The organism is Pseudomonas sp. OV546 (assembly GCF_900116845.1).
In the GTDB taxonomy this organism is placed as follows: Bacteria; Pseudomonadota; Gammaproteobacteria; order Pseudomonadales; family Pseudomonadaceae; genus Aquipseudomonas; species Aquipseudomonas petroselini.
Genome location: NZ_FPCE01000011.1, coordinates 113,314 through 228,656, shown reverse-complemented (window position 1 = coordinate 228,656; position 115,343 = coordinate 113,314). Strand labels below are relative to the sequence as shown.

Below are 115,343 nucleotides of genomic sequence, written 5' to 3'. Positions count from 1 at the left end.
GCCCCACTCGGGCAGCGGCGCCTGCGCGCCCAGGCCGAGGAAGCCCAGGGCTGCCGCCGTGAGGATGATCCCGGCCATGTTCATGGTCAGGCGGATGATCACCGACGACAGGCACATCGGCACGATATGGCGCAGGATAATCCGCGCCGGCGACGCCCCTTGCAGCTCCACGGCCACAACGAAATCGGCATTGCGCAGTGACAGGGTTTCCGCCCGCGCCAGGCGTGCGATGGGCGGCCAGGAGGTCAACGCAATCGCCACCACGGCGTGTTCCAGGCCAGGGCCGAGAGCGGCGATAAACGCCAGGGCCAACACCAGGCTGGGGAAGGAAATGAAGATGTCGGTCAGGCGCATGAACACCGTATCCACGGCGCCGCCGAAGTACCCCGACACGGTGCCGATAAACAGGCCGATGGGGCCGACGATCACCGTTACCAACGCAATGATGTACAAGGTGATGCGCGAGCCGTAGACCAGCCGGCTGAAAATGTCCCGGCCATATTCATCGGTGCCGAACCAATGTGCTGCGCCCGGCGCCTGCAAGGCGTTGGCGAGGTTCTGCGCGACCGGATCATGCGTAGCGATCCACGGCGCGAACGCCGCCACCACGATCAGCAGCAACGCCACCAGCAGGCCGGCCAGGGTCATGGGGTTACGCAACAGGTGGCGCAAAATCCGCACGCCGCTCTTGCACAAGGCATCGAAGCTGGAGCCGGGCGTACGCTCGGCCCGCCGCTTCAGGGTGGAATCAATCGAAGACAGGTTGGCATTCATCAGCATGTTCTCTGTGTGAATTCAGGAATGCCGGGCGTACCCGGCCCGACTCAGCGCGCCTTGTAGACACCCAGGTAGCGGGTGGCCTCGGCGTCGTCACCGCTGAAGCCCTTGACGTCGGCGGCGCTGACCACGGTGTCGGTCATTTGCGAGATCATCAGGATCGGCCCGACCTGTTGGTCATAGAGGGTCTGCGCCTGGTGATACAGGCTGATGCGCTGCGCCGCGTCACGCGTCACGCCGGCCTTGTCGATCAGGCTGTTGAGCGGCGGGCTGAAGAACGAGGAGCGCCAGCCCTGGAAGTTGGGCAAACCGGCGTCGTCACTGTTGTTGGGGTTATAGGCGAACGTGCGCAGGCTGAAATACGGATGGGGATAACGCTCAGCCCCACGCGCCACAATGATCTCGAAATTGCGCGCACGCATCGCGCCGTAGACCTGGTTGCCGGTGCCGGTGACGATGCTCGCCTTGATCCCGCCTTCGGCCAATGTCGCTTGCAGGCGCGCGGCGATATCAATGAACGGCGGCTCCGACAGCGTGCGGATAGTGGTCGTGAACCCCTCGGGATACCCCGCCTCGGCAAGCAGCTTTTTCGCCTTCGGCACATCCATGTGATAGCCCGGATCCGGCAAACGCGCCGCCAACCCCAACTGCATCGGCTGCTGATTGAGCGTGCCGTAATACGGCATCACCTGCTCATCCAGGCCCTTGTAGTCGATCAAGTTGCGCACCGCTTCACGCACCTGGGGCTTGGCGAACTCGGGTTGCTTCATGCTCATGGCAACGTAGTACATCGTGCCGCGCGGCAATGACTGCACCTGGATCTTGTCCGAGCCGTCGATGGCGCGAATGTCCGGTGCGGCCATGCCATACGCCAGGTCGAGGTCGCCGCGCTCAAGCATCAGGCGCAGCGACTGGGACTCGGTCATATGCCGCACCACCACGCGCTTGAGCTTGGCCGCCCCGCCCCAGTAGCCGTCGAATCGGGTCAGCAACAGCGAGTCGTTGGCGCTCCATTTGGTCAGCACGAAGGGGCCGCTGCCCGCTTCGTTGGTCACCAGCCAACCGGCCCCCAGGTCACCGTTTTTCTCGTGGGCCAGGGCGGTCTTGCGGTCCACCACCACGGCGCTCGGCGAGATGGCCAGCGAGTCCACCAGCAACAGCGGGTCCATGGTCTGCGGCAGGTCGATGACCAGCGTGTGGGCATCCGTGGCGCGGATCAGCGACTGAATATTCTCAACGCTGTAACCGTAGGCTTTCCAGGTGGTGGCCAGGCCGAAATTGAGTTTCATCACCCGGTACAGCGACCAGGCCACATCCTCGGCGGTCAGCGGGTTGCCGGAGTGGAACTTCACGTCCTGGCGCAGATGAAAGGTCACTTGCTTGCCGTCTTCGCTGATGTCCCAGCGTTCGGCCAGTTGCGGCAGGTGCTTTTCCGGGTTGCCCTGGTCGCGCTTGATCAGTGTGTCGTAGAGGTTGGCGTTGACCCCTGAGGCGTCGAGGCCGGGCGCGTTGGCCGGGTCGATGGAGAACAGGTTGACCATGCTCATGCCCACGATCAGTTGATCGGCCGGGGTCTTGGCCTGGGCCAGGGTCATCGGGCCCAGCGCCAGTGCGGCCGCCAGCAGGCTCAGGCGCAGTGTTGAAAATGCAGTCGTCATTGAAAGAATCCTTCTTTTTATAGTTTTATCGGTACTGCGAAGCGCTTAACGGGTGCGCGGGTCGAACACTTTGTAGAGGGCATCGCTGATCAGGTTGAGCGCGACAAAGATCAAGCCGATCACCAGCACGCACCCCATCACCGCGTTCATGTCCCCCAGCATCAGGCTGCTGGTGAGGTACTGGCCAAAACCGGGCCAGGCAAACACGGTCTCGATCAGCACGGCGCCTTCGAGCAGCGAGCCGTAGGCCAGGGCCACCACCGTCAGCAATTGCACGAGGATGTTGCGAAAAGCGTGGCCCCACACCACCTGGCGCCGGGACAAGCCTTTGACGCGAGCGGTGATGATGTACTCCTGAGACAGCTGCTCCAGCATGAAGCTGCGGGTCATGCGGCTGATGTAAGCGACCGAATTCAGCCCCAGGATCAGCGCCGGCAGCACGATATGGCGCAAGGCGCTGGTAAAGGCCTCCCAGTCGCGGGCGAGCGCCGTGTCGATCAGCAACAGGCCGGTCACGTCGGGCACCATGCCGTCGTACGCCAGGTCGATGCGCCCTGCCCCGCCGGCCCAACCGAGCCAGGCGTAGAACACCAGCAAGCCCATCATGCCCAGCCAGAAAATCGGCGTGGAATAGCCGAACAAGGTGATGACCCGCGCCACATGATCGCCCATGCGCCCCTGGTTACTGGCGGCACACACGCCCAGCGGCAGGCCGATGACGATGCCGAACAGGATCGCCAGGGTCGCCAGTTCGATGGTCGCGGGGAACACCCGGCGGATGTCATCCAGTACCGGGTGGCCGGTCAACAGTGCGTTGCCGAAGTTACCGTGCAACAGGTCGTTGAGGTACAGGCCGAACTGAGTCCAGATCGGCTTATCCAGCCCCATGGCCCGGTACACCTGGTCGTAGGTGGAGCTGTCGGCGTCCGGCCCGACCACGGCCAGCACGGGGTCGAGCGGCATGACCCGGCCGATGATGAACGTCAGCGCCAGCAGGCCGAGCAAGGTCACCAGCACCGTACCGGCACGCCGGGCCGTGTTGGACGCGCGAGCGCCCATTACCGAGGCAGTCATAACAAACATGGGAAGCTCCTGTGCAGTCGGCATCCGAGGATGCGCGGCCTTAGCGCGTCTTGTAGACGTCCTTGTAGCGGGTAGTGGCGGCCGTGTGCCCCTGGAAATCCGTCACGTCGCTGTAGACCAGCACGGTGTCGGTCATCTGGGATACCGGCAGGATCGCGCCCACTTGCTCGTCGAGCAGTTGCTGGACCCGCCGGTACTGGGCCAGTTGCTTGGCGCCATCGGGCTCGACCTCGGCACGTTCGATCAACTGGTTCAACTCGGGGCTGTAGAACGAGGTGCGCCAGCCTTGGAAGTTGCTCAGTTTGGCTTCGTCACGGTTGTCCGGGTTGTACACCAGGGTACGCAAGCTGGAATGCGGGTGGCGCTCGGCCCCGCCGCCGCCGCGGCCGACGATGATGTCGAAGCTGCGCTCACGCATCGCGCCGTAGATCTGGTTGCCGGTGCCGGTGATGATGCTGGCTTCGATCCCGGCCTGGGCCAAGGTCGATTGCAGGTTGGAAGCGATATTGATGAACGGCGGCTCGGCCAGCACGCGAATGGTGGTCTTGAAACCGTTGGGGTAGCCGGCCTGCGCCAGGAGCGCCTTGGCTTCCTCGACGTTCAGGCGATAGCCCGGGTCCGGCAGGCGCGCCGCCAGGCCCAGCGGCAGTGGGCGCTGGTTGATCAGGCCGTAGTGCGGCATCACCGTCTGGTTGATGCCCTGGTAATCGATCAGCGAACGCACGGCTTTGCGCACGCGGGCGTCGGCGAACATCGGCTGCTTCACGCTCAACGCCACGTAATACAAGGTGCCGCGCTGCAGGGTCTGGGTGCGTACCTTGGGGTTACCCTGCAAGGCCTGGATATCGGGTGCGGACATGCCTTTGGCGATGTCCAGGTCGCCGCGCTCGATCATCAGGCGCAACGACTGGGACTCGGTCATGTTGCGCATGACGATCCGCTTGAGTTTGGCCGGGCCACCCCAGTAGCCGTCGAAACGGGTCATCAGGATCACGTCGTTGGCGCGCCAGTCGTTGAGCACGAACGCGCCGCTGCCGGCCGCGTGGGTGACCAGCCAGGCGGCGCCCATGTCGTTGTTTTTCTGGTGTTCGAGCACGGTTTTACGGTCGAGGATAAACGCACTGGGCGACGTCGCCAGGGTGTTGAGCACCAGCTGCGGGTCGGTCGGGCGTGGCAGTTCGATCACGAAGGTGTTGGGGTCGGTGGCGCGCATGTAGCGCTCGACATTGTCGGCGCTGAAGCCATAGGCCTTCCAGGTGGAAGCCAGCGCCAGGTTCAGCTTGAGCACCCGCTGCAATGACCAAGCGACATCATCGGCACTCAGCGGGTTGCCGGATTGGAATTTCACATCGGTGCGCAGGTTAAAGGTGAGGGTCTTGCGGTCATCGCTGACCTGCCAACGCTCGGCCAGTGCCGGCACCAATTGGTCGGGCCTGGCCACGTCCTGCACCAGCAACATGTCATAGAGATTGGCATTGATCTCCGACACATCCAGCCCGGTGGCCGCGGCCGGATCCAGCGACAGCAGATTGATCATGCTCATGCCGACGATCAACTGATCAGCCGGGGTCTTGGCCTGCACCACAGGGACTGCGCCAACCACCAGGGTCGCCGCCAGCACCCGCGCCCACAGCGAAGGAAGAATGCTCATAGTAAAACGCCTTTCTTATATTTATAGGGCTCGTGGGTGTCCCGGCCGTGGCCGGGAGACCTCAGTTCACATCAAAAGCGGTTAAGCGTGTTGGCCTCGACAAATTCGAAATCAATGTCTTCGCCCAGGCCCGGCAAATCGGACAAGTGCACAAACCCATCGCTGTCCATCGGGTCGACCAGGCGCTTGAGGTAGGCCGGTACTTCGTCGTAATCCAAATACGGGTGCAGCAACCCACGCTCGTACCAGGTGCAGTTTTTGATCGCACCGACCACGGCCAGGTTGGCCGCGCCATTGCCGTGAATTTCACAATCCATCCCGAACGATTCGGCCATGTGCGCCACCTTCAGGCACGGGCCGATACCGCCGACGCCGGCGACCCCGGCACGCAGGATGTCGCACACATCATTCTTCACCCAGCTGGCGCGGCTCAAGTGTTTGCCGGCCAGGGTTTCCGGGCCCAGTACCGGGATGTCCAACTGGCCCGCCAACCAGGCATAGGATTCGGCGGAGTCTTCCATCATCGGTTCTTCGAACCAGGCGAAATCGAGCTTCTGCAGCTCGCGGCCGATATACAGGGCGTCGGTTCGGTTGTACCAGTGATAGCCGTCGAGCATCAGCGCGATATCCGGACCCACCGCCTCGCGCACCGCCGCGCAGGCTTTGACGTCAATGCGCGGGCTCGGGGCAAAGGACACAGGCGGCATCCAGGTGTGCAACTTGATCGCCTTATAACCGCGCTTGACCAGGGTCTCGGCAAACCGCCCATAGTCGTCGGGCGTGGCCAGGCCACCGGGCAATTCATCCCCGCACATGGTCGAGCCGTAGGCCGGAACCTTGTCACGAAAACCGCCGATCAGTTTGTGCACCGGCACGCCCAGCTTGCGCCCGGCCCAATCCCACAAGGCCTGCTCCACCAAGGCCAGCGCGCGGTCGGTCAACTGGCTGGCACTGCCGCGCTGCCAGTGTGCGAGGTCGTGCCAGATTTTTTCTCGATCAAAAGCGTTCTGCCCGACCAGCACCTTGCGCACAAACCCATCGAGCACATAAGGGCGGATCAATTCCGGCGGCCCGAACGCGTAACCCTCGGTACCCTCCTCGGTCTGGATACGCAACAGGGCCATCTTGGCCTGGGCGACTTCGCCGGGATGGGCGTGGCCGGCACTGTCTACTGCGCGGCGAGTCGGGTAGGAAAACACCTGGACGTTGACTGCGGTAATTCTCATGGACGTCTTTAGCCTTCTTATTGAATTTGTGACAGGAGCGTCGCCTGCTGAGAATGATCATATGTCATCGTACAACATTTGAAAAGCCAACCACTCCGCGCCGCAAATCTCACTAAAACCCCCGAAACCCCTCGCTTTTAAAGACAACTCAAAATAACAAGACACGAGAATAACCCAGTATTCATTGCGCATATTTGTAACCAAGTGTTTCAAAACGACCGATAACACGTAGACCACTGCATAGTCATACGATAACGTATGTCGGCGCGCAAAACGTAACAGGTTCGTAACAACTGCCGGCGTCAGGCCGGTAGAACATTCCAACAAAAACAATAAAAGAAGACCGTATGAACACCACCCTACGCACGCTTTTGACTGTCACTGCGCTCGGCCTGCCCTTCTGTGTCAACGCCGACTCCGCCAACATCAACTACCGCCATCAGTTCACCGAAGACGACAGCGCCCACGCTGACCGGATCAAACTCGGCTACCGCATGGACAGCGGCCTGGGATTCGAGGGGGAGTTGAAATACCGCACGGCTGGCGATCGTGAAGACGTCGCCTACGACAACATGATCAACAACGGCCACGAGTTCACGGTGAGCTACAACTACAAGCTCAGCCCGCAATCGACCCTGACCCCGGCGTTCCAAATGGACAGTTCGAAGGACTCGACAACCTACAAGTTCGGCCTCAAGTACAACTACAAGATCAACGACGCGTTCTACGTCGCCACGCGCTATCGACTGGACGCAAAGAAGCTCGACCGCGACCAGATCAACGAGGACATGCCGGATCGCGCCAAGGACAACCAGCACACCAATCGCTTCGAAGGCTGGCTGGGCTATACCCCGGCCAGCAAGTGGGCCTTTGAATACCAGTACATCTATTTCAAGACCGACTACATCCGCTACGACAACAAGAAGAGCGATTACGAACAGAACATGATCGTCAAATACAAACTGACCAAAGAGTGGGCCCCGTTCATGGAAATCGGGGACGTGAAGGTCAACGCCACCAGCGAAGACCGCCAGGCCCGCTGGCGCCTGGGGGTGCAGTACAACTTCATGTAACGCCTATTGGCACTGCAGTCGCGAGTTCGCTGTGGCGGGCTCGCGCCTACACCTCGACAAGGAAGATTCAACGTGACCACAACCAAACCCTTCAACCGCATTCTGTTGACCGGCGCCGCCGGCGGCCTGGGGCAAATCCTGCGGGAAACCCTGCAAGCCCACGCGCATATCGTGCGCGCCTCCGACATCAGCCCCCTGACACCCAGCGCCGGCGCCCATGACGAAGTCGTGCACTGCGACCTGGCCGACAAAAAGGCCGTGCACGCCCTGGTCGAGGACGTGGATGCCATCGTGCACATGGGTGGGATTTCCGTTGAGCGGACGTTCGAAGCGATTCTCGACGCCAATATCCGCGGCACCTTTCATCTTTATGAAGCGGCGCGCAAACACGGGATCAAGCGCGTGGTGTTCGCCAGCTCCAATCACGTCACCGGTTTTCACACACAGGACCAACCCCTGGATGCCCACAGCGAGCGACGCCCGGATGGCTATTACGCCTTGTCCAAGGCCTACGGCGAAGACTTGGCGAGCTTTTACTTCCAGCGTTATGGCATTGAAACGGTCAGTTTGCGCATCGGCTCTTCATTCGCGCAGCCGCGCAACCGACGGATGCTGTCGACCTGGCTGAGCTACCGCGACCTGGACCACTTGATTGAGCGCGCCCTGCTCGCGCGTGATGTGGGGCACACCGTGGTCTACGGCGTTTCCGCCAACCGCACGACCTGGTGGGACAACCGCCACGCAGCGCACCTGGGCTTTAACCCGCAGGACAGTTCGGAGGCGTTTCGCGACACCGTCGAGCGCCAGCCGGAGCCTGGCGAGAACGATCCCGACCGGCTGCTTCAGGGCGGCGCGTTCACCGCAGCCGGGCCGTTCGACACCGATTGAGCGGCGCTGGCCGCCGCATAAGACCGGCGCATCCGCTCACGGCTGTTGGACAAGTGCAAGCGCATGGCCGCGCGCGCTGCGTCAGAGTCGCCGCGCGCAATGGCCTGGTAGATCGCCTCGTGCTCGCGGCTCAAACGTTCTACATAGGGTTCTTTGTCGTTGTTGGCCTGGCGCGTGGAGTGCATGCGCGCACGGGGAATAATGCTCACCTCAAGGTGCAGCATGATGTCGGTGAAGTAGCGGTTGCCGGTGGCGAGGGCGATCTGCTGGTGAAACTGAAAGTCTGCGGCCACCGCATACTCGGCACTGATGGCACTGGATTGGAGAATATCCAGCGAGTCACGCATCAACTGCAACTGCTCAGGGGTGCGCCGGTGGCTGGCCAGGCCGGCGGCCTCCACTTCCAGGCTGATGCGCAGCTCCAGCACCGCCAGTACATCCTCCAACGTGACAATGCTGGCCGGGTCGATACGAAAACCACTCGCGCTCGGGATGTCACACACAAACGTCCCGACGCCATGCCGGGTTTCCACCAGCCCCGCCGCCTGCAGGCGCGAAATCGCCTCGCGGACCACCGTGCGGCTGACGCCATGCTCCTGCATGACCTGCGACTCGGTCGGCAGTTTGGTCGCACACGCCAACTCGCCGGCGTGGATGCGCCGAGATAACTCGGCCACCAGGTCCTCGGCCATGCTGCGGTGCTTTCGACGTGCACTGGGTTGGACGTTCGGGTAGTCCATCGGGCGCGTTATTCTCGGTTTGCGAATGAGCCCTCATCATAGCTCAAGCAGTTGTACGACAACATAGCGCCTTGTACAGGCCTATCGGCGGGCTGAGCCATCGATATCGGGAGCAAGCGCCCTCGCCCAAGGTTTCCTGCATGGAGGTGGTCGCACGGTCCGAGCCGGTTTGCAGGTTGCTGATCATCCGCTGGATGCTTCCGGTGGATTCCTACGTCTTCTGGGCCAGCACCCGCACCTCGGACGCTACCACCGCGAAGCCACGCATGGTTCACATTGACGCCTGCACGCCAAAATAGCGGCATGATAATATCACTCGTAAAAACGAGTCGACCTTGTCCCGCAGCGGCTCATGGGCGCCAATCGGCGTTGTACTGACCCAGATCAACAGTCGGTCAGAAACAGCGCAGCCGATCCATACGCTTAAGCCATCGCTCAATCCTCTTGAATACTTGCCTAATCCTCCGACTTATCGGATTTCGGATAGATAGCCCTTGTGCGCTGGTCTAGAGTTCGACAATGAGCGGCCGCCGCACTCTCAATACTAAAAATGGCCGCCTCCACCGATGATGAGCAGGTGAGCCATGGAATTACGCATCAACCAAAAAACCTATCAGGTCGACGCCGACGCCGACACGCCCCTGCTGTGGGTGATCCGTGATGACCTGGGGCTGACCGGCACCAAATACGGCTGCGGCCTGGCCCAATGCGGCGCCTGTTCGGTGCTGGTGGACGGTAATGTCGTGCGCAGTTGCGTCACGCCGGTAGCCGGGGTGGTCGGACGCGAAGTCACCACCATCGAAGCCATTGAAACCGATGACGTGGGCAAGCGTGTGGTCGCGGCCTGGGTCGAGCACCAGGTGGCGCAATGTGGTTACTGCCAGTCCGGGCAGGTGATGGCCGCCACCGCGCTGCTCAAGCACACCCCTGCGCCCAGTAAGGCGCAGATCGACGCCGCAATGATCAACCTGTGCCGCTGCGGCACGTATAACGCCATTCACACGGCCGTCGACGAGTTGGCCAAGCAGGAGGGCGTCTGATGAACACGCGCCCTGAACTGCTCGACCTGTTATCCGGTGACCCCGTCAACCTGTCGCGCCGCCGCTTTCTGGCGAGTACTGCCGTGGGTGCGCTGGTCATCGGTTTTGGCTTGCCACTCGGCTCGGCCAGGGTGCAGGCCGCCGCCACCGTAGAACGTGGCACCCAAGTGCCGGCGTTCCTGGAAATCCGCCCGGACGGCAGCGTGCGCCTGCTCAGCCCCTTCATGGAAGGCGGGCAAGGCACGCACACCGCCATGGCACAGATTGTCGGCGAAGAACTGGACGCCGATCCCGCCACCTTCGTGGTCGAGGCCGCTCCGCCCGGCGAAGCTTATGTGGTGATGGAAAACGGCATGCGCATTACCGGCGGCAGCATGTCGGTGCGCATGAGCTACCCGACCATGCGCCGCCTGGGCGCCCTCGCCCGCGCGATGTTGCTGCAGGCCGGGGCCGAGCAGCTCGGTGTACCGCTGGCCGAACTGACCACCCAGCCGGGCCGGGTGGTACACGCCGCGTCCGGCCGCTCGCTGGGCTACGGTGAGTTGGCCGGTCGCGCCCTCGACATGCCGGTACCCGACCCGGCCAGCATCACCCTGCGCGACCCGAGCCAGTTCCGCTGGATCGGCAAGCCGGTCAAGCGTCTGGACGCCTATGACAAATCCACCGGCAAGGCGCTGTACAGCATCGACCTGAAGGTCGACGGCATGCTCCACGCTGCCGTGCAACACGCGCCACGCCTGGGCATGACCGTGGGCGGCGTGCGTAACCAGGCGCAGGTCGAAGCCATGAAAGGCGTGCACTCGGTGCATGTACTGCCCGGCGCAGTGGCCGTGGTCGCTGAACGCTGGTGGCACGCCAAGCGTGCCGTGGAAGCGATCCAGGCCGACTGGCAGGAAGCGGCGTCCGACTCGACCGTGCGCGTGATGCCGGCGGACTTTTCCAGCGATGGCTTCCGCGATTTTCTCGCCGCCCAACAAGGCCCGGCCCGCGACGACGAAAACGAAGGCGACGTAGCCGCCGCCTTGGCAGGCGCCAAGACCACAGTCGACGCCACCTACCACAACCAATACCTCAACCACGCCCAGCTGGAGCCGCCATCGGCCCTCGCACGCTACAACGCCGACGGCACGCTGGATATCTGGCTGCCCAACCAGGCGCCGGACATGTTCCGTGCCGACATCGCCAAGCGCGCCGGTCTCGACGTGGCGAAAATCAACCTGCATTCGCCCCTGCTGGGTGGCTTTTTCGGCCGGCATTTCCTGTATGACTCGGCCAACCCGTATCCGCAGGCCATCGCGCTGGCCAAGGCGGTGGGCCGTCCGGTCAAGGTGATCTGGAGCCGCGAGGAAGAGTTCCTGCGTGATGTGCTGCGCCCGGTCGCGGTGGTCAAGTTCCGCGCCGCGCTGGATGACAAAGGCCTGCCGGTGGCCATTGAAGCCGTGAGCGCCACCGAAGGCCCGACCGAAGCCATCGCCGGCAAACAGGGCGAAAAGCTCGACCCCACCGCCCTTGAAGGCTTGTCGGGCAAGGCGTACGCCATCCCCAACAAACGCATCGCACAGATCTACGTCAAAGGCCCGGCGATGCTCGGCTACTGGCGTTCGGTGGGCAATTCGCTGAATGACTTCTTCTATGAAGCGTTCCTCGATGAACTGGCAGATAAAGGCGGGCACGACCCCTATGAGTTGCGCCTGCACCTGCTGCGCGACAACCCACGGCTGACCACCCTGCTGCAAGCGGCGGGCGAATTGTCCGGTGGCTGGAAACGAGGCCCCTTCACCGCCGAGGACGGCAGCCGACGTGCGCGTGGCGTGGCCATGGCTTCGCCGTTCGGCTCCCACGCGGCAGTGATCGCGGAAGTGTCGATCGAAAACGGCCAGGTCAAGGTGCACGATATCTGGCAGGCCATCGACCCCGGCAGCATCGTCAACCCGGCAATCGTCGAAGCGCAGGTGAATGGCGCGGTGGCCTTGGGCTTATCCCAGACCTTGCTCGAAGAAGCGGTGTACGTGAACGGCCTGCCACGGGCGCGCAACTACGACCTCTACCCGATCCTGCCTCCATCGCGCATGGCGCGGGTGCACGTACGGGTTGTCGAAAGTGGCGAAAAGATGGGCGGCATCGGTGAACCGCCGCTGCCCGCCGTCGCGCCTGCGGTGGCCAATGCGGTGGCGCAACTGACCGGCCAGCGTATTCGCAGCCTGCCCATGAGCCGACACACCTTTAGCTGACTTTCAGGAAACGCCCATGAACACCCGTCGATTCGCAAGAACCGCAGGCTGGCTGGCGCTGCCCTGCCTGGTCGCGGCAGGCCTGCTGGCCTGGTATGTCACCCGTGAGCCTGCTACACCGTTTGAAAAGGAACAGGCCGCCGCCTTCGAGCCCGCAGTGGTCAGTCGCGGCGAGTACGTCGCCCGCTTGAGCGATTGCGTGGCCTGCCACAGTTTGCCCGGCAAGGCGCCGTTCGCGGGCGGCCTGGAGATGGCCACGCCGCTGGGGGCGATTCACGCCACCAACATCACCCCGGACCGGGACACCGGCATCGGCGCCTACACGCTGGCCGACTTCGACCGGGCGGTTCGCCACGGCGTCGCGCCGGGTGGCCGGCGGCTGTACCCAGCCATGCCCTACCCGTCTTATGTGAAGCTCAGCGACGACGACATGCGCGCGCTGTACGCGTTTTTCATGCAGGGCGTGCAACCGGCCAAGCAGCCGAATATCCCCAGCGCTATTCCCTGGCCGCTCAACCTGCGCTGGCCGATCGCGCTGTGGAACGGGGTGTTCGCGCCGACCGCCCCTTACGCCGCCAAGCCCAACCAGGACGCACTGTGGAACCGCGGTGCCTACATTGTCCAAGGCCCCGGCCACTGCGGCAGTTGCCACACGCCACGCGGCCTGGCGTTCAATGAAAAGGCGCTGGACGAGTCCGGAGCGCCTTTCCTCGCCGGCGCCCTGCTCGACGGCTGGTACGCCCCCAGCCTGCGCCAAGACCCCAACACCGGATTGGGCCGCTGGAGCGAGCCGCAGATCGTGCAATTCCTCAAGACCGGGCGCAACGCCCATGCCGTGGTCTACGGCTCGATGACCGAGGCCTTCAACAACTCCACGCAGTTCATGCAGGACGACGACCTGGCAGCCATCGCCCGCTACCTCAAGTCGCTGCCCGGCGACCCGCAGCGTGACGGCGCGCCGTGGCAGTATCAGGCGGTAACCGCAGGCCAGGACACGCCCGGTGCCCACACCTATGCGACGCGCTGCGCCTCCTGCCACGGCCTCGACGGCAAGGGCCAGCCGGAATGGATGCCCCCCCTGGCCGGCGCCACCTCGGCACTGGCCAAGGAAAGTGCATCCGCGATCAACATCACGCTCAACGGCTCACAACGCGTAGTCGCCGCCGGCGTGCCGGATGCCTACCGCATGCCGGCGTTTCGTGAGCAACTGTCCGACCCGGAAATCGCCCAGGTGCTGACCTACATGCGCAGTACATGGGGCAACAACGGTGGCGCGGTCGACGCGAAAGCGGTGCGCGAGTTGCGCGGGCATACGGACCCGGCGAGCAGCAGCCCGATCATTTTGCATATGCGCTGAAGGGCGATAGTCCTAAAGTCCCCTGTGGCGAGGGAGCTTGCTCCCTCGCCACAGGTACAGTGTTCTGCCTTCCGAGATGAACCGGTAGACGCACGAAAACCGGTCAAATACGGCTATTTGCCAACGTCCAACTGAACCTCAGCTGAAGACAATCGCTATCGCGATTAAACCGTTTGATTAATACCCATGGGTGTTCGGATCATGGCCGGCCTGTTTAACAAGGCCTGGCCGCCTGGAATGAACCACTCAGGACAACGCCGTTGCCCCTCCGGAATCCCTTTGTGCGGTACCTGTCAGCCTCCGTGCTGTCGGCCTCTTTGCTAACACCACAGTTGGCCCTGGCGGCAAGTCATCCCGACGGTTTTGCCAAGGCCGTAACCGGTGGTGGCGAAGTTGCGGCCGTGCATCCCGCCACGGCGGCCGAACTGAAAAAAGCACTGTGTGCACGCTTCGACACGCGCGGCAATTGCACCGATGACACTCCGCGCGTTATTGCCTTGGACCATGTCTTCGATTTTCGCAATTCGGTGGTGACCGATGGCAGTGCCCACGTCACAGAGGCCGGGTGCATGGCCAACGCCTGTCCCCATGGCGGTGGGCAATGGGCAATCGACGGTGCCAACCATTTCTGCCAGTCGAAACCACCCGCCACGGTGACCTATGACAAAGCAGGCTTGCAGCGCCTGAAGGTCGGCTCGAACAAGACCTTATTGGGCGTGGGGGCGCATGCCGGTATCCAGGGCATGGGGTTGTTCATCGGGAGCGGCGCGCACAATGTCATTGTGCGCAACCTGACCCTGTCGGACATCAACCCACGCGTGGTCTGGGGCGGCGATGCACTCACCCTGGACGATGCCGATGGCGTGTGGATCGACCACGACACCTTTGCGCGTATTGGGCGGCAGATGATCGTGACCGGTTGGGGCAGCGCGACCCATGTGACGATTTCCAACAACGAATTCGACGGCCGCACGCCCTACTCCGCGACCTGTGATGGTCACCATTACTGGGTGTGGCTGTTTCTGGGCCATCACGACACGCTGACGCTGCTCAGAAACTATGTGCACGACACGTCGGGCCGGGCGCCCCATTCGGGCGGCATGGGCGATGCCGAGGTGCGCGCGCAACTGGTCAATAACCTGTTTGCGCACCTGACGTACCAAGGCGCGATCATGTCCCGTACCGCCAGCTCCCATTTGCTGGTGGAAGGCAATGCGTTCGAAGACGTGGCACACCCGTTGTTCAACGATACCCGGCAACCGGGCACGGCGTACGCGCTCTTCGATCCCGTCGCGCAGTCGGCCACCGACACCTGCCAGGCCGCGCTAGGCAGGCCCTGTGTGGCTAACCTGCAGCACCTGAGTGGCGACGACTATCGTCCCCAAGATGCCGCGGCACTGGAGGCGTTCAAGGCATACCGTCAATACCTGGTTGCCCCGCAGCCCGCCGATAGTGTGCGGATTGAAGTCCCACGCGACGCGGGTGCGGGCCACCTCAATCCAGGCAGTCACTGATGCGACGATTCCTGCTGATGGTGTGTTGTACGCTTGCGGCCCAGGCACACGCCGCCGGCTTCGGCTTCACGCGCACCGACGTCCGAATCGTCGTCGACACCGGTGCAGACCTGCTGTTCAGCGTGGACACGCGCAATGGCGACCTGGTCTCCATGCGGTACCGCGACAGTGAATTGCAGACCACCGAGCCCAAAGCCTCGCAGCTTGCATCCGGCCTGGGCAGCGCGCAAGTGGACGCGCGCACGGTGGCGGACGTGATTGTCATCAGTGCTCGCGCGGGCAATGTGATCCACTACTACCTGGCGAAAAAAGGACGCGCGGCCATTTACATGGCGACCTATGCGCCAACCCTGCTACCGGTGGGCGAGCTGCGCTTTGTTGCGCGGCTCAACGTCAGCAAGCTGCCCAAGGCCGATCGCGGCACCGACTCCAACGTCGGTACGGCCATCGAAGGCAAGGATGTGTTTCTGCTGCCCGACGGGCGCACCAGCTCCAAGTTCTATTCGGCACACGCGATGATCGACGACCCCCTGCACGCGGTCAAAGGCCCGGGCGTGGCGGTCTACATGTTGATGGGCAACCGTGAGCTCAGTGCTGGAGGGCCGTTTTTCAAAGATATCGCCACCCAGAAAACGCCGATCACCCACGAGCTGTACAACTACATGTTCTCCAATCACACCCAGACCGAAGCCTATCGCGGCGGCTTGCACGGGGTGTACGGGCTGTTGTTTACCGACGGTGGCGCGCCCTCCGACACCGTGAAAGACCTGAGCTTCGTCAACGATAACCTCGGCCTTGCCGGCTTCCTGGGCAGCACAGGACGAGGTGCGCTGGCCGGTCAGGTTTCGGGCGTGGCCAGTGCATTGCCGGCGGTAATCGGCTTGAGCAATGCCGGCGCCGAATATTGGGCCCGTGCCGACGACAGCGGCCGGTTCCAGTTGACGGGGATACGTCCAGGGCAGTACCGGGTAACGCTCTATCAGAATGAGTTGGAGGTGGCGCAGCGCAGCGTTGATATCAACGCGGGTGCCACCACGCAGACGCGCCTGCAGGCGCAACCGTCGACAGGCCAAGTGAAATGGCAAATCGGTACACCTGATGGCACTCCGGCAGGGTTTCTTAACGCGCACCTGCTCGCCTCCGCTCATCCCAGCGACTCACGCATGGCACCGTGGAAGCCGGTCACCTACACCCTCGGCACCAGCCGCCCTAGCGAGTTTCCCGCCGCACAATGGCGTGACATCAACACCCCCACGCGCATCACCTTCATGCTGGCCGCCCACCAAGTGCGCGACGCTCGCCTGCGCCTGTTCATTTCCCTGGCTCAAGCTGGTGGGCGCCCGCAGGTGAGCGTCAATCAGCGCTGGCAGGCGCCCGTGCCACCGGCGTCGAACCAGCCGGACAGCCGGGGCATCACCCGTGGGACTTATCGGGGTAATAACGTGGTGTTTGAGGTCAGCATCCCCGCCAGCGCGTTGCAGGTTGGCGCGAACACACTGGAGATCGGTGTTGCATCGGGCAACACCGGTAAAGGCTTTCTGAGCCCGGGTTTTGTGTTCGATAGCGTGCAGTGGGTACAGTAATAATCACCGGCACTCGGTCAGTCCATTTCACATCAGCAAAGGCGTGTTCTGCGGCGTTTCAAGCGGGATATCGAGGGTGAAGGTTGCGCCCTGTCCAGCCCCGTCGCTGTGCATGGTCAAGCGGCCACCCATTTCCTGCGCGGCGAGCGCGCAGCTGTGCAGGCCAAAACCGTGACCGTCTTTGCGCGTAGTGAAGCCATGCGAAAAGATACGCGCCAGGTGCTCAGGCGCAATCCCGGTGCCGTTGTCGGCCACCGACATTCGCAACACTGATCCGTCAACGAGGGACGCATCGAGGGTGATGCACGGGTTGCGATCGACCACGCCGTCCATCGCCTGCCTGGCGTTGCCGATCAGGTTCACCAAAATCAGCAGCACCCGGTGCCGGTCCAGAGACAGCAGGGGCAAGTCGGCAATCTCCTTGACCACCGCCACCTCCTGGCGCGCCAGTGATCCGGCGCTCAGGCGCAAGGCATCCTCGATTAACGCTTGCACCGAGACTGTTTCGACGACACTGACGGCAACGGCATAGGACTGCTGGGCAGCGACAATGGCTTTGATGTGGTCAACGCCCTTGGTGAGTTGCTCAAGTTCTTCGATGATGCCCTGTTGCTCCGCCGTCACCACTTCCGCCAGCTTGAGCAGGTAGCCGGGCAGCATCTTTCCTTTGGGGTCGCTGGAGAGAAAATCGCTCAAGTCATCGACGTGTTCGTTCATCATCTGAGCCACCTTGCCCAGCCCTTGGGCTTTGGAGGAGCGCATCTGGCTGCTGACCAGTTCCGCCGATACGTTCACGCTGTTGAGGACGTTGCCGACGTTATGCAGCACCGTCGTGGCAATTTCGGCCATGCCCGCCTGACGGGATTTTGCCTGCAGTTCGGTTTGCACTTGGCTCATGCGTAGCGCCGCGCGTACGCGCGCCTTGAGCTCCAGCGGCGAGAACGGTTTGGCGATATAGTCGTCGGCGCCACTCTCCAGCCCGGAGACGCAGGCCTCGCTGCCGCCGCGGGCGGTCAACAAGATCACGGGTAAATGGGCGAAGCCGGCGCTGGCTTTGATTCTGGCTGTCAGGCCAAAGCCGTCGAGCTCCGGCATCATTACATCCGAGAGGACGACATCGATGGGCCGACGCTGCAGGAGTGCCCAGGCCTGCTCGCCATCAGCTGCGGTGGCGACGATGTAATCATCGTGCAAAAGCTCGCTGAGGTAGCTCAGCATTTCCGGGCTGTCGTCGACCACGAGCACCCTGGACTGCGAGGCGTGTTCCAAGTGCTGCTCGTCGTCTGCGCCTTGCATCGAAACGCGGTCGTTGCCGCTGCTTTGGCGACCGTGGTCGAAACGCAGGTGGCGCTGCTCGGTGGTGCTCGTTGTGCTCGCCAGTGATCGCTCGTGCATATCGCTGGCTTCGGTCGGCAAGGTGTCTTGCTCATCCCCCAGCGGAAGTCGAACGAAGAAGCACGAGCCTTGTCCGGGCTCACTGTTGACGCCGACTTCGCCCCCCATCAGTTCGACCAGATACTTGACCAGGGCAAGACCGATGCCCGTGCCGCTGTAGTGGCGCGTGGCGGAATTGTCGATCTGGGAAAAACGCTGGAACAGCAGCGGCAGTTTGTCTGGCGCAATGCCAATGCCCGAGTCTTGCACCGCGAGTTCAAATCGCTCGCCATCAAGCGCAGTGACGGCCAGGTGCACGGTGCCGCCAGCGGGCGTGAACTTGATGGCATTGCTTACCAGGTTGAGGAGAATCTTCTCGAAGTGTCGGGGGTCCAGGAACACCGTACCGAGGGCGGGATCGATGCTGCAGGTCAAGGTGCAGCCTTTGCCCTCGGCCACCATGGCGGCATCCTCCGCCAGCACCCCCACCATCTTGTTCAGGTCAATGGGCGCCGGACACAACTCAAACTTGCCCGCTTCGGCCTTGGAGAAATCGAGGATGTCGTTCACCCGGTTCATCAAGCGCAGTGCGTTGCGTTGGGCGCGGTCGATTTGCACACGCCAGTCCGCCGGCGGGAGGGTCGCCGCCGAGAGCTGCTCCAGTGGAGCGAGAATGAGGGTCAGGGGGGTGCGCAGTTCGTGGCTGACCGTGGCCACAAAATCGCTCTTTGCCTGGTTAGCCGTCTCGGCCTGGTTGCGCGCCTGAATCAGCTCGACGGCCTGCGCCTCCAGCACCTCGGTCTGTTGGTGCAGCGTGTCGGTCCGTTCGGCGACCATTCTTTCCAAAGAGGCCTGGACTTGCTGTCGTTCGGCTTCGGCCTCGGCCTCCAGTACCCGAATACGCAGGGCATTCTCCTGGAACACCCGTACGGCGCGGGTCATGATCCCTATCTCGTCGCCGCGTCCTGCGCTGACAATTGCGGCGTTCAAGTCGCCGGCCGCAAGCCGGCGCATGGCCGAGGCCAACGCCACGATGGGCTGCGCGACAAACCGCGACGTGCTCCAGGCGATGGCGCTTGCGAGCAGGATGGCAACGGTACCCGCAACCACCGTCGCAAGCATTCCGCGATCATTGTGAACCAAGGCCTCGGAGCGCGCTTCACCCGCGAAGCGCGCAACCAACAGGCCGGCGCTCCGTGCCTCATTGCGAACCTGGTCGCGCGCGCCGCTCAAGGAGTTGCTCGCCTGATTAAACCTGGCGAATGCCGCCCGGTAACCGGCGATCTGATCGTAGACCGTCAGGGCCGTAGCCTTGGTTTGCAACCCTACGGACGAAGGGAGAACGCGCGAGAGACGGGAGAGTTCGTCCAGGATGGCGCCGACCGCGCTGGCGACCTCGGGCGACGGTGACAAGCGAAACGACAAGGTCTGCGCCTCAAGGGTGGCAGCACGCTCGGCGAAACGCTTGGACAGCGCGGCTGCATTTTGCAGCAAACCCGTGGCGGCCTGAATGTCATTGGCGTCATGGGTAACGTGCTCGTCCAGTTCACCCAACATCGCTTCAAGGCGCTCGGCCACATCCCCAAGGACGGCGAGATGCCGCAACGCCTCGCCTCCCCGGAGCTTGGGCGCCTCGCCAAGGTGCTCGACCGCCAGGCAGGCAGCAGCAACCGCCGTCGTCAACTGATCCAGGGCCTCAACCTCCTGCGGCGCCGCCATCACCTCGCGCAATTGCTCGACCACGGGCGGCAGTGCCGCGCAGGTGTCCCGCGCCGCGATGCCGGCCGCACGATCACCGGTCACCAGCATCTTGGCCAGATTGGCGGTGATGATCCGTTCGCTGTTGCGCAGGATATCCAGGATGCGGTGGGCGCTTTCGAGGTTGCTCACCCGCACCTGATGGTCGGCGGCACGGGAAGCAATCTCCTTCAGCCCGTCGGCGATGCCCTGTTCGACAAGGATCGTCGCCTCTCGCATCCGGCCGTAGTGGGCGGTCATGTTCTCCGTTTCGCCATCCATGGTCAGGGTCGCCGCCCGCAAGGTAGCGATCGCCGCGGCAAGCCTCTGCAGACTGCCCTTGAGCGATTGCGCCTCTGCCACCGGAATGGCGGTGAGGCCGACGATAGCCGTCGCCACCATGCCTTCGGCCTGGATCAGGCTTTTTTGGTCGCGGGTGGCGATAAAATTTTCCACTCGACCAGTAGCCGCGTTGACCGACGCCAGGATTTCCGCAGAATGGCTGGCCGAATCCACTGCACGTACCATGCCTCGCAGGCCGTAGAGGTTCACCAGCGATACCGCCAGCATCAGGAACACCAGCGCAGCGACCGCCAGGCCAATTTTGACGGCAATGGGCCTGTCCCTGAAGGGTTTGAATGTCAACATGGCAGCTCGCATCCCCGCCCGCCGCTACGGCTTCATCACCTCTGGCAAAGGCGCGGGCGCCACCGTATTGTTGATGGCCGCGTCGATCATCCCCACAACGGACGCTTGGCTGTAGAGCGGATTGGCGGCGCCGCCCACGGGCATAGTGGCGAGCCAGGCGTCCAGGTCTTTCGCATCGATGCGCACCAGCGGTACCTCGACGAACTTCGGTACCTGCTTGCCCGCCAGAATCTGCTGGGCCACCCAGAAACCCACTTGGGAGACGCTCGGGGAGGCGGAGACCGAGACGGTCTCGTAGCCGTTGGCATCGCGTTCCTGTTGCCACAGGGCGAGTTCGTCTTGACGGTTCCCCATCACAATAATCGGCAACGGGCGTCCCGCCGCCTTGAACGCCATGGCGGCGCCATAACCGTCGCCCCCTTGAGTAGCGACGGCATCAATGCGGGGCAGCGACGCCAGCGCCAGCGCCACCTCCTTGCGTGCGACGGACGCCGTCCAGTTCCCGTACACGGTCTTGGCGAACTTCAGGCCAGGGTAATCGCTGGCGGCCTTGCGAATGCCGTCGCTGATATTTTTATCGGTGGCATCGCCGGCAATGCCGCGGATCTCTAACAGCGTTCCGCTGCCCTTGAGGCGCTCGGCGATATAGTCCATTTCCACGCGGCCCATGGCGGACCAATTGTAGTCCACGGTATAGACGCAAGGTTCGGTGACCAGGCTGGCCATGACGACCACCACGATGCCGGCATTGCAGGCATCGCGGATCACTCCGTTGAGGGCCGTGTCGGACGCGGCCAGGATGACGATCGCGTTGACGCCCTTGACGATCATGTCTTGGATCTGGGCTGCTTGTTCCGACGCCGAGTTATTGGCGCTGACCACTGGGGCCTCTCGGATCACGCCATCCTTTTGCGCCTGGAGCGCAATCTCCTGCCAGTTGCGCACCATCACCTTGCGAAAATCGCTGCCCGCATAGGAGTTGCTGAAGGCAATGCTATGACTGGCGGTTGAGTCGCCGGCGGCGTGGGCTGGATTGGCAACCACCATCACCAGCCCGGTCACGCAGCCGGCGAAGCGCCATAAGATTCTGTGAATTGATTTAGCGTTCATGCTGTTCTCCATCGTGCATGGGATTTACCAAAAAGTAATCCACCAGCACCCGGCGACAGCCTGGATCGACTGCTTGGTCTGGTTGGAGCAGTCGCTCATAGTCGGGAAGGCGCTTGCCTCTCTGGTTGCTCCTGGGTTTGCACGCCATCGACGCTCAAACCAATGCGAACATCGCGGGCGAAACTGATGAGGCAGAATGGGTCGCAGCAAGCCCAGATCACAGCAGTGCCGACGAAAGCCACTGCGATAATGCCTGCACTGGCATGAGCATAGTATCAAAGTGCCCTATTCGCGCGCGGCCATGGCGGGTTTCGGCCCACTGAGCGTCCCACAAGGTAACACCGACGACGACACTTGGGTGGGGGCGCGCGGTGAAAGCCAAAGAAGAGGTTTCTTTGGGCGAAAAAATAGCCCTCGGGGTTAGCAAGGCCACTCAAACGAGTGTCGTCACGTGAGCCTACGATTTCAGGTTTTTAACGCTGGCAAACGTCAACTCCCCCCGTGCCTGCTCCAAGGTGTTCATCGGGATGGACACCGGAACGACCTGAAGGATCGGTTTCAGCACGCTGGCTCGCTCATTGGACGTCACCAGGCGCTCATCACTGGGCGGCACGCCAAAGTACTCCCGATAGCATTTGGAGAAGTGCGGCGTGGACACAAACCCACAGAGCAAGGCCAGTTCCACGATCGAGATGGGCGTTTGCTTGAGCAATTGGCGCGCGCGAATCAGCCGCAATCGAAGGTAGTACCGCGAGGGTGAACAGTGCAGATACTTCTGGAACATTCGCTCAAGCTGTCGGCGCGACAAGGCCACATACTCCGCCAGTTGATCCAGGTTGATCGGCTCTTCCAGGTTGGCCTCCATCAGCGTGACGACTTCCTGCAACTTCGGTTGCTGGGTGCCCAGCATATGCTTGAGGGGCACGCGCTGGTGGTCTTGCTCATTGCGCATGCGCTCGTACACAAACATGTCCGAAATCGCCGCCGACAGCTCGTGACCATGATCATGACCAATCAGATGCAGCATCATATCCATCGGCGCGGTGCCCCCCGAGCTGGTGAGGCGATCCCTGTCGAGGGTGAACACGCTGGCACTGAGGGTCACCCGTGGGAAGGCTTCCTGCATGGCCGCCAACCACTCCCAATGCACACTGCATTCAAATCCGTCGAGCAACCCCGCGCGAGCCAACACCCAACTGCCGGTACAAATACCGCCCAGGCGCTTCGAATAACGCGCCTGGGTGCGCAGCCACTTCACGAGCTCGCCGGTCACCGTGTTCTGAATGCTCGTACCGCCGCACACCAACACGATATCGGCAGCGGGCGCACTGCCTGCCGAACAGTCAGGTGTGATGGGCATGCCATCGCTGGCCCATACGGGATTACCGTCGACACTTGCGGTGTGCCAACGATAAAGCTCCTGACCCGACAGCTGGTTCGCCATGCGTAGCGGCTCGACCGCAGACGCCAAGGAGATCAGGGTGAACTGGTCCAGCAGCAAGAAAACCAGACGGGTAACAGGCCGGGTGTTCATGGGCGCGAAGCGACGGGCATCGGCTTCTGCGCGCTGTCGGGGTGCCGCGCCGTGATGACGCCGACCAGGGAAATCAACAACGCCAACCCGATAGTCGAAGACACCTCAAAGCGATGCTCAGGCGTCAACAGCATCACCGCCAATGCGGTGCAAATGAAGGCGATGACCAACCAGGTCAACCAGGGAAACAGCCACATTTTGAACGTCAGCGTGACGTTGCGGCGTTGCAGGACTTTGCGCATGCGCAGTTGTGAAACCGCGATCACCAAGTACACCAGCAAGGCGATGGCACCCGAGCTGGCCAGTAGAAACTGGAACAGCCCCGCTGGCATGAAGTAACTGAGCAAGGTCACGCCAGCCCCCAAGACCGTACTGGCGATGACTGCGGCCCTCGGCACGCTCGCTGCCGATGTCTTTTTCATCAGCGTGGGCGCATCGCCCCGCTTGCCCAGGGAGTACAACATGCGCGAAGCAATGTAGATGGACGAGTTCATGCAACTGGCGACGGCGATCAGCACCACCACGTCCACCAGTAGCTTGGCATGGGGAATGTTCATCAACTCCAGTGCGCGCTGATAAGAACCGACCGACGCCAACAGCGGGTCATTCCAAGGCACAACGGAAATAACCACAAAGATAGACAGCACGTAAAACACCCCGATGCGCCACATCACCGAACGCGTGGCCCGGGCGATATTCTGCGCAGGGTTATTGGACTCTGCGGCCGCAATGGTGACGGCTTCCGTGCCGATAAAGCTGAACATGATGGTAATGAATGCCCCGACCACCGCAGACAAGCCATTCGGTGCGAACCCGCCGTGCTCTTCCATCAGTCGACTCAAGCCGCTGGCCTCCCGTTCCGGGATCCAGCCCATCAATACCGCGCCCCCCAGACCGATGAAACCAATAATCGCCACCACCTTGGCCATGGCAAACCAGAACTCGAACTCGCCGTACTTGGAGACGCTGAACAAATTGGTGACCACCAACAAAAAGATCGACAACAAGGCAAACAGCCAAGCGTCGATCTGCGGGAACCACTGGTTCAGGATATGCCCGGCGGCCAGCGCTTCGATGGGAATCACCAGCACCCAGAACCACCAGTACAGCCAGCCGATCGTAAACCCGGCCCAGCGCCCGATGGCTTGGTCGGCGTAGGTTGAGAAAGAGCCGGTGTCCGGGTTGGCCACCGCCATCTCCCCCAACATACGCATGACCAGCACCACCAACAGTCCGGAAAACAGATACGCCAGCATCACGGCCGGCCCCGCCGCCGCAATGGCATGCCCGGAGCCGACAAACAATCCCGCACCGATAATGCCTGCGATGGAGAGCATGGTGACATGACGCGGCTTGAAGCCCTGCGCCAGTTGGCCGTTTGAATCCTTGGAACTCAGGCTATTCATCGTTGTTTTTATTCTCTGTGATCGACGCCAGGACGCACTGACTGAAGGGTCAGGTGATCATCTTTTTTTAATGACGGGTCACAGTACGCGGCATTCCCGCCGCGAAAATAGCCTCATAGCGGCACACAAGCGCCTGATATCGACATGGGCCAAAGCGGCTCATCCGCCTTGCAGAGCCCCGCTCGCCCCCCCAATCCTCAAGCTGCGGGAAGCCCCTGCGCACGAGAATCCAACATGAATGGGCCGGGCTCAGCAGGCTTTGGATGCCTGGCCCAAGCGGTAATGCGGTGAAGCCGAACCGGCCCGCCACGCCATCGGCGGTGATGACCGTCACGGCAACGCCGAGAAGATCAGGATCGTAGGCCCGATGGAGGTAAGCGTCTGGCAAACATACCTTGAGATGCTCAGCGCTTGTCGGTCAGGGGAAATCCATCTCGTAAATGCCTCGGGCAGCGCGGATAGGTAAGGCGCTTTTGATTGTTCTTACGTCACTTAACTCCCATGCCAACCAGCCTTCTTCAAAACGGCTTGAACAGGCGGCTTGCATGTCCGCGATACGAATGGACGAACAGCTTTCACACGAACAATCGCCACCGCTTCACGTGTTCACCAACTGAAGCCAGCTCAACCGGACGAACCTGGACGCTGATCAAGTTTTTTCATCAGCCTCTGGAACGCCGCCAGCACCTGCGCAGGCCTTTCCAACATCAATTGATGACCACACCGCTCCAACACCTCAAAGCTACCCGTTGGCAGCTGTCGGGCGAGCGCTTCACCCCCACTGGAGGGCGTCAGCCCGTCGCTGTCTCCCGCTAACACATAAGTCGGCAACGTCAGTCGGGCCAGGGCATCGGCGTCGGGCCATTGGGCGTTTTGCAGTAGAGACTTGAACACATACAGACGATTACGACGAGTCAGGTTTTCCTCGTAGGCCACCAGCCGGGCATCGGCTGCGAGGTGCCACGCACGCTGACGAAAGCCCTTGGCCAGCAACGGCCGCAGCAGCTCCAACACCCAGGCAGGCAGCGCCATCAGACCACCGCGGCTCAACGGGCGATGCAGTTGCGTGCCTAGCAGCAGGGCGCCATCTATGGTCACCTGCGGCAACCTGTGTGGGAGCTCCAGCAAGGCACTCAACCCCAGTCCGGTACCAAAGGAATGTGCGACCAGGATATTCCGCCGTGCAGCGTAGCGGCTCAGTATTTCCAGCTGATCTGCCACCAGTTCCGACCAGGCATAGGCCTGCGGCTGGCGCGGCTTTTCGCTATCGCCGTGCCCCAACAGGTCCCACGCCACCAGGCTGTATCCCTGATCGGCCAACGACTGCCATAACTCGCGCCATTGATCCTTGTGGCCACCACCACCATGCCCGAAGAACAAGACTGTATCTGCCTGATGCGTGCCTGGTTGATAAGCGATGCTCAGGTACCGTCCTGGACGGATTTCTACCCGCTCGCCCCGCACCAGAGGTAAATCAGAAAATGCGTGTGAATCAGCCATGAGTGGGACAAGCCTCTTTGGATTCAAGGTTTTGAGGAGTGACTGTCGAAGGGGGGACGGTTCTGGAAAAACCACGCAATAAGGTCTGGGTATAAGCGTGTTGCGGATGGACCAGTAGCGTTGCCGCTTCCCCCTGCTCCACCACATGCCCGCCCTGCATCACGGCAATGCGATCACACAGTCTGGCGGCCACTCGCAAATCGTGGGTGATGAACACAATGCTCAGCTTGAGCCGACGTTGCAGGTCTTCAAGCAACTCGAGAATCTGTACCTGGATCAGCGCATCCAGAGCGGAAACGCATTCGTCCGCGATGAGTATTTTCGGCTCTACAGCCAAGGCACGGGCGATACCGATACGCTGGCGCTGACCACCGGAAAACTGATGAGCATAGCGTTCGAACGCGGCTGCGGGCAGCCCAACCAACTCCAGTATTGCCCGCGCGCGTCGCTCAGCCTCGGCCTTTGAGTGTCCCTGTACCAGCGGGCCGGTCATGACGATACGACCGACGGTCTGGCGCGGATTGAGCGAGGCAAACGGGTCCTGGAAAATCATCTGCACGTCGCTGCGCAATGCTCGCAAACGCCCTTCGGACAGCTCCGTTACATCCTGACCCAGCCATTGAATTTGACCACTGTCAGCACGTAGCAGCCGAACAAGGCAACGGCCCAGAGTGGATTTCCCCGAGCCTGACTCCCCAACAATGCCCAGGGTTTCACCCTCGCGCAGGGTCAACTGAACCTGCGCCAGGGCCTGGGTGGCACGCTTGCGCCACCAACCGCTGTTGCTGCGAAACACTTTATTGAGTTGCTCGGCCTTGAGCACCACACTCCCGTCCACCGTCGTGCGCGGGGCCCGAGGTTGCGCCGAGACCGCTGCCAACAGTTGCTGGGTATAAAGCGCCTGAGGCTTGCGCAATACTTGATGGGCGCTGCCCTGCTCCACCAGCTGGCCTTTTTCCAGCACCAGCACGCGGTCGGCAATGGCCTCGACCACGGCGAAATCATGGGTGATGAACAACAGCGACATGCCCTTGTCCTGTTGAATCTTGCGTAACAGATCGATGATCTGCGCCTGGGTGGTCACGTCCAGCGCCGAGGTGGGTTCGTCGGCGATCAGTAACGAGGGATCGAACGCCAACGCCATGGCGATGACCACGCGCTGACGCTGGCCACCGGAGAGCTCAAAGGGATAGACCAGGCGTAGGCGTTCCGGCTCGGGCAGGCCGACATAACCCAGCAACTCCACAACCCGTCGGCGACGCTCCTGGGCCGATTTCACCCCGTGGGCGCGCAGGGTTTCATCGATCTGCTCACCCACGCGCAGCAGCGGGTTCAGCGCGCTCATGGGCTCCTGGAACACCATGCTTATATCTCGCCCGCGCAGCTGGCGCATCGCGGTTTCACTGAGCTTCGCCAGGTCTTCATCACGAAACACCAGGCGCCCGCTTTCCACACTCAGCGGCGTCGGTAACTGGCGCAACAATGCCTTGGCCAACATCGACTTGCCCGAACCGGACTCGCCCACTACACATAGGCATTCGCCGCTGCGCAATTGCAGCGACAGGTCATACAGCGCGTGACTGCGGTCGGCATCGGCCGGCAAGGCGATACGCAGGTTTTCCACACTGAGCAACGTCATAGCGACCTCCCCGGTTCAAAGGCCACGCGCAGGCCTTCGCCCACCTGGTTCACCGCCAGCACGCACAGCACAATCGCCAACCCCGGCAAGAAACTCATCCACCAGGCATCCCGCAGCAGCCCACGGGACGCGTTGATCATGTAACCCCAGCTCATGGCCTCAGGGTCGCTCAGGCCGAGAAACGCTAACGCGGCTTCGGTGAGAACTGCAGTGGCCATCACAAAGGTCATGGTCACCAACAACGGCGCCAAGGCATTGGGCAGGATTTGTTGGCTGATGATGCCTAATGGCGATTGCCCCAGCACCCGCGCCGCCTGCACAAACTCACGTTGTCGCAGGGTAAGGAATTCGCTGCGCACCAGCCGCGCGACGCCCGGCCACGCCACCAGCGAAATCGCCAGCACGATGGAACCCAGGGACGGCTCCAGCACCGCCACCAGGATCACCGCTAACACTAACTGCGGAATGATCTGAAAGAACTCGGCGATTCGCATCAGCACGCCGTCGAGCCAGCCACCGAAATAACCGGCGACAGCGCCGACGAGCAGCCCCACCAGCAAGGTCGCCAGACTGGTCAACATCCCCACGGCCAAGGACACACGGGCGCCGTAGAGCAAGCCGCTGCCGAGGTCGCGGCCGAGCATATCGCTGCCCAGCCAGTGCGCCGAATCGCGGAACGGCGGGAGCATCGGCTGGGTGTTCATTTCCCAGGGCGAGCTACTGGTGAGCCACGGTGCGGCAGTCGCTAGTGCTGCTAACACCAGCAAAAACACCGCGCCAGCCAGCGCCGACGGCTGGTGAATAAAGCGTGTGAGCACCGCCATCAGCCCTGCCCTCCGGCGCCTATACGTGGGTCGAGCAAACGGCAAATCACATCGGTCAACACATTGAAGCCCACCACCAAAATCGAGATCACCAGAAAGCCGCCCATCAACACACCGTAGTCACGCTGGGCCAATGAGTCATACATCAAGCGGCCAATGCCAGGCCAGGAGTACACCACCTCCACCAGTAACGCACCGCTGGCCAGTTGGCCGAGTTGCAAACCAGCGAAAGTCACCACCGGCAGCAGTGCATTGCGCAACACATGTACATACAGAATCCGCCGTGGATACAGGCCTTTGGCGTGGGCAGTGCGTACGTATTCCTGACCAAGAGCATCGAGCACGGCGGCTCGGGTGAGGTGGATATACAGAGCCAGAAACAGCACGCTCAGGGATAGGCACGGCAACAACAGATGCCGCAGGCGATCCAGCAGCGAGAAGTCCCGGCCCACGGTCTCCATACCGAACGCCGGCAACCAATCCAGACTGACGGAGAACAGCAAAATCATCAGCATCGCCAGCCAGAACGGCGGCATCGCGTACAGCAACAAAGCACCATGGGAGATCACGCCGTCCAGCCAATGCCGCTTCTGCCGTGCCCGCGCCGCCAGCACACCTAAGGTCACGCCGAGCACGGAAGAAACTACAAAGGCCGAGCCCATCAATGCCAGCGTCGCCGGCAACCGCTCGGCGATCAGCGACCACACCGAGGTCTGGTTTCGGTAGGAATAACCCAGGTCCAGGTGGGCGATATTGCCCAGGTATATCAGCAACTGCTGGAGCAACGGTTTATCCAGGCCCATGGTCTGGCGCAGTTGCTCGATAAACTGCACATCGTCCACTCCTGCCTCTCCGGCCAACAGCAATGCAGGATCGCCCGGCGCCAGTCGAATCAGCAGGAAACTCAGCACCAGCACCGCCACCACCATCAGCAACGCCTTGACGAGCCGCCCGCTGAAATACAACACGCCGTTCATGGCGTCAGGGCCTCGAGGTACACGCTCTCGTAGTCCTCATTAAGGCTGGTAGCGGTCTGCAGCAGGTTTTTCACCTGTTTGTGAAACAGCGTCGGGTAACGCATTTCGAAGATCGGTGCGATGGGCAGGTCGGTGTTCAGCAGGTTCTCCAGCTGGCTGTAGAGCTGTTTGCGCTCCGGGCCTTCCGGGGTATCGGCGACTTTCGCCCACAAGGCATCGGCCTCTGCGCTGTTGTAGCCGCTGACGTTGGCGAACGGAGAAGTTTTGAGTATGTAGTCGGAGCGGAACAGGTAGGCGCTGGTCAGGTAGGGATCGCCGATCTGGAAGATAAAATTGTAGGTCAGGTCGAAGTCCCAGTCGCTTACGCGCTGGAACCAGGTCGCCGCGTCGGATGTGACCACCTGCACCTTGAAACCCAGGGGTTGCAAGGACTGCTTGGTGTATTCGGCCAGGCGCTCCCAGGCCCCCCCCTTCTCGCCATTGAGCAGGCGAATGCGCACCGCGCCGACATCCACGCCGGATTCGGCAATCAGCGCTTTGGCCTTTTTCACGTCATAGGCGTACTGCGGCAACTGGGGATCGTGGTAAGGCGAGCTGGACACAAACGGCCCCTGGGCGACCTTGCCCGAGCCGAAGAAGATGTTATCGACGATGAACTGTCGGTTCAGCGCATACAGGATCGCCTGGCGCACCTTGGGGTTGTTCAACGGTGGCTTGCGCGTGTTGATTTGCAGGAAGGCCAGACCCGCGTACAACTCCCAGCCCTTTTCCGACGACTGCACATCGGGCAAGGCGGTCAGGCGCTTAAGGTCGGAGTAATCCGCATCGCCGCTGCGCAGCACTTGCACGTCGTTACGCTCGAACGCGGCGGCACGCGAAGAGGCATCAGGAATGACGTGGAAGATGATGCTGTCGAGGTGCGGCAGGCCCTTTTTCCAGTAGTTGGGGTTTTTAGCCAGCTTGATATAGGCGCCTCGTTTCCACTCGACGAACACAAACGGCCCGGTACCCACCGGTTTTAGGTTGTAGGGGTTGTTACGAAAGTCGGTGTTCTCGTAAAGGTGCTTCGGCACCACCGGGCGCAAGCCGCTGCCCAAGGCCGAAAGCAACGGTGCGAAAGGTTTCTTCAGGTGAAAGACCACCTGCAGCGGACCTTTGGCGGTGATGCTCTCGACGTACTCGGTGATGATACCGCCAAGACGCTTGTCCACCTCGGGGTAGAAGGTCTGGAAGCTGAACACCACGTCATCGGCGGTGAACGCTGGACCGTCGTGCCAGTGCACGCCGTCCTGCAAGTCGAAAGTATAGGTGAGGCCATCAGGGGAGATAGTCCAGGCTTTGGCCAATACCGGTTTGGGCGCAAGGTGTGTGTCGAAAGTGAGCAGGCCCTGGAGCACCTTGCCGCTCACGTATTGGGTCGACACATGGCTGACTACGCCGTGCATCAGCGAGGGCGGCTCCGGCTGGGCCACCAGGTTGAGCACCCCGCCCTCCTGGGGTTGCGCGTGAGCCTGGCCGGCCAACAACGTGGTGCACAGTGCCACGGACGTGAGGGCAAGCCGGAAAGAGAATGAGCGCATGGAGTCTCCTCGAATTGAACAATATAACGAGGGTTTTGCAAGCGTTGTGCCATGGGCGGTTGGGCGGGTATTGCTGGGGTGGGCGGTGATCGCGCTGATGAAAAAACCACAGAGCTGCGCCTGAGTGTGCAAAAAGCAGCAGCAAAGCATTTCAAATGTGGGAGGGGGCTTGCCCCCGATACCGGTCGGTCATCAATGAATGAGCCAACTGACCCGCCGCTATCGGGGGCAAGCCCCCTCCCACAGGGGTTCAGCGCTGGTCGATGGCACAAGGTTTGCCCCTGTAACCGTCATCTGAATAAACGAGCCTCGCCACTATGTCACTGGATTACCTGGGCAACCCCATCGACACCACCGACCCCACCACCCTCCAAGGGCTGGACGACTTCATAGGCGGCTTCCTCGGCTACCTGCCCCGTGCCGAACGCATCCTTGCCACCGCCGATGCCGATCCCGACTCCGCGCTGGCCAATGCGTTTGCCGGCTTGCTGCTGATGTTCATCGAGTCGCCCGAGGGCCCGGCACTCGCGGAAAAATATCGCCAACGTGCGGCGCACGCCGCTCACCCGCGCGCCCTGCTGTACCTTGGCGTGCTGCAAGCCTGGATCAAGGACGACCTCGATCAAGTCATGCATTTGAGCGAAAACCTGCTCGACCGCTACCCCCGCGACCTGTTTGCCGCCAAGCTCAACCAGTACCTGGAATTCAACCGCGGCAACTGGCCCGCCCTGTTGCGCATCGGCCTAAAGGCCACCGCTGGCGCACCCGATATTGCCCACAGCCACGGCCTGCTGGCCTTCGCCTACGAGCAATGCCACCTGCTCGAAGAAGCCGAAGCCAGCGCGCTGCAAGCCTTGCGCCTGCAACCCTCGGAGCCTTGGGCTCAGCACGCCCTGGCCCATGTGATGCTGACCCAGGGACGTATCGAGGAAGGCACGGCGTTCCTGGAAAGCGTGACCCATCACTGGGACGGTTTGAACTCGTTCATGTACACCCACAACTGGTGGCACCTGGCGTTGTTCTACCTGGCGCGGGGTGAGGATCAGCGCGTGCTGGAGATTTACGACCAACACGTGTGGGGCATCCTCCCGGAATACTCCCAGGACCAGGTCGGCGCCGTGTCCTTGCTCGCCCGATTGGAACTGGCCGGCATCAACGTGGGAGAGCGCTGGCAGGCGCTGGCACCCTACCTGCAACGTCGGGTCTGCGATACGGTACAGCCGTTCCTGAGCGTGCAGTACCTGTATGGCCTGGCCCGGGCGGGCAAGCCGGAGGCGGATAGGTTGCTGGCGGCGCTGCGGCAGTACAGCTTCGACGCACGGCCGGTATGGGGCGAAGTGACCCTGCCGTTGGCGAAGGGCTTATTGGCCCATGCACGCGGGGACTGGCAACAGTCGCTGGCGCAACTGACGATCGCCCTTCCCCGGCTGAATGAGATTGGTGGCAGCCACGCACAGCGCGATCTGTTTGCGCTGGTGGAGCTGGATGCACGCGTGAAGGCCGGGGATTGGTTGGGGGCGCAGCAGACACTGGAATTGCGGCGCCGGTATGACGGGTGGGATGTGCCGACGAATCGGAGTTTGGTGCGGGTGTATGAGGCGTTGAAGTTGCCGGAGCTGGCGGCAAAGGCACTGACGCGCCTATCACGTTTCACCTAAGCAGCAGGAGCCGGCTTGTCGGCGTTAGCGGTCTGTCAGTTAACACAGGTGCAAGCTGAGCCGCCGCCATCGCCGGCGAACCGGCTCCTACAGTGGAGAGTGGTTAGCCCCTGGCACTGAACACCCCTCTGGCGATCGCCCGCGCCACACAATCCGCAGCCGCCGAGCCAATACAACCAATCTCTACCTGCCGCCGTGGGCCATCGCTCAACTCAACCGCCGCCGACGCCAAGGCAAATACAGTGTCCCCATCAAACGGCAAATGCGCCGGACGCACCGCACGGGCAATCCCGTCCTGAGCCATGATCGCCACGCGCTTGCACTCAGCCACAGTGAGCCGAGCGGTACTGGCGACCACCACCAGCGTCGTGTTGGCCCCGGCTTGCAGGCGGCCCATCGAATCCAGGCGTGACAACTCCGGCATCGGGTCGCTGCAGTCCATCTCGGCTTCAGGACGCTGTCCACCGAACTCCCCCGCCACTTCCCAGGGCCACGCCCAGAAGGTCTGGCCGTCGGGCATGTACACCGAGCCTATTGGGTTGGCGACCACCAATGCAGCGACGATCAAGCCATTTCCCAGATTCAGGGAAGCGGTACCCAGCCCACCTTTCAGCACCCCGGCCATGGCGCCACGACCCGCACCCACCGAGCCCAACTCAAAGTCCTCACCTGCATTGGCTAGCGCCTCGAAGCCCAAGCGTCGGTAAGGCGGTTCCAACCCCCAGTCTTTGTCGCCGCCGTTGGCCAGGTCATGCAACACCGCTGCGGGCACGATGGGAATAGCTGGAGCGCCGGGTTTGAGGTGCAGGCCCACTTGGTCGTGGGACAGTTTCGCCGCCACAGCATCCGCCGCACCCAGGCCGAAGACCGAGCCGCCGGCAAATACCAGGGCATGGAGCTGGCCGACCATGTTTTCCGGCTCAAGCGCAGCAGTTTCACGCCCGCCAGGGCCACCGCCGCGAATGTCGATGCTGGCAGTCCAGAACCCATTGGGGCGAATCACTGTGACGCCGGTGTCGACGTGCAGGTCCGTGGCGTGGCCGACCGTGAGGCCTGGGATATCGGTGAGGGCATTGCGCGGGCCGGGTCTAGGCATACAGAAATAGCTTCCTTGGGTTCAGGGTGTCGCGTGGGGAGAGCAAGTCGTGTGCCAAGCACAACCACCCAAGCCTTACGGCTCACTACCCGGTTGCCGATGAAAGCCCCTGCACAAAAACCAACACCCTGCCCTTCGGCCTGTTAAAAAAACACCAACACCTCCGTTTATCACCTAATAAGTCTATGTTTTTAAACACTTTTAACAGATGGCATAGCCCTTGCTCTCCAGCCTTCCCACCAGAGCTTGAACTCAACAAGCCGTCCTCTATCAAGGCCCAACACCTTAAACCACTGGAGTATTTCCCATCATGAATGCATCACGCGCCACAGGTCGCCGACCCAGTAAGGCCTTCGCCCACACGTTGTTGTTTATTGCCCTGTACGAAGCCGCCAGCTACAGCAGCCTGACTCTCGCCGCCGACGCGCCGGCCAGCGATAACCCCTTGGACACCGTTGTGGTGATCGGCAACCGTGGCCAGGCGCGCACCCTGGCCGAGAGCCCATCACCCGTGGACGTGATCTCCTCCAAGCAACTGCTGGCCACCGGGCAAGGCGACCTCACCCGCGCCCTGAGCAAGGTACTGCCATCCCTCAATCAGCCAGCATCGTCAGGCTTCGGCTCAACGTCGGTGGTGCGCCCGATCAGCCTGCGTGGCCTCAATGGCGACCAGGTGCTGGTACTGGTCAACGGCAAGCGCCGCCACAACAGCGCGCTGCTCAATAACGGCACCTACCTCAACTCCGGCTCGCAACCGGTGGACTTGGACATGATCCCCACCGCTCTGGTGGATCATGTCGAAGTGCTCCGTGACGGCGCCTCGGCCCAGTATGGTTCGGATGCGATTGGTGGCGTGGTCAACATCGTGCTCAAGCAGACCGACCACGGCGGCAGCCTGTCCACAAGCTACGGCCAGAACTATGAAAACGGCGATGGCGAAACCGCGCGCCAAACCGGCAATGTTGGCCTGGCGCTGCCCAACGACGGCTTTATCAACCTCGCCCTGGACGTGAAGAAACAGAAGATCTCCGACCGCTCCGACAACGCGCCATATACCGACTCGGCCGGCAACACCAGCCTGCAACACACCTACTACGGCACCGGCCTGCCCGAGGCACGCAACTTCAGTTTCGGCTACAACGCCGAGCTGCCGGTGGACGATGCCCTCACGCTCTACTCATTCTCCACCTACACCCGCCGCAACTCGGAAAAACCGCTGGCTTTCCACCAGCCCGCCAGCTTCGATGGCATCCGCACCCCCTTCCCCGAAGGCATCGAAGACACCCTGCGTTTTATCGAAAATGACTTCCAGGTAGCGTTTGGCGGCAAGGGCGAACTCGCCGGCTGGGACTATGACCTGTCCAGCACCTATGGCCAGGACCATGCCGAAGCGACCCTGCGTCACACCTACAACCTGAGCTACGGCCCGGACTCGCCGACCTCGGTGGACACCGGCGTCAAGACCTTCAGCCAATGGACCAACAACCTCGATCTGACCCGCGCATTTGACCTCGGCCTGCACAAACCCACGCAGATTTCCTGGGGCCTGGAGCAACGCTACGAGAACTACAAGATCGGCAAGGGTGACTTCGCCTCCTACGCCAGCGGCCCTTTCACCACCGGAGCCAGCGGTGGCCTGATCGCACCGGGCACCATCTCCGGTGCCGGTACCACCCCGCAGGATGCTGCGCAAAAAGGCCGCACCAGCCTCGCCGGGTATGGTGAGATCGGCCAGGACTTCACCGATAAATGGCACGTCGACTTGGCCGGTCGCTACGAGCACTACAACGATGGCTCGGGCACCACGACTAACGGCAAGTTCTCCACCCGCTACCAACTCACACCGATCCTGGCAGTACGCGGCACCTTCAGCACCGGTTTCCGTGCGCCTTCACTGGCCCAGCAGATTTACAGCTCCACCTCGCAAACCAGCGTCAACGGCCAGCTGTTCGACTACCGTAACGTTGCAGTCAACTCCGACGTGGCCAAGGCGCTCGGTGCCGAGACTCTCAAACCTGAGAAGTCCACCAACTTCAGCCTGGGCCTGACTCTGCAACCGACGGACGCCACCAGCATCACCCTTGATGCCTACCAGATTAAAATCAAGGACCGCATCGCGCAAACCGGCTACCTGGGCGGCACACCGCAAATCAGCGCAATCCTCGCAGCAGCGGGTCTCAACCCGAACCAGGCGGTGACCTATTTCACTAACGCCCTCGATACCACTACCCGTGGCGTCGACCTCGTCGGAGACTACCGCCAGAGCATCGGTGCCTACGGCAACCTGCGTTACACCTTGGGCTTCAACTGGAACACCACGCAGATCGACGACATCCACGCCTCCAGCGTGGCCCAACAAGCCCTCGGCCCAACCGGCGGTTATGACCGTCAGCGCCAGGGCAACCTCAAGTACGGCCTGCCGCAATCCAAATTGCTGCTGGGCACCACCTGGACCTACGAAAAACTCGAACTGGGCCTGAACCTGACCCGCTACGGCGAATACACCCAGTACGGCACCGCCGAAGCCTTCGACCGCACCTTCTCGCCGGCGTGGATCACTGACCTGAACATCGACTACCACCTGACCCCGGCAATCACCCTGAATGCCGGTGCCAACAACCTGTTCAACCAGTACCCGGAGCGCACAAAGCTGGCCAGCAGCTCCGGCGCGTTCCCCTACGGCAACTTCTCGCCGTACGGCACCACCGGCGGCTATTGGTACACCGGCGTGACCTACAACTTCTGATCCCGCTCCACGGGCCGGTTCGCCGGCCCCTTGCCTGACTCAAATGGGAGCCTGTCCATGACCCGCCGTACCGATCAACTCAAACTGGGGGCCTTCCTCGCCAACAGCGGCCATCACGTCGCCGCCTGGCGCCACCCACTGGCCCAGGCCGATGCGAGCCTGGATTTCGAGCACTTCAAGCACATCGCCCAAACCGCCGAACGCGGCAAGTTCGACGCCCTGTTCATCGCCGACGTGGTTGCGCTGTGGGGGCATCATCACGACGCGCTCAGCCGTACCGCCCGTGCCGAGCACTTCGAACCGCTGACCTTGATGTCGGCCTTGGCGGCCGTCACACACAAGATCGGCCTGATCGCCACCGCGACCACCACCTACAACGAGCCGTACCATATCGCGCGCAAGTTCGCCTCCCTGGACCACCTGTCCAAAGGCCGCGCCGCCTGGAACCTGGTGACCTCGGTCGTCTCCGATGAAGCCTGGAATTTCGGCCGCGAACACCATGTGGACCACGGCGACCGCTACCAGCGCGCCGAAGAGTTCCACGACGTGGTCAAGGGCCTGTGGGACAGCTGGGACGACGACGCCTTCACCCGCGACAAGGCCAGCGGCGAGTATTTCGACCCGACCAAACTGCACACCCTCAACCACCGCGGCGAGCATTTCTCCGTGCGCGGCCCACTGAATGTGGCGCGCCCGCCCCAGGGCCACCCGGTGCTGGTGCAGGCCGGTGCATCGGAGCCGGGCAAACAGCTCGCCGCCCGTGTGGCCGAGCTGATTTTTGCCCACGCCCATCATCAGCAAGACGCCCAGGCGTTCTACCAGGACATCAAGGCCCGTGCCGCCGCCCTGGGTCGTAACCCGGACCACGTCAAGATCCTGCCCGGCGTCACGCCATTTATCGCCGACACCCGCGAACAGGCCCAGGCGTTGTTCAAGGAATTCCAGGCCCTGATCGACCCAGTGCTGGGCCTGCGCCTGCTAGCCGATACCCTCGGCGATGACATCGACCTGTCCGGCCATGACCTTGACGGCCCGTTGCCGGATACACCGGTGGGCCAACGTGGCAGCCGTCGCGACAAGGTGCTGGAACTGGCGCGCACGGAAAACCTCAGCATCCGCCAACTGTACCTGCGCCTGGCGGGCGGCAACCCGGTGATAGGCACCGCCGAGGACGTGGCCGATCACTTCGAGACATGGTTCCAGGCACGCGCCTGCGATGGCTTCAATGTGTTCTTCCCCTACTTCCCTGGCGCCATCGACGTGTTCGTCGATCAGGTGATTCCGTTGCTGCAGGCGCGTGGGCTGTTTCGCCAGGAATACGAGGGCACCACCCTGCGCGAAAACCTCGGCCTGCCGCGCCCGGACAACCGCTTTACGGGAGAGAGGGCATGAAACGCAGCACCTGGATGCTCGCCTTCGCCTGCTTGATCGCCCCCAAAGCCTTCGCCTTGAACATCTTGCTGAGCAATGACGACGGCTATCAGCATCCGAACATTCGCGCACTCTACACCGTGCTGAAAGCCCAGGGCCATAACGTGAAAATCGCCGCGCCCCAGAGTGATCAGAGCGCGCGAGGCGGTTCGTTCTTCTTCGGTCGCGAAGTGAGTGTCGGGCGCGATACCGACCCCGCTTACCCCGACAGCTACTACATCAGCACCTCCGATAAAGGCGTGTGCCAGAGTCCCGAATGCGCCGGCAAAGAGGTCCAGATCGAAATCAGCGGCACGCCGGTGATGGCCCTGCTGATGGGCCTGGACAAGGTGCTGCCCCACCCCGACCTGGTGATCGTCGGCCCCAACCCCGGCAATAATCTTGGGGCGATCAATATGGCTTCCGGCACCTTCAATGCGGCCAGCGTGGCGTTGCAATCGGGTATTCCGGCATTGGCGGTGAGCACCGACCTGAAGGAGCAAGACCCACAGCGCGCCGCCCAATTGGTGGCAAAACTGGTCGACACCCTCGACCGGCATCGCCAACCCGACGGAGCCCTGCTACCGCCGGGACTGGGCTTGAATATGAACCTGCCCAAGGGCACGCAGATCAAGGGCGTGAAACTCACCCGTGTGGGCAGTTACGTGGGCTTCGAAGCGCGCTACACCGATGACCTCAAGCAATTCAACCTGCCGGGCAAACCGGGCATCGGCTTCCAATACAGCCCCGCCGCGACTGCCGCGCAGCAAAACGATGAGGCGGTGTGGCTGAACAAGGGCTACCTGACCATCAGCCCGTTCAGTGGCCTGCCGGAATCCATCAACGCCGGACCCGCGTTGCAAAAGCAATTGGCCCGTGAGGTGAAGCCATGAGTGGCGGTTTTTCCCTGGGCTTTTTGAGCCGGGTCTACAGCCCGCAATTTGATCCGAGGGTATATCGCGACACCCTGGAACTGTTCAGAGTCGCTGAAGAACTGGGTTTCGACAGCGGCTGGGTGGCGCAGCACCACTTCGCCAGTGAACACGGGCGCCTGCCCGCGCCGCTGGTGTTATTGGCCGCCATTGCCCAGCGCACGCGACATATCAGCCTGGGCACCGGGATTGTCGTACTGCCCCAGGAAGTGCCGCTGCGCCTGGCCGAAGATGCGGCCGTGCTGGATGTGCTGAGCAATGGCCGGCTGGAACTGGGCCTTGGCGCGGGTTTCGATCCCGAGACATTCCTGGCGTTTGGCCGCGAACATGAGGCGCGCCATCGTGACTACGAACAGCACCTGCAACAACTGCGCAACGCCCTGGGCAATATGCCGCTGACCGACAGCGGCTCACGCCTGTTGCCACGCGCCAACGGCTTGAGACATCGCCTATGGGAAGCCACTTCGCGGGTAGAACAGGTCGCCGAGCGTGGCCACGGCCTGATCATGGCACCCAATCCGCATTTGCCTGCCCAAGCCGGTGTTGAACTGGTGAACCGCTACCGCAACGCCTGGACCGGCGACAACGGCACGCCCGCCCGCGTCGCACGGGTGCAGGCGTTGCTCGCCGCACCGGACGACGCCACACGCCGCGATATCCAGGCCTATGTGCAACGCCAGCAAAACATCGGCGTACTCAAGGGCATGCCGGACGCTGACTTCGACACCACCCTAAAGCGCCTCGGTGTGTTGCACGGCCCGGTGGAGCAGATCATCGAGCAATTGCAGCAAGGCCCGCCATTGACAGCCCACGACCAACTGATCCTGCAAGTCCAAACCACCAGCACGCCGTTGCGCGAGGCGATCCGTGCGCTGGAGATCATCCGCCAACACATCGCACCAGCACTGGGCTGGCAGCCCACAGGAGCCCCCTCATGACGTTCAAATTGGGTTTCCTCAGCCACGCTTTTGGTGATGACCCCCAGCAGGTCTACCGCGACCTGATCGAACAATTCGAAGTGGCTGAAGCACTCGGCTTCGACGGTGGCTGGATTGCCCAGCACCACTTGAGCAATGGCTTTGGTCGTCTTCCTTCACCCTTGGTGCTACTGGCGGCCGTTGCCGAACGCACGCGGCATATCGAACTGGGCACCGGGGTGATTGTGTTGCCATTCGAAGACCCGATCCGCCTGGCCGAAGACGCCAGTGTGCTGGACGTTCTGAGCAGCGGGCGCGTGCAATTGGGCCTGGGCAGTGGTGGCGCCAACCTTGATAACTTCAGCGCTTTTGATCGCGACCCAAGCAGGCGCCAGGCGGATTTTGCCGAGCGCCAGCAACGTTTGCAGCGCCTACTGGAAGGTAAACCGCTGACCGGCGAATTAACGTTGCAACCGCCTGCAATCGGTCTGGGCGAACGCCTTTGGCATTCCCACGGCAGCACTGACGGCGCGGTCTATACCGCCCGACAAGGCAATGGACTGCTGCTGGGCACCGCTACCCATGATCCGCTCACCGTGCAAAAGCCTTTGGCGGACGCCTACCTCCAAGCCTGGTCGCGCACTGACCGCGCACCGCGTATCGGCGTGGTTCGTGCCATTTTCCCTGCCATCGACCGCGCCAGCGCCCAGGCCGAACTGTCGGTGGATATCGAGCGGCATATCCCGCGCCTGCAACGTGAGGGCCTGATCGACGAAGCCTTGGATTTGCAGGAACACCTGCGCTTGATGAACGTGCACTACGGCCATCCCGATGAAGTGATCGAAAGCTTGCAACAGGACCCGTCGCTGCTGCCTTATGCTGACTACATGATTGCTGTGGTTCAGGCCGAAAGCTCGACCCAGGCACAAATTCTCAAACGTTTGGAAATCCTGGCCCAGGACATCGCCCCGGCCTTGGGTTGGAAAAAACGATGAATAATGGAGCTTATGCATGCCCCTGGAATTCAGCTGGTTGATGCCCTTGTGTACCCCAGACTGGGCGGCGCGGCCGGGACAATGGGTTCAATTGGCCCAGGCTGTGGAATACGCCGGGCTCGATGGCCTTTGGATTCCCGGCGGCGTGTTATGTGCCGACAGCCTGGGCGTGGCGGCAGCCTTGTGTGCGCATACACGCAGCGTGCAGTTGTCGGTGAGTGTGCCGCCGGAAGTGATGCTGCCAGCCGCGCTGGCCACTACCCTGCAAAGCCTGCAGTCGATCAGCGGCCACCGTGTGCGGCTACATTTACCCAATAGCGAACACAGTGCCTTTGGGGAGTGGCTCAACCGCGACCAACGCAGCGAACGCATTGGCGAATATCTGGAACTGTTGCAACGACTGCTGGCTTCCAACACCGGCGGGTTCGACTATCAGGGCCGTTATTTCCAACTGGAGAACGCCGGCTTCACCCGCCGCGAAATACCCGCCCCATCGTTGCTACTGGACGACACCCAGAGCCATGCGCTGGTGGCGGCACATGCCCAGACCTGCCTGTTAGCGCCTGGCCATCCACAACGACTGGCCCAGGAGATACAGCACTGGCGACAGGTCCAACCTACGCTCGACTTTGCCTGCACGTTTGGGTTGATCCTCGGCGACAGCGAAGACCTCGCCTGGGAGACCGCCGCCGCTTTATTATCGGCTCCTCAATTGCCCGAAGAACCCCTGGCCACCCTGCCCCGTGCACGCCACCCGCTGCGCCAGTGGGAAGTGCATCCCAACCTGCTGCAAAGGGAAGCCGGCCAACCGCTGATCCTGGTGGGCACCCCGCAACAAGTCGCTACACGCCTGCAAGAACTGCACGGAATTGGCTTGAATCACCTGATCCTGGAGGGCGGGCCGTCAGTCAGCGAAGTGCTGCGCTTTGGCGAACAGGTTTTACCGTTGCTTTTCCAACAGGGTTTGCGCAAGGAGCGCCTGCACCATGACTGATGATGTACGCCCACCGATCCAACTGGACTGGTTTTTACCCACCAATGGCGATGGCCGTCACCTCACCAGCAGCGGCTTGCCAAAGGTCGGATTGTTCCAGCAAGGCGAGCGTGCACCGACGCTGAACTACCTGCGCCAGATCGTACGCGCCACCGAGCAGGCCGGCTTCGACGGCATCATGGTGCCCACCGCTGCCGGGTTTGAAGACCCATGGCTGATCACTGCGGTGCTGGCCCAGGAAGTGCGCCGCCTGAAATTCCTCCTGACGCTGCGACCGGGCACCGAGCTTCCAGCCTATACCGCCCACCGCGCGGCGACGTTGCAACTGCTCAGCGAGAATCGTCTGGCGTTGCATGTGGTGACCGGCTCCAGCCGTTTTGAACAGCGCTCCCTCGGGGATTTTCTCGAACACGATGAACGTTACGCACGCACCGCAGAATTTCTGCAGGTGTTCCAGTCCGTGTGGGCAGCCCAACCGCCCGCGCATCAGGGACGTTACTACCGCAGTGGCATTCAAACGCCGATTGCGCCAGGCGCACACGTACCGCCAATTTACTTTGGCGGCGCCTCCGAAGCCGCCGAGCGTGTCGGTGCGGCCCATGGGCAAACATATCTGATGTGGTGCGAACCGCCGGTCATGATCGCCGAACGCATCCAACGCATGCGTGACCTGGCTGCCGCCCAAGGCCGTACTCTGCGCTTCGGTCTACGTCTGCACGTGTTCGCCGCTGTCACTGACGACGCGGCGTGGGCCCACGTGGAACGGCTGCTGGAAGAAATCCCAACGGATACCATTGACCATGCACAACGGCAGATGGCGGCATATGAGTCGGTGGGCCAAAGCAGGCAGACGCAGTTGATGCAGGGCCGTGGGCGCGGCGCTCGGGAACTTGAGGTGTCAGCCAATCTTTGGGCCGGGGTAGGCTTGGTACGCGGCGGCGCAGGAACAGCATTGGTCGGCAGTTATGCGCAGGTGGCAGAGCGAATCGAGGAGTACCACCAGTTGGGGGTGGACAGTTTTATTCTGTCGGGTTTTCCCCATTTGGAGGAAGCGATTCACCTGGGCGCGCAGTTGCTGCCTCAGCTACGCCGTATAGGTAACCCACCCAGCCAGGCCAAACAAGGTTGAACGCAGATCAGGGTTTTGCTCGACCTTTGAGCATGCCGTGATTGACCAGTAAGGTGCGCATGGCGTTGCGGGTAATACCCAGCAGTTGCGCGGTGCGTAACTGGTTGAAATCGCAGTAGGCAAAAGCCTCGCGAACCATCAGCTCCTCAATATCGTGCAAGAGCGAATCACCTGGAACGTCGAACAATCGCAAAAACTGTTCGCGAAGCACTTCCTGAGGAAGCTTTTGCACCCCGTTGGAACTTGCGTCTTGCAATGCACTAAGGCCTGCCGAGAACTTCAAGTGCTCGGGGCGGACCGGTCTGTCGCCGGCCACCAGTAAAGCCAAGTGAACAACGTTCTCGAGCTCTCGGATATTCCCCGGCCAGGGATAATCGAGCAGCGCCTGAGTAGCCGACTCCGAAAGCATAGGCTCATTGATTTTAAGGCGGGCGCTGTAGAGTTTCCTGAAGTGTTCCACCAACGGCAGAATGTCCAAGGGGCGTGCCCTTAACGGCAGAACTTCCACTTGGGCGACGTTTATTCGATAGAACAGATCGAGCCGAAAATTGCCAGCTTCAATGGCCTGTTCCAAATTGACGTTGGTAGCCGTCACCAATCGGATGTTGATCTTGATCGGTTTGCGCGAGCCGACCCGAACCACTTCCTGTTCCTGTAGGACACGCAGCAATTTAACTTGCAAAGGCAGCGGCAGATCACCAATCTCATCGAGAAACAGTGTCCCTCCATCTGCCTCCTCGAACCAGCCGGCTCGCCGACCGACAGCTCCGGAAAACGAACCGGCCTCATGGCCAAAAAACTCGCTTTCAGCCAGGGTCTCACTGATCGCACCGCAATTGACCGCAATAAAAGCGCCAGTGCGGCCACTGCTCGAATGGATGTAGCGCGCCACCAACTCCTTACCGGTGCCCGTCTCTCCATTGATCAACACTGGCGCGTCACTGGGCGCCACCCGCTGCAGATACTCCAGCAACTGCCGAGACCGGGGGTCGGCAAATACCAGCGCTTTCGCTCGGATTGAAAGAGGATCTTTATCGCCCTGAGGCAATGTCAAAATCGGGCTGGGGTGTCCGCGCGGGATGTTCATAGACAATTTCCAATGGCGGCCATGAAAGAATTAACAGTACTTTACTGCTCGCGCCATATAACAAGAAATATTAAAAAAACATGAGGATATAACCTTGCACCATAGCGACTGAGGCGTCAGGTACAACCAATCGCCTACTTGCATGAACGATCAAAAACAACCATTGCTTTAGTTGCGGATAGATCAGTTAAATTCTCGCTGACGCTCCCAATTCACCAATCTTTTCCAGTCGTGCCCGGACAATGTTGCGACTGATATTGAGCAGGCGCCCAGTTTGCAATTGGTTGCCATGGCAGTACCGGTAAGCAGCACGAAAGATCGTCTCTTCAATATGCTCGTAAAGGTCAGGAATATTCTGTTCGAATAACGCATTGAGGGCCGTTTCCAAGTCCACGGGGCCGCTGAGGGCAGCTGGCGTATGGGTAGCCTCTTCCTGGCGAATACCCGAGGATCGCATGTCCACCAGATGAAGATCCGGCGGCTGCACCAACTGGTTGCGGCACACCAGCAAGGCGTGGTGAATGGCATTTTCAAGCTCGCGGATATTGCCCGGCCAGCTATGTTCCAACAGCTTTCGCTCAGCATCGATGCTCAACGTGGCGCGGTTGTACCCCAGTCGCTGGCAGTGCTCTTCGAGAAAAAATTCCGCCAGGGGCAGGATATCGCCCGGCCGCTCGCGCAGAGGCGGCAGTCGAATGGTGGCGACGTGCAGACGGTAGAACAAGTCTTCGCGGAAGTTACCTGCAACGACGGCATCGGCAAGGTTAACGTTAGTGGCGGCCACCAGCCGCACATTGATCGGGATCGGTGTCCGCGAGCCCAGGCGCACCACTTCGCGCTCCTGCAAAACGCGCAGCAACTTCACCTGCATGTTCAACGGCAGATCACCTATCTCATCGAGAAACAGCGTGCCGCCGTCGGCGGCTTCAAACCAACCGGCCTTCTGGGTGGTAGCGCCGGTGAACGCGCCTTTCTCGTGGCCGAACAATTCGCTTTCCACGAGGGTCTCGGCAAACGCGCCGCAGTTCACCGCCACGAAAGGTTCACGTCCGCGACGGCTCAGATGATGGATATGCCGTGCGACCAATTCCTTGCCGGTCCCGGTCTCGCCAATGATCAAGGTATTGGCTTCGCTGGGTGCCAGACGTTCAATACGTGACAGTAACTCCTGGGAGCGCGGGTCCTTGAAGACCAGCACGGTGGCACGCACCGACTTGGTCAATTCGCGAGGATTGGGATGGGTGATCAGCGACATGGTGCGTTCCTGGCAGTAAAAGCGCGTGCTCAATAGTGCATGAAGTTTTCTAGACCATTTAATTATAAATTAATATTTATATATTCCATTATCACATATACCAACAACATGACCTCCCACTGCTGCTGGAGCAGCAACGGGCCAGCACCCACGTGTTCGTCCACCAGCAGCAGATCGGACAGGCCATTGCTACCTCAAACGCGGCAGCCCACGCAGCACGCGGTCTAGAGCGACTTTTCCAGCTGCTGGCATGCAATCTGCTCTCTCCCTCCCAACACCATCCCCTGTAGGAGCCGGCAAGCCCGCGCCTACAAAGGGTTTTGAATTCAGGTAGGGAGAAACCTCATGAGAAATTTCTGGCACAGAAGCCTCATCGCTCTGTTCGGCCTACTGGCAAGCAGCGCGGCGCTCGCCGAGTCGGCTGCCCCGGCCTCGGTAAAAATCGCTATCGTGGCCTACACGCAAGGTGGCAAGCCAGTGTTTGGCGGGATTGCCGGCCGCGTGATCGAAGACGGTTGGCTGGAGGCCCAACTGCGCGAGCGCGGGGTGAAACTCGAATGGATCGCCCTACCCCACGCCGGCGCTGGCCCGCAGATCAACGAAGGGTTCAGCAACAACAGCCTGGACTTCGCCGTACGCGGAGACCTGCCCTCAGTGATCGCCGGTGCTGGCGGTGTGCCGGGCAAGCTGATCGTGCCCGGCGGCAGTGGTAACAACATTTACCTGGTGGTGCCCGAAGGCTCCAGCGCCAAGACCATCGAAGACCTCAAGGGCAAGCGCCTGGCCCTGCACCGTGGCCGGCCTTGGGAGTTCGCATTCAGCAACTTCCTCGCCAGCAAGGGCCTGAAACTCGATGACTTCAAGATCGCCAACCTCAACCCGCAGGTCGGCGCGGCAGCGGTGTCTGCCGGCAAGGTCGATGCAGCTGTGTTGCTCAGCGAGGCCTATGCCCTGGAAGACAAAGGCGTGGGCAAGATCATCTGGTCGACCAAACAGGGCAACAATGACTGGCGCCTGATCTCCGACCTATGGGGCACCGATTCTTTCGTGCAGCAGCATCCAGACATCACCCAATTGCTGGCGACCGCCTGGGTCAAGGCAGCGTGGTGGATTTCTCAACCGCAAAACCAGGATGCCTATTACCAACTGTCCTCCCGTGCCGGTACCGCTGAAAGCGTGCTGCGCCGCGACGACCAAAACGACCCAGTGACCTGGAAGGAACGCTGGGCGCCGAAAAGCGATGCGCAACTCAAGGCCCACTATCAGGCCCTCACCGCCTACGCCCTGGCCAACCATCTGATTCGCGACACTTATGACATCGGCCCGTCACTGGCTACCGGCTTTACCAACCAGGCTTTGATCGACCTGAAACTCACCGACTACTGGCCGGCACTGCGTGGCCAGGTCAGCACCAATCCTTGATAGGGAAATTGATAATGAAACTGCCACATTCTTTCGCCTTCGGTCTCAGCGTACTGGCCTTGTGCATGAGCGCGTTCGCCGCTGACGTATACGCCCCAAAAACGGACCCACTACAAGGTGATGGCCGCGTCTCGGCGTTCTACACCTGGGAAAAGGCCATTCCGGCCATTCCCGGAAAGCTGTTACGCAGCGAACCGCTGGACAAGACCATCAGCCTGGCAAACGCCGCCAGCGCGCAACGCATCCTCTACACCTCCACCGATGGCATCGATAATAAAACCCCAGTAGTGGTTTCCGGCGCGTTGTTCCTGCCCAAGGGCACACCGCCGGCCGGCGGTTGGCCGGTCGTAACCTGGGGACATGGCACTGTTGGCGTCGCAGATGTGTGTGCGCCGTCCTGGCAAGGTCGCTCCTACCGCGATGTGGCGTACCTCAACCGCTGGCTGGCAGAAGGGTTTGCGGTGGTCGCCACCGACTACCAAGGGCTCGGCGTACCCGGCGGCCACCCGTTGCTGAACAGCCGCATGGCCGCCTACGGCATCCTCGACGCCGCCAAGGCTGTAGTTGCAGGCGTACCTGGGTTGGCTGACAAGGTGTTGATCGTCGGCCAGTCCCAAGGCGGGGCAGGCGCGTTTGCCGCAGCGGCCTATGCCGCCACTTACGCCCCGGACCTTGGCGTCAAGGGCAGCATCGGCACCGGCGTGATCTACACCCTCGACTACGCGAAAAACCCCAGCGAGGAAGTGCGCAATAAAGTCGACCCGACCCTGGCCTACGGCTTCTATACCTTGCTCGCCGCCCAGCAATACGACCCGAGCATCAACCCGGCGGACTTCTACACCGACAAGGCGCTGCCCATCTTCGAACAGGCTCGCACTAGTTGTCTGTTCGCTCTAGAAGGCGACGTGGAGGGCCTGGGCCTGAGCATTGCCAACACCAAGAAAGATTACAAAGGCAAACAGCTCGCGCCGTGGCTCGCGCAAGTCGCCTACCCCACCCTGAAAACGTCCAAACCGGTGTTCATCGGTACCGGTGCCGAAGACGTCACCCCAGCCGCCGCGACCCAGGTCAAGCTGATGCAGGACGCCTGCAACGCCGGTTCCGTAGTCGAAGGCCACCTGTACAAAGGCCTGGGCCACAGCGCGACGGTCAATGCCTCGCTCAAGGACTCGATCCCATTCGCCCACAAAGTCATCAATGACCAGCCGATCACCCCAGTCTGCGCCCCAACCGCGCAGTAAGCAGGAGGCTTGCATGAGCATCGAATTTTTTACTCGCCTGCCGCTGCACGGCGAAACCCAGTTCCTGCCGGGCGACCCGCGTAACCGTGGCGACTGGCATCGGGGCGGTCCCGACAGCACCGGGGCTGTGTCCGGGTTCAGCGTGGGCGACCACTTCACTTACATCGACTACCTGGGCCAGATCGCCAAGGCCGCCGAGATCAATAAGTTCGGCGGTGTGTTGATGGTCAACGCGCCCAGCGGCGAAGAGCCGTGGACGGTGTGCTCGCTGCTGGCCCGCGAAACTCGTACCCTGCAATTTGTCACCGCGTTCCAACCCTACCACTACACCCCATGGGTGGCCGTGCAGCAGGCGGCGACCTACCAACGCGCCACCGGCAACCGCCTGGTATGGAACATCATCAACGGCGGCTCGGACGCGATCCAGCGCCAGGTCGGCGACTACAGCGACCACGATGCACGCTACGAGCGCGCCACCGAATTCATGGACGTGGTCAAGGGCTATTGGCACAACGAGTCGTTTCACTACGATGGCAAATTTTACAAGGCCGACGGTGGGGGCTTGCGCGCGCCGCTGAAAAAGGCGCAATTGCCGCTTATCTGCACGGCTGGCTCATCCATCGCTGCACGGGAGTTCGCCGCCAAGCACGCGGATTTCTACTTGATGCGTGCCGAGCACCCGGATGAAATCACCGCTCTGATCGCCGACCTGCGCCAACGTGCGTTGAAATGGGGGCGCACCGATATTCGCTTCGGCCTGTCGATTGATGTGATCACCCGAGAAACCGAAGAACTGGCGCGCACTGAAGCCAAGCGTTTCTTCGAGGAAGGCATCGCCCGTGGCGCGGTCAAGGCCGTCGCCGCCCACGCCGGGCTGCGCACCGCGCGCAAACTGAGCTACGAGCACGGTTTTGCCGAGAAAAACGAGGCGCAGGGTTTCGAAGACTTTTTTATCCACCCGAACGTGTGGGCTGGCTTCGGCTATATCGGCATCCCACCGGGCTGCGCGCTTGTAGGCAGTTATGAAAACGTGGTGGCGCGGATTCGCGAATACAACAACCTCGGCATCGACCTGTTCTTCCTCGCCGGCTATCCGCACCTGGAAGAAGCCTACCGACTCGGCGAGCATATCCTGCCGCACTTTCGCAGCGAACGCTCAGTGTTGAGCCGTCCCCTGGAGCCGGTGCGCGAACTGCACTCGGCCAACGGCGGAGCCTGAAACCATGACCTTACTGCTGAGCCGTCGAGACTTTCTCGGCTACAGCGCGACCGCCAGCGGCGCACTGCTGCTGGCGGGTTGCGGCCTGAATGACGCACCGGCTGCCGCCGCTGGCAGCGACCAGCCACGCTACGGCGGCCGCCTGCGCCTGGGGATTCTCGACGGCAACCAGAGCGGCAACCTGGACGCGCATAAACCGGTGGGCAGCGGCATCGTTCGCGGCTTTGCGCTGTACAGCAAGTTGTGGGAGTGGGATGAGCACATGCAGCCGCGCTTGGCACTGGCCGAGTTTGCCGAGCCCAACGCGGATGCCAGCACCTGGACCCTGCGCTTGCGTCCGGGCCTGGAGTTCCACAACGGTAAGACCATTGACGCCGACGACCTGATGTTCTCGATCCGCCGGCTCACCGATCCGCAACTGGCCTCGCCGTATGCGGCACTGTTGCACTGGGTAGACCGCGACAACCTGGTCAAACTCGACAACCGCACCGTGCGCCTGAACTTTCGCGACGGCCGCAGCTATATGCCGCTGGCCGAAACCTGGGTCAACTTCGGCGGAATCGTGCCGGTGGATTACCACCCGGTCACCAATCCGGTGGGTGCCGGCCCCTACAAACTGAAAAGTTTTACCCCCGGCCAGCGCTCGCTGTTCACGCGTTTCGAGAATTACTACAAGGAGGGCAAACCCTACGCCGACGAGCTGGAAATCATCGATTTCAAGGATCAGGTCTCACGCCTCGCCGCACTGCGCGCCGGGCAGATCGACATGGCCAACTCGATGCCCACCGAACAGCTGCCGATTCTGGAGAAGGACCCACGGTTGAAGATCATCAAATCGGTGACCGGCAACTGGCTGTCCTTCGATATGAATCTGGAAAAGCCGCCCTTCAACGACCCGCGGGTGCGCGAGGCGTTTCGCTTGCTGGCCGACCGTGAAGAACTGGTACACCGCGCACTGAATGGCCAGGGCCGAGTGGCTAATGATTTGTATGCGCCCAGTGATCCCACCTTCAACCACAGCCTTGGCCCGCGACCATATGCCCCTCAGCGCGCAGCGCAATTGCTCAAGGACGCCGGCCAGGAAAACCTCGAGGTGGAACTGATCACCACCCCGGGCCCAGGCTTGAGTTCAGCGTTAGTGCTGGCTGAGCAGGCCAAGCGCATCGGCGTCACCATTAAGGTCAAGCAAGTAGACCTCGCCACTTTCCAGGGCCCGCTGAAAAACGATTGGACCCTGAGCACCGGCGGCAGCATCGGTGCACCGTTCCTCGCCAGTGCAATCCACACCGACGCCCCCTTTGCGGTATCCAACAAGACCCACTTCAACGACGCGCAATTCAGCGAACTGTTCCTCGCCGCCATGGCTCAGCCCGACCTGGAAAAGCGCAAGGTTCTGGTGCATCAGGTGCAGCAGATCCAGTACGAACGCGGCGGCATGTTGATCTGGGGGTATGCCGACCTTCTGGACAGCGTTTCCACGCGCGTCGGTGGGGCCCAGGCAGAAGAGTCGCTGTTCAGCACCTGGCGCTTCGAGAAGCTCTGGCTCAAAGACACGGCCTGACACCTCACTCCCCGTAGGAGCCCGGTTTGCCGGCGATGAGGCCCCAAGCCTTGCGCGGATCAACCGGACGCCTACGGGGCATCACATTGATAACAATTTTCGACAGGAGTCATTTCTGCCATGCACGCTATCGCCTTGCGTTTACCCCTGCTGCTGGCAGTCACCCTGCCGCTGCAGGCTTTTGCCACCGATACCCAACTGCAAACCGTGACCGTGCAGGCAAGTGCCAGCGAGTCGGATGACGACGCACTGCCCACCCGCCCGCCGACCTCAGTGTACGGTGGCACGGAAACCAAAGTGCTGGACACGCCGCGCTCCGTGGTGCAAATCAACGCCGAGCAATTGGCGAGCGGCGCGATCCATAGCGCCGACGACCTGGTCAAATATGCGCCCGGCATTACTCGGGGCGGCGGGCAAAACGCGGGTATCGCACCCCAGTTTCGTGGCCAGGGTTCGGAGATTTTCCAGGACGGTCAGCGTGGTTACGCCGTGCGCCACCCCGCCAACTTCAACGCCTATGAAGGTGCGGACATCGTTGCCGGCCCGTCCTCGGTGACCTATGGCTCGATATCCGGCAGCGGCGGCTACGTCAACTACCTGAGCAAGAAACCCGACTTCAACGCGTTCAAAACCAAACTCAGCGGCGAACTGGGATCGTGGATTCCGGACGGCACCTCTCGCAGTTCCAATAAATTCAGTATCGACAACACCGGGCCTCTGAGTGACAACCTGGCCTACCGCGTGAGCATCACCAAGCAGCGCCAGGAGGACTTCTATGACAATGTCGAGAACAATTTTGACGCCTTCTATGGCGCGTTGGCCTGGCGCAACGACAACGTGCGCGTCGACTGGAACGCCAGCTACGACAATTACTACGACTACAACATCACCCACGGTTGGAACCGCGCTACTCAGGGCCTGGTAGACGACGGCAAATACTACGCCGGGCGCGCCACACCGATTATCCAGAACGGCAGTACCCTGTGGTCGCCGGTGCTGGCTTCGGGCGCCGCCGATGCGCCAACACTCGGTTGGGTAAAACGCCAACGCAACGCCCAGGGCCAATACAGTGTGGTCGACGGCAGCTTCCAGACTGCCTCACCGAATACCCAGGCCAACCCCGGCAGCCTGCGTGGCTGGGTGTATGACCCGACGCTGGCGGGCAATGGCGAGCAGTCGCTTTCATCACAGACCGGGCAGCGCAAAGAGGACGAAAGCAGCTCGCGGCGCTTCACCACGCAACTGCGTATCGAGGCCGACCTGTCGCCGACTATCACCGTAGCCAACAGCATGTTTTATGAACGTTCCAAAGACATCACCGATGCCGTGGGCGCATTCCAGGTGCAATCGAAGGACAACATTTTCGATAACCGCTTCGAGTTCCGCTCGCGCAACGAGACCCAGCTGGGCGGCTGGACCCTGCGCGATGACAGCAACAGCGGCCTGATCTACCGCCGCGAATTCAACCAGTCGATTGCTGCGAACAACAGCTTTGGCTCGACCATTAATGCCTATGACCTGACCCAAGACCCTTCCGGCAAAAACCCTGGTGACTTACTCGGCCTCAACGCCAGCAACCCTGCCGGCGGCAACGGCGCTTGGATCGGACAACCCGGCGTGCCGCAATACTCCAACTACTACGGCTGGCTCAACCTGCCGCCCATGTATGCAGCTGGGCACGGCCTGTACGCCGAATCGGTGGCGCCCTACACCGCTGAAAGCACCTGGACCACCAAAACCCTGTTCAGCCAGCACAACCTCAAGTACGGCGAGTATTTCGGCTTGAATATTGGCGCCAGCCGCAGCTGGATCGAGGCCGAGATCGACAACCCGTTCGTACTCGCCGGTGGCAACCGGCGCAAGGACAGCGACAATTACCGGCTGTTTGCTTTCCAGGTCAGCCCGTATGTAAAACCGACTGAAAACACCACGCTGTACTACACCTTCGACCGCTCGTTGGCGGTCAACACCGGGTTCTTTTCCAACGGCCTTGGCTGGGGCAGCGGCAGTGGCGCCAACCAGCTCAACCCGCTGGCGTTCCAGAGCTTGAGCGTGCTACATGAAGTCGGGGTAAAGGTCGAAGCAGTGCCTAACCAGCTGTTCATGACGTTGGCGGCGTTCAAGCAAGCCCGCGACCAGGCACCTGACAGCAATAACAACATCGCGCGGCTGATGATCAAGGGTGTGGAAGCCACCGTGCGCTATCAACCGGACGACCACCTTCGCAGCGGTCTGAACCTGTCCAAGCTCAACGCCTATAACGAGTTCACCTCCCAGGCCGGATTTGCCTCAGCGGGGTTCATTCCCGACAACGGCACAGTGTTCGGCGATAACAATAGCCTCAACCAGCGGCCGTCCGGGCGTTTCGACGCGGTGCAGATTCCTGAATACACCGCCAGCGGGTATGTCGACTACCGCTTCGACTCAGGCTTTGGCGCCGAACTTTCAGGCTGGTGGACCAGCAGTTGGTACCTGAACCTCAGCAAGACCGTAAAGATCCCGAACGAATACAACCTCGATCTCGCCGTGTACTACCGCCAACCGCAATGGAGCACCACGTTACGGGTGCTCAACCTGACCAATGAACTGAACTTCGTCAGCGGACTGGCCGGTTCCACCAACACTTTTTTGCAACCCATGCCTGGCCGCACCTTGTTGGCCCAGGTCGACTATCAATTCTGATCCGCACCAGGAGCACGTTATGTCTATCGAATTTGTCGGCATGATTTTCCCTCGCCAGTGGTCCGAAACCCGTGGCGTTCGCAGCCCGGATTTCGACCTCAACTTTATCCGTCACCATGCCCGCGCCCATGAACATGCAGGCTTCGACCGTGTGCTGATCGCCAGCGGCCCCGGCAGTGCCGACAGCCTGCAAATTGCCGCGTATGCGGCGGCGCACACTGAGCGATTGGGCTTCATGATCGCCCATCGCCCCGGACTCACCGCGCCAACCGTCGCTGCCCGCTCGTTTGCCACGCTGGACCACACCACTGGCGGCGGGCGCATTCGCTTGCACGCGATTACCGGCATCACAGCCGAGCCACAGGAAGGCGACTTCCTGCTGGACAAGACCCAACGCTACAGGCGTACCGATGAATATCTGGAGATTGTGCGACGCACCTGGACGGCCGAAGAGCCGTTCGATTTCGAAGGTGAGTACTTCAACATCAAGGGTGCGTTTTCGCCGGTCAAACCGTTGCAACAGCCGCATATTCCAATCTCGTTTGGCGGATCTTCCGACATTGCCTATCAGATCGCGGTGAAGCACGCGGACCTGTATGCGCTGTGGGGCGAGCCGTTAAGCGGCGTGGCTGAGCAAATTGCCAAGCTGAAGGCGGCTGCATTAACAGCGGGTGTTGAAGCGCCACGGATCAGTTTGTCGGTGCGCCTGATTTTGGGAGCGACAGAGGCATTGGCCTGGCAACGCGCCGAGCAGATCCTGGAGCAGATCAAGGCCAATCCACAGTTTGCCGCAGGCAGTCCGTGGCAGAAGCGGATCAAAGGCACCGGCTCAGAACGTCTGTTAGCAGCTGCGGCGTTGGGTGATCGTCATGATCGTGCGTTGTGGATGCCGACGGCGACAGCAGTGGGCGCTTATGGCGATACCACCGCGCTGGTGGGTACCCCGGAAACGGTGGCGCAGGCACTGCTGGATTATGTGGACCTGGGCGTTACCACGTTCTTGAATCGCGGTTATGACCCGCTGTACGACACCGTGGATTATGGGCGGTGGATTATCCCCGCAGTGCGTGAAGAGGCGTTGCGGCGCAAGGCGAAAATTGCTTAACGACGGCTGAAGCCATCGCCGGCAAGCCGGTTCCTTCAAGGGGTTTGTGTACCTGTAGGGGCCTGCTTGCCGGCGATCACTGTGCAGCGGAGCCATTCACCCCAACGACGGCGAATGCTCCAGCAACGTGCGCGTATATGCCGCCTGTGGTTGATCCAAAACATCATCAACGGCCCCCTGCTCCACCACCCTTCCGACCTTCAACACCAGCACCCGATCAGCAATCGCGCGCACCACGCCCAGGTCGTGGGTGACGAATAATATCGTCAATCCTTCACGCTGTAGCTGGCGCAGCAGGTCCAGGATCGACGCCTGTACCGATACGTCCAATGCCGAGGTGATTTCATCGCAAATCAGCAACCTGGGCTCGCACAACAGCGCACGGGCGATAGCCACTCGCTGGCGTTCACCACCTGACAGGCTGTGGGGAAAGAGGCCGGCGACTGATCCCGGCAGTGACACACGTTTGAGCACGGCTTCCACTCGCTCCCGCGCTGGCGCCCCTTTCACGCCGAAGAAATGCGCCAGTGGCGCGCTCAGAGTCTGGTACACGGTTTGCCGTGGGTTCAACGCGCGATATGGATTCTGGAAGATGTATTGAATCTGGTGGCGCAGGCCTGCATCGCGCTGGCGGGCGTGCAACGGTAAATGCCGGCCGGCGTAGTCCAGTGCCCCCTCGGCATTCTCCCCAAGGCCAGCAATAGCCCGCGCCAGGCTGGTCTTGCCCGAGCCCGACTCACCCACAATCGCCAGGCATTCACCCGGCTGCACCTGCAACGAGACATCGAACAACACTTGCCGGTCATAGGCGACGTTCAAGCCACTGACCGACAACAGTGGCAGTTCTACCCGCCCCTTCAAGGCCGCAATTGGCGCGAGTGCCCTGACCTGTAACGCCTGATCGTGAGGCGCCAGGCAAGCCACCCCACGACCGGCCGCGTTCATCTGCAATAACGGCTCAGCCACCGCGCACCCAGCCGCAAACCGCTCACAGCGCGGTCCGAAACTGCACCCCTGGGGCCGACGCCCCGGCGCCGGTGCATGCCCGGCAATCGCCGTCAATTCGCGCCGTCCCGCCACATCCGGAATCGCCGCCAGCAACCCTCGGGTATAGGGATGGGACGGTCGACTGAACAACTCATCCCGCGTCGCCGTTTCAACGATGCGCCCGGCGTACATCACCATCACCCGGTCCACCAGGTCCTTGATCACCGCCAGGTCGTGGGACACATACACCGCCGCCACGCCCTGGCTTTTGCACAGCCGACGCAGCGTGGCGAGGATATGCGCCTGGGTGCTGACGTCCAGCGCAGTGGTCGGCTCGTCCAGCACGATCAGGCGCGGGCGCAGCACAAAAGCCAGCGCCAGCATCACCCGTTGCTGCTGGCCGCCGGACAGTTGATGGGGAAAGCGCCGTAGAAACCCGTGATCGTCCGGCAAGCCGACGTCACGCAGGGTCTCGATGAGGCGCTGCTGTTGCGCCTCGCGGTCAAGCCCAGAAGGATGCGCCGTCAGGGTTTCACGCAACAGGTGACCGATGCGCAGTGCCGGATTGAGCGCGGTGGCCGGGTCCTGGGCGACATAACCGATCAGGCTGCCACGGGCACGGCGCAAGGCTTCGCCTTCCAGGCTCAACAATGCCTGGTCACCTACGTGCACCTGCCCGCCGACAATCCGTGCACCGCGCCGGGCATGTGCCAGCAACGCAGTCGCCAAGGTGGTCTTGCCCGAGCCCGACTCACCCACCAAACCGAGAATTTCCCCGGCAGCCAGGCTGAACGAGATGCCCGACACCACATCCACCTGCCCCGGCAATTCAACCCGCAGGTCGCGGACCTGCAACACCCCGGCGTCGATTTCGGTAATCGCATTCATGCTTGTCTGTCTCCCAGCCTTGCGCTGCTGCGGCCGATGCCTTCAGCCAAAATATTGGTGCCGTAGGCAAACACACCGATCAGCACCGCCGGAGCCAATACGGCCCAGGGTTGCACCAGCAGGCCGGCCTGGTTTTCATTGATCATCAGCCCCCAGTCAGCGGTGGGTGGCGCCACGCCGTAGCCAAGAAAGCTCAGGCCCGACAGCATGCCCACGCCCCAGGTCAGCATGTTGCCGAAATGCACCAGCAGGGGCGTGAGGATGTTCGGCAGGATCTCCTTGAACAGAATTCGGCGTCGCGAATAGCCCATCATTTGCGCCGCTTCAACGAACTCCTGCCCTGCCACTGCTACCGCACTCGCCCGCGCCAGGCGGATAACGCCCGGTATAAAGGCGATGGAGACTGTCAGCACGATCAACCACGGTGCGCGCCCCAACATGGACACAATCAGCAGCACCAGAATCAGGTCGGGGAACGCCAGGGACACATCCGCCGACCAGGTAATAAACTGATCCAGGCGCCGACGCGACAAACCCGCCAGCAACCCCAACGTAGTGCCCACCGCCAGTGCAATACTGGCGGCTGCGACCGACATCCACAGCACCGACAAACCACCGCTGAGCAATCGCGACAGCACGTCATGCCCCAGGAAGTCATACCCCAGCCACGCATCACCTGCAGGCGCGCCGTAGACAGGACCGACCATGTCCGTCGACCCGTGAGGTGCCAACCAAGGCCCGAACAGCGCCACGGCCACCACCAGTAGAGTGATCAACGCGCCCTTACGTGTTTGTGGTTCGGCCAACCATCGACGGGCACTCATGCGTCACCTCGGGAGCGGCGCCACCACGGGGTGATTCCCCTCCGGTTGCGTTGAATCAGGGTCACCCGCCGGGCGGTGCGCAGCTTAGGCGTAAGCAGCACGGTCAATAGGTCGGCCAGTAGGTTGATCAGCACCACCGCGAGGGTGATCACCAGCACAATCGCCTGGATCATCGGCAGGTCGCGCATCTGGATCGCGGCGTTCAGCGCGGTGCCGATACCGGGATAGCTGAAGATGACTTCCGCCAGCACTGCGCCTCCGATCAACGTACGCAAGGTCAGCGCCACACCCTGGATCGCCGGTACCAGCGCATTGGGCAAAGTGTGGCACCAGACAATCCGCCGCTGCGGAATGCCGCGTAGGCTGGCGGCAATCACGTAATCGGACTCCTGCGCCTCGATCACCGCGGCACGCACCATGCGCGTGAGGTACGGCAATGCAGTGAGGCTCAAGGCAAATATCGGCAATACCAGCGCCTTGAGTTGGCGCAGCAGCGACAGGTCGGGATCCAGGATCGATACCGCGGGCAAGAAATCCATATGTGGCATGGAAAACAGCAATACCAGGCCAATCGCCAACAGAAACCCCGGCGTGGCTTTCAGAAAAATCAGCAACGACAGGCTCCAGCGATCCAGCCAGCTGTCGCGCCGCAACGCCAGGGCCACGCCAAGGGCCAGTGCGCCAGGCACTACCAGGGTAATCACCCCGGCCAGCAACGCCAGTGTGTAGCCCAAACGCCCCCACAGGATGTGGCTGACCGGCGCGTTGGAGTCCAGGGAAACCCCGAGGTCCCCGCTCAAGACGCTGCCGAGCCAGCGCAGGTATTGCCACAGGATTGGCTGGTCGAGCCCCAACTGGTGTTGCAGGGTAAGGATGCTTTCCAGCGGCGCGTCCGGGCCGAGGATCACCCGCGCAGGGTCGGATGGCAGTGCCTGGGTGGCGATGAATACCACCAGGCTGATCACCCAGGCCGTCAGCAGGCCGTAACCCAGGCGCCCGATAAACCATGACAACCAAGCAGGCGTGCGTGGAGGATTGGCTGACGGCTCAAGCATGCTTCAACCACAGTTCGTCAAACCGCCAGGAAGCGAAGGTGGTCTGCTCTGGCGCCAAACCGCCGACCTTGACCGAGGCGGCGTCCAGCACATCGTTGAAGCCCCAAATCAGCAATCCGCCGCGTTCGTGTTGAATCTGCTGGGCCTCGTGTACCAGGCCTTTACGCAGTTCCAGGTCTGGCTGCGCAAGGGCCTTACGGTAGAGGTCATCAAAACGCGGGTCATGGAAGTTGCTGCGGTTGTAGATCGCCAGCGGCGCGTCGTTGTGCAGTGCCGAAGCCAGGAAACCCCGCGCAGGCGTAGAACCCGGCGACACTTGCCACTGCTCACGCTGCGGGCCGTTGAACACAGCGCCATCCACTTGGGTCACGCGTATCTCGACACCGGCCTTTTTCGCTTGCTGGGCCAACACCAGCGCGGCGTTCACACCGGGCCCAGGCATGGTGGTCAGTTCCACGCGCAAATCCGTCTGCCCGGCCTGACGCAGCAGCGAGCGGGCCTGCTCCAGATCATACGGCCGCTGGGCAATCGCATGGTTGTAGGTGGGATCGTGAGGTGAATACAGGTCATTGGCAATGCGACCGAAACCGTTGAGGCCACGGTCCACCAGCTCTTGCCGATCCGCCAGCAAGCGAAACGCCTGGCGCACCCGCACATCATCGAAGGGCGGCTTGGCCAGGTTGAGATTGAAACCGGTAAACGAAGTGCTTGGCGACACGCACAACGACAAGCGTGAGTCGGCCTTGAGCAACGCACTGTGCTCGGCCTGCACACCGCTGGCCACATCGATCTGTCCGGCGCGCAACGCGGCAACACGGGAGACCTGGTCCTTGAACTCGATGATTTCCAGCTCATCAGCATAAGGCTGGCCGGGTTTGTAGTAATTCTCAAACCGCGTGTACAACGAGCGCTGGCCGGGTACGAAACGCTTGAGCCTATAAGGGCCGGCACCTACCGGATTGGTGATGGGGTCATAGTCGGTGGGGACGATGCCGCCAAAGCTGATCAGGGTTTCATCCAGAGGGAAGAAGCTCTGGCCTTGCTTGAAGCGAATTTCGATGGTGCGTTCATCCAGCTTGCGTAAGGCATTGCGATCAATGGCACCGACCAGGCCGGCAAACGGCGATGCCAGCTTAGGATCGGTAAGGCGCAACAACGAAAACAGCATGTCGTCAGCGCCGATGGTCTTGCCATGGTGAAACTCCAGGTCCGGCTTGATGCGGATGGTCCAGGCACTCGCATCGGCATTCGGTTCGGCGAACTCGGCCAGGGCCAGGCGTGTGCTGACATCGGTGTTCCATTCCCAGAACTTGCTGTACAGCGCCCAGCCACGAATGATCCCGCCGCCCACCGGTTTATGGGCATCCAGGTTGCCAGACTGATCGCCATCGATAATGCCAATGCGCAGGCGCCCACCGCTGACGGGCTTACCGCTCAGTACGGCGGCACCCTGAGTCGTCGTGCCGCTGTCGCAGCCGCCCAACAGCAAACCACCGCCGATGGCCAAGCTGTTGCCGAGAAACACCCGGCGAGAAAATCCATCACTCATGGTTCAAGCCTCTTGGCGCTGCGGCGACTTTTGGCTGACACCCAGACGCGGCGCTTCAAAGCCGTGGTCCAGGTCCAAAAGCGGGAACAGCAGGTCGGCCACGCGGTGGGCTTCATCGATCAGCGGGAAGCCAGACAGAATGAACGAGGAAGTGCCCTGGGCTTCGTATTCGCGGATGCGCTCGGCGACCTGTTCCGCGCTGCCCACCAAGTAGGTACCAGCGGCCGGCCCGAGGATATTGAAACCGAACAGGCTCGGGCCAAGCCATACGTTAGGATAGATCTCCAGATCACGCGCGGTCGGCAAACGCCCGGCGCGAATGGTTTCGACGTTACGCTGGGTCTGCGGGTCGTCGCTGTGGAAATCTTCCAGGCTCACACCGGCCGGCAACTGGCGCTCGATGGCGTTGCGCGCAGTTTGCAGCGAGGTGCGTTGCAGGAGTCTTTCGGCGTGGGCCCAGGCTTCTTCCTCGGTCTCGCGCACGATGATTTGCAGGCGTGTGCCGAAGGTCAGTTCGCGACCGATCTTCGCCGCTTCTGCGGCGACTTTGCGAAACTTGTCGCCGAGTTTTGGCGGAGTGTTGGCGAAGCTCAGGTACACGTCGAGCAATTGCACCGAATGCTCGACACCGGGCCCTGAGGTTCCGGCGCCCCACAACGGGATGCCCGGCTTCTGGTAAGGCGGATGCCAGCCGCCCAGCGGATGGTTGGCTGCGCCGGGCGAACGCGGTGCGAGCTTGACGTACTCACCGTCATAGCCACGCGTGTCGCCGGCATAGAAACCCTGGAACGCCCGCCAGTATTCCAGGCTGAAGGCGTATCGCTCGTCATGCGGGTAGTGCACCCCAAGTGTCGCCAGGCCTGCGTCATTGCCATTGACCACGTTGAACAGCAGGCGGCCATTGGAGAACTGATCGAAGGTCAGCGCCCACTTGGCCAACACCGCTGGCGATAACTCGCCCGGGTGCTGCGCCACCAGAAAACGCAGGCGCTGGGTGGCGTCGATCAACGACGCGGCCACCGCCAGGCTTTCATTGGGGCTGGAACCGAGCAGCGAACCGTAGTAGCCCAGGCGATCACTGGCCACGGCGAGCTGTTTGAGGTGCTGGAAATCAGTGTTCCAACGGCCTTCCGGCTCCCATGGGTACGGGCCATCGGGTGTGGTCAAGTACCAAAGAATTTTTACAGCCATAAAAAACATCCTTGAAATAGAGAACCCTGTGGGCGCTGGTAAGGCGTTAGCGGCGGTCGATGGCCGGAACCAGGCCCAAGGCCGTGGCGTGTTCGAACAGGCCGCTCATTTTCCATTGCTGGGTCAACACGCCCGGCCCGTAGGCCCGTGAGCCACCGAGCGCATCGGCAAGCAATTGCAGTTGTGCGCCCTCCTCCAGCAACAGGATGAATTCGGCGGTAGCGCGCAGGCCTTGCTTGCCCCACACGGTGGAGCCGCCATTGGCCTCCAGGATCGCCAGGTTGAAGGGGTTCTCGGCGATCTTGTCGAGGATAAAGTCCACTTCCTGTTGGCGACGGTCGATATACACCGGCAGTTCACGGGCCAACTGGTAGCGCTGCACCGGCACGTAATGGAATGGCAAGGTGCGGTGGGTCTGGGCCCAGGCGCCCAGGTACGGCGAATGCACGTGGGACACGGTGGTCACATCCGGGTGTTGCTGGAACAGCTTGGTGTAGCGCCCCAGGCCGCCCTTGCCCTTGCCAAACACCACGTTGCCGGCAAAGTCGGTCACCGTGGCTTGCAGCGGCTTGCGGTAGTTCCACGGGCCTGCGTAGTTCACCGATACCAACAGTTCCTGGCCAGGTACGCGCTCGATAAAGCCGACGGTCCCTGCGGCGGTGATGGTGTTTGTTTCACGGAACACGGTGAAGGCTTCTTCGGCTTCCAGCAGGACCTTGTCGATAAAGGTTTGCAGTTCCTGGCTGATCGGTTGTGTGTGGGCAATGGCAGTCATGGGGATTCTCCGGATTCAGGCGCGGCGCTTGGCCAACAGTTCATGGGCAGCTTGCAGGGGGCGCGGGTCGACCCAGTCGGCGATGGCAAAATCGCGCTCCAGGAAGCCGTGCAGGTAGAGGAAATCTTTCTGGATATCGAGGAATTCCAGGCGCTGGGCAGACAGGTCCGGCGCCAGGGTGGTGTGGAAATCACCGCGATAAGCCTCGGCCACACCGGCACTGCCGGCACGAGTTTCTTCTTCTAGAATGGCGTTCAGGCTGTCGCGGTTGTTGGCCGCCCAATCGGCGGCGCTGAGGGTTTGCGCGAGGAAGCGCACCACCAGGTCAAAGTGGTTGTCCAGCAGGCTCTGGTGAACGGTGATCGGACGCGGCGTGCCGTTGTTGATGCGGTAGCGCGGTTCGGCGATCAGGTCCAAGTCGATCCCCACCACCAGCCCCAGGCGGCGTGCGGCGTCGGCCGCCGAAGCGCCCTTGACGTAAACCGCATCCACCTCTCCACGTACCAGGTAGTCCAGGCCGGACCACAAGCGCTGCAAACCTTGCTGCGGGTCAGGCGCTTGTTCCTGGTCCTGCAATGCCACTTCCACCAGTTCCACATCATCAAACCCCAGTCCGGCCAGGCTCAAGGCGCCCTTATAGCCATGCAGGCTCATGGCGCGGGCGATGCTGCCAGGACGGTTTTCACCCCAGGCTGGCAGGGCCAGGCGCTTGCCTTTGAGGTCTGCAGGACGGGTGATGCCGGAGTCCGGGCGGACCAGAATGGTCTGCCATTCCTCGATCCAGGTCAGCCCGATCAAGCGGCTCGGCGCACCCGCGGCACGTGCGGCCAATGCAGGGACGTTGCCGCCTTCGCGGAATAGCCCCGGCAAATCGTGATCATAGTGGTGCCGGCCCAACTGACGCGCCTCCTGCAAGGTGGACACCGGCAGGCCGTCGGGCGCGAACTCCTCGCTCAACCAGCCCAGCTTGTAGGCAATGCCGGACGCAGTCGGCACCGGGCAACGGGTAAACCAGATCTGCTCAAACTCAGGCGTGGGCAGGACAGCGGAAAGGGTCATGGGCAGCTCCATTAAATTGGGCAAGTCAGTGGAGGGGGTATTGCAGAGGGCGTGCCAATTGCTCAAAGCCCCGGTTTATAAGGACATGGAAACAAACATCCAAACGCGACTGCTGGCCTGCCAACAGCACTGCTGCTCTTCCAGCAGCCGTTTCACGACGCTGCTTCCCCAGCAGCAAACCGGCGCGCCCCTTCCCCCATACAGCAGGGTTTTGCTCGTTGGCGCAGAACTTGCTCAAGCCCTCCCAACACCAACCTCCCCGCAGGAGCCGGCTTGCCGGCGATGTTCGTCAACGATGACGCACAGCCATAGAGGAACGGGGCAAACCAAAGGATGAATGAATGACAACGTATGAACAGGCGCCCGCCCGCCACCTGCACAGCGAAACCGAGGCCATCGACGCCGCCAGAGAAATCGCCGTGGAGATCGCCAGCATTGCCGCCGACACCCAGCAAAATGGCCAACTGCCCTGGCGCCAGGCGCAATTGCTGTCCGAAAGCGGCATCACCGCCATCGGTGTACCTAAGGCCTTCGGCGGCCTGGGCGCATCGGTGCAGACCATCGTCGAAACCGTGCGCATCATCTCGGTGGCCGACGGCGGCGTCGGGCAATTGCTGCAAATCCACAATGTGATGCTGCGCGGGATTTTCAACGGTTACCCGGATGCGGTACGCGATCGGCTGGTCAGCGATGTCCTGGCTGGCAAGCGTTTCGGCAACGCCCTGGCCGAGGTAGGCGGCAAGAACAAGTTCGCCCTCAAGACCCGCGTCGAACGCCGCGAGGACGGCGCCCTGGTACTCAATGGCAGCAAGTTTTACTCCACGGGCTCTTACCTGGCCGAATGGATCTCCCTCACGGCCGCCTCGGATGACGGCGGTGCCGGCGTATTGCTCAACCGCAACACGCCAGGCCTGACCCTGGTGGACGACTGGGACGCCTTCGGCCAGAACAACTCGGTGAGTGGCACGGTGAACTTCGACAATATCGTGCTGGATGAGGATTTTGTTTCACGCCGCAAGGGCCCAATGAAACGTACCGGGTTGACCTTCCCGCAGATCCTTCACGCGGCCATTGATACCGGTATCGCGGCCGGCGCGTTGTCGGCGGCCGTCGACTACCTCAAGCACAACGCTCGGCCGTGGGTGGAAAGCGGCGTAGACCATGCCAATGAAGAGCCGCACATCATCAAACAGATTGGCGAATACGCCGTGGCCCTGCGCGCCGCCGAATCCCTGCTGCGCGATGCGGCACGGATATTTGACCGCCATGAGCAAGACCCGGAAAACAAAGAGCTGCAAGACGAGCTGATCCTTTCGGTCGCCACCGCCCGCGCCCATTCGGACAGCGCCTCGCTGAAGATCTCCAGCGATATCTTCTCGCTGCTGGGGGCCAGTTCATCGCTGAGCAAATGGAACCTCGACCGCTTCTGGCGCAATGCCCGGGTGCACACCACCCACGACCCGATCCGCTGGCGCCTGCACCATGTGGGCAACTACTACCTCAATGGCGTGGACCCCGGTGAATACACTGCGATCCTTAACGCCAAGGAAACCCAAGGCGCTACACGCAAATAAATCACTGTAGGGTTTTGTGTGTGCCCTTATACGCCGTTTATGCCAATGAGCTTTTCATGATCGAACGACACCCTCTTCTACGCAGCCTGGCGATCTATAGGGAAATGCCCTGGCGATTCACCCTGGTGGCGGCGCTGTACGTGGCCATCAACCTGGGCCTGGTCTGGCAGCAATGGCTGATCGGCCATGCAGTCAATGACGTGAGCGCCGGGCGTGCCGTGGCACGCCTCGGCGACGGCAGCCTGGATGCCGGCCTTGGCTGGTACTGGCTGGGCCTGATGCTGGCCGTGGCCCTGGGCCGTGGCGTGCTGCAATACATCGCCAGCGTGTTGTCGCTGGTGATCAGCCAGGAACTGCTGACGCGCCTGCGCTCACGCATCCTGGCCCAGGTGCAAAGCCTGCACCTGGGCTATCACTGGCAGCACGGCATGGGTGAAATGATCACCCGCACCACCCGTGATGCCGACAAAGTGCGCGACGCATTGATCACTTTCTGGCGGCAGTTGGTAGAGACACCGCTGGTGGTGCTGGCCACGGTTGGCCTGCTGAGCTGGTACAACCCGCTGCTAGGGCTGGTGCCGCTGTTGCTGACGGTGACCGGCTTGGCGATTTTCGTGCGTCAGACCGAACAGCTGGTGAGCCTGGATCGCGCGGTCGGTAGCGCCTATGACCGGGTCAACCAGGACCTGAGCGAAGGCATTGGCGGCGTACGGGTGATCAAGTCGTTCGCCCTGGAACAGCGGCGTATCCAGGGCTTTGCAGATCAGGTGGCGGTGTTTGCTGCGTTGGCGCGCCAGGCCCTGGCTTATTCCAGCTCACGTATTCCGCTGCCCCAGGCCGTAGTGGCGCTGGGTCACGTCTGGATCCTGGTATACGGCGCGCACCTTGTGGCGACCGGTCAACTGGGAATCGGCGAATTGGTCACTTCGCTGCTGATCGCCACCACCCTGGTGTTTCGTATAGAGGGCATCGGCCGGGTAATGCAGACCTTCGCCGATGCCCGCGCCAGTGCCGAACGCATCTGGCAACTGCTGGACGCTCCGGCCGCGATCCGCAGCGGTGCTGCCACCCTACCCGCCAGCCCGCTGGGACTGAAGCTGGAAAAGGTCAGCGTGACCGCGCCCGGTGGTGGCCGCGACATTTTGCACGGCTGTTCGCTGACCTTGCAGCCGGGTGAAATCGTCGCGCTGGTGGGTGCAACCGGTACCGGTAAAAGCCTGCTCGCCAGCTTATTGCCGCGCCTGAGCGATGTGACCGCCGGGCGCCTGTTGCTCGGTTCGGACAACGACGGCTGGCGGGACATCCGTGACCTGCAACTGGGCCCGCTGCGTCAGCGCGTGCATGTGGTACCCCAAGAGAGTTTCCTGTTTGCCGGCAGCCTGGCGGCCAACCTGCGCCTGACCGCACCTAATGCCACCGACGAAGAACTGCGCGAAGCGTTGCATCAAGCCGCTGCTGAAGATGTCCTGCAGCGCCTGCCCCTGGGCCTTGAAACCCCTCTCGGCGATAGGGGCGTGACCTTATCCGGCGGCCAGCGCCAACGCCTGTGCCTGGCCCGCGCGCTGCTCGGCAAACCCGACATCCTATGCCTGGACGACGCTACCAGCGCCCTCGACGCCATCAGCGAGCGCCAGGTGCTGCACAACCTGCGACACCTGCGCGGCACCACGGTGCTGGTGATCTCCAGCAAGCTCTCGACCATCCTGCTGGCCGACCGCGTGCTGATGCTGGATGACGGTAGGATCACCGCCCAAGGCACCCATGCTGAACTGCAATCAACCAATGCGCACTACCGCGACCTGCTGGGGATAGACCATGGCTAACCCGCTGCCAGGCAAAGCCTTGAGCGATATCGAAATCGAAGAAATGCTGGCGAAAAAGGCCCTCGATCGTGGCATGTTCAAACGCTTGCTGCCGTTACTGCGACCGATCCGTCGGCAGATTGCGGCTGTTATCGGCATTGAGATCCTACTGGTGTTCACCGTGTTCCTGCGGCCCTGGTTTGTACGCGAGCTGCTGGACCGAGGACTGATCCGGCAAGCCGATCACTGGCTGCTGGATGAAAACCTGGTGCTATGGCTAGGCCTGGGCCTGGCGACAAGTTGGCTGGCGCGTTTCCTGCTGGCCGGGGTCTCGCAGTTTGTTGCCGGCGGCGCGGCAATCCGCGTGTTGAATGCCTTGCGCGTGCAGGTGTTTGCTCATGTGCAGAACCTGAGCGTGAGCTACTTCGACCAGACTCGTGCAGGGCGCATCATTTCCCGGGTCGACCGCGATGTCGACGCCCTCGAACCGCTGGTGATCCAAGGCCCGCCGGAACTGCTGGGCGCCGTGCTGCGCTGCGGCCTGGCCTCGGTAATGCTCTGGCGCATCGACCCACGGTTCTTCCTCAGCCTGGTAGCGACGGTGCCATTGCTGGTGCTCGCGACATGGAGCTTCAAGCGTATTTCCCAGCGCAACTGGGCCAAGGTCGCGGAGAACCGCAGCCGCTTTACCGCGCACTTGGTGGAAAGCGTCAGCGGTGCGCGCTTGCTGCAACAGTGCGCTCAGGAGGCGCCGAACCTGCAGCGCTATCGCGTACTGCTGAATGATTTCAACCACGCGCTGATTCGCGGCAGTTTGCGCTCGTCGTGGTTTGCACCGTTTACCGCACTGCTCAGTTCAGCAGGCATCGCGCTGTTATTGCTGGTGGGTGCGTATGGGTTGGCGGCGGGTGAAGTCAGTGTCGGCCAGGTGGCAGAAAGCCTGTTCTACGTGTTTCTGTTCCTGGGGCCGTTGCAGGAGCTATCGGACCTGTTTGAACGCTACGCCACGGGTTCGGCGTCAGCCCAGCGGATCTTCCTGTTGCTTGACACGCGCCCGCAGATCGTCGACAGCGCTACCCCCCGCACATTGGAACGCGCTCGTGGGGAAGTGCAGTTTGACCAGGTGGAGTTCGGTTATGGTCAGGCGCCCGTAATCAAAGGCTTGAACCTGCATATTCCAGCCGGAGAAGTGCTGGCGATCGTCGGCCCGTCCGGCCACGGCAAAAGTACCCTGGTGCAACTGCTGACGCGCTTCTACGAAGTCCAAGCCGGCGCCGTGCGACTCGACGGCATCAATGTCCGCGACCTGGCGCAACATACCTTGCGTCGCCATGTGGGCGTGGTGTTGCAGGACAATGTACTGTTCAGCGGCAGCATCCTCGACAACCTGCGCCTGGCCGCGCCCCAGGCCGATGATGCAACGCTGGTCGCCGCTGCCCGTGAGCTGGGCGCCGATGAAGTGCTGGAGCGCCTGCCCCATCAATACCACACTGAAGTAGGGCCACTGGGGGCACATCTGAGCCATGGCCAGCGGCAACTGGTGTGTCTGGTGCGCGCGTACCTGGCGGACCCGGCGGTGTTGGTACTGGATGAGGCGACGTCGGCGGTCGATATTCATACCGAACGGCGTATCCAACGGGCCTTGCGACGCCTGTGTGAGGGGCGCACGGCAATCATCATCGCCCACCGCCTGGCAACGATTCGGGATGCCGACCGGATTGCCGTCGTACGCCACGGCCAAGTGGTGGAACTGGGGCCACACCAGCAATTGATCGGACAGGCCGGGCCCTACGCAGCGCTGTACCACACCTACCTGCGCAGCGCCCATCAACCTGACGCCATCGCCCTATAGGAGCCGGCGTGCCGGCCCCCTGAAAGCCTATGTTGCGCGTCCAGCATTGGTTGCTGGGAGGCTGCTGCTACAGCAGCAGCCCTCTCATGCTGAAGTGCGGTTGCCCCCGTAGCCATTGGCCGAAGCGCCCATGGCATGCACGTTGCACAGACCTTGCGCATCAGGTCTGCGCCCCTTGCACGACTCAAATCAGGAGCACCCATGAGCACTGAATTTTTCTGGCGCCTGCCGTTGGGCACCGACGGTCCGCAACTGACCACCGACAAACACAACCGTGGCAACCCCGACTACCGACCTGGCAATATCGCCCCGGGGCGATTACCCAACGGAGAGCCGGATGACTTCACCTACATCGACTACATCGCCCAAGTGGCCAAGGCCGCCGAACTAGCAGGTTTTGAAGGCGCCTTGCTGCCCACCGGCCCCGAGCCCTGGATCGCCGCTGCAGCGCTGGCCCGCGAAACCCGGCGCATCAAGTTCCTGATCGCCTTCCAAGCCACCTGGACCCTGCCCGCCTACGCCGCGCAGCAAGCCGCGATCCTGCAGAACCTCAGCCGTGGCCGCCTGGAGTGGAACATCATCACCGGCGGTAACCCCGCGAGCCAGCGCGCCAATGGCGATTTCCTCGAACATGACCTGCGCTACAAGCGCACCGGCGAATTCCTCGACATCATCCAGGGTCTGTGGGAGAACGAAAAATTCTCCTACGATGGTGAGATCTACCAACTGGAAAACGGCGCCCTACCCACCGGCCTGCGTCATGAGCGCAAGCCGGGGGTGTATTTCTCCGGGTTCTCCGATGCTGCGTTGGGCGTTGCCGCCAAACACGCCGACGTGTACCTGAACTGGGCCGAGCCCATCGACAAGCTCAAGCCGCATATCGAGCGCGTACGCGAGTTGGCCGACAAACAAGGGCGCACGGTACGTTTCGGCCTGCGGGTCGACCTGTTCGCCCGTGAGACCGAAGAGCTGGCCTGGAAAGACCTGCGACGCCAATTCGACAAACTCGAAGGCAAGACCAGTACGGTTGCCAAAGGCTTTACCAGCGGTTCGGATTCAGTCGGCGGCGCACGGCAGACCGCCTATCACCAGAACGTCGACCGCTTCGACGACCTGACCATCGGCCCCAACCTCTGGGCTGGTTTCGCCAAGGCCAAGCCGGGACCCACCGTCGGCCTGGTGGGCAGCCACGAAAACATCGCCGAGCGCCTGGTGGAATACCGCGACGCCGGCTTCTCGACCTTTATCCTTGCCGGCAACCCGCACCTTGAGGAAGCCTTGCGCATTGGCCAGGAAGTCTTGCCGCTGGTGCACCAACGCCCGGCGAGCCAACCTTTGAAAGCCAGCGCCTGAGCGCTGGGGGAGAACCTCTGATGACACAACCCCTCGACACCCTCTGGTATACCCGTTGTCCTGTGCCAACCGGGCTGGGCATCGCCGTACAAAAGGGCTGGTTGCAAGACACCGTCGGCGCCTTGGGCACCGAGGTGCAGTCCCTGCGCGAATCGAATGACAAGGCCGTGCGCGAGTCGCACTTCGACCACACCTTGCAGAACTCGGTGCGCCATGGCGGCAATATCCCGGCGATCTGGGCCCGCGCCCAAGGCCGCGAAACCCGGGTGATCGGCTTGTCCTGGGCGGATGAAGTGCAACTGATCCTGACCCGCCCGGACAGCGGTATCAAGACCGTCAAGGACCTCAAGGGCCGCACCTTCGGCTTGCCGGACTGGGCCGGCGTTCAAATCGACTTCACCCGCGCCCAGGCCCTGCGCGGCCTGGAAAACGCGCTGTCGCTGGAAGGCTTGAAAGTCGGCGATATGAAGCTTGTCAACTTCCGCTACGGCGGTACCTTCAGCGACAGCGCCGTGCGCAATGTGGCCGGCACGCCGGTTAACACCCAGGTCAGCGCGCGCAACCTGGAACTGATCGGCCTGCTGCGCGGCGAGGTGGATGCAATATTCCTCAAGGGCGCCAGCGCCGCCCAGCACGCCCATGATTTCGGCCTGCATATCGTGATCGATACCGGCGCCCACCCCGACCCACTGATCCGCAGCAACAACGGCACCCCACGCACGCTGGCGGTAGACCTGAACCTGCTGGAGAACCATTTTGACGTGGCCACTGGCATCCTCGACGCGGTGCTGCGCGCCGAACAGTGGGCCCATACCCACCCGGAAGACACCCGCCGTTACCTGGCGCGGGAAACCAACAGCAGCGAGTATTGGGTGACAGCCGCCTATGGCCACGACGCGCACCTGCGCCTGCGTACCGAGCTGGATGAACAGGCGATTGCTGCCCTGCAGGACTTCACCAACTTTTTGCACCGTTGGCGCTTTATTCCACAGCGCTTCGATGTGCGTGAATGGATCGATGCACGGCCGTTGAACACTGTGCTCAACGACAACGCCAACCCTGCAGGAGCTGGGTTGCCAGCGATGGCCTCCTAATGATTACTGCATCATTCACGGGCGCCATCGCCAGCAAGCCGGGCTCCTGCAATGTGCGAACATTTCATGGATTTGAACGAAGAATTTTATGAGCAAACCACTCGATACTCTCTGGTATACCCACAGCCCGGTCCCCACCGGGCTTGGCATCGCGGTGCAGTCCGGGCGACTGGCCGAAGCCTTCCTGCCCTTTGGCACCAATATCCAATCGTTGCGCGAGTCCACCGAGCGGGAAGTGCGCGAAGCCCACTATGACCATCACCTGCAGAATTCGGTGCGCCACGGTGGCAATATCCCGGCGATCTGGGCCTACGCCAGTGGCGTCGAAACCCGCGTGCTGGGGTTGTCGTGGAGCGACGAGGTGCAGTTGATCCTCACCACCGCAGAGAGCGGAGTCAAGAACGTACGCGACCTGAAAAACCGCCGTTTCGGTCTGCCCAAGTGGGCCAACGTACAGATCGACTTCACGCGTGCCCAGGCCCTGCGGGGCCTGGAAAACGCGCTCAAGCTCGAAGGCTTGAACGTGTCGGACGTAGAACTGGTGGACTACCCCTATGGCGGGACCTACAGCGATAACCAGACCTCCTATGTGTATGGCCCCGAAATCGGACTGGGGGTCAGCCGCTTCAGCCGGCGCAACAATGAACTGATCGGCCTGCTACGCGGCGATATCGACGCGATCTTTCTCAAGGGCGCCCACGCTGTGCACTTGGCCAATGAGTTCGGTTTGCATGTCGTGGTAGACACCGGCTCGCACCCGGACCCGTTGATCCGCAGCAACAACGGCACGCCGCGCACCCTCACCGTGGATATCAACCTGCTGCAAGAGCATTTCGATGCCAGCGTGAAAATCGTCGATACCGTGCTGCGCACTGAGCAATGGGCCTGGGCCAACCCAGATGAAACCCGGCGCTTTCTCGCCAAAGAACTCAATACCAGCGAATACTGGGTCACGGCCGCCTATGGTGAAGATGCGCACCGTCGACTGCGGACCACGCTGGACTCGCGCTCGATCGATGCGTTGCAGGATTTCACCGACTTCCTGTTCCGCTGGAACTTTATCCCGCGCCGCTTCGATGTGCGCGACTGGATCGACTTCAGCGTGCTGGAAAAAGTCATCGGTTCCACTTCACGCGTCGCTGTTTAGTCCGACCCTGCCTGTAGGCGCCCGGCTTGCCGGCGATGGCGCCCGTGAAAACGCCATCGCCGGCAAGCCGAGCTCCTACAATTAATGTGTGATCAGTGCCAGCTGTGTTGGCCTGGCAACACTTTCCCTGCTGCTCCAGCAACACACTGCGCGCACTTTCTGCTGAATCCTCCGCAGGTCGTTTTCACGCCTCTTGAAAGCGTTATAAAACTCAGCTTTGTATATTTTTTTTATAATTAAAATCAGAAACTTACGCTCATGTATCAACACTGAAATCCTCTTGGCACGATCTCTGCTCTACCCCCTTAAGGACATATTTTCCGGGGGAGACTGCAATGCATAAAATCAATCCGATCACCAAGGGCCTTTGGCTCGCTTTGCTCGTCGCCGGCAGCACGCACGCCGCTGAAGACGACGCCAGCAAGACCGAGCCGTCACTCAAGACCGTGACCGTCACCGCGCAACACCGCGAGCAAACCCTGCAAGAGGTTCCGGTGGCGGTATCGGCGGTCCAGGGCACCAGCATCGTCGCCGATGGCGTACGTAACATGGGCGACATCACCACCTTCATTCCCAACGCCTCGGCCAAGAATCCCGACGGCGACGGTCGCCCGCGCTGGTACATCCGCGGACTGGGCACTGGCGACACCGGTGCGGCCACGGTTTACCCCGTAGGCATTTATGCCGATGACGTGTACCTGAACGCACCGATTGCCGGTGGCGGCCCGCTGTGGGACCTGGAGCGCATCGAGATTCTGCGCGGGCCACAGGGCACGCTCTACGGCAAGAACACCACGGCCGGCGCGGTAAATATCATCTCGAAGAAACCGACGTTCGACACCGACGGTTTCGGCACCATCGGCTTTGGCAGCAAGAACGAACGCATCCTCAGCGGCGCCCTCGGCGGTGCTCTGGTGGATGAGAAACTCGCTGCGCGGATCTCGCTGTACTCCGAAGAGCGCGACGGTTTCCAGAAGAACCTGGTGGACGATCACACCTACGGTGACGTGAACAAAAAGGCCGTGCGCCTGCAGTTCTTCGCCCAGCTCAACGACGACCTGGACGCTCTGTGGAAAATCCATAGCCGCGAGTTCAAGGGCGACGGCGCCAACGGTGCGCTGACCCTGGGCCGCTATTACAACGTGGGCTACCAGCGGCCGGCCGGGCGCGATATCGCGCTCAATGTGAAAGACGATTCCAAGCTCAATCACGACGGTACTTCGCTGACCCTCAACTGGCACCTGGGCGACTACACCCTCACGTCCATCAGCGCCTATGACTATATTCGCGGCCAGTCCAGCAGTGACGGCGACTACACGCCGTACGAGGTCAACGGGACCTCCACTGCAGACAACAAATACGCTCAGTATTCCCAGGAAATCCGCCTGGCCTCGCCCCAGCAGGAAACCCTGCGCTGGTTGGCCGGTGCGCACTATTTCCATGAAGATCTGGATAGCACCGCCGGGCGTTTTATCCAGCCCGGCCCGACCCCCAACGGCACAGGTTCGAACCAGATTGGGGGCGCCACGGATTTTCGTGACCTGAGCTACGACCATAAGACTGACAGCTACGCGCTATTCGGCAACCTGACCTACGACTTCACCGACAACTTCAGCGTGACCGGTGGCCTGCGCTGGACCCAGGAAAAGAAAGACATCGACCTCAGCCTGACCCAGTTGACCCGCGCCACCGCCAACGGCCCATTGATCCCGCTAGCCGCCGCCGGCAGCAACGGCAATCGCCAGGAGGATAAAACCTGGGAAGCCTGGACCTACGACCTGACCCCGGAATACCGCATCAACGACAACGTCCGGGTGTTTTTCCGCTACGCCCATGGCTTCCGTTCCGGCGGTTTCAACACCGGGTTGTCCACCAGCCTGTCGCAACTGACCACGGTAGACCCGGAACAACTCGACGCCTATGAGTTCGGCGTGAAGTCCGAGTGGTTCAACCATCGCCTGACCGCTAACGCGAATATCTTCTACTACGACTATTCGGACATTCAGGTGAACCTGCTGACGGTTAACAACGGAGTACTGACAACCGCCTTGACCAACGGCGCCAAGGGTAAGGTCAAAGGTGCCGAGCTGGAACTGGAAGGCCAACCCACCGACTACCTGCACCTGCGTGCAGCGATCTCGTTCCTGGACAGCGAATACACCGATTTCAAAAACACCAACCCCACCACCGGCGCAGTCACCGGCGACTATAGCGGCAACAGCTTCGTGCGCTCGCCGCGTAATGTGGTGTCCTTGGGCGGCGACTACACCATCCCACTGGAAATCGGCGGCAAGCTGGTGGCGGGGGCGGATGTGAGTTTCCGCGACAAGGAATACTTCCTCGCCGACCGCCAGAGTAGCGCCGATAAGGACCTGAGCCAGCCTCACTACACCTTGGCTAACAGTCGCCTGACCTGGTACAGCACCGACGAAAAACTCAGCGTCACCGGCTTCGTCAACAACCTCACCGACCGCCGCTACCAAGTCCATGGCCGGCCGAACGGTGGCTTGGGCCAGTACGTGATCACCTACGGCGACCCTCGCACCGTAGGCCTGAGCGTGACCAGCCGCTTCTAACCCAACCACACCTCCACTCCCTGTAGGAGCCGGCAAGCCGGGCTCCTACATTCTGAAAGGACCTTTTTATGTTCCAACGCACTCCGTTGGCCGGCGCCATTGCGCTGGTCATGGGCAGCCTTGCCGTGCCTGTATTTGCGGCAGACGATACGCAGCCAACTGCAAAAAACGATCGCCTGGACACCGTAGTGGTACTAGGCACCCGCCGCAGCGACTTGACCGCCCTGCAAAGCGCAGCACCCGTCGACGTACTGTCTGGCGAGCAATTGCAGCAAACCGGCGCCACCGATCTGTCCGGCGCCCTCACCGCCTTGTCGCCGTCGTTCAACTTCCCACAATCACCTCAAGGAGCCTTCGGCGGCTCCATCGCCCAGGGCGCTTCGCTGCGTGGCTTGGCGTCGGACCAAGTGCTGGTGCTGGTCAACGGCAAGCGCCGTCACAGCAGCGCGAATATCACCCGTCAGAGCCTGGTGAATGGGCGTGGCGCGGCGGCGGTGGACTTGAGCCTGATTCCGTTGAGTGCGATCCAGCGCGTAGAGATCCTGCGCGACGGCGCCGCAGCCCAATATGGCTCCGACGCCATCGCGGGGGTAATCAACATTGTGCTCAAGGAAAACGACGACGGCGGCAACCTGGGCTATCGCTTTGGCGGCTATGACAAAGGCGATGGCCTGCAGCGTAAGCTCAACGGCTGGAAGGGTTTCACCCTGCCCAACGACGGCTTCCTGACCTTGAGCTTCGATGCCGGCAGCCAAGACCCGGCCAGCGACACCAACCCCGACAACCGGATCTTTTACCCCGGCGATACCAGCATTAACACGCCCCGCGAGCAGAATAACCGCTACCGCACTTGGCGTTGGGGTGCGGGCAATGTCTCGGACCAGTACAACTTCGTGGCCAACAGCGAGGTCGGCATCGGCGAGAGCCTGACCGCCTACGGCTTCGCCACCTACTCCCACAAGAACACCGACGCCGAAGGTTTCTTCGACCCGCCCACCACCTTGCGTAACAACTACGGCAGTAACGCGTTGGCGCGCTACCCGGACGGCCGCTTGCCGATCACCCGCTACGGCCTGGAGGATTATGCGGTGACCGGCGGGCTGCGTTGGGAGAACGAGCGCCTGGGCAAATTCGACCTGGCGCTCAACCATGGCAACAACACCCTCAAATCCACCGACCGCAATGCGATCAACCCCAGCTATGGCACCAATAGCCCATCGAAGATCTACACCGGAGAGCGCGAAAACGACCAGACCAACCTGACCCTGGACTGGGTGCGCGACTTCCCTACCGACCTGTTGTTCAAGCCGCTGACACTCTCCGCCGGGCTGGCCTGGCGTAAGGAAAACTATCAACTGAGCGCGGGTGAAGCGGCGGGCTGGCAGAACGGCCCGCTGTTCAACACGGCCGACCCGATCACCGGGCGCCGAATTCCAGGTTATTACTCAGGCATCACCCAGGTAGATGCTGCCTCGCTGGATCGAAAGGTACTGGGCGCCTACATTGACGTCGAGGGCCAGGTTACCGAGAAATTCCAGGCCGGCGTGGCGGTGCGTACTGAGCACTATTCGGACTTTGGCGACACCACCAACGGCAAACTGTCCCTGCGCTACGACTTCACTCCACAGATCGCCGCACGGGCCACTGCGAGCACCGGGTATCGCGCGCCTTCGTTGGTGCAGAGCGGCATGTCCTCGTTCAGTGTGCAGGTGGTAGAGCAACCATCGGGCAGCGGCAACTTCGTCGAGGTGCAACAACGTACGTTGCGCGCCAACAGCCCGGAAGCCCAGGCGCTTGGCGGCAAGGCGCTCAAGCCGGAGGAGTCGACCAACTATTCCCTGGGCCTGGTCTGGCGCCCACTGGAAAATGCCTCGGTCACGGTGGACGCGTACCGCATCAACATCGACAACCGCATCACCCTTTCCGACCAGTTGCCCGCCAGCGTGGTCACGCCGATCTTTGCCGGTACGCCTTACGCCAATATCCAGAGCGCGGCGTTCTACACCAACGTCGCCGACACCCGCACCGACGGTATCGAGTTGACCGGCAATTACCAGTGGGACCTGCAGCAATGGGGCCGCCTGAACCTGAGCAGCGGCTTTGCCAAGACCGACACCACCATCACTGGCTTGCGCGATGTGGGCAATATCAAGGGTTCGCAGATTGTCGGACGCAACACGCAGGGCCTGATCGAGGAAGGCACGCCGGACACCAAGCTGACCCTGAGCGCCAACTGGCTGTATGAAAACTGGGGCCTGACCGTGGCCCAGCGCCGCTATGGCGAATGGAAAAGCCTCAACGCCACCAATCCCAGCCTCGATCAAACCTACAGCCCTCAATGGGTGACCGATCTCGACCTGTCGTACACCTTCCACAAGGGCGTAAAAGTCTCGGTGGGTGCGATCAATCTGTTCGATACCCACCCTGACAAATCCGATGGTGCGCAGTTGTATGGGGTACCGAAATACTCCATCACCAGCCCGGAAGGCGCACAGGGGGCGTTTTATTACACCAGCGTGAGCTACGACTTCTGAGGCGGCTGCTGAATGGGTGCTGCCCCAGCAGCACCCCATCACCAATTGCCCGTTTGCCATGAGCTGATCTTACGGGTCTCATCGCCGGCAAGCCGGGCTCCTACAGATGGGTTGGGTTGTGGCACATGTTTTGCGATGGACACGTTGTACTTCGCTGAAAAGACTTGCCATGCGCACCCATCGATTGTTCACCGCTCTCACCTGGCTGATCTCGCCCCTGGCTTTGCTCGCCGTCTGGACGTGGGTGGCCCACCTCGGGATTTTCCCGCGCAACCTGCTAGTACCACCGGCCCAGGTGCTGCACACCTTCGAAGAACTGCTGGCCAGCGGCGAATTGCTCGAACACCTGGGTAATAGCTTGTCGCGGCTCGGCCTGGGCTTTGGCATTGGTTCACTGTGTGGCTTGGCCTTCGGCGTGCTGATGGCCTTGTCCAAGAACGTCGAGGTGTACTGCGGGCCGCTGTTCCACACCCTGCGCCAGATCCCCAGCATCGCGTTGATACCGATGTTCGTGCTGCTGTTCGGCATTGATGAAACCTTCAAGATCATTATCGTCGCCAAAACCGCGTTCTTCCCGGTGGCACTCGCCGCAGGAGAAGGGGTACGCGGCATTCCGCGCAGTTACTTCGAAGTGGCCGACGTGTACCGCTTGCGCTGGCCGACCTTTGTGCGCCTGGTGGCTCTGCCCGCCGCCGCGCCGCCGATCATCACCGGCTTTCGCATCAGCTTGACCCGTGCATGGGTGGTGCTGGTCGCCACTGAGTTGCTGGCGGCCGACAGTGGGCTGGGGCAGATGATCGAGATGGCCCGGCAGATGCTGCGCATCGATGTGGTGATGGTCGGTGTAGTGGTCACCGGGGTGATTGGGTTTGCCCTCGACTATGCCTTTCGCCGTATCGAACAGCGCCTATTTCGCTGGCAGACACGCTAGGAGCCTCACATGCTGCCCTTACTGAAAAAATCCCGAGGACTGCTGCTGCCACTGCTGCTGGTGCTCGCCTGGGAATACGCCTCACGCCAGGACGCTGCCGGGGCCTATGCCTTCGTGCCGTTATCGGCAATCGGCCCCGCGTTGCTGGAAATGCTCGGCAACGGCGAACTACTGGTCAACCTGCTGGCAAGCCTGGCGCGTACCAGCAGTGGCTTGCTACTGGGCATTGTGTTCGGCGTGATGCTGGGGGTGCTGATGGCACTGTCCAGCGTAGCCAACCGTTTGATCGGCCCGCTGTTCCACTCGATTCGTCAGGTACCGATGCTTGGCTGGATCCCGCTGATTGCGATGTGGTTCGGCAACGGCGAGTTTTCCAAAGTGCTGATCGTCACCCTTGCCGCGTTCTACCCGATGGTACTGAACACCTACCAGGGTTTCAGCCATGTGGAGCGCCGTTACCGGGAAGTTGGCCAGGTGCTGGTGCTCACCCCTGTTCAGCAATTCACCCAGGTGCTGCTGCCGGCGGCGTTGCCGAGTATCGCCACCGGCGTGCTGCACGCGCTGGCATTCGCCTGGGTCACCGCGATAGGCAGTGAATTGTTCCTGTCCTCCGGGGCGGGCCTGGGCAATCTGATGATGAACGCAGAGGCCGGCTCGCGCATGGAAGTGATCGTGCTCAGCGTGCTGTGCATCGGCTTGCTCGGCTACCTGATGACCCTGTTATTCACCCTGCTGAGCCGCCACCTGTTGCGCTGGCGCAACCTCCGTTGAAAGGCCCTGATATGAACGCAATCGCTTCCCCGCTATACCTGCAAACCGGTGCGCTGCAGATTCGCGGCCTGAACAAGACATACCAGATCGAAGGCCGTTCACTGCCGGTGTTGCACGACATCCAGCTCGACGTGCGCCCTGGCGAGTTTGTCAGCATTGTCGGCGCCAGCGGCTGCGGAAAATCCACTTTGCTGCGACTCATTGTCGGCCTGGAAGCCGAATACGGAGGCGATATTTTGCTGGACGGCAAGCGTATCGCCGCCACCAGCCTGGAACGCGGCATCGTGTTCCAGGACCATCGCCTGTTCCCCTGGATGACCGTCAGCCAGAACATCGCCCTGGCCCTGAAAAACCACAAGCTGGCCCAGGTGGAGAAAGACCGTCAGGTAGCTGAACACATCACGCTGGTGAACCTTGAAGGATTTGAAAATGCCTACCCCCATCAGCTCTCCGGCGGCATGGCGCAGCGCGCCGCGATCGCCAGGGCGCTGATCAACAAGCCAAAGGTGTTGCTACTGGATGAACCGCTGGGCGCCCTCGATGCCTTGACCCGCGTGCACCTGCAACGCGAGCTGCAACGCATCTGGGTACAGCAGCGTTGCACGGTGATTATGGTCACCCACGATATTGAAGAGGCGTTATACCTGGGAGATCGAGTGATCGTGATGGACGCACATCCGGGCCGGATCAAGCATGAAATCCGGGTAGACCTGCCCCATCCGAGGGATCGGACATCATCAGTGCTACAGGGGTATAAGGAGGAGTTGCTGGAAGAATTGGTAGGGCATTGAACCTGCCTCTCACAGGCTGCACCTTTCCGCTCCCTTACGTCTGAGAACATGGGCATAACCTTAGCTGTCGATATTCTTATTCCTCCCGCCCGGCCATGGGTAGATTGTTAGCCACTTACCCCATTGGAGGATGTGGCGCATGGCGGAATCAGTGGTGTGGATTGCCGGGGTCGGCGCGGTTGCCGGGCTGGGTGCAGCCTTAGCACGGCGTTTTGCCCGCGAGGACTACCGCGTAGCGGTCAGCGGCAGGAGCCAGGACAAGTTGCAGACGGTGGTGGCTGATATAGAAGCGAACGGCGGCAAAGCCAATGCAATCGTGGCCGACTTGGGTATCGAAGCCGACGTGCTCGCCGCCATCGCCCAGGTCAATGAGCTCGGCACACTCAGGGCGGCGATCTTCAACGTGGGCAATTCGGTGTCCAAGCCGGCGCTCGAGTTGAGCGCCGAGTTGTTCGAGCAAACCTGGCGCGCCTCGACATTGGGGGGCTTTTTATTCGCCCGCGAAGCCACCCGCACCTTGCTCGCCAATGGTGGCGGCAGCCTGTTATTTACCGGCGCCACCGCCTCACTGCGCGGCAAGCCGCCGTACACCGCGTTTGCGGCAGGCAAGGCCGGGCTGCGCTCGGTAAGCCAGTCGTTTGCGCGGGAATTCGGCCCACAGAATGTGCATGTCGCCCATGTGGTCATCGACGGTTCCATCGATGGCGAGCGCGTGAAAAGCCGTGCGCCCGACTACCTGACCAAGCTGGGCGAGGACGGCGCATTGCGGCTCGAAGACATCGCCGACGCCTATTGGTATCTGCACACCCAACCGCGCAGCGCCTGGACCCAGGAGCTGGACTTGCGGCCATTCAAGGAACCGTTCTGACACCGGGAGATGGTTATGGGAACCCATCAGACACAACTCGCGCCCGCCTCCGTGCTCGGCGTGCTCAATTACCTGAAAGACACCGGCGAGCGCCCGGTGAACTACACCTACCCGCCACCCGATGGCGCGGCCCAGCGCAGCGGCGTACTTGACCCTACCCAGGTGACCATCCATAACGCGCGGTTGCTGGATACATCTGCGAGCCTGCAGCGTGAGGGCTTCGAGAAGGTCGAGCACGCCAGCGCAGTGGTCAACCTGGAGGATGACGAACAGGTGCGCCTGCATTACTACCCGGAAACCGAAGCCCTGCTCAAACAGCAGACTGGTGCGATAAAGGTGGTGATTTTCGACCATACGATTCGCGTCGATGACCCTGGCCGTGAGGCGCGTGGCCTGCGCGAGCCGGTGCGCTACGTGCACAACGACCAGACCGAACGCTCGGCGATTCGCCGTGTGCGCGACCACCTCGACCCAGACGAAGCCGAACAGCGCCTGCTCAAACGCTTTGCGATCATCAATGTGTGGCGGCCCATCGGCGCGACAGTGCTGAGCACGCCCCTTGCCTTGTGCGATGCGCGTAGCATGGTCGATAGCGATTTGTTGCCCAGCGACCTGGTGTATCGCGACAAGGTCGGCGAAACGTTTTCGGTCAAGGCTAACCCGGCTCACCGCTGGTTTTACTATCCGCAGTTGCGACCAGACGAGGCCTTGCTGTTGAAGATCCACGATTCGCGGCGGGATGTAGCCAGGCTGAGTGCACACACCGCATTTGATGACCCCACCACGCCAAAGGACGCGCCGCCACGGCGCAGCATCGAATTGCGCGCACTGGTGTTCTTCGACACGTAAATCAAGGCTTCACCCAGCAACGGATCGCGGCTAACCTTGGTCACCGGCCAAGCCTGCGATCCGCGCTTGCCGAACAAAATGATTTCGGAAGCCGCTGCCACCATGGATATTTCTTCAGCTCCTCCCCCGCCCACCAGCAGTAAGGAAAACGCCGGTGGGCGCGTTCAGGTTATCGACCGTTCGATCGTACTGTTGCGCACCCTGTCGGGCCTCAAGCATGGCGCCAGCGCGCTGGACCTGGCGCGACTGACCGGTATAGACCGCACCACCATTCATCGCCTGCTCAAGACCCTGACCCACTGGAGCCTGATCGAATCCCAGGGCGGCACCTATCGCATCGGCCCGGAATGCCTGATCTACTCGGCGGCGTACCTGAACCGCCTGAACCTGCGCAAGATCGCCCTGCCCTACGCCATCGAGTTGCAACGGGTGATCGGCGAGCGCCAGGCGATTGTGTCGTTGTCGGTGCCGGTGGGTGACCAAGTGGTGTTGATCGAGCGGATGTGGACACCGACCACGCCGCTCAACGTGATTGTCGACCTGGCCGACCAATTCCCCATCGACGGCAGCCCCAGCGGGCGTGCGGTACTCGCCACCTACAGCGAGACGGCCGCACAGGCAATCCTCGGCGAAGCGCGTTACGCCAAAGCCCTGCCGGCACTGGAGCAAATTCGCAGCCAGCAGGACTTCGCCTTCGGCCACGGCGAGTTCAAGCCGGGCCTGTCTTCGGTGGCGTTTCCGATTCGCGTGGAAGCCGGGCAAGCCATTGGCGCGGTCGTCGTTGCCGGGCTTGAGATGGAAGACGAAACCCACCCCGGCTCTTCCCTGGCCAGCCACGTGCGCCGCGCCTGTGAAGGTATCGCGGCGCAGTTGGGCAACCTTTAGGGCTTGAGGCCCAGTGCGGCGAGCAGGCGGTTTTTCTGCACCTTGCCGTAGTGGGAGCGCGGTAGTTCGTCGATGAAGTAAATGCGGCGCGGCACCTTGTAGCGCGACAAACCGGCGCGGCAGTGGTCCATCAACTGCTGTGCCGATAGCTCTCGCGAACCCTCCAATACCACGGCTGCGCATACTTGCTCGCCCCACTCCAGGTCCTCCAGGCCAAACACGTGGGCGTCCTGCACGCCGGGATGGCTCAGCAGGTTCTGTTCGACTTCACCGGGCTGCACGGATTTGCCGCCGCTGCGGATGATGTCCTTGCAACGCCCCAGCACTCGCAGCAGCCCATCGGCGCCAATGCGCCCTAGGTCACCGCTGCGCAGCCAGCCGTTGTCCAGGGTCTTAGCACTGAGCGCTTCAAGTTGCCAGTAGCCACTCATCAATTGCGGGCCGCCGAGCAGAATCTCGCCCACACCGTTTGCGTCCGGTTGATCGATACGGATCGCGGCGCTGAACAACGGTCGGCCCACCACACCTTCGCCACTGTCGCCGGCCGCGCGCACCGCCGACATTTGCGCGGGCGAGAGGTAGCAACTCCAGGGCGCTTCGGTCATGCCGTAGAGCACGCCGATGCGTTCACTGAACAAACTGCATGAGCCTTCCAGCACGTCGCCGGTCAACGCGGCAGCGCCGATATCGAGGCTCTTGAATACCGGAAGATCGGCCGCTGCAGGGCCGGTTTCGCGCAACAGACGCAGTAATTGCGTAGGCACAAGAGAGCTGAACGCCACATGGTACTCAGTAAGCTGAGCGATGAATGCCTTGCCGTCGAAGCGACCACCCAACACCACTCGGCCGCCGCTGAGCAAATGGGCCAGCACCGCCACCGCTGCAATCGGCCATAGCGGGCGGACGTTGAGCAGTACATCGCCGACCACGGCGCCGCGGCCCATGACGATGTTCTGCAACACCGCGCACAAGCTGGCATGCCGATGCATCACCGCCTTGGGCGTGCCGGTGGTGCCGCCGGTGTAGTTGAGCGAGGCCAGCGCCTGGGGTGATTGCGCCGGGCGTGGAAGGATGTCGAAGGGGTTGGAGTCGGTCACGGCTTGCAGCGGCAGGCAACGGATGCCCAAGCCTTGCGCCACACCGGCGTACTGCTCGGAAAACAGCAGCAAGGCAGCGCCCGCGTCCTGTAGCTGAGCAAGCAATTCGTCAAGCGCCAGGGCCGGGTCCAGCGGCACACGCACACGGCCGCTGGCCATGCAGCCATAGTCGGCCAGCAGGTAGTCAATGCTGGCGTCGGCCAGTAAGGCCACCCGCGCACCGGCCGGGATTTGCAACTGATCCAATGCTTGGCCGACGCCGCTGAGGGCGCGGTCCAATTCGTCAAACGTGAGGGTGCGTGCACTGGCCGGTTCGTGCAGTGCGATGTGGTCGGGCCATTTAAAGGCCGCCTGGCTGAGCAGCGTACTGATGTCCATGCTTACCACCCGCTCAACACAATGCGCCCATTGACCTGACGCGATTCCAGCAGCGCGTGGGCCTCGGCCACTTGGTGAAACGGCAGCACACGGTCAATCAACGGCTTGACCTGCCCGCCCTTGATCAATGCCAGCGCCAGGCGCACTTCTTCGAGGGTGGCGCTGCCGGAGCCTTGTACCCGCAGGCGTCGGCCGATCAACAGCCCTGGGTTGATCGGCACACTGACGGGCGTCACATTGCCCAATACCACCACGCGCCCTCCGAGGGCCATGCTGCGCAGGGTGTCTTCGAGGGTGCTGCCGAGGTTTTCCATGGCCACGTCCACACCGCGTTTGCCCGTGAGTTTCCACACCTCGGCGCTGTAGCTGCCGCTGCTCACAATCACGTCATCGGCGCCCAGGCTATGGAGAAAATCACGCTTGTCCGCACTGCCTGTGACGGCGATGACCCGCGCGCCTACCGCCTTGGCCAATTGGATCTGATGGGCGCCCAGGCCACCGCTGGCGCCATTGATCAACACGCTTTCGCCGGGTTTGAGCGCGGCCTCGCCGTGCAACGCGCGCACGCTGGTGCCGATCGGGCAGGACGCCAAGGCGGCCGGGATGTAGTCCAGACCGTCGGGCAGTTCGATGGCGGAGATCGCGGGTACTCGCAGGTATTCGGCATAGGCGCCTTCGGTGTCCACCGAAGGCAAGCCGAGGGCGCGGCACAAATCCTGGCGCCCGCGCAGGCAGTCACGGCACTGGCCACAAAAACGACGTTGATAAACCACGACCCTGGCGCCAACCGCTAGGTGATGCACGCCGGCGCCGACCTCAACCACTTCCCCCGCCACTTCATGGCCCAGCACCACACCCGTATGAGCCCCCGGCAAGCGCCCGGCACGATGTAGCAGATCGTGATGGCAAACCCCGGCAGCGGCGACTTTAACCAGCACTTCACCCGCGCCAACCTGCGGGGTCGGCACCTCCTCGACCTGCAATTGCTCCGGCCCGCCGAAGGCTTTTAGAACTATGGCTTTCATTTTTTATAACCGTTTTTGACCCGATAAGAATATGTTCATATAACAAACATCTTGTTTGCATTGTGCACATCCATTAAGTTTTCCTCACTTTGGCGCTGACCTCAAGGGGTAATCGCGTCTTTCTTTCACACCGGATAAAAAGCACCCCATGACAGTCGAGTATCAAAATATTGGCGAAGGAATCCTGGTGGTCACCCTCAACCGCCAGGAGCGCCTCAACGCACTGGACAGCCAGGCCAAGCACGCGCTGGCCGAGGTTTGGCAGCGCGCGCAGCAAGACACAGCCGTGCGCGCCATCGTGCTGCGCGGTGCCGGCGAGCGGGCGTTTTGCGCCGGCTCCGACCTCAAGGAGATCGACGCCACCGGCGAGACCGTCAGCAGCGAAGTCCTGGCCCGTGCCCTGCCCGGTGTCGGCAACGATTTGAGCAAGCCGGTGATTGCCGCGTTGCACGGCCACACCCTGGGCCTGGGCATCAGCCTGGCGATTCATTGCGATTTCCGTCTTGCGCGGCACGACACGCGCTTTCACTTCCCCGAAGTGCAGCACGGCATGTTGTCCGGCTTCAGTGCGATGACCCTGCCCAGCCTGATAGGCGAAGCAGCGGCCCTGGACATCATGCTCAGCGCACGCAAGTTCGACGCCCAGGAGGCGCTGGCCATCGGCCTGGTCAACCAGGTGGTGGACGACGCCTACGCCAGCGCGCTGGAACTGGCCGCACGCCTGGCCAGCCATTCCTCTAAGGCCGTGGAATGGACCAAGACCTTGCTGCTGGCCGAACGCAAAGCCCGACTGACGCGGCAGATGGCACTGGTCGACCAGGCCCGCCAGGACGTGATGCTGGGGCGTTGACCTCAACCCATAACTAGAAACAGCCAACACATAAGCCTCCCCAGTACTGTCAGGAACTCCCACCACCAGGAATGGAAAGCGGCACCTAACCATCGGAGCCTCACCATGTCTCGCCCATACACTCGCTTTCGTCCCAGGTTCAGCCTGCTGACCGCCGGCATCCTCGGGCTGTGCGCCCAACAGGTCGCCCAGGCCGAAGACACCCCGTCACGTCCGTCGGCGGCCAGTGACACCGCCCTGCAAACCGTGGTGGTCACCGGTGCCCGGGACAGCGGTCGCACCGTGGCCAAGAGCCTGGCGCCGATCGATGTGATCAGCGCCGACGACCTCGCCCGTTCAGGCAAACAGAACCTGCGCGACGCCCTGGCCGCCAGCGTGCCGTCCTATACCAATGCCGCAGGCTTTACCGGCGGCACCGGGTTGTCGGTCAAGTCCGCGACCTTGCGCGGCCTGGGTGGCAACCATGTGCTGGTGCTGGTCAACGGCAAACGCCGCCACAATACGTCGCTGATCTTTGTGCAGACCGCCGCCACCTCAAGCGGCCAGTCACCCGCCGACCTCGACCTGATTCCCATCGCTGCCGTGGACCACGTGGAAGTGCTGCGCGACGGCGCGGCGGCGCAATACGGTTCGGACGCGATTGCCGGGGTGATCAACATCATCCTCAAGACCAACCGCTCCGGCGGCAGCGGCAGTGCCCTCTATGGGCAGTACGCCAACCGTGTGGGCGGCAAGGGCAATTTCGGTGCGCGGGGCCAGGGTCAGATCAACCAGGGCTTCGAGCTGCCCAATGACGGCTTTTTCAGCCTCAGCGCCGATATCGGCCTCCAGGAAAGCTCCAACGTGGCCGGCGCCGTGCCGGATCGCACCAGCATCTATTTCCGCCAGAACGGCCAGCCCGACCCGCGCGAAACCAGCGAAAGCCGCTACCGCCAGCAACTGGGCCAACCTCGTTCGCAAACCTATAACTTCGGCTACAACGCCGAACTGCCGCTGAACGAGGACTACACGCTGTACTCGTTCTCCACCCTCAGCCACCGCAACTCCACCAGTTGGGGCACTTACCGCACCGCCAACTCGCCGCAGAACATTGTCTCGGTGTACCCGGACGGTTTCTCGCCGCGTTTCGTCGTGGAAGAAGACGACTTCCAAAGTGTGTTCGGCGTGCGCAACGACGACCTGCTGGGCTGGGCTTGGGACCTGAGCAGCAGCTACGGCTACAACAACGCCAACACCCGCAACGAACGTTCGCTAAACCCGTCCCTGGGACCAAACAGCCCTCAGGATATGGACGGCGGCAACCTGATCGCCAGCCAATGGACCAATAACCTCGACCTGACCCGTGCGTTCGATACCGGGCTGTTTGCCAAGCCGCTGAACGTGTCGACCGGCCTTGAATTCCGCCGCGATGGGTTCGAGATCCAGGCCGGCGAATACGCCTCTTATGCCGATGGCGGCTACGTGTTCCCCACCGGCAGCCCACTCGCCGGCCAGCGCCCCAACCCCGGCGCGCCAGGGTTGGTGGGTTTCACCCCGGCCGACGCGCACAACTACTCACGCACCAACACCGCAGGCTACGTCGACTTCAGCCAAAGCCTGACCGATCAATGGGATGTGAGCCTGGCCGGGCGCTTCGAGCACTACAGTGATTTCGGCGACACCGGCAGTGGCAAGTTCTCCACGCGTTACGCGTTCACCCCGCAATTCGCCGTGCGCGGCACCGTGAGCAACGGCTTCCGCGCGCCGTCCCTGCAACAGCAGTTCTATTCGTCGTCGCTGACGGCGTGGCGCACCAGCCCGATTACCGGGCAACTGGAACAGGCCACCACCCGCTACGTCACGGTCAACGACGCGGCCGGCCAGGCCCTGGGCGCCAAGGAACTCAAACCTGAGCGCTCGATGAACTACAGCCTCGGGTTTGTCGCCACGCCCACCGAGAACCTCGACATCACCGTCGACATGTACCAGATCGACATCAAGGATCGCATCCTGCAGACCAGTAACCTGCAAGGCACGGCGGTCTCCAACGTGCTGGCCGCCCAGGGCCTGAACCCGAACCAGATCGTCTCGTACTTCGGCAACCTGGCCGATACCCGCACCCGTGGCATCGACCTGGTGGCCGACTACCGCTATGACCTGGGCCGCTACGGCAAGACCAAATGGACCCTGCTCAGCAACCAGAGCCTGCAAACCATCGAGAAGATCAAGGAGCCCGCAGCACTGGCCGGCACTGGTGTCAGCGTGATGGGCCGTGACCGCCAGGGCAACCTGACCTCGGCCTACCCGAAAAACACCACGTCGCTGAATGTCGCCTGGCAACTGGGGGATTTTGAGGTGAATCTCAAGGAAACCCGCTATTCCAAGGTCACCGGGCGCAACCAGATTTCCGCCAGTCGCGATGAGGTGATCCGCCCTGCATTCATCACTGACTTGAGCCTGGGCTACTGGCTGAGCGACGCGGTGAAAGTCACCGTCGGCGGCGAAAACATCTTCGACCGTCGCCCCCAGCAACTGAATGACGAGGCCAAGCGCTTCTACTTCTTCCCCACCGACAACCCGACCTATAGCTGGTACTCGCCCTATGGCCTGGAAGGCGCCTACTACTTCGCTAAAGTCGACGTGAGCTGGTGATGACGAACTTCGAACGCCCGCAGGCGACCTTCGACCAACGCCTGTACCGCAAACTGGCGTGGCGGATCATGCCGTTCCTGTTCCTGTGCTTCGTGCTCAACTGGCTGGACCGGGTCAACATCAGCTTTGCGCATTTGCAGTTCAAGACCGACCTGAACATCAGCGACGCGACGTTCGGCATCATCGTCGGCGTGTTTTCCATCGGTTACCTGCTGTTCGAGATCCCGAGCAACCTGCTGCTGGAAAAGATCGGCGCGAAAAAAACCATGATGCGCATCATGGTGCTGTGGGGGCTGGTGACCATCGCCACCGCGTTTGCCCAGACCCCGGCGCAGTTCTATGTGCTGCGGGTGTTGCTGGGCGCCGCCGAAGCCGGGTTCTTTCCGGGGGTGATCCTGTACCTCACCTACTGGTTCCCGGCCAGCCACCGCGCGCGTATCACCTCGCGTTTCATCATGGCGATTGCGGTGTGCGGGATCATCGGCGGGCCGCTGTCGACTTCGATCATGGCGCACTGCGCCGGTATCGGCGGGTTTACCGGCTGGCAATGGCTATTCGTGATCACCGGCATACCGCCGGTGCTCGCCGGGCTGTTCGCTTGGTACTGGCTGGACGACAAACCGGCCTCGGCCAAGTGGCTGAGCGACGATGAAAAACACGCCATCGAGCAAGCCCTGGCGCGTGAACGGCTACAGCGCAAACCCGGCGGGCATACGCGCTTCGTCGAGGCATTGAAGGACCGCAAGGTGTGGTTTATCACCCTGGCCTACTGCCTGACCATCATGTGCACCGGCAACGTCACCAATATCTGGGCACCGTCGATCATTCGCGATTCGGGCGTGAGCAACCTTGGGCAACTGGGCTTGCTCTCGGCTTTGCCCTATGTGGTCGGCGTGTGCGTGATGCTGTGGGCGTGCCGCCATTCGGATGTGAATCAGGAGCGGCGCTGGCACTTCGCGCTGGGCGGCCTCACGGCGGCGCTGGCAATGCTGGTGCTGCCCAACTTTCTGTTCAGCCCGTACTCGGCAATCGCCGTATTGACCCTGATGACCAGCGGCTACCTGGTGGCCACGGCGATTTTCTGGACCATCCCCACGTATTACCTGTCGGACCACGCCAAGGCCGCAGGCCTGGCGCTGGTCAACTGCTGCGGGCAGATCAGCAGCCTGCTGACGCCCATCATGATCGGTGCGATCAAGACCTCCACCGGCAGCATCAGCCTGGCGCTTTATATCGTGGCGGCGCTGGTGGCCTGCGGCACCTTGATCCTGTTGCTCGGCGTACCGCGTAGTGCTCTGCGCGACGCTTCCTGACCTCTTTGATGGACCTTTCCATGACCGATTACCTTGCCCTCGCCCACCAACTCGCCGCGCAGATCCAACCCGGTGCCGCCGACCGCGACGCCGGCAGAATCCTGCCTTATGCGCAGCTCGACCTGATCCGCGAATCCGGCCTGGGCGCCGCCCGGGTCCCCACTGAGCTGGGCGGCGGCGACGTCAGCCAACTGCAGGTGGCACAGATTTTCATCACCCTGGCCAAGGCCGATCCGAGTGTGGCCCAGGCGCTGTTTCCGCATTTCGCCACGGTCGAGCACCTGCGCCTGATCGCCAACCCCGAACAGCAGCGTGAGTACCTCGGTGCCTTTGCCGAGCGCCAGTTGTCATCTGGCGCGATTGCCGAACGCAGCGGCACCTTTCGCGGTGAAATCCACACGCGCCTGGAGCGTCGCGGCGATCAACTGGTGCTCAATGGCAGCAAGTTCTACAGCACCGGTTGCCTGTTTGCCGACCTGCTGAAGATCCAGGCCGTGGACGAGGCCGGCAACGCGATCTACGTGATGCTGCCCGCCGACACTGCGGGCATTACGCTGCTGGATGATTGGGACGGCATGGGCCAGCGCGTCACCGCCAGCGGCAGTACCCTGCTGGAAAATGTGCCGGTGCGCCCCGAGCAAGTGATCCCGTTGGCGCAGTGGTATCAACGCCGCAACTATGTCGGCGCGAGTGCGCAATTGATCCACTGTGCCCTCGATGTCGGCATCGGCCTGGCGGCCTTGGATGACGCGGTAGCGTGGGCGCGCACGGGCTCGCGACCGGTGCGCGAAAGTGGCGTGGACCAGGCGCGCCACGACCCGTACATCCTGCACACCCTCGGTGATCTGGCCGCGCGCATCCATGGCGCCGAAGCGCTGGTGGAGAAAGCCGCCGGGGCGGTCGACCTGGCCGCGCGCACGCAGTTGCAGGGGTTGGCGCAGGGTGAGGAACTGGAAGCTATTTTGGTCAAGTCCTCGATTGCCGTGGCCGAAGCCAAGATCGCCTCAACCCGCGCCGCCCTCTTCGTGTGTGAGCGCCTGTATGAAGTCGGCGGCGCGGCTACCACCCAGTCGCGCTACAACTTCGACCGGCACTGGCGTAACGCACGCACCCACACCACTCATGACGCCCTGGCGTACAAGTACAAGGCAATTGGCGATTATTTGCTGAACGCGAAAGCACCGCCGATTGCGTTTACTTATTGAGCCCTGGATATGTTGAAGCTACCGATTTCCCTGCTGCTTCTGTCCGGTTCCGTGTCGGCCGCCGAGCCTTGGGACGACCTGGACGCGCAGATCAGCCAGGCATTGCCCGGCGTGATAGAGCTGCGTCACGCGATTCACCAACAACCCGAGCTGGGCAATCGCGAGTTCCACACCGGCGAGCGCATCGCCCAACGCCTACGGGAACTGGGGCTAGAGGTGCAGACCGGTATCGCGCATACCGGGGTGATCGGCATTCTGCGCGGCGGCAAACCCGGCCCGGTGGTCGCCATCCGCGCCGAAATGGACGCCCTGCCACTCATCGAACAGACCGGCCTGCCCTACGCCTCGACAGTGCGCAGCAAAGATGAGGGCGGTGATTTTCGCAGCCGCGGCAAAGAGGTCGGCGTGATGCATGCCTGTGGTCACGACGCGCATATGGCGATGGCGCTAGGGGTTGCCGAGGTGTTGGCGGCCCATCGCGAGCAGTTGCCGGGCACGCTCAAGCTGATTTTCCAGCCGGCCGAGGAAGGCCCGCCGCTGGGCGAACAAGGTGGCGCGCAATTGATGATCAAGGAAGGCGCGCTGCAAAATCCGGCGCCAGCGGTCATTTTCGGCATCCACGTAACGGCGGGCACGGCGGGGACTTTCACGCTCAGCCGGCAACGCACCACGGCGGCAGCCGACACCTTTGTTGCGCGCATCATCGGCCGCCAGACCCATGCAGCCTTCCCGTGGACCGGCATCGACCCTGTGCCCGTCGCCGCCCAGGTGATCCTGGCCTGGCAGACCATTCCCAGCCGCCAATCCAACCTCAGCCTGTTGCCGGCTCCGGTAATTTCCGTGGGCCGTATCGAAGCCGGTGACCGCCACAACATCATCCCCGCCGAAGTGCGCCTGGAAGGTTCGATTCGCACCGTCAGCGATGAACAGCGTGAGGACGTATTGCAGCGCATGACCCGCACCGCCGAGCACATCGCCGAAGCCTCGGGGGCCACCGCCCAAGTGGACTACCTACCGGGGAATTACCGCGTTGGCTACAACAACACTGCACTGGTTGACCGGTTGATGCCGGTACTGCAACAGGTGTCGACCACACCCGTGCGGATCGACAACGGCACTTACGGCGCCGATGACTTCGCCGAATACGCCCGCCAGATTCCGGGGATTTTCATGCGTATGGGCGTGACACCGCCCGCGCTGGAGGGCAAAACCGTGTGGCCTACCCATTCGCCGGGCTTCCAGGTGGGTGACCCGAGCCTGGCGGTGGGGATCCGGGCGCTGAGTCGGATGACGTTGAGCTACATGATTGACGCTCCTCGGTCCTAGTGAAAAAACGGATCAACCCCACTTCACAACCACGCCGACCTCTACCGACTCGGCACCTCGCTGCTCAAGCGAAAGCGACAGCAGCGCAGTGACTGTACCGATTTGCACCCTCTGCGACAGGCGCCGACAGGGTATTTATATTGGTGAGGGCATATCCGCCTCATTGACCTAAGGTGTCGGCGGTGGCAGGCATGCCTATCATCGCGACCATCCAAAAATGGGTCATAAGCATATGAATTTATAATTAGTGGTTCATTCCTAAATTGCTGCTAGTTTAATTAGCGAAAGACGTCATTGTTCCTGCTGGCCAACAGAGCGGGTCATGTTTCACGGGATGAAAGTTGCACGCGGACTTCAAGGGATTAAAGTCTTCTCAGCATTCGCTACATGGCCACTGGGAAATCGCTATATCTGTTGTAAGTCCATTGACATGGATTGATAAACGGTACCTGACATGACGGCTACGCTGAATTACTCGTTTTCAAAAATTGCGCCTACGGCGCCACAGCCCCTGGATATATTCGAGCTTAAAGAATCTAACGTTCGCTCTTATTGCCGGGACTTCACCGCCACCTTCCATACCGCCGAAGGCTCAACCTTGACCAGTGAGCAAGGCCAGGTATTCATTGATTTTTTCAGTGGTGCAGGAGCCTTGAACTACGGGCATAACAACCCGGTCTTGAAGGCAGCACTGCTCGATTACATCGGTAACAATGGCATCACCCATGGCTTGGATTTCAAGACCACTGCCAAGAAAGCCTTCCTCACAACGTTCGAAGAGCAGATCCTGGCACCGCGTAACCTGCACTACAAAGTGCAGTTTCCCGGCCCCACTGGCACCAACGCGGTGGAGGCCGCCATCAAACTGGCCCGCAAGTACACCGGGCGCCAGAATGTCGTGGCGTTCACAAACGCGTTCCATGGCATGTCCCTGGGCAGCCTCGCCCTGACCAGCAACCCGCGTAAACGCGCAGGGGCCGGCGTCAGTTTGAACAACGTGACGTTCATGCCCTATGACCGGTACTTCGGCGACGGTGTGGACACCTCGTTGTACCTGGCCAACATGCTGCGCAGCGGCAGCGGGGTCGACAAACCGGCGGCTATCGTACTAGAGACGGTGCAGGGCGAAGGCGGCGTGAACAGCGCTTCCGCCGCCTGGGTACGAGCCGTGCAAGCCATCGCCCATGAGCATGACGTTCTGCTGATCATTGACGATATCCAGGCCGGCTGTGGTCGCACCGGCGAGTTCTTCAGCTTCGAAGCACTGGGTGTCACCCCGGATATCGTGACCTTATCCAAATCGATCAGCGGTTATGGCTTGCCCATGTCCCTCGTCTTGTTGGCTCCCCATCTGGATGTCTGGGAGCCGGGAGAGCACAACGGCACATTTCGCGGCAACAACCTGGCATTCGTCACGGGCAAGGCGGTGATCGATCACTACTGGAGCAACGCGGGTTTTACCCAGGTGCTCAGGGACAAGGCAGAACAGTTGCATCAGGGGTTGCAGGAGTTATCCCTGGGCTTTGCCGCCAAGGCACCTAACCGTCTCAAAGGGAGGGGGTTCTTCAGGGGCATAGAGTTTGACGACTCGGCCCTAGCGCAAAAAATTGCAGCGCAGGCCTATGCTGGCGGGCTCATCATTGAAACCTCCGGCATCGACAATCAGGTACTCAAGTTCCTCCCGGCGTTAACGATCACTCCCGTGCAGATCACCCAAGGCTTGCACATACTCAAGCAAGCCTTTGCCGAGGTGACCGCGCCATGAGCGATCCGATCATCACCCGGCACGCGTCCCTAGACGACGCCGCGGCCATCGCGCCGTTGCTGGACAAATACCGCGAGTTCTATGGCGAAGCACCCGACTTGGCCCGCTCCCTGGCATTTATTCAACAGCGCTTCTTTCTGGGCGAGTCAATAATCATCGTGGCGCAAGTTAACAATGAAGTCATTGGGTTTACGCAACTCTTCCCCAGCTTTTCAAGTGTCACACTGGAGCGTCTGTGGATACTAAATGACTTATATGTCGAAGCCTCCAAACGCAGTACGGGGGTGGGCCTAGCGTTATTGAATGCTGCAAAAGCGTTCGCCCAGACAACCGGGGCCAAACAGTTATTTATTGAAGGCGCGGACGACAACCCTAAGGCACGCAACTTATACACGCGCTTCGGGTTTATCGAAAACACCGCGTACCACTATTACCATCTTCCATTGAAGCCAATCCAGGGATAGGAGCTTTTCCATGTCAGACACTGTTTTCGATATCGTGGGTATTGGTTTCGGCCCCTCAAACCTGGCGCTGGCTATAGGATTGGAAGAGTCAGCTTCTGCGCTGACCTATCGCTTTCTGGACGCCAAGCCAACGCCGGACTGGCAGGATGAAATGCTGCTCAGCGGCTCGGACATCCAGAACAACCCGTTGCGGGACCTGGTCACGCCGCGCAACCCGCGCAGCCGCTATGGCTTCGTCAATTACCTGAAAGAAACTGGCCGCCTGTTCGACTACCTCAACCTACCGCTGACATACCCGCTACGGCGCGAGTATGCGCAATACATCAAATGGGTTGCCGGGCATTTTCTCGGCAGTGTCGAATCCTCGGCGTTCGCCCAACGTGTCGAGCCGTTGCTGTTACAGGGCGAGCATGTATGGAAGGTCACCTATAACAATCAGCGGGTCATTTACGGGCGCAGCCTGGTATTGGGTACCGGGCGCACGGCGAATATCCCGGCGGTTTTCGACGGCCTGTCCGGCCCGCAGGTGTTCCACCTTAATCACTACCTTGAACGCATCAATAGGTTGCCATCGAACGTGCAGCGCATCGGTGTAGTCGGCTCCAGCCAAAGCGCCGTGGAGATTGTGCTCGACCTGACCGCCAGGTTTCCGGACAAGGAAATCTACTCGCTGCACCGCAGCTTCAGTTTCCGACTCAAGGACACCAGCCCGTTCAGCGACAAGGTGTATTTCCCGGAGTTCATCGACTACTACTTCAACCTGCCGCCAGAGGCCAAGGCGCGGGTGGATAAGCAATTGCGAGGCACCAACTACAGCTCGGCTGATGAAGACGTGATCAATGCGCTGTACGTGCGCATCCATGAGGAAAAGTTGCAGGGTAAGCAGCGCATCCACATCCTCAACAATATTGCCATCGAGCAGGCGCAGGTTAATGCCTCAGGGCATGTGCAGTTGGCGCTCAAGGAGGTCAATCAACTCACGCACTCGACCCTTGAGCTGGATGCACTGGTGCTTGCCACCGGGTTCAAGGACATTGCCGCCAAGGAAAATGGCGAGTTGTATCCGCCGTTACTGGCGCCTTATCACCGTCGGTTTCGCGCCGATGCGCACGGCGCGCTCGTGGTGAATCGCGATTACAGCCTGACCTCTTTGGATGATCTGCCCACGGTGTTCCTCAACGGTCTATGCGAAAGCTCCCATGGCCTGGGGGACGCCGGTTCATTCAGCCTGATTTCGTTGCGGGTGGAACACATTCTCTCGGCCCTGGAGGCACAGTTGGCGCAGGTCGAGGCTCCGGCGCACGCATTGGCCTGAATCAGCCCCGGTAGCAGCCCCGCGGGCTGCTGCTTCACACAAGGAGGTCACATGTTTACAGCAGCATTGATTTACATACTGGCGGTGATAAGTCCCGGGCCGAATTTCATCATCGTCAGCCGGTTCTCTTCATTAGGGTCGGTCACTACCGGCCTTGGTGCGACCTTGGGGATCTGCACCGTAGGCGTATTCTTCTCGACCATTTCCTTGCTGGGCCTGGCGGCATTGCTGCATCAGTACCCGGCCTTTTCCAAGGTCGCCACCCTGTGTGGTTCAGCGTACCTGCTGTACATCGCCTACAGCATCATCAAAAGCGTGCTGGCAAAAAACACCGGTACTGCCGAAAGCACCACACCTGGCGTCACCAGCTTCGCCAAGGCGTATCGCGTGGGGGTCATCACTAACATCAGCAACATGAAAACCATCGCCTTCATGATCAGCATCTACGCCGGCTTTCTTTCTTCGCCACGTACCGACCTCGAAAAGGTACTGGTGGTAATGTTGTGCTCTACCTTGGAAGTCATCTGGTACTCCCTGGTCTCGCTGCTCTTCGGCCAAGGCCCGATCAAGGCGCTGTTTCTCAAATACACCCGCCAGATCGATGTGGGATTGGCTGTATTTCTGGTGGCGTTCTCCCTCAACAACGCGATTCCCGTGTTGATTGCCAGTCGATGAGGCCGTGTCATGGAATGGAACGATCTGCTCAAGGACGTGAGCGCGCGCTTCAAATACCGCAGTTGGCTGCTGATCGACCTACCCCGCGATCGCTTACCACTGAACTGCCCAATACCGAACTTGTCGAGCAATTGCGAAGCCACCTTGATCCTCGACTGCGGCCTTGAAGATATCTTCCCCATCATCGATGCTTTGGGCCTGGGGGTAAGCTACGCAGCCTCGTTACAAGCGACAAGGCGCCGGATTGAAGCTTTAGTGGCAGCGCCACCGGAGGCGATGGCTTTTCACGATTTCAGATGGGCGTGTTGATACCGGTCCACGAAAAAGCCCCAGGTCAGCGAAAAGCCGGAATCGCCGGTCATTCCGGTAGGACTAAATCCAGCATAGCGTGATGTCGCCAAACAGCTGATTCCCGGGCGGCTGGTCCAAACGCTAAAGCGGCCAATTTTCAGGATAAAACGTGTACGTAAAACGAGGTTTCCACACCTGCCTAGTGGCTATCAAGGACGAAAGATAAAGCCAGTTCGTTCACCGAGCGTCGTCGGGCAGCGACGGTACTGGCTGCTGGGCAAGCGTATTTAACAGGCATTGAGTAGAGCTTGCTGTTCAGTTTTAAGCGCTCCGTACCAGACTCGTCAAAACAGCCCCAAGCGGTTTGGAGTTGATACAGTTCCCACGTTTAACGCTGAGATGGATCTCATGTATTTATACCTCATACGGCACGGGGAAACCTGGGCCAATGCCGAACAGCGCTACCTCGGTTCGCTTGATCCAGGGCTGATCGAGCTGGGGCGGCAGCAGGCTGAAGCTCTCAGTCGAGATAATGGCGTGTTTCCGAGAACGGGATGTCGGGGTTTTTGAGGGTTTGACTCAAGCTGAGGCAAGAGCGTTGGCTAACTAGGATGAGATCTAATCGAATATGCCTAACACTCTCTCCAATACCGATTTCATGCAGCTTGCTCTTGCCCAAGGGCGTTTAGCCTTACCTGAGTGCCTTCCAAACCCGCCAGTAGGTTGCGTACTGGTACAGGACAACATGGTGATTAGCCAAGGCTATACGCAGGCACCGGGGTTCCATCACGCGGAAGCGATGGCGTTAAGCCGATTAACGAATGAATGCTCCGCAGTGACTGCTTTTGTCACGCTTGAGCCATGCTCCTTTCATGGTCGAACGCCGTCATGTGCTCTGGCACTGATAAACAGCGGAGTCGAGACAGTGTTTGTTGGGTTGCTTGATCCCGATCCGAGAAACTCGGGAGCAGGCATAAGGATGCTGCGCGATGCAGGCATTACAGTCATTGTCGGCTTATTGGCGGAGGAAGCTGCTGAGGACTTAGCTGATTTTTTGGTAAGCAAACCGCTTGGATCGTCGGATCGCAATGATCAGTAAATCGTTGACCCAAGTGCCGATCTAAAATTGACACACTTTACTTCGGCTTCAGCTTCTTGGCGCGCCTGCTTTCGGTGCGCGCAGGGGTTGATGTTTTCGGCCAATAGCTCGCGCGCTTCGTCACGACGCTCACGTGCGTGTTTCAGGCTAACGTCAGGATACGCCCCAAAGGACATGCGTTGCTGGCGCCCTTCCCAATAGTAGCGGAACAGCCACAGCTTACCGCCCGCTTTGGTCACCCAGAGGGATAGACCGTCGAAGTCGCCGAGGGTGTAGTTTTTACCAATAGTTCGAGCATGCCGAACGGTGAATTCTGAGAGAGGCATGGCGAGCTCCTGTTGGAGAGTCAACACCCGATGCTCGTCTGGAGGCCCGAGGGAGCCAGTTACAATACGGACTCGAACGGGCCCGTCTGTTGTACTTAATCCTGTCCTTGTTCGTACCGGATTACCCTGGTTTCCAGTGGTTTTCCGCAGAAACGAAAAAAGACGCCGAAGCGTCTATTTCGTGGACCCCAGCGTCCAGTGGACATCTGTGGATCAAATTTTGGAGCGGGAAACGAGACTCGAACTCGCGACCCCGACCTTGGCAAGGTCGTGCTCTACCAACTGAGCTATTCCCGCGTCTTGGTGATGCGCATTCTATAGAATTATCAGAACCCGTCAACCCCTTGATTCAAAAAAGTTTTATTTCTTTTCAACGGTGGTGCGCAGATGCGGCCAGGCGGCGCGCAGATACTGGAGCATGGACCACAAGGTCAGGCCGGCGGCGATGAGCAGCAGGGCGTAGCCCAGCAGGACCCAGAAGGTGAAGTCCGACGGGTTGGCCAGCAGGATGACCAACGCGAGCATCTGCGCGGCGGTTTTCCATTTGCCCATGTTGGAGACGGCGACGTGGGCGCGGGCACCGATTTCGGCCATCCATTCGCGCAGGGCCGAAACCACTATCTCACGGCCGATGATCACGGCGGCCGGCAGGGTCAGCCACAGGTTGCCGTGTTCCTGCACCAGCAGGACCAGCGCAACGGCCACCATGAGTTTGTCGGCCACCGGGTCGAGGAACGCGCCGAAGGGCGTGCTCTGTTCCAGGCGGCGGGCCAGGTAGCCGTCGAGCCAGTCGGTGGCGGCCGCAAACGCGAACACCGAACTGGAAGCCATATAGCTCCATTCGTACGGCAAATAAAACAACAGAATAAAAATCGGAATAAGCAGGACGCGTAGAACGGTGATCAGATTAGGGATATTCATCGGCACAACTGGCTACGAGGTGGAAAGGCATTCTATTCGCTATGCAGATTCGCATAAATCAACTCAGCGAGCTTTTTACTGATACCGGGTGCTTTGGCTATTTCGTCAATGCTGGCACGGGACAGCTCCTGCAAGCCACCAAAATGTTTAAGCAAGTCGCGACGCCGTGTCGGCCCAACGCCCGCCACCCCTTCCAGGGTTGAGGTTCGCCGGGTTTTGCCGCGCCGGGCACGGTGGCCGGTAATTGCGAAACGGTGGGCTTCATCGCGGATCTGTTGGATCAGGTGCAGCGCCGGTGAGTCGCCCTTCAAGGTGAACTCATGGGCGGCATCATTCAAGTACAACGTCTCGAAACCGGCCTTGCGCGTGGCGCCCTTGGCCACGCCTAGCAGGATCAGGTCGGGCACCGCCAGTTCGTTGAGCACGTCGCGGGCCATGGACAGCTGGCCCTTGCCGCCGTCCACCAACAGGATATCCGGCAACTTGCCTTCGCCGTCCTTCAGCTTGCTGAAGCGCCGCGTCAGGGCCTGGTGCATGGCGGCATAGTCATCGCCGGCAGTGACGCCTTCGATGTTATAGCGCCGGTAATCGGATTTGATCGGCCCTTCCGGCCCGAACACCACGCAGGACGCCACGGTGGCCTCGCCGCTGGAGTGACTGATGTCGTAGCACTCCAGGCGCTGGGGCGGTTCGTCCAGGTTGAGGACTTCGGCCAGGGCGTCAAAGCGTGCGGCGACGTGCTGTCGATTTGCCAGACGTGCGCCCAGGGCCTGTTCGGCATTGGTCACTGCCAGTTGCTGCCAACGTGCGCGGGTGCCGCGTACGCGGTGGCTGATGTCCAGCTCGCGGCCGCGCAGCTCGTGGATCGCCTCGATCAGCGTGGGAAAGTCTTCGTGCACCACGTTGACGATCAGTTCCGACGGCAAGTCGCGCTCGGGGCTGCTGACGTAATACTGGCCGAGGAACGCGGCCATGACTTCGGCCACTTCTTCGTCAATACCGGTCTGCGGAAAGAAATTCTTGCTGCCCAACACCCGCCCGCCCCGCACGCTGATCAGGTGCACACAGGCGCCGCCCGGATTGACGAAGGCCGCGATGACGTCCACGTCGCCGGTGCCGCCTTCCATGCTCTGCTGATCCTGCACGCGCCGCAGCAAGGAGATCTGGTCACGTAACTCGGCGGCGCGTTCGAAATCCAGGGTGCTGGCAGCCTGCTCCATGGCGCCGGAGAGTTCGTCGGTGAGGGCATTGCTGCGCCCTTCGAGGAACATCACCGAATGGCGCACGTCCTCGGCGTACTCGGCCGGGTCCACCAGGCCCACGCAAGGCGCTTTGCAGCGTTTGATCTGGTATTGCAGGCATGGCCGCGTGCGGTTCTTGTAGAAGCTGTCTTCGCACTGACGCACAAAAAAGGTCTTTTGCAGCAGGCTCAGGCTTTCGCGGATCGCACCGGCGCTGGGATAGGGCCCGAAATACTTGCCCTTCTGCTTCTTCGCCCCCCGGTGAATGCTCAGGCGTGGGAAGTTGCCGTCGGATAAAAACACGTAGGGGTAGGATTTATCATCACGCAGCAGGATGTTATAGGGCGGCCGCCATTCCTTGATCAGCGTCTGCTCGAGCAACAGCGCTTCGGTTTCATTGGCGGTGATGGTGGTTTCGACCTGGGCGATACGCGCCACCAGCGCAGCAGTCTTGGGCGCGAGCCCGCTCTTGCGAAAATAGCTCGCCAGGCGGTTCTTCAGGTTCTTGGCCTTGCCGACATACAGCAGGCGTGCCTCGCTGTCGAACATGCGGTACACGCCGGGGCGGCCACTGCAGGTCGAGAGGAAGGCACTTGGATCAAACGGTGTAGTCATGTCAGGCGCTGGCGTCCACCATGCCGTGGCGCACTGCGAGCAGGGTCAATTCAACATCACTGCTGATGGCGAGCTTCTCGAAAATGCGATAGCGGTAGGTGTTGACGGTCTTGGGCGACAGGCACAGCTTGTCGGAGATCGTCTGCACCTTCTGGCAACCGACGATCATCAAGGCGATCTGGATTTCCCGCTCCGACAACGCATCGAATGGCGAGTCGCTAGTGGGCTGGAAAGACTTGATGGCCAATTGCTGGGCGATCTGCGGGCTGATGTAACGCTGCCCGGCAAATACCAGGCGAATGGCTTGCACCATCTCGGCCAGCCCAGCGCCCTTGGTCAGGTAACCGGCCGCTCCGGCCTGCAACAGGCGTGTCGGAAACGGGTCTTCTTCACACACCGTCACCACGACGACTTTGATATCCGGATGGCTGCGCAACAACTTGGTCGTGGCGCCGAGACCGCCGATACCGGGCATCTTGACGTCCATCAGCACCACATCGGGCTTCAACTCCCGAGCCTTGATCAAGGACTCTTCCCCTGACTCGGCCTGGCCGACTACTTGCAGGCCATCGATGTCAGCCAGCATTCGTGTAATGCCTGTACGAACGAGATCATGGTCATCGACTACTAGCACCCTAATCAAGCAGACACCTCGCGATATGGTCTTATAGGTTGCTGAACACCTTAGCAAAAAACCAAGGCGCAGACCTAGCTGCAAGCGTCATATATATAGAGTTTGAATACACGGGGGCCGCCCGCCGAGAGGCGGACGGCTCTATTTTGCTGGGCAACAGGTCAGGATTCTTGAGGCTGCTGCTTGGCTTTTCCATTAAATGAAACGGAGTGTTCGGCCAAGGTTGACGTCAATCGGCGGATCGCCGCTTGGTCTTCCTTGAACATCGCGCGATAATTACCCAACACTTTCTCCTCAATCTCGCTGAGGTTTTCCAGCTGAATCGGCGTAGCAGTTCCGGTCAACACGTAAAGTACATCTACACCTTTTGCGGCGACTCGGGACAAATAATCGGCCTTGGGCGCACGCCCTCCACTTTCATATTTGCCTTGTGCGTTGGCTTCAACGCCTCCTATTTCACCGAAAACTTTTTGCGACAGGCCAAGTCGCTCTCTTTCTTGCCTCAAACGCGAACCGATTCCACTCATTTGGATGTATGATCCTATTTGGCACACCCCAAGAGGTGACACGCTCATCTCTTAGTTAAACAAACTTGAACGGTTTTGAACTATGCCCGGAATCCGCACTGCTGCACAAGCCAAGGCCTGGCTGGAACATCAAGGAAAGTCAGTTCAAGCGTTCGCCCGTGAGCACGGAGTTGATCCGGCTACCACGTATCAAGTGCTCGCTGGGCGTAAAAAGGGACGGCGTGGAGAGGCCCATAAGGTGGCGGTCCTTTTGGGCATGAAAGAAGGGATCATCCTTGCTGAGGCTGATGGCCAACACAACGTTCAGGAAGTCGTTTCCTGAAGCCAGTATGCGCTTATTAGCATCAACTGCATGGTTTAGGTTCAACGGCAAACACGCTCCATCCGCCAGAAGCAGTCTTCTTCACCCACGATGCTCATCCCACTGCGCTGATAGAGCCTCTTGGCCGGGTTGTTCTTAAACACGGTCAAGCGCAATAAACCCGTCGCCTGCGCCTTGAGCGCCATCTGTTCCAACACCCAACTGCCCGCACCCAGCCCGCGATACGCCTCAAGCATATGCAACTCACGGATATAGAGTGCCCGCCTATCGGCGCTCAGGCTGATAAAGCCCATCACGGTGTCATCGTTGCAGATCAGCCAGTTCTCACGCCCGGCCCAAGCGATGTCGAAGCCCTGGTTGGACCACACCAGCTCGTATTGCAGGTAATAACGGCTCATGGCCGCAAAGGTCAGGCTTCGAGCAAAGGGAAGGTCCTGGTCTGTTGCCGCGCGCAGATTGAACGCCATTCAGACGGCTACCACTTGGCCAGTCCATGGCCCGCCATCGCGACGGGCAATCACCAGCGCATCGCCAATACCGGGCGCCGCGGCCAGTAAGCTGCCATCAACCGCCCAGATCGCGCTGCGGCCGGCGCACACATAGCCACCCGACGGGCCACCATGGTTGGCCATCAGTACCAGCAAGCCATGTTCGGCCGCATAGCCCTGGAGCAACACGCTGTCAGTGGCATAGCCACCTTCGCTGATCAACACGCCGGCGGCGTATACCGTGGCTCCCGCCTCAGCCGCCAGGCGCGGATGGCTGGCATGGGAGAAGTCCGCGCACACCGCCAACGCGATACGCTCGCTCCGCCATTCGAGGGGCGCACCGCCCTGCCCTGCGACAAATGCCCGTTCTTCGCCAGGATGCAAATGCTGCTTGGTGTAGACCACCATTGAGCCATCCGCCCCCAACACCAGCGCGCCGATCAACACACCGGCCTGCGGTGCCAGGCGGATGGGCATCCCCACCACTGCTGTCAGCCGTAGCGCCTGGGCCATCTCCCGCAGCGGCGCCAAGACAGGGTCGTCTGGCGCAATCGCCAACCCGGCCGCCAATGAAGGTTCATACCCGGTCAGCGACAGCTCCGGAAACACCAGCCATTGCACGCCGTGCCGGGCCGCCGCGCCCATGAACGTCAAGTGCCGTTCGATATTGGCCGCAAGGTCTCCGGCGATGGAAATGGATTGAGCAGCAGCAAGGGTCAAAGCAGTCATGGTCGCGTCCAAGCAATCGGTATCAACGTGGGATCAGCATATCTCGACCTATAGCCGTTGGTATCCACGTGCAATAGAAATTAATGATTGAGTCCTCCTGCCCGCCTCTAGTAAGCTCGCCCCATCATTTGGAGACTCACCATGTTGCCACTTACCCACACTCAGGTTTGCCCTGCTGCCAGCGCCCAGCGCTTGGTATCGGCTACCCGTGTGAGCGGTTCGAGCGCACCGGTAAGTTTTTATTTTGGGTATTGGTTTAGCCACTGGCGCGCCTGATACCTGAAATCGGCGGCCACTACTCAAGGGGTCGCCTACCAGAGAAATCTAACCCCCGGTCGGCTCCCCGACCGGGGGTTTTGTTTTTTCAGGCCCCTCTATATTTCGCAGAACACTTAAAGGACACACGACATGAACTACGCCACTTATTACCGCTACGACACTTCCACCGCATGGCGATTTAGCCAGCTCCGCTCGGGACAGCCTGCCGCCTCCGATCGGTCACCTATTGGTGGCAAGCCAACACACGTAGCCAATACGGCCAATTGTCGAACACCCCAGTAGGGCCAGCGCGCGGGAACAGCCCGCCGCTTGCCCAGGAAGCCTTAATATGAACTCTGCCACCGCCGCTTTGCCCGTCTCTGCCCTGACCAGCGCCAATGAAGCCCTGACCCAGCGCCTGCCCAGCTCTCTTGAGCTCAAGCACCAATTGCCTCTCAGCCCGTTCCTCAACGAGCAAGTCCACGCCCATCGCCAAGCCGTGCGCGCCATCCTCAATGGCGAAGATTCACGTTTGCTGGTGATCGTCGGCCCGTGCTCGATCCATGACCCTGAGTCGGCCATGGAATACGCACGCAACCTCAAGAAGCTCGCGCTGGAAGTCAGCGACCAGATGCTGCTGGTGATCCGTGCCTACGTCGAAAAACCGCGCACCACCGTCGGCTGGAAAGGCCTGGCCTACGACCCGCACCTGGACGGCAGTGATGACATGGCCGCCGGCCTCACCCTGTCCCGCCAACTGATGCGCGAAATGCTGCGCCTGGGCTTGCCGGTCGCCACCGAACTGCTGCAACCCATGGCCGCCGGCTACTTCGATGACCTGCTCAGTTGGGTCGCGATTGGCGCGCGCACCACCGAATCGCAGATCCACCGCGAAATGGCCAGCGGCCTGGGCATACCCGTGGGCTTCAAGAACGGTACCGACGGCGGCGTTGCGATTGCGTGTGACGCCATGCGCTCGGCCTCCCATCCGCACCGCCACTTCGGTGTCGACAGCCAGGGCCACCCGGCGATCATTCAGACCCCCGGCAACCCCGACACCCACTTGGTGCTGCGCGGCGGCCACCGAGGGCCGAACTACGATGCGCAGAATGTGGCACAGGTGAAGCAAGATTTGGCCAAGTCAAAGGTGACGGCGAGGATCATGGTCGATTGCAGCCACGCCAACAGTGGCAAGGACCCGCTGCGTCAACCGGCGGTATTCAACGACGTGCTGGAACAGCGCCTGCAAGGCGACACCTCGCTGATCGGCATGATGCTCGAAAGCCACCTGTTCGAAGGCTGCCAACCGTTGAGCGCGTCGATGAAATACGGCGTGTCGGTGACAGACGGCTGCCTGGGCTGGAGCGGCACCGAGCAGTTGTTGCGCAACGCGGCTGAGCGGTTGCGCCAACAACACACCATCATTGACTGATGAAGATCAGAATGTGGGAGCTGGCCTGCGATAGCGGTATATCAGCGACAGACTTGTAGCCTGACACGCCCCATCGCAGGCAAGCCAGCACCCACATTTGCTCAGTGTTCGGCTCAGGGAGTTGGCGCAGCGTTCAAACTATTCGTGACCTGCGGTAAAGAGTCCTTTTCGGATTCGGCGGTTTTTCCGAAGGAACGACGGGCGGATACTCGACTCCACTGTTCACACCCCTTCAGGAGTTACTGATGTCTATCGCTACGCAAAACGTTCCGGCCTTCGGCCTTGGCACCTTCCGTCTGCAAGGTCAGGTGGTGATCGATTCCGTCGCCGCCGGCCTGGAACTGGGCTACCGCGTGATCGACACCGCGCAGATCTACGAGAATGAAGCAGACGTCGGCCAAGCCATCGCCGACAGTGGCGTGCCGCGCGATGAGCTATTTATCACCAGCAAAATCTGGATCGCTAACTTCGCCGAAGGCCAGTTGATTCCGAGCCTGCGTGAAAGCCTGCGCAAACTGAAAACCGACTATCTGGACCTCACCTTGATTCACTGGCCTTCACCCGAAGATCAGGTGCCTGTCGCCGAGTTCATGGGCCAGTTGCTGGAAGCCAAACGCCTGGGCCTGACCCGCCAGATCGGCATCTCCAACTTCACCGTCGACTTGATGAAGCAAGCGATTGCAGCCGTTGGCGCGGAGAACATCGCCACCAACCAGATCGAACTGCATCCCTACCTGCAAAACCGCAAGGTCGTGGACTTCGCCACCGCTAACGGTATCCAGATCACGTCCTACATGACCCTGGCCTACGGCGAAGTGCTCAAAGACCCAGTGATCGAGCAAATCGCCGAACGCCATCAGGCTACTCCCGCGCAAGTGGCGCTGGCTTGGGCGATGCAACTGGGCTATGCGGTCATCCCGTCATCGACCAAACGCGCCAACCTGGAAAGCAACCTCAAGGCCCTGCAACTGACCTTGAGTGCTGCCGACATGGCGCAGATTGCCGAGTTGGAACGCGGCCATCGCCTGACCAGCCCCAAGGGTATCGCCCCACAATGGGACTAAACCCCTGCCGCAGGCGTGCGGGATAATTCGCGCAGCCAGGGCAGCACACGCAGGCCGGTGCTGGACGCGGGAGGGTCGATAATGTCCATGAAGTGTTCGAGGTTGACGCTGTCCGGCACACCGGGCAACCGGACCAGCACCGTCGGCGTCGCCTCGGGAGTTGTTCCCAGGTCCAGGTGATCGTAGACCAGCACGTGATGCGCCTGGGGTTGAGGCTGGCACGTGTGCATCGCGAGCCCCGCGTTGATGATCAGCACATCAAAGGGCTGTGCCGGGATGGCGGTGAGGAGTTGGACCTCTTCAAAGGTTTGCACCGGTACGATCCGGTGATACCCCAACTGGTTAAGCATTTTCTCGATGTACAGCCGCTGTAGGTGTTGTTCATCGGCAATCAGGATGGTCAGTGCTTTGTTTGGCATGGCGAATCCCTGGGCAGGCATCGCTCGTCAGTGAGCGAGGCCCATTCTCCAGACATACACTGACGACAAAATCAGGCTTATTCCCGTTCAATGTAGGAGTTGTCCCAAATCCACCGAATGGCTATCAGGCGTGCTTGCTGTGCAGGTGCAGGCTCAGGCTCTGATGCAAGCCATCGACGGCCATGCCTACCGCCTCCACCGCTGCCGACAATGCATCACGGTCACGCCTTTGACACGCCTCCTCCAAGGTCTCGCAACCGGCGACCAACACCTGGGCCCTGACCATCCGGGCACCGCCTTTTATACGATGAGCCAGGTCATGCAGCTTGGCGAAATCCGCGTGCTGTTGCAGCGCCGGCAGCAACAGGCGGTCCTCTGCGAGGCTATTGAGCAATGGCAGCAGCAACTCATCAAGCACGGCACCCTCGCCCCCCGTCAGCATGACCAATGCGCTCAAATCAAACGTCGGTTCGGCGTCCTCCACGGCGGCACTGGCAGTGCGTGATGCCAGCGCTACACGCAAATCATCAAGACCGGTCGGTTTGAACAGACAACCATCCATGCCCGCCTGCCTGCAGCGCTCGGTTTCCTCCGGTTGGGCGTTGGCGGTGAACCCCAGCAACAGGCACGGAACCAGGCCGAGCCGACGCTCTTGTGCACGGATATCACGGGCCAACGTGTAACCGTCCATAACAGGCATATTGCTATCGGTGATCACGCCATCAAAATGCCCGGCCTGCCACAGTGCGAACCCCTCGGCGCCATCTTCGGCCGTGACGATGCGATGCCCCAGGAAGCTCAATTGCCGAGTCAGCAACAGGCGGTTGGCCGGGTAGTCATCCACCACCAGGAGGCTCAATGCATGAGCCGGTGGCACAGGCGGAGCCGATGAAGAAAGCGGTGCAGCGGTGGCCAACTCCAGCGCCAGGGTCACATCCACCCGAGTCCCCTTGCCCAGCACACTGCTCAAATGCAGTTGGCCGCCCATCATCTCGCACAGATTGCGACTGATCACCAAGCCCAACCCCGAACCACTGCGTGCTGATTGATCGTTATTGCTGCCCTGGATAAAGGGGTTGAACAAACGTTGTTGATCCTCGGCACTGATGCCAATCCCCGTGTCCTCCACATACAGCCGAAGGTTCAGAGGGTCGCTCGCCACTGCCGGTGTGCACTGGGCGCCCAGGCGTACCTGTCCGGTCGCGGTAAACTTGATGGCATTGCCCAGCAGATTGGACACCACTTGTTTGAAGCGCATAGGGTCGATCAATACGGATCGGTCGATCATCGGGTCGAGCTCCACGTGCAGCAACAGCCCCTTATCCCGCGCCAGCCCCTCGAAAACCCGCGCCACGGAAGCCAACATTTCATGGAGATTGGCAGGTGCCAGGGTCAGGGACAGGTGACCGGTTTCGATCCGCGCAATGTCCAAGATATCGCCGATCAGCTCCAGCATGCTACGGGACGCCATCGATGCCACTTCGAGGGCATCCTGATCGACGCGGCCCTGCTCGGCGTTCTTCTGAGCCAATTCGATCATGCCGATCACCGCGTTCATGGGCGTTCGGATCTCATGACTCATGGTCGCCAGGAAGGTGGTCTTGGCGCGATTGGCGGCGTCGGCCTCCTCCTTGGCTTCCTGCAACTGGCCCAGCAGGCGCTGGCGTTCGCTGACATCCACCCAGCCAGCAATCATGCCCACCACGTTGCCGTTGCTATCACGGTACGGCAGCATCCATTGGTAAATCGTCAGCACGCCACCGCCGGGCACCTTGAGCACCCGGTCGTGAATCTGCGGCTCCCCACGCTCCATCAAGCTCAAATAGTCAGCATGGAAAGATTGGGCCTGGGGCGGGTTGCCGGTGTCGGTTTCCACCACCGTCTTGCCGATCACGTCCTCCAACTTGAAGCCGAACACATCAAGGTAAGCGTTATTACACGCCATCAAGCGGCCCTGGCGGTCACGTACATAAATCGGGTGGGGCGTGCCGTCGATCAGCACGCTCATAAACCGCATCTGGTCGCTCAAGGCCCGTTCGGCCTGGGCACGCTTGTGAATCAGGTTACGCAGGTAGAGCACCCAACCCAACGTGACCAACAACAGCACGGCTGCCAGGCCGAACCCTTGGATAATCACGTTGCGATGGCTGATCCAGTAGCTGTCCTCGATGATGATCTCACTGCGCCAATGGTTGGTCAGTTCGTCCATTTCCTCGGGCGTGATACTCAACAGCGCCTTCTCGAGGATTGAATACAGTTCCAGCTGGCTGCGATTGACGCCGAAGGCAATCCGCGCCGGTTCCGTACCCACCGTACTGGTGATACGCAGGCGATCACGGTAATGGCGCGCGATCATGTAACGGGCACTGATCAGCGACACAACCGTCGCATCGACACCGCCTTTGGCGACCAACTCCATGGCTTGCTCAGGGTTCTCGACCGCCACAAAGACGATACCAGGATAATCCCGCGCCACTTGCACGGCGAGGCTGTTGCCGCCGATAAACGCCAGGCGTTTGCCGGGCATGTCTTCCAGGGTAAGCAGGTGCTCATCGCTGGCGCGCGCCACCAGCACATAGGGGTTGGACAAGTAAGGCCGGGTAAAACGGACTTTCTCGGAGCGCTCGACGCTGGGCGTGATCACCGCCATCATCTCCACTTGGCCAGCGCTGACCTCGTCCACTTGCCGAGGCAACGAACTGCCCTGCACCACCTCGAATTTCAAGCCTGTGCGCAAGCTGATCCGCGACAACACCTCGTCACTCAAGCCGATGAACTGCCCTTGCTCATTGAAAAATGACAGCGGCATAAACTTGTCGAGCGCCGCGACTTTCACGCGTGGATGCTTCTCCAGCCAGCGCTGTTCACTGTCACTCAAGCGCAACCGGTCAGCCTCCAGAAAGCCGCTGCCGCCCGCACTCCAGCGCCGCAGAATTTCCATCTGCTGGCCGGCCGGGATGACAGCCAGCGCGGCATTGACGATCTTCAACAGGCGGATATTGTCCCCGGTGAAAGCGAACCCGAACGGGTTGACCTCCAGCGCGGAAAAATCAGCCATGCGCACGTTATTCAGGTGATTCTTGTTGATCAGGTAGCGGGTGCTGATGGCATCGCCGAGGTAAACATCGGCCTGGCCGAACGCTACGGAACCGATGGCCTGGTGGGTCGAGCCATATAACAACAATTGCGCCTGGGGATAAAAGGCCTGGACAGCGTCGGGCTGCATATAGTGGTAGAGCATCGCGACACGTTTGCCGGCCAGGTCGACGCTCAATGAATGACTGTCCCCCGCGCGGGTCACCAATACGGGTTGATCATTGGCGTAGGAACGGGACAATACCAGCGCTTTGTCGGCCGCCTCATAACCGTTGGCCGACCCGACCAGATCCACGTTGCCCAGCTTGAGTGCCTCGATCACTTCATCGCGGGTGTCGTAGCGTCTAACCTCGATAGGTACATTCAAAATAAGGCTGATCAGCCACGTATAGTCAGCAGTGATCCCTTCAAAATCATTATCGTTGCTCAAGTCGAAAGGGGCGTAGTCGGGCGCGGACACCCCCATCACTAACGTGCGCCGCTCGCGCAGCCAGCGCCAGTCGCTTTCATCAAGCTCAACACTGGGGTGTTCAAGGGAAGAATGGCCGAGGAGCCGCAGGGTATGGGGTTCGTCCAGGGCCATCGCCGAGTAGGGCAACAGCCCCAACAGCAGGATGGCCGTGAGTTTCAGCCGCCGAAAGGTGGTCATTTCAGATCAGATCAGGTGGTTGCGCTGCGCAAACTTGGACAGGTGCACCACCGATGACATGCGCAGCTTCTCCTTGAGTCGCGTCTTGTAGGTGCTGATAGTCTTATGGCTCAACAGCATGTCCTCAGCGATTTCCTTGTTGCCCAGGCCCAGCGCCAACTTTTGCAACACGGTCAGCTCGCGGTCCGACAGTGCGTCCACCAATTCCTGCTCGGTGGTCTGCAAATCGTCGCGGCGGACTGAACTGGTGGGCAGGCTGGGGAAGCAACTGTAACCAGACCGGATCGCCCTGATTGCCTTTTGCAACTCATCAAGCTCACCCGTCTTGGCCACAAAGCCCATGGCCCCGGCGCGCATGCAGCGGGTGGAGAAGAACACCGCCAGATAAGAGGTCAGCACCAGGATCTTGCAAGGCAGTTCGAGCGCCTTGATCCGGCTGATCACCTCCAACCCGCCGAGCTTGGGCATTGCCAGATCGAGGATGACCAAGTCCGGACGATGCACCCGCGCAATCTGCATAGCGTCGGCACCGTTGCCCGCTTCCAGGATTTCTACGAAGCCTTCCTGTTTCAACAGATGTTTCACAGTGGCGCGTATAAAAGGGTGATCATCCACAATTAAAGCTTTGCTCATAAGACTCCCCCGAGAGGATCAGTACGCTTACATATCACGCGGGACCTATCTACCTGTGAAAAGTAACAGTTCCGACAAACGGCGCTGATTACTCTGCAGGCAGTACAGACCCCTCCTTTTGATAAAACACGGTAAACACATAGAGCCACGCCCTGGTTCCTGAGGCGCAAGCGGGAAACCTTAACAACAGCGTGTCTTATCAAATGAAGGGATAGTCTCGAATTATTGTAGGACTTTTCCTCGCGATAGCATGACCCGCGTTGCACGGGACAATGCCTGACAGCCGGGGACTACTCGGTAGTACTGGGGCTCCAGAACGCCTGCACGACAAGGGTAGACATGGAAATTCGCGCCACCAGCGCATCCAGTTCGTCACCGTCTACCGACGTCACGGCCAGGGTGGCTTCTATTTCCACCTCCTCCGTGCCGAAGGGGCGCACGTCGACATCGCTGGCGGGATAGTTACAACGCGCCAGCTCGGCTTCCAGCAACGCCAATACGGCTTTCTGCTGAGTACGCCGTGCAATGACATACAGGATATTGGTGACCTCCGCCGACACCACGTCCAACGGCTGACGGTTGATGTTATTGACGATCGGCCGCAGCAAGGTGTTGGCCGCCAGCACAAACAGGGTGCCCAGCAGCGCTTCCAGGATCAGGTCGGCACCCGCGCAGGCACCCACCGCCGCCGACGCCCAGAGGGTGGCGGCCGTGTTGAGCCCACGCACGTTGCCTTCCTCGCGCATGATCACGCCGGCGCCGAGAAAGCCGATGCCCGAGACCACATACGCCACCACCCGCACCGCGCCTTCCGCACCGCCGAGACGGTTGGCCATGTCGACGAAGATCGCCGCGCCCACCGCCACCAGCACGTTGGTCCGCAGACCTGCCGTGCGCTGTCGGTACTGGCGCTCGAAACCGATCAGGCCACCGAGGATGAAGGCCGCGGTGAGGCTGACCAGCGTATCAACCAGGGAATTGAGGTTGATGTTGTCGATTGCTTGCATAGAAAATCTTCCCTGTTTATTGCCAGCCGAACTTACGGATGTAGTAGCCCTTCACCGCCTGGGTCAGCGCCATGTACGCCAGCAGGATCACCGGCAGGAACACGAAGTACAGCGACGGCAGCGCCTGCAATTTGAAGTAGTGCGCCAGCGGCCCCATCGGCAGGAAAATCCCCACGGCCATGATCACACCGGTCATCACCATCAACGGCATCGCCGCGCGGCTCTGCAGGAACGGGATTTTCGGGGTGCGGATCATGTGCACGATCAGCGTCTGGGTCAGCAGCCCCACCACGAACCAGCCGGACTGGAACAGCGTCTGGTGGTCCGGGGTGTTGGCATCGAAGACATACCACATGAGCGCGAACGTGGTGATGTCAAAGATCGAACTGATCGGCCCGAAAAACAGCATGAACCGCCCCACATCGCCGGGCTGCCAGCGTTGCGGCTTGGCGAGCATCTCGGCGTCGACGTTATCGAACGGAATCGCGATCTGCGAAATGTCATACAGCAGGTTCTGCACCAGCAGGTGCATCGGCAGCATCGGCAGGAAAGGAATAAACGCACTGGCCACCAGCACCGAAAACACGTTGCCGAAGTTGGAACTGGCGGTCATCTTGATGTACTTGAGCATGTTGGCGAAGGTACGCCGGCCTTCCAGCACGCCCTCCTCCAAAATCATCAGGCTCTTTTCCAACAGGATGATGTCGGCGGCTTCCTTGGCGATATCCACCGCACTGTCGACCGAAATGCCGATATCGGCCGTACGCAGCGCCGGCGCGTCGTTGATGCCATCACCCATAAAGCCCACCACATGCCCGTTAGCCTTGAGCAGGCGCACGATGCGCTCCTTGTGGGACGGCGTCAGCTTGGCGAACACATTGGTGGTTTCCACGGCCTTGGCCAGCTCGGCGTCGGTCATGTCCTCGATGTCATTGCCCATCAGCAGGCCCTGTTGCTCCAGGCCCACTTCGCGGCAGATTTTAGCGGTGACCAATTCGTTGTCACCTGTCAGCACTTTCACGGCGACGCCGTGGGCTTTGAGAGCCTTGAGCGCAGGCGCGGTACTTTCCTTCGGAGGGTCGAGAAAAGCCACATAACCGATCAGCGTGAGGTTTTGTTCATCCGCCAGGCTGTAGGTGTCGCGCCCCGGCGCCATCGGTTGCGCGGCCACGGCCACCACGCGCAGGCCTTCCTCGTTGAACGCGGCGGTGACCTGGCGAATGCGCGCCAGCAAGTCATCGGTCAGCGCTTCATTGACGTCGCCATGGCGCACGTTGTTGCACACCGACAGAATCTCTTCGACCGCCCCTTTGCAGATCAACAGGTGTGGCTGGCCTTGCTCGGCGACCACGACGGACATGCGGCGACGATTGAAGTCGAACGGGATCTCATCGACTTTCTGGAACGCCGTACCCACCTTCAGCTCGCGATGCACCTCCACATGCTCCAGCACCGCTACGTCCAACAGGTTTTTCAGGCCCGTCTGGTAGTAGCTGTTGAGGTAGGCCATTTCCAACACGTCGTCGGACTCTTCCCCCCACACGTCCACATGGCGCGCGAGGAAAATCCTGTCCTGGGTCAGGGTGCCGGTCTTGTCGGTGCACAGCACGTCCATGGCGCCGAAGTTCTGGATCGCGTCCAGGCGCTTGACGATGACTTTTTTACGCGAGAGAAACACCGCGCCTTTGGCCAGGGTCGAGGTGACGATCATCGGCAGCATTTCCGGGGTCAGGCCCACGGCAATCGACAGCGCGAACAACAGCGCTTCAGTCCAGTCACCCTTGGTGAACCCGTTGATGAACAGCACCAGTGGCGCCATCACGAACATGAAGCGGATGAGCAACCAACTGACCTTGTTGACGCCTTGCTGGAACGAGGTGGTCGCGCGGTCGGTAGCGGTGACGCGCTGGGCCAACGCACCGAAATAGGTGCTGTTGCCGGTGGTCAGGATCACCGCCGTCGCCGCGCCGGACACCACGTTGGTGCCCATGAACAGGATGTTTTCCAGGTCCAGCGGGTTACGGGTGTTGGCATCTTGCTGCTGGGCGAACTTCTCCACCGGCATCGATTCGCCGGTCATCGCCGCCTGGCTCACGAACAGGTCCTTGGCACTGATGACACGGCAGTCGGCGGGGATCATGTCACCGGCCGACAGCACGATCAGGTCACCCGGCACCAAGTGTTTGATCGGCAGCTCGATGCGCTTGGTTTCATCCCGACGCAACACGGTCGCCGTGTTGCTCACCATCGCCTTGAGGGCGTCGGCCGCCTTGTTCGACTTGGCCTCCTGCCAGAAGCGCAGCAGTGTCGAGAGCACCACCATGGAGAAAATCACCGTGGCCGCCTTCATGTCCTCGGTCAGCCAGGAGATCACCGCCAGCAAAGTCAGCAGCAGGTTGAAGGGGTTTTTGTAGCAATGCCACAGGTGCACCCACCACGGCAGCGGCTGCTCGTGCTCGACTTCGTTGAGGCCGTATTGCACGCGCAAGGCATCGGCTTCCTGGGTGTTCAAGCCTTCGGAGTGGCTGCCCAGGGTGCCGAGCAATTGCACGGCACTGCTGTTGGCCGAAATCACCAGGGTTTGCGCCAAGGTCGGCGGCACTTCGCGGCTGACGCTGGCGTCGGCCACGGTGTCGAGCATCGCCAAGCGGCGGAAATGCCGGGCGATATGCCGGGTCCGCAGGAAGCCGGCGAAGAACTCTTTCAACAGTGTGAAGTTCATGGTGTTACTCCTGCGCGAGGAAACACTCGTGCAGGTACCGCCTCGCGCACCGCGCCCGTTTTAAAGGCACAGCCGGCTTGGCCCGCCCGCCGTAAAAGGCAGGCGCGTCCGTAGCATCCCGAGGTTAATCAGGTGCAGGTCAGCGTCGATGAGAGGGAATCGGACAGGAGCCAGGACTGGTCACTGCCGCGATGCCGCTTCTCGCTTTATTGGCGAGACAACGGCATCTGGAAAATGCGCGTTACCTTGCCAAGTCTATGCCGGTCAACGAAACCGGCCGACTACTGTCACTCGAACAAGTACCCACTGAGGGTCTCCGCAATTGATGAAAACGCGCGAAGCTTACGCCCCGATACTAGGAGAGTAAACCGTAGGAAAGCTTCCGAATGATGAATAAGAAGATTCTTCAGGGAGGGTTCAGGTACGCCTTTTCCTGGGCCCACTGAGGATCAAATGTGGAAGGGAGCAAGCGCCCGCCCATAGGGTTGGGTGTACATTCACTGTGACGCGGTGTCCGGTCGGTCCCTTGCCACCAATGCCAGGTAATCATCCACCTGCCCACCGCCCAATGCCTTGACCTGAATCGACACCCTGTTCACCTGCCGCCCCATCGTGATTCCCTCACGGGTACGCACCTGCACATAACCGAGTTTTGGCCAGAAACGTTCAGCACGGGTGTTGCCGATGACCACCGTCAACCGCAACCATTGGCCGTCATTGCGAACCACCCACGCTTCAAGATCCGCATGCAGCTGGTGCGCCAGCCCGGTGCCGTGCAACCGTGCATCCACCAGCAGCAGACCGATATGCCAGACGCCGACCGCCAACACATCCGCCGCAATGTTCACCACCGCCACCAGCTCATTGTCCTG

89 protein-coding genes, 1 tRNA gene and 4 pseudogenes (2 of these 94 only partly in view) are annotated in these 115,343 nt (G+C 61.2%); 50 read left to right on the top strand and 44 right to left on the bottom strand.

Annotated features, from left to right (window positions below):
• The 5 genes from BM403_RS23575 to BM403_RS23555 all read right to left on the bottom strand — a co-directional run.
• Window positions 1–774, bottom strand: the 5' portion of a protein-coding gene (locus BM403_RS23575; RefSeq protein ID WP_012723510.1) for an ABC transporter permease. Its footprint begins 144 nt before the window's first position; the window shows 774 of its 918 coding nt (coding positions 1–774); the start codon lies at window positions 772–774; its stop codon lies off the left edge, out of view.
• 50 nt (window positions 775–824) lie between these two features.
• A complete protein-coding gene (locus BM403_RS23570) occupies window positions 825–2,435 on the bottom strand; it encodes an ABC transporter substrate-binding protein (protein WP_093545217.1) in 1,611 nt (536 codons plus the stop codon).
• A gap of 45 nt (window positions 2,436–2,480) precedes the next feature.
• Window positions 2,481–3,518 carry an ABC transporter permease gene (locus tag BM403_RS23565; RefSeq protein ID WP_012723508.1) on the bottom strand — a complete coding sequence of 346 codons (1,038 nt, stop codon included), beginning with the start codon at window positions 3,516–3,518 and terminating at the stop codon, window positions 2,481–2,483.
• A 40-nt stretch (window positions 3,519–3,558) separates the two neighbouring features.
• Entirely contained in the window at window positions 3,559–5,169 is a 1,611-nt protein-coding gene (locus tag BM403_RS23560; protein WP_093545214.1) for an ABC transporter substrate-binding protein, read from the bottom strand.
• A 71-nt stretch (window positions 5,170–5,240) separates the two neighbouring features.
• Window positions 5,241–6,395 carry a mandelate racemase family protein gene (locus BM403_RS23555; protein ID WP_012723506.1) on the bottom strand — a complete coding sequence of 385 codons (1,155 nt, stop codon included), beginning with the start codon at window positions 6,393–6,395 and terminating at the stop codon, window positions 5,241–5,243.
• Between the two features lie 347 nt (window positions 6,396–6,742).
• On the opposite strand from BM403_RS23555, the gene BM403_RS23550 reads away from it, so the two are divergent.
• Together BM403_RS23550 and BM403_RS23545 are read left to right on the top strand one after the other, a co-directional pair.
• Window positions 6,743–7,468 (top strand): oligogalacturonate-specific porin KdgM family protein, encoded by a 726-nt coding sequence (locus BM403_RS23550; RefSeq protein WP_046035400.1) that lies wholly within the window; start codon window positions 6,743–6,745, stop codon window positions 7,466–7,468.
• A 72-nt stretch (window positions 7,469–7,540) separates the two neighbouring features.
• Window positions 7,541–8,356: an NAD-dependent epimerase/dehydratase family protein gene (locus BM403_RS23545; RefSeq protein ID WP_093545210.1), complete on the top strand. Its 816-nt coding sequence runs from the start codon at window positions 7,541–7,543 to the stop codon at window positions 8,354–8,356.
• Here the strand turns inward: BM403_RS23545 and BM403_RS23540 are convergent.
• Both BM403_RS23540 and BM403_RS32270 read right to left on the bottom strand, forming a co-directional pair.
• Complete coding sequence (locus BM403_RS23540; protein ID WP_012723502.1) at window positions 8,311–9,096, bottom strand: FadR/GntR family transcriptional regulator; 786 nt, start codon at window positions 9,094–9,096, stop codon at window positions 8,311–8,313. The two genes, BM403_RS23545 and BM403_RS23540, sit on opposite strands and share 46 nt — an antisense overlap.
• A gap of 121 nt (window positions 9,097–9,217) precedes the next feature.
• Window positions 9,218–9,361 (bottom strand): annotated as a pseudogene (locus BM403_RS32270) (methyl-accepting chemotaxis protein); the annotation flags it as partial.
• Between the two features lie 319 nt (window positions 9,362–9,680).
• Here BM403_RS32270 and BM403_RS23530 point away from each other — a divergent pair.
• The 5 genes from BM403_RS23530 (at window position 9,681) to BM403_RS23510 (ending at window position 16,821) form a co-directional block, all read left to right on the top strand.
• Window positions 9,681–10,136, top strand: coding sequence for a (2Fe-2S)-binding protein (locus BM403_RS23530; protein ID WP_046035403.1), 456 nt, complete (start codon window positions 9,681–9,683; stop codon window positions 10,134–10,136).
• A complete protein-coding gene (locus BM403_RS23525; protein ID WP_093545207.1) occupies window positions 10,136–12,367 on the top strand; it encodes a xanthine dehydrogenase family protein molybdopterin-binding subunit in 2,232 nt (743 codons plus the stop codon). The genes BM403_RS23530 and BM403_RS23525 overlap by 1 nt, the downstream gene beginning before the upstream one ends.
• Window positions 12,368–12,383: 16 nt before the next feature.
• Window positions 12,384–13,724 carry a c-type cytochrome gene (locus BM403_RS23520; protein WP_093545204.1) on the top strand — a complete coding sequence of 447 codons (1,341 nt, stop codon included), beginning with the start codon at window positions 12,384–12,386 and terminating at the stop codon, window positions 13,722–13,724.
• 281 nt (window positions 13,725–14,005) lie between these two features.
• On the top strand, window positions 14,006–15,238 hold the full coding sequence (locus BM403_RS23515; RefSeq protein ID WP_256577199.1) for a pectate lyase family protein: 1,233 nt from the start codon (window positions 14,006–14,008) through the stop codon (window positions 15,236–15,238).
• The gene (locus BM403_RS23510) at window positions 15,238–16,821 is read left to right on the top strand and encodes a rhamnogalacturonan lyase B N-terminal domain-containing protein (protein ID WP_093545201.1); all 1,584 of its coding nucleotides are present in this window, start codon (window positions 15,238–15,240) and stop codon (window positions 16,819–16,821) included. The genes BM403_RS23515 and BM403_RS23510 overlap by 1 nt, the downstream gene beginning before the upstream one ends.
• A gap of 27 nt (window positions 16,822–16,848) precedes the next feature.
• On the opposite strand, the pseudogene BM403_RS32640 reads toward BM403_RS23510, so the two are convergent.
• The 11 genes and pseudogenes from BM403_RS32640 to BM403_RS23465 form a co-directional block, all read right to left on the bottom strand.
• Window positions 16,849–17,199: pseudogene (locus tag BM403_RS32640) on the bottom strand (ATP-binding protein); the annotation flags it as partial.
• A 519-nt stretch (window positions 17,200–17,718) separates the two neighbouring features.
• A pseudogene (locus BM403_RS32635) lies at window positions 17,719–18,054 on the bottom strand (response regulator transcription factor); the annotation flags it as partial.
• A gap of 213 nt (window positions 18,055–18,267) precedes the next feature.
• Window positions 18,268–19,317: pseudogene (locus BM403_RS32630) on the bottom strand (sensor histidine kinase); the annotation flags it as partial.
• A gap of 1,287 nt (window positions 19,318–20,604) precedes the next feature.
• Window positions 20,605–21,690 (bottom strand): ABC transporter substrate-binding protein, encoded by a 1,086-nt coding sequence (locus BM403_RS23500; RefSeq protein WP_093545195.1) that lies wholly within the window; start codon window positions 21,688–21,690, stop codon window positions 20,605–20,607.
• Between the two features lie 457 nt (window positions 21,691–22,147).
• Window positions 22,148–23,224 (bottom strand): choline metabolism transcriptional regulator GbdR, encoded by a 1,077-nt coding sequence (locus BM403_RS23495; RefSeq protein WP_093545192.1) that lies wholly within the window; start codon window positions 23,222–23,224, stop codon window positions 22,148–22,150.
• On the bottom strand, window positions 23,221–24,630 hold the full coding sequence (gabP, locus tag BM403_RS23490; protein WP_093545189.1) for a GABA permease: 1,410 nt from the start codon (window positions 24,628–24,630) through the stop codon (window positions 23,221–23,223). Before gabP ends, BM403_RS23495 begins: the two co-directional genes overlap by 4 nt.
• A gap of 624 nt (window positions 24,631–25,254) precedes the next feature.
• The gene (locus BM403_RS23485; protein WP_093545186.1) at window positions 25,255–26,130 is read right to left on the bottom strand and encodes an alpha/beta fold hydrolase; all 876 of its coding nucleotides are present in this window, start codon (window positions 26,128–26,130) and stop codon (window positions 25,255–25,257) included.
• On the bottom strand, window positions 26,123–27,769 hold the full coding sequence (locus BM403_RS23480; RefSeq protein ID WP_093545183.1) for a dipeptide ABC transporter ATP-binding protein: 1,647 nt from the start codon (window positions 27,767–27,769) through the stop codon (window positions 26,123–26,125). Before BM403_RS23480 ends, BM403_RS23485 begins: the two co-directional genes overlap by 8 nt.
• Window positions 27,766–28,593: an ABC transporter permease gene (locus tag BM403_RS23475; protein ID WP_093545180.1), complete on the bottom strand. Its 828-nt coding sequence runs from the start codon at window positions 28,591–28,593 to the stop codon at window positions 27,766–27,768. The genes BM403_RS23480 and BM403_RS23475 overlap by 4 nt, the downstream gene beginning before the upstream one ends.
• On the bottom strand, window positions 28,593–29,570 hold the full coding sequence (locus tag BM403_RS23470; protein WP_093545177.1) for an ABC transporter permease: 978 nt from the start codon (window positions 29,568–29,570) through the stop codon (window positions 28,593–28,595). Before BM403_RS23470 ends, BM403_RS23475 begins: the two co-directional genes overlap by 1 nt.
• Window positions 29,567–31,150, bottom strand: a complete 1,584-nt coding sequence (locus BM403_RS23465) for an ABC transporter substrate-binding protein (RefSeq protein WP_093545174.1) — start codon at window positions 31,148–31,150, stop codon at window positions 29,567–29,569. Before BM403_RS23465 ends, BM403_RS23470 begins: the two co-directional genes overlap by 4 nt.
• A gap of 317 nt (window positions 31,151–31,467) precedes the next feature.
• On the opposite strand from BM403_RS23465, the gene BM403_RS23460 reads away from it, so the two are divergent.
• Window positions 31,468–32,808: a tetratricopeptide repeat protein gene (locus BM403_RS23460; RefSeq protein ID WP_093545171.1), complete on the top strand. Its 1,341-nt coding sequence runs from the start codon at window positions 31,468–31,470 to the stop codon at window positions 32,806–32,808.
• 103 nt (window positions 32,809–32,911) lie between these two features.
• On the opposite strand, the gene BM403_RS23455 is transcribed toward BM403_RS23460, so the two are convergent.
• On the bottom strand, window positions 32,912–33,904 hold the full coding sequence (locus BM403_RS23455; protein ID WP_093545168.1) for a P1 family peptidase: 993 nt from the start codon (window positions 33,902–33,904) through the stop codon (window positions 32,912–32,914).
• A gap of 310 nt (window positions 33,905–34,214) precedes the next feature.
• Here BM403_RS23455 and BM403_RS23450 point away from each other — a divergent pair, with 310 nt between their 5' ends.
• From BM403_RS23450 to BM403_RS23420, 7 genes are read left to right on the top strand one after another with little or no spacing between them, the layout of a single operon-like run.
• A complete protein-coding gene (locus BM403_RS23450) occupies window positions 34,215–36,650 on the top strand; it encodes a TonB-dependent receptor plug domain-containing protein (protein ID WP_093545165.1) in 2,436 nt (811 codons plus the stop codon).
• Window positions 36,651–36,707: 57 nt separating this feature from the next.
• Window positions 36,708–38,042 (top strand): LLM class flavin-dependent oxidoreductase, encoded by a 1,335-nt coding sequence (locus BM403_RS23445; protein WP_093545162.1) that lies wholly within the window; start codon window positions 36,708–36,710, stop codon window positions 38,040–38,042.
• Window positions 38,039–38,953, top strand: coding sequence for a 5'/3'-nucleotidase SurE (locus tag BM403_RS23440; RefSeq protein WP_093545159.1), 915 nt, complete (start codon window positions 38,039–38,041; stop codon window positions 38,951–38,953). The genes BM403_RS23445 and BM403_RS23440 overlap by 4 nt, the downstream gene beginning before the upstream one ends.
• Window positions 38,950–39,930 (top strand): LLM class flavin-dependent oxidoreductase, encoded by a 981-nt coding sequence (locus BM403_RS23435; RefSeq protein WP_093545155.1) that lies wholly within the window; start codon window positions 38,950–38,952, stop codon window positions 39,928–39,930. The genes BM403_RS23440 and BM403_RS23435 overlap by 4 nt, the downstream gene beginning before the upstream one ends.
• On the top strand, window positions 39,927–40,904 hold the full coding sequence (locus BM403_RS23430; protein ID WP_093545153.1) for an LLM class flavin-dependent oxidoreductase: 978 nt from the start codon (window positions 39,927–39,929) through the stop codon (window positions 40,902–40,904). The genes BM403_RS23435 and BM403_RS23430 overlap by 4 nt, the downstream gene beginning before the upstream one ends.
• 16 nt (window positions 40,905–40,920) lie before the next feature.
• Entirely contained in the window at window positions 40,921–41,898 is a 978-nt protein-coding gene (locus tag BM403_RS23425) for an LLM class flavin-dependent oxidoreductase (protein WP_093545150.1), read from the top strand.
• Window positions 41,891–43,027, top strand: a complete 1,137-nt coding sequence (locus BM403_RS23420; RefSeq protein WP_093545147.1) for an LLM class flavin-dependent oxidoreductase — start codon at window positions 41,891–41,893, stop codon at window positions 43,025–43,027. The genes BM403_RS23425 and BM403_RS23420 overlap by 8 nt, the downstream gene beginning before the upstream one ends.
• Before the next feature lie 7 nt (window positions 43,028–43,034).
• Here the strand turns inward: BM403_RS23420 and BM403_RS23415 are convergent, their stop codons facing one another.
• A complete protein-coding gene (locus tag BM403_RS23415; protein ID WP_043205148.1) occupies window positions 43,035–44,114 on the bottom strand; it encodes a sigma-54 interaction domain-containing protein in 1,080 nt (359 codons plus the stop codon).
• Between the two features lie 187 nt (window positions 44,115–44,301).
• On the bottom strand, window positions 44,302–45,369 hold the full coding sequence (locus BM403_RS23410; protein ID WP_093545144.1) for a sigma-54 interaction domain-containing protein: 1,068 nt from the start codon (window positions 45,367–45,369) through the stop codon (window positions 44,302–44,304).
• Between the two features lie 345 nt (window positions 45,370–45,714).
• Here BM403_RS23410 and BM403_RS23405 point away from each other — a divergent pair, with 345 nt between their 5' ends.
• The 6 genes from BM403_RS23405 (at window position 45,715) to BM403_RS23380 (ending at window position 54,599) form a co-directional block, all read left to right on the top strand.
• Window positions 45,715–46,791: an ABC transporter substrate-binding protein gene (locus tag BM403_RS23405; RefSeq protein ID WP_093545141.1), complete on the top strand. Its 1,077-nt coding sequence runs from the start codon at window positions 45,715–45,717 to the stop codon at window positions 46,789–46,791.
• 14 nt (window positions 46,792–46,805) lie between these two features.
• A complete protein-coding gene (locus BM403_RS23400) occupies window positions 46,806–48,032 on the top strand; it encodes an alpha/beta hydrolase family protein (RefSeq protein WP_093545138.1) in 1,227 nt (408 codons plus the stop codon).
• A gap of 13 nt (window positions 48,033–48,045) precedes the next feature.
• Window positions 48,046–49,251: an LLM class flavin-dependent oxidoreductase gene (locus tag BM403_RS23395; RefSeq protein WP_093545135.1), complete on the top strand. Its 1,206-nt coding sequence runs from the start codon at window positions 48,046–48,048 to the stop codon at window positions 49,249–49,251.
• 4 nt (window positions 49,252–49,255) lie between these two features.
• On the top strand, window positions 49,256–50,812 hold the full coding sequence (locus BM403_RS23390; protein ID WP_093545132.1) for an ABC transporter substrate-binding protein: 1,557 nt from the start codon (window positions 49,256–49,258) through the stop codon (window positions 50,810–50,812).
• 120 nt (window positions 50,813–50,932) lie between these two features.
• Window positions 50,933–53,494, top strand: coding sequence for a TonB-dependent receptor plug domain-containing protein (locus tag BM403_RS23385; protein WP_093545129.1), 2,562 nt, complete (start codon window positions 50,933–50,935; stop codon window positions 53,492–53,494).
• 19 nt (window positions 53,495–53,513) lie between these two features.
• Window positions 53,514–54,599 carry an LLM class flavin-dependent oxidoreductase gene (locus BM403_RS23380; RefSeq protein ID WP_093545126.1) on the top strand — a complete coding sequence of 362 codons (1,086 nt, stop codon included), beginning with the start codon at window positions 53,514–53,516 and terminating at the stop codon, window positions 54,597–54,599.
• 96 nt (window positions 54,600–54,695) lie between these two features.
• Here BM403_RS23380 and BM403_RS23375 read toward each other — a convergent pair whose 3' ends face one another.
• From BM403_RS23375 to BM403_RS23345, 7 genes are read right to left on the bottom strand one after another with little or no spacing between them, the layout of a single operon-like run.
• Complete coding sequence (locus BM403_RS23375) at window positions 54,696–56,474, bottom strand: dipeptide ABC transporter ATP-binding protein (RefSeq protein ID WP_093545123.1); 1,779 nt, start codon at window positions 56,472–56,474, stop codon at window positions 54,696–54,698.
• On the bottom strand, window positions 56,471–57,298 hold the full coding sequence (locus BM403_RS23370) for an ABC transporter permease (protein WP_093545120.1): 828 nt from the start codon (window positions 57,296–57,298) through the stop codon (window positions 56,471–56,473). The genes BM403_RS23375 and BM403_RS23370 overlap by 4 nt, the downstream gene beginning before the upstream one ends.
• A complete protein-coding gene (locus BM403_RS23365) occupies window positions 57,295–58,353 on the bottom strand; it encodes an ABC transporter permease (RefSeq protein WP_093545117.1) in 1,059 nt (352 codons plus the stop codon). Before BM403_RS23365 ends, BM403_RS23370 begins: the two co-directional genes overlap by 4 nt.
• Window positions 58,346–59,902, bottom strand: a complete 1,557-nt coding sequence (locus BM403_RS23360; RefSeq protein WP_093545114.1) for an ABC transporter substrate-binding protein — start codon at window positions 59,900–59,902, stop codon at window positions 58,346–58,348. Before BM403_RS23360 ends, BM403_RS23365 begins: the two co-directional genes overlap by 8 nt.
• Window positions 59,903–59,905: 3 nt before the next feature.
• Window positions 59,906–61,093, bottom strand: coding sequence for an LLM class flavin-dependent oxidoreductase (locus BM403_RS23355; protein ID WP_093545111.1), 1,188 nt, complete (start codon window positions 61,091–61,093; stop codon window positions 59,906–59,908).
• A 46-nt stretch (window positions 61,094–61,139) separates the two neighbouring features.
• The gene (locus tag BM403_RS23350) at window positions 61,140–61,868 is read right to left on the bottom strand and encodes a class II aldolase/adducin family protein (protein WP_093545108.1); all 729 of its coding nucleotides are present in this window, start codon (window positions 61,866–61,868) and stop codon (window positions 61,140–61,142) included.
• 15 nt (window positions 61,869–61,883) lie between these two features.
• Window positions 61,884–62,927, bottom strand: a complete 1,044-nt coding sequence (locus BM403_RS23345; protein WP_093545105.1) for an ABC transporter substrate-binding protein — start codon at window positions 62,925–62,927, stop codon at window positions 61,884–61,886.
• 341 nt (window positions 62,928–63,268) lie between these two features.
• Between BM403_RS23345 and BM403_RS23340 the strand changes: the two genes are divergently transcribed.
• The 14 genes from BM403_RS23340 to BM403_RS23275 all read left to right on the top strand — a co-directional run bounded on the left by BM403_RS23340 (window position 63,269) and on the right by BM403_RS23275 (window position 81,954).
• Window positions 63,269–64,501 carry an acyl-CoA dehydrogenase family protein gene (locus tag BM403_RS23340; RefSeq protein ID WP_093545103.1) on the top strand — a complete coding sequence of 411 codons (1,233 nt, stop codon included), beginning with the start codon at window positions 63,269–63,271 and terminating at the stop codon, window positions 64,499–64,501.
• A 56-nt stretch (window positions 64,502–64,557) separates the two neighbouring features.
• Complete coding sequence (locus BM403_RS23335) at window positions 64,558–66,324, top strand: ABC transporter ATP-binding protein (protein WP_093545100.1); 1,767 nt, start codon at window positions 64,558–64,560, stop codon at window positions 66,322–66,324.
• Window positions 66,317–68,155 (top strand): ABC transporter ATP-binding protein, encoded by a 1,839-nt coding sequence (locus BM403_RS23330; RefSeq protein ID WP_093545097.1) that lies wholly within the window; start codon window positions 66,317–66,319, stop codon window positions 68,153–68,155. Before BM403_RS23335 ends, BM403_RS23330 begins: the two co-directional genes overlap by 8 nt.
• A 201-nt stretch (window positions 68,156–68,356) precedes the next feature.
• Window positions 68,357–69,508: an LLM class flavin-dependent oxidoreductase gene (locus tag BM403_RS23325; protein WP_093545094.1), complete on the top strand. Its 1,152-nt coding sequence runs from the start codon at window positions 68,357–68,359 to the stop codon at window positions 69,506–69,508.
• Between the two features lie 20 nt (window positions 69,509–69,528).
• Complete coding sequence (locus BM403_RS23320) at window positions 69,529–70,602, top strand: ABC transporter substrate-binding protein (protein ID WP_093545092.1); 1,074 nt, start codon at window positions 69,529–69,531, stop codon at window positions 70,600–70,602.
• 88 nt (window positions 70,603–70,690) lie between these two features.
• Window positions 70,691–71,749 carry an ABC transporter substrate-binding protein gene (locus BM403_RS23315; protein WP_065941389.1) on the top strand — a complete coding sequence of 353 codons (1,059 nt, stop codon included), beginning with the start codon at window positions 70,691–70,693 and terminating at the stop codon, window positions 71,747–71,749.
• A 335-nt stretch (window positions 71,750–72,084) separates the two neighbouring features.
• Window positions 72,085–74,325 carry a TonB-dependent receptor gene (locus tag BM403_RS23310; RefSeq protein WP_093545089.1) on the top strand — a complete coding sequence of 747 codons (2,241 nt, stop codon included), beginning with the start codon at window positions 72,085–72,087 and terminating at the stop codon, window positions 74,323–74,325.
• A 68-nt stretch (window positions 74,326–74,393) separates the two neighbouring features.
• Window positions 74,394–76,859 (top strand): TonB-dependent receptor plug domain-containing protein, encoded by a 2,466-nt coding sequence (locus BM403_RS23305; RefSeq protein ID WP_093545086.1) that lies wholly within the window; start codon window positions 74,394–74,396, stop codon window positions 76,857–76,859.
• A 169-nt stretch (window positions 76,860–77,028) separates the two neighbouring features.
• On the top strand, window positions 77,029–77,790 hold the full coding sequence (locus tag BM403_RS23300; protein ID WP_065927648.1) for an ABC transporter permease: 762 nt from the start codon (window positions 77,029–77,031) through the stop codon (window positions 77,788–77,790).
• Window positions 77,791–77,799: 9 nt separating this feature from the next.
• Window positions 77,800–78,561 (top strand): ABC transporter permease, encoded by a 762-nt coding sequence (locus BM403_RS23295; RefSeq protein ID WP_093545084.1) that lies wholly within the window; start codon window positions 77,800–77,802, stop codon window positions 78,559–78,561.
• A gap of 11 nt (window positions 78,562–78,572) precedes the next feature.
• Entirely contained in the window at window positions 78,573–79,352 is a 780-nt protein-coding gene (locus tag BM403_RS23290; protein ID WP_093545081.1) for an ABC transporter ATP-binding protein, read from the top strand.
• Between the two features lie 139 nt (window positions 79,353–79,491).
• Window positions 79,492–80,220, top strand: coding sequence for an SDR family NAD(P)-dependent oxidoreductase (locus BM403_RS23285; RefSeq protein ID WP_093545079.1), 729 nt, complete (start codon window positions 79,492–79,494; stop codon window positions 80,218–80,220).
• Window positions 80,221–80,235: 15 nt separating this feature from the next.
• Window positions 80,236–81,069, top strand: a complete 834-nt coding sequence (locus BM403_RS23280; protein WP_043205147.1) for a CmcJ/NvfI family oxidoreductase — start codon at window positions 80,236–80,238, stop codon at window positions 81,067–81,069.
• A 102-nt stretch (window positions 81,070–81,171) separates the two neighbouring features.
• Window positions 81,172–81,954, top strand: a complete 783-nt coding sequence (locus BM403_RS23275) for an IclR family transcriptional regulator (RefSeq protein WP_012723440.1) — start codon at window positions 81,172–81,174, stop codon at window positions 81,952–81,954.
• On the opposite strand, the gene BM403_RS23270 is transcribed toward BM403_RS23275, so the two are convergent.
• Both BM403_RS23270 and BM403_RS23265 read right to left on the bottom strand, forming a co-directional pair.
• Window positions 81,951–83,429 (bottom strand): class I adenylate-forming enzyme family protein, encoded by a 1,479-nt coding sequence (locus BM403_RS23270; protein WP_093545077.1) that lies wholly within the window; start codon window positions 83,427–83,429, stop codon window positions 81,951–81,953. The genes BM403_RS23275 and BM403_RS23270 overlap by 4 nt on opposite strands.
• Before the next feature lie 2 nt (window positions 83,430–83,431).
• Window positions 83,432–84,454, bottom strand: a complete 1,023-nt coding sequence (locus BM403_RS23265; protein WP_093545074.1) for an alcohol dehydrogenase catalytic domain-containing protein — start codon at window positions 84,452–84,454, stop codon at window positions 83,432–83,434.
• A 148-nt stretch (window positions 84,455–84,602) separates the two neighbouring features.
• Here BM403_RS23265 and BM403_RS23260 point away from each other — a divergent pair, with 148 nt between their 5' ends.
• The 12 genes from BM403_RS23260 (at window position 84,603) to BM403_RS23205 (ending at window position 97,388) form a co-directional block, all read left to right on the top strand.
• Window positions 84,603–85,304 (top strand): enoyl-CoA hydratase/isomerase family protein, encoded by a 702-nt coding sequence (locus BM403_RS23260; RefSeq protein ID WP_093545071.1) that lies wholly within the window; start codon window positions 84,603–84,605, stop codon window positions 85,302–85,304.
• Window positions 85,305–85,409: 105 nt separating this feature from the next.
• Window positions 85,410–87,935, top strand: a complete 2,526-nt coding sequence (locus BM403_RS23255) for a TonB-dependent receptor plug domain-containing protein (RefSeq protein ID WP_093545068.1) — start codon at window positions 85,410–85,412, stop codon at window positions 87,933–87,935.
• Complete coding sequence (locus tag BM403_RS23250; protein ID WP_256577198.1) at window positions 87,935–89,248, top strand: MFS transporter; 1,314 nt, start codon at window positions 87,935–87,937, stop codon at window positions 89,246–89,248. Before BM403_RS23255 ends, BM403_RS23250 begins: the two co-directional genes overlap by 1 nt.
• A 20-nt stretch (window positions 89,249–89,268) precedes the next feature.
• Window positions 89,269–90,453, top strand: a complete 1,185-nt coding sequence (locus BM403_RS23245) for an acyl-CoA dehydrogenase family protein (RefSeq protein ID WP_093545062.1) — start codon at window positions 89,269–89,271, stop codon at window positions 90,451–90,453.
• A 9-nt stretch (window positions 90,454–90,462) separates the two neighbouring features.
• Window positions 90,463–91,779, top strand: a complete 1,317-nt coding sequence (locus BM403_RS23240; RefSeq protein ID WP_093545059.1) for an amidohydrolase — start codon at window positions 90,463–90,465, stop codon at window positions 91,777–91,779.
• Window positions 91,780–92,290: 511 nt separating this feature from the next.
• Window positions 92,291–93,544, top strand: a complete 1,254-nt coding sequence (ectB, locus tag BM403_RS23235; RefSeq protein WP_218189867.1) for a diaminobutyrate--2-oxoglutarate transaminase — start codon at window positions 92,291–92,293, stop codon at window positions 93,542–93,544.
• The gene (locus BM403_RS23230) at window positions 93,541–94,008 is read left to right on the top strand and encodes a GNAT family N-acetyltransferase (protein ID WP_071495048.1); all 468 of its coding nucleotides are present in this window, start codon (window positions 93,541–93,543) and stop codon (window positions 94,006–94,008) included. The genes ectB and BM403_RS23230 overlap by 4 nt, the downstream gene beginning before the upstream one ends.
• A 10-nt stretch (window positions 94,009–94,018) precedes the next feature.
• Window positions 94,019–95,323 (top strand): SidA/IucD/PvdA family monooxygenase, encoded by a 1,305-nt coding sequence (locus BM403_RS23225; RefSeq protein WP_093545053.1) that lies wholly within the window; start codon window positions 94,019–94,021, stop codon window positions 95,321–95,323.
• A 51-nt stretch (window positions 95,324–95,374) separates the two neighbouring features.
• The gene (locus BM403_RS23220; RefSeq protein WP_012723429.1) at window positions 95,375–95,998 is read left to right on the top strand and encodes a LysE family translocator; all 624 of its coding nucleotides are present in this window, start codon (window positions 95,375–95,377) and stop codon (window positions 95,996–95,998) included.
• A 9-nt stretch (window positions 95,999–96,007) separates the two neighbouring features.
• A complete protein-coding gene (locus tag BM403_RS23215) occupies window positions 96,008–96,307 on the top strand; it encodes a hypothetical protein (RefSeq protein WP_043205140.1) in 300 nt (99 codons plus the stop codon).
• A 381-nt stretch (window positions 96,308–96,688) separates the two neighbouring features.
• On the top strand, window positions 96,689–96,859 hold the full coding sequence (locus BM403_RS23210; RefSeq protein WP_317845851.1) for a histidine phosphatase family protein: 171 nt from the start codon (window positions 96,689–96,691) through the stop codon (window positions 96,857–96,859).
• A 58-nt stretch (window positions 96,860–96,917) separates the two neighbouring features.
• Window positions 96,918–97,388, top strand: coding sequence for a bifunctional diaminohydroxyphosphoribosylaminopyrimidine deaminase/5-amino-6-(5-phosphoribosylamino)uracil reductase RibD (locus tag BM403_RS23205; protein WP_093545050.1), 471 nt, complete (start codon window positions 96,918–96,920; stop codon window positions 97,386–97,388).
• On the opposite strand, the gene BM403_RS23200 is transcribed toward BM403_RS23205, so the two are convergent.
• From BM403_RS23200 to BM403_RS23175, 6 genes are all read right to left on the bottom strand, one after another.
• Window positions 97,382–97,714 carry an Arm DNA-binding domain-containing protein gene (locus BM403_RS23200; RefSeq protein ID WP_093545047.1) on the bottom strand — a complete coding sequence of 111 codons (333 nt, stop codon included), beginning with the start codon at window positions 97,712–97,714 and terminating at the stop codon, window positions 97,382–97,384. The genes BM403_RS23205 and BM403_RS23200 overlap by 7 nt on opposite strands.
• A gap of 221 nt (window positions 97,715–97,935) precedes the next feature.
• Window positions 97,936–98,011, bottom strand: a tRNA-Gly gene (locus tag BM403_RS23195).
• A 63-nt stretch (window positions 98,012–98,074) separates the two neighbouring features.
• Window positions 98,075–98,635: a CDP-diacylglycerol--glycerol-3-phosphate 3-phosphatidyltransferase gene (gene pgsA, locus BM403_RS23190; RefSeq protein WP_012723427.1), complete on the bottom strand. Its 561-nt coding sequence runs from the start codon at window positions 98,633–98,635 to the stop codon at window positions 98,075–98,077.
• A 32-nt stretch (window positions 98,636–98,667) separates the two neighbouring features.
• The gene (gene uvrC / locus BM403_RS23185; protein ID WP_093545044.1) at window positions 98,668–100,491 is read right to left on the bottom strand and encodes an excinuclease ABC subunit UvrC; all 1,824 of its coding nucleotides are present in this window, start codon (window positions 100,489–100,491) and stop codon (window positions 98,668–98,670) included.
• A 1-nt stretch (window position 100,492) separates the two neighbouring features.
• On the bottom strand, window positions 100,493–101,134 hold the full coding sequence (gene uvrY / locus BM403_RS23180) for a response regulator transcription factor GacA (RefSeq protein WP_003190387.1): 642 nt from the start codon (window positions 101,132–101,134) through the stop codon (window positions 100,493–100,495).
• A 152-nt stretch (window positions 101,135–101,286) separates the two neighbouring features.
• Window positions 101,287–101,652 carry a helix-turn-helix domain-containing protein gene (locus BM403_RS23175; RefSeq protein WP_012723425.1) on the bottom strand — a complete coding sequence of 122 codons (366 nt, stop codon included), beginning with the start codon at window positions 101,650–101,652 and terminating at the stop codon, window positions 101,287–101,289.
• A gap of 82 nt (window positions 101,653–101,734) precedes the next feature.
• On the opposite strand from BM403_RS23175, the gene BM403_RS23170 reads away from it, so the two are divergent.
• A complete protein-coding gene (locus BM403_RS23170; protein ID WP_080567175.1) occupies window positions 101,735–101,974 on the top strand; it encodes a DNA-binding protein in 240 nt (79 codons plus the stop codon).
• A 41-nt stretch (window positions 101,975–102,015) separates the two neighbouring features.
• Here the strand turns inward: BM403_RS23170 and BM403_RS23165 are convergent, their stop codons facing one another.
• Window positions 102,016–102,441, bottom strand: a complete 426-nt coding sequence (locus BM403_RS23165) for a GNAT family N-acetyltransferase (protein ID WP_012723423.1) — start codon at window positions 102,439–102,441, stop codon at window positions 102,016–102,018.
• Entirely contained in the window at window positions 102,442–103,191 is a 750-nt protein-coding gene (locus BM403_RS23160) for a carbon-nitrogen hydrolase family protein (protein ID WP_093545041.1), read from the bottom strand.
• A 607-nt stretch (window positions 103,192–103,798) separates the two neighbouring features.
• On the opposite strand from BM403_RS23160, the gene BM403_RS23155 reads away from it, so the two are divergent.
• On the top strand, window positions 103,799–104,881 hold the full coding sequence (locus tag BM403_RS23155) for a 3-deoxy-7-phosphoheptulonate synthase (protein WP_093545038.1): 1,083 nt from the start codon (window positions 103,799–103,801) through the stop codon (window positions 104,879–104,881).
• Between the two features lie 245 nt (window positions 104,882–105,126).
• Window positions 105,127–105,945, top strand: a complete 819-nt coding sequence (gene dkgB / locus BM403_RS23150; RefSeq protein ID WP_093545034.1) for a 2,5-didehydrogluconate reductase DkgB — start codon at window positions 105,127–105,129, stop codon at window positions 105,943–105,945.
• Here the strand turns inward: dkgB and BM403_RS23145 are convergent.
• The 6 genes from BM403_RS23145 to BM403_RS23120 form a co-directional block, all read right to left on the bottom strand.
• On the bottom strand, window positions 105,942–106,364 hold the full coding sequence (locus BM403_RS23145) for an ANTAR domain-containing protein (RefSeq protein WP_093545252.1): 423 nt from the start codon (window positions 106,362–106,364) through the stop codon (window positions 105,942–105,944). The genes dkgB and BM403_RS23145 overlap by 4 nt on opposite strands.
• 124 nt (window positions 106,365–106,488) lie before the next feature.
• Complete coding sequence (locus BM403_RS23140; protein ID WP_093545031.1) at window positions 106,489–110,109, bottom strand: transporter substrate-binding domain-containing protein; 3,621 nt, start codon at window positions 110,107–110,109, stop codon at window positions 106,489–106,491.
• A gap of 6 nt (window positions 110,110–110,115) precedes the next feature.
• Entirely contained in the window at window positions 110,116–110,742 is a 627-nt protein-coding gene (locus tag BM403_RS23135) for a response regulator transcription factor (protein WP_012723417.1), read from the bottom strand.
• 290 nt (window positions 110,743–111,032) lie between these two features.
• Window positions 111,033–111,749, bottom strand: coding sequence for an MgtC/SapB family protein (locus BM403_RS23130; RefSeq protein WP_012723416.1), 717 nt, complete (start codon window positions 111,747–111,749; stop codon window positions 111,033–111,035).
• Window positions 111,750–111,765: 16 nt separating this feature from the next.
• Complete coding sequence (mgtA, locus tag BM403_RS23125; RefSeq protein WP_012723415.1) at window positions 111,766–114,471, bottom strand: magnesium-translocating P-type ATPase; 2,706 nt, start codon at window positions 114,469–114,471, stop codon at window positions 111,766–111,768.
• Window positions 114,472–114,968: 497 nt separating this feature from the next.
• On the bottom strand, window positions 114,969–115,343 hold the 3' portion of the coding sequence (locus BM403_RS23120; protein ID WP_043206181.1) for a GNAT family N-acetyltransferase. Its footprint extends 231 nt past the window's final position; 375 of the gene's 606 nt are visible here — the last part of the coding sequence; its start codon lies beyond the right edge, outside the window; the stop codon is at window positions 114,969–114,971.

Coding starts and splice junctions, on each gene's coding strand:
- BM403_RS23570 (WP_093545217.1), bottom strand. CDS start 2,435: ATGACGACTGCATTTTCAACACTGCGCCTGAGCCTGCTGGCGGCCGCA.
- BM403_RS23565 (WP_012723508.1), bottom strand. CDS start 3,518: ATGTTTGTTATGACTGCCTCGGTAATGGGCGCTCGCGCGTCCAACACG.
- BM403_RS23560 (WP_093545214.1), bottom strand. CDS start 5,169: ATGAGCATTCTTCCTTCGCTGTGGGCGCGGGTGCTGGCGGCGACCCTG.
- BM403_RS23555 (WP_012723506.1), bottom strand. CDS start 6,395: ATGAGAATTACCGCAGTCAACGTCCAGGTGTTTTCCTACCCGACTCGC.
- BM403_RS23550 (WP_046035400.1), top strand. CDS start 6,743: ATGAACACCACCCTACGCACGCTTTTGACTGTCACTGCGCTCGGCCTG.
- BM403_RS23540 (WP_012723502.1), bottom strand. CDS start 9,096: ATGGACTACCCGAACGTCCAACCCAGTGCACGTCGAAAGCACCGCAGC.
- BM403_RS23530 (WP_046035403.1), top strand. CDS start 9,681: ATGGAATTACGCATCAACCAAAAAACCTATCAGGTCGACGCCGACGCC.
- BM403_RS23525 (WP_093545207.1), top strand. CDS start 10,136: ATGAACACGCGCCCTGAACTGCTCGACCTGTTATCCGGTGACCCCGTC.
- BM403_RS23520 (WP_093545204.1), top strand. CDS start 12,384: ATGAACACCCGTCGATTCGCAAGAACCGCAGGCTGGCTGGCGCTGCCC.
- BM403_RS23510 (WP_093545201.1), top strand. CDS start 15,238: ATGCGACGATTCCTGCTGATGGTGTGTTGTACGCTTGCGGCCCAGGCA.
- BM403_RS23500 (WP_093545195.1), bottom strand. CDS start 21,690: ATGAACGCTAAATCAATTCACAGAATCTTATGGCGCTTCGCCGGCTGC.
- BM403_RS23495 (WP_093545192.1), bottom strand. CDS start 23,224: ATGAACACCCGGCCTGTTACCCGTCTGGTTTTCTTGCTGCTGGACCAG.
- gabP (WP_093545189.1), bottom strand. CDS start 24,630: ATGAATAGCCTGAGTTCCAAGGATTCAAACGGCCAACTGGCGCAGGGC.
- BM403_RS23485 (WP_093545186.1), bottom strand. CDS start 26,130: ATGGCTGATTCACACGCATTTTCTGATTTACCTCTGGTGCGGGGCGAG.
- BM403_RS23480 (WP_093545183.1), bottom strand. CDS start 27,769: ATGACGTTGCTCAGTGTGGAAAACCTGCGTATCGCCTTGCCGGCCGAT.
- BM403_RS23475 (WP_093545180.1), bottom strand. CDS start 28,593: ATGGCGGTGCTCACACGCTTTATTCACCAGCCGTCGGCGCTGGCTGGC.
- BM403_RS23470 (WP_093545177.1), bottom strand. CDS start 29,570: ATGAACGGCGTGTTGTATTTCAGCGGGCGGCTCGTCAAGGCGTTGCTG.
- BM403_RS23465 (WP_093545174.1), bottom strand. CDS start 31,150: ATGCGCTCATTCTCTTTCCGGCTTGCCCTCACGTCCGTGGCACTGTGC.
- BM403_RS23460 (WP_093545171.1), top strand. CDS start 31,468: ATGTCACTGGATTACCTGGGCAACCCCATCGACACCACCGACCCCACC.
- BM403_RS23455 (WP_093545168.1), bottom strand. CDS start 33,904: ATGCCTAGACCCGGCCCGCGCAATGCCCTCACCGATATCCCAGGCCTC.
- BM403_RS23450 (WP_093545165.1), top strand. CDS start 34,215: ATGAATGCATCACGCGCCACAGGTCGCCGACCCAGTAAGGCCTTCGCC.
- BM403_RS23445 (WP_093545162.1), top strand. CDS start 36,708: ATGACCCGCCGTACCGATCAACTCAAACTGGGGGCCTTCCTCGCCAAC.
- BM403_RS23440 (WP_093545159.1), top strand. CDS start 38,039: ATGAAACGCAGCACCTGGATGCTCGCCTTCGCCTGCTTGATCGCCCCC.
- BM403_RS23435 (WP_093545155.1), top strand. CDS start 38,950: ATGAGTGGCGGTTTTTCCCTGGGCTTTTTGAGCCGGGTCTACAGCCCG.
- BM403_RS23430 (WP_093545153.1), top strand. CDS start 39,927: ATGACGTTCAAATTGGGTTTCCTCAGCCACGCTTTTGGTGATGACCCC.
- BM403_RS23425 (WP_093545150.1), top strand. CDS start 40,921: ATGCCCCTGGAATTCAGCTGGTTGATGCCCTTGTGTACCCCAGACTGG.
- BM403_RS23420 (WP_093545147.1), top strand. CDS start 41,891: ATGACTGATGATGTACGCCCACCGATCCAACTGGACTGGTTTTTACCC.
- BM403_RS23415 (WP_043205148.1), bottom strand. CDS start 44,114: ATGAACATCCCGCGCGGACACCCCAGCCCGATTTTGACATTGCCTCAG.
- BM403_RS23410 (WP_093545144.1), bottom strand. CDS start 45,369: ATGTCGCTGATCACCCATCCCAATCCTCGCGAATTGACCAAGTCGGTG.
- BM403_RS23405 (WP_093545141.1), top strand. CDS start 45,715: ATGAGAAATTTCTGGCACAGAAGCCTCATCGCTCTGTTCGGCCTACTG.
- BM403_RS23400 (WP_093545138.1), top strand. CDS start 46,806: ATGAAACTGCCACATTCTTTCGCCTTCGGTCTCAGCGTACTGGCCTTG.
- BM403_RS23395 (WP_093545135.1), top strand. CDS start 48,046: ATGAGCATCGAATTTTTTACTCGCCTGCCGCTGCACGGCGAAACCCAG.
- BM403_RS23390 (WP_093545132.1), top strand. CDS start 49,256: ATGACCTTACTGCTGAGCCGTCGAGACTTTCTCGGCTACAGCGCGACC.
- BM403_RS23385 (WP_093545129.1), top strand. CDS start 50,933: ATGCACGCTATCGCCTTGCGTTTACCCCTGCTGCTGGCAGTCACCCTG.
- BM403_RS23380 (WP_093545126.1), top strand. CDS start 53,514: ATGTCTATCGAATTTGTCGGCATGATTTTCCCTCGCCAGTGGTCCGAA.
- BM403_RS23375 (WP_093545123.1), bottom strand. CDS start 56,474: ATGAATGCGATTACCGAAATCGACGCCGGGGTGTTGCAGGTCCGCGAC.
- BM403_RS23370 (WP_093545120.1), bottom strand. CDS start 57,298: ATGAGTGCCCGTCGATGGTTGGCCGAACCACAAACACGTAAGGGCGCG.
- BM403_RS23365 (WP_093545117.1), bottom strand. CDS start 58,353: ATGCTTGAGCCGTCAGCCAATCCTCCACGCACGCCTGCTTGGTTGTCA.
- BM403_RS23360 (WP_093545114.1), bottom strand. CDS start 59,902: ATGAGTGATGGATTTTCTCGCCGGGTGTTTCTCGGCAACAGCTTGGCC.
- BM403_RS23355 (WP_093545111.1), bottom strand. CDS start 61,093: ATGGCTGTAAAAATTCTTTGGTACTTGACCACACCCGATGGCCCGTAC.
- BM403_RS23350 (WP_093545108.1), bottom strand. CDS start 61,868: ATGACTGCCATTGCCCACACACAACCGATCAGCCAGGAACTGCAAACC.
- BM403_RS23345 (WP_093545105.1), bottom strand. CDS start 62,927: ATGACCCTTTCCGCTGTCCTGCCCACGCCTGAGTTTGAGCAGATCTGG.
- BM403_RS23340 (WP_093545103.1), top strand. CDS start 63,269: ATGACAACGTATGAACAGGCGCCCGCCCGCCACCTGCACAGCGAAACC.
- BM403_RS23335 (WP_093545100.1), top strand. CDS start 64,558: ATGATCGAACGACACCCTCTTCTACGCAGCCTGGCGATCTATAGGGAA.
- BM403_RS23330 (WP_093545097.1), top strand. CDS start 66,317: ATGGCTAACCCGCTGCCAGGCAAAGCCTTGAGCGATATCGAAATCGAA.
- BM403_RS23325 (WP_093545094.1), top strand. CDS start 68,357: ATGAGCACTGAATTTTTCTGGCGCCTGCCGTTGGGCACCGACGGTCCG.
- BM403_RS23320 (WP_093545092.1), top strand. CDS start 69,529: ATGACACAACCCCTCGACACCCTCTGGTATACCCGTTGTCCTGTGCCA.
- BM403_RS23315 (WP_065941389.1), top strand. CDS start 70,691: ATGAGCAAACCACTCGATACTCTCTGGTATACCCACAGCCCGGTCCCC.
- BM403_RS23310 (WP_093545089.1), top strand. CDS start 72,085: ATGCATAAAATCAATCCGATCACCAAGGGCCTTTGGCTCGCTTTGCTC.
- BM403_RS23305 (WP_093545086.1), top strand. CDS start 74,394: ATGTTCCAACGCACTCCGTTGGCCGGCGCCATTGCGCTGGTCATGGGC.
- BM403_RS23300 (WP_065927648.1), top strand. CDS start 77,029: ATGCGCACCCATCGATTGTTCACCGCTCTCACCTGGCTGATCTCGCCC.
- BM403_RS23295 (WP_093545084.1), top strand. CDS start 77,800: ATGCTGCCCTTACTGAAAAAATCCCGAGGACTGCTGCTGCCACTGCTG.
- BM403_RS23290 (WP_093545081.1), top strand. CDS start 78,573: ATGAACGCAATCGCTTCCCCGCTATACCTGCAAACCGGTGCGCTGCAG.
- BM403_RS23285 (WP_093545079.1), top strand. CDS start 79,492: ATGGCGGAATCAGTGGTGTGGATTGCCGGGGTCGGCGCGGTTGCCGGG.
- BM403_RS23280 (WP_043205147.1), top strand. CDS start 80,236: ATGGGAACCCATCAGACACAACTCGCGCCCGCCTCCGTGCTCGGCGTG.
- BM403_RS23275 (WP_012723440.1), top strand. CDS start 81,172: ATGGATATTTCTTCAGCTCCTCCCCCGCCCACCAGCAGTAAGGAAAAC.
- BM403_RS23270 (WP_093545077.1), bottom strand. CDS start 83,429: ATGGACATCAGTACGCTGCTCAGCCAGGCGGCCTTTAAATGGCCCGAC.
- BM403_RS23265 (WP_093545074.1), bottom strand. CDS start 84,454: ATGAAAGCCATAGTTCTAAAAGCCTTCGGCGGGCCGGAGCAATTGCAG.
- BM403_RS23260 (WP_093545071.1), top strand. CDS start 84,603: ATGACAGTCGAGTATCAAAATATTGGCGAAGGAATCCTGGTGGTCACC.
- BM403_RS23255 (WP_093545068.1), top strand. CDS start 85,410: ATGTCTCGCCCATACACTCGCTTTCGTCCCAGGTTCAGCCTGCTGACC.
- BM403_RS23250 (WP_256577198.1), top strand. CDS start 87,935: ATGACGAACTTCGAACGCCCGCAGGCGACCTTCGACCAACGCCTGTAC.
- BM403_RS23245 (WP_093545062.1), top strand. CDS start 89,269: ATGACCGATTACCTTGCCCTCGCCCACCAACTCGCCGCGCAGATCCAA.
- BM403_RS23240 (WP_093545059.1), top strand. CDS start 90,463: ATGTTGAAGCTACCGATTTCCCTGCTGCTTCTGTCCGGTTCCGTGTCG.
- BM403_RS23230 (WP_071495048.1), top strand. CDS start 93,541: ATGAGCGATCCGATCATCACCCGGCACGCGTCCCTAGACGACGCCGCG.
- BM403_RS23225 (WP_093545053.1), top strand. CDS start 94,019: ATGTCAGACACTGTTTTCGATATCGTGGGTATTGGTTTCGGCCCCTCA.
- BM403_RS23220 (WP_012723429.1), top strand. CDS start 95,375: ATGTTTACAGCAGCATTGATTTACATACTGGCGGTGATAAGTCCCGGG.
- BM403_RS23215 (WP_043205140.1), top strand. CDS start 96,008: ATGGAATGGAACGATCTGCTCAAGGACGTGAGCGCGCGCTTCAAATAC.
- BM403_RS23210 (WP_317845851.1), top strand. CDS start 96,689: ATGGATCTCATGTATTTATACCTCATACGGCACGGGGAAACCTGGGCC.
- BM403_RS23205 (WP_093545050.1), top strand. CDS start 96,918: ATGCCTAACACTCTCTCCAATACCGATTTCATGCAGCTTGCTCTTGCC.
- BM403_RS23200 (WP_093545047.1), bottom strand. CDS start 97,714: ATGCCTCTCTCAGAATTCACCGTTCGGCATGCTCGAACTATTGGTAAA.
- pgsA (WP_012723427.1), bottom strand. CDS start 98,635: ATGAATATCCCTAATCTGATCACCGTTCTACGCGTCCTGCTTATTCCG.
- uvrC (WP_093545044.1), bottom strand. CDS start 100,491: ATGACTACACCGTTTGATCCAAGTGCCTTCCTCTCGACCTGCAGTGGC.
- BM403_RS23175 (WP_012723425.1), bottom strand. CDS start 101,652: ATGAGTGGAATCGGTTCGCGTTTGAGGCAAGAAAGAGAGCGACTTGGC.
- BM403_RS23170 (WP_080567175.1), top strand. CDS start 101,735: ATGCCCGGAATCCGCACTGCTGCACAAGCCAAGGCCTGGCTGGAACAT.
- BM403_RS23165 (WP_012723423.1), bottom strand. CDS start 102,441: ATGGCGTTCAATCTGCGCGCGGCAACAGACCAGGACCTTCCCTTTGCT.
- BM403_RS23160 (WP_093545041.1), bottom strand. CDS start 103,191: ATGACTGCTTTGACCCTTGCTGCTGCTCAATCCATTTCCATCGCCGGA.
- BM403_RS23155 (WP_093545038.1), top strand. CDS start 103,799: ATGAACTCTGCCACCGCCGCTTTGCCCGTCTCTGCCCTGACCAGCGCC.
- dkgB (WP_093545034.1), top strand. CDS start 105,127: ATGTCTATCGCTACGCAAAACGTTCCGGCCTTCGGCCTTGGCACCTTC.
- BM403_RS23145 (WP_093545252.1), bottom strand. CDS start 106,364: ATGCCAAACAAAGCACTGACCATCCTGATTGCCGATGAACAACACCTA.
- BM403_RS23140 (WP_093545031.1), bottom strand. CDS start 110,109: ATGACCACCTTTCGGCGGCTGAAACTCACGGCCATCCTGCTGTTGGGG.
- BM403_RS23135 (WP_012723417.1), bottom strand. CDS start 110,742: ATGAGCAAAGCTTTAATTGTGGATGATCACCCTTTTATACGCGCCACT.
- BM403_RS23130 (WP_012723416.1), bottom strand. CDS start 111,749: ATGCAAGCAATCGACAACATCAACCTCAATTCCCTGGTTGATACGCTG.
- mgtA (WP_012723415.1), bottom strand. CDS start 114,471: ATGAACTTCACACTGTTGAAAGAGTTCTTCGCCGGCTTCCTGCGGACC.